This window comes from Rhizobium sp. Root1334, from assembly GCF_001426665.1.
Lineage (GTDB): Bacteria > Pseudomonadota > Alphaproteobacteria > Rhizobiales > Rhizobiaceae > Pararhizobium.
Genome location: NZ_LMEY01000002.1, coordinates 112,905 through 221,701, shown reverse-complemented (window position 1 = coordinate 221,701; position 108,797 = coordinate 112,905). Strand labels below are relative to the sequence as shown.

At 58.2% G+C, this 108,797-nt stretch carries 93 protein-coding genes and 13 pseudogenes (1 of these 106 only partly in view); 58 read left to right on the top strand and 48 right to left on the bottom strand.

Going from position 1 to position 108,797, the window contains the following annotated elements; genetic code table 11:
* Positions 1 to 75, top strand: a pseudogene (locus tag ASD36_RS31755) (hypothetical protein); the annotation flags it as partial.
* Positions 60 to 572 carry a transposase gene (locus ASD36_RS29840; protein ID WP_244489768.1) on the top strand — a complete coding sequence of 171 codons (513 nt, stop codon included), beginning with the start codon at positions 60 to 62 and terminating at the stop codon, positions 570 to 572. The pseudogene ASD36_RS31755 and the gene ASD36_RS29840, both read left to right, overlap by 16 nt.
* 217 nt (positions 573 to 789) lie before the next feature.
* Here the strand turns inward: ASD36_RS29840 and ASD36_RS08560 are convergent, their stop codons facing one another.
* From ASD36_RS08560 to istA, 4 genes and pseudogenes are all read right to left on the bottom strand, one after another.
* Positions 790 to 1,881 (bottom strand): IS5 family transposase, encoded by a 1,092-nt coding sequence (locus ASD36_RS08560; RefSeq protein ID WP_060509948.1) that lies wholly within the window; start codon positions 1,879 to 1,881, stop codon positions 790 to 792.
* Between the two features lie 35 nt (positions 1,882 to 1,916).
* On the bottom strand, positions 1,917 to 2,321 hold the full coding sequence (locus ASD36_RS08555) for a transposase (RefSeq protein WP_244489764.1): 405 nt from the start codon (positions 2,319 to 2,321) through the stop codon (positions 1,917 to 1,919).
* A 636-nt stretch (positions 2,322 to 2,957) separates the two neighbouring features.
* Complete coding sequence (locus ASD36_RS08550; RefSeq protein ID WP_060509907.1) at positions 2,958 to 3,755, bottom strand: ABC transporter permease; 798 nt, start codon at positions 3,753 to 3,755, stop codon at positions 2,958 to 2,960.
* Between the two features lie 293 nt (positions 3,756 to 4,048).
* A pseudogene (gene istA / locus ASD36_RS08545) lies at positions 4,049 to 4,782 on the bottom strand (IS21 family transposase); the annotation flags it as partial.
* Between the two features lie 109 nt (positions 4,783 to 4,891).
* Here istA and ASD36_RS08540 point away from each other — a divergent pair.
* The 11 genes and pseudogenes from ASD36_RS08540 to ASD36_RS08490 all read left to right on the top strand — a co-directional run bounded on the left by ASD36_RS08540 (position 4,892) and on the right by ASD36_RS08490 (position 19,511).
* Positions 4,892 to 5,844 (top strand): annotated as a pseudogene (locus tag ASD36_RS08540) (IS110 family transposase).
* Between the two features lie 855 nt (positions 5,845 to 6,699).
* Complete coding sequence (locus tag ASD36_RS08535) at positions 6,700 to 7,287, top strand: ANTAR domain-containing response regulator (RefSeq protein WP_060509905.1); 588 nt, start codon at positions 6,700 to 6,702, stop codon at positions 7,285 to 7,287.
* 41 nt (positions 7,288 to 7,328) lie between these two features.
* Positions 7,329 to 8,621: a CmpA/NrtA family ABC transporter substrate-binding protein gene (locus ASD36_RS08530; RefSeq protein ID WP_200954885.1), complete on the top strand. Its 1,293-nt coding sequence runs from the start codon at positions 7,329 to 7,331 to the stop codon at positions 8,619 to 8,621.
* A gap of 361 nt (positions 8,622 to 8,982) precedes the next feature.
* Positions 8,983 to 10,281 carry a CmpA/NrtA family ABC transporter substrate-binding protein gene (locus tag ASD36_RS08525; RefSeq protein WP_060509901.1) on the top strand — a complete coding sequence of 433 codons (1,299 nt, stop codon included), beginning with the start codon at positions 8,983 to 8,985 and terminating at the stop codon, positions 10,279 to 10,281.
* A gap of 63 nt (positions 10,282 to 10,344) precedes the next feature.
* Positions 10,345 to 11,238, top strand: a complete 894-nt coding sequence (gene ntrB / locus ASD36_RS08520; protein ID WP_060509899.1) for a nitrate ABC transporter permease — start codon at positions 10,345 to 10,347, stop codon at positions 11,236 to 11,238.
* An 11-nt stretch (positions 11,239 to 11,249) separates the two neighbouring features.
* Complete coding sequence (locus ASD36_RS08515) at positions 11,250 to 12,047, top strand: ABC transporter ATP-binding protein (protein WP_060509896.1); 798 nt, start codon at positions 11,250 to 11,252, stop codon at positions 12,045 to 12,047.
* 5 nt (positions 12,048 to 12,052) lie between these two features.
* A complete protein-coding gene (nirB, locus tag ASD36_RS08510) occupies positions 12,053 to 14,503 on the top strand; it encodes a nitrite reductase large subunit NirB (RefSeq protein WP_060509895.1) in 2,451 nt (816 codons plus the stop codon).
* On the top strand, positions 14,503 to 14,838 hold the full coding sequence (nirD, locus tag ASD36_RS08505) for a nitrite reductase small subunit NirD (RefSeq protein WP_060509893.1): 336 nt from the start codon (positions 14,503 to 14,505) through the stop codon (positions 14,836 to 14,838). Before nirB ends, nirD begins: the two co-directional genes overlap by 1 nt.
* 212 nt (positions 14,839 to 15,050) lie before the next feature.
* On the top strand, positions 15,051 to 17,708 hold the full coding sequence (locus ASD36_RS08500) for a nitrate reductase (protein ID WP_060509945.1): 2,658 nt from the start codon (positions 15,051 to 15,053) through the stop codon (positions 17,706 to 17,708).
* The gene (gene cysG, locus ASD36_RS08495; RefSeq protein WP_060509891.1) at positions 17,680 to 19,194 is read left to right on the top strand and encodes a siroheme synthase CysG; all 1,515 of its coding nucleotides are present in this window, start codon (positions 17,680 to 17,682) and stop codon (positions 19,192 to 19,194) included. The genes ASD36_RS08500 and cysG overlap by 29 nt, the downstream gene beginning before the upstream one ends.
* Entirely contained in the window at positions 19,191 to 19,511 is a 321-nt protein-coding gene (locus tag ASD36_RS08490) for a hypothetical protein (protein WP_060509889.1), read from the top strand. The genes cysG and ASD36_RS08490 overlap by 4 nt, the downstream gene beginning before the upstream one ends.
* Before the next feature lie 131 nt (positions 19,512 to 19,642).
* On the opposite strand, the gene ASD36_RS08485 is transcribed toward ASD36_RS08490, so the two are convergent.
* Positions 19,643 to 20,350 carry a transcriptional regulator NanR gene (locus tag ASD36_RS08485; RefSeq protein WP_060509887.1) on the bottom strand — a complete coding sequence of 236 codons (708 nt, stop codon included), beginning with the start codon at positions 20,348 to 20,350 and terminating at the stop codon, positions 19,643 to 19,645.
* A gap of 208 nt (positions 20,351 to 20,558) precedes the next feature.
* Between ASD36_RS08485 and oiaX the strand changes: the two genes are divergently transcribed.
* Entirely contained in the window at positions 20,559 to 21,815 is a 1,257-nt protein-coding gene (gene oiaX / locus ASD36_RS08480; RefSeq protein ID WP_060509885.1) for a 3-oxo-isoapionate-4-phosphate decarboxylase OiaX, read from the top strand.
* A 5-nt stretch (positions 21,816 to 21,820) separates the two neighbouring features.
* Positions 21,821 to 23,164 carry a four-carbon acid sugar kinase family protein gene (locus ASD36_RS08475; protein WP_060509883.1) on the top strand — a complete coding sequence of 448 codons (1,344 nt, stop codon included), beginning with the start codon at positions 21,821 to 21,823 and terminating at the stop codon, positions 23,162 to 23,164.
* A 13-nt stretch (positions 23,165 to 23,177) separates the two neighbouring features.
* On the opposite strand, the gene ASD36_RS08470 is transcribed toward ASD36_RS08475, so the two are convergent.
* Entirely contained in the window at positions 23,178 to 24,182 is a 1,005-nt protein-coding gene (locus ASD36_RS08470; RefSeq protein ID WP_060509881.1) for an HD-GYP domain-containing protein, read from the bottom strand.
* 344 nt (positions 24,183 to 24,526) lie between these two features.
* Between ASD36_RS08470 and ASD36_RS08465 the strand changes: the two genes are divergently transcribed.
* From ASD36_RS08465 to ASD36_RS08415, 11 genes are all read left to right on the top strand, one after another.
* Positions 24,527 to 25,909 (top strand): transposase, encoded by a 1,383-nt coding sequence (locus ASD36_RS08465; protein ID WP_060509879.1) that lies wholly within the window; start codon positions 24,527 to 24,529, stop codon positions 25,907 to 25,909.
* 206 nt (positions 25,910 to 26,115) lie between these two features.
* Entirely contained in the window at positions 26,116 to 27,885 is a 1,770-nt protein-coding gene (locus tag ASD36_RS08460) for an FAD-dependent oxidoreductase (RefSeq protein WP_082562710.1), read from the top strand.
* A 196-nt stretch (positions 27,886 to 28,081) separates the two neighbouring features.
* The gene (locus tag ASD36_RS08455; protein WP_060509942.1) at positions 28,082 to 28,522 is read left to right on the top strand and encodes a hypothetical protein; all 441 of its coding nucleotides are present in this window, start codon (positions 28,082 to 28,084) and stop codon (positions 28,520 to 28,522) included.
* A 206-nt stretch (positions 28,523 to 28,728) separates the two neighbouring features.
* Complete coding sequence (locus ASD36_RS08450) at positions 28,729 to 29,892, top strand: polysaccharide biosynthesis/export family protein (RefSeq protein ID WP_060509875.1); 1,164 nt, start codon at positions 28,729 to 28,731, stop codon at positions 29,890 to 29,892.
* A gap of 901 nt (positions 29,893 to 30,793) precedes the next feature.
* Positions 30,794 to 31,621 (top strand): phosphogluconate dehydrogenase C-terminal domain-containing protein, encoded by an 828-nt coding sequence (locus ASD36_RS08445; protein ID WP_060509873.1) that lies wholly within the window; start codon positions 30,794 to 30,796, stop codon positions 31,619 to 31,621.
* 81 nt (positions 31,622 to 31,702) lie between these two features.
* Positions 31,703 to 32,644: a D-ribose ABC transporter substrate-binding protein gene (locus ASD36_RS08440; RefSeq protein ID WP_060509872.1), complete on the top strand. Its 942-nt coding sequence runs from the start codon at positions 31,703 to 31,705 to the stop codon at positions 32,642 to 32,644.
* 74 nt (positions 32,645 to 32,718) lie between these two features.
* Entirely contained in the window at positions 32,719 to 33,363 is a 645-nt protein-coding gene (locus ASD36_RS08435) for a DUF2291 family protein (protein ID WP_060509869.1), read from the top strand.
* A 1-nt stretch (position 33,364) separates the two neighbouring features.
* Positions 33,365 to 34,921, top strand: a complete 1,557-nt coding sequence (locus ASD36_RS08430) for a sugar ABC transporter ATP-binding protein (protein WP_060509867.1) — start codon at positions 33,365 to 33,367, stop codon at positions 34,919 to 34,921.
* On the top strand, positions 34,921 to 35,985 hold the full coding sequence (locus ASD36_RS08425; protein ID WP_060504621.1) for an ABC transporter permease: 1,065 nt from the start codon (positions 34,921 to 34,923) through the stop codon (positions 35,983 to 35,985). The genes ASD36_RS08430 and ASD36_RS08425 overlap by 1 nt, the downstream gene beginning before the upstream one ends.
* Before the next feature lie 227 nt (positions 35,986 to 36,212).
* Positions 36,213 to 37,247 (top strand): Gfo/Idh/MocA family oxidoreductase, encoded by a 1,035-nt coding sequence (locus tag ASD36_RS08420; protein ID WP_060509865.1) that lies wholly within the window; start codon positions 36,213 to 36,215, stop codon positions 37,245 to 37,247.
* Positions 37,247 to 39,106, top strand: a complete 1,860-nt coding sequence (locus tag ASD36_RS08415; RefSeq protein ID WP_082562717.1) for a hypothetical protein — start codon at positions 37,247 to 37,249, stop codon at positions 39,104 to 39,106. Before ASD36_RS08420 ends, ASD36_RS08415 begins: the two co-directional genes overlap by 1 nt.
* A gap of 54 nt (positions 39,107 to 39,160) precedes the next feature.
* On the opposite strand, the gene ASD36_RS08410 is transcribed toward ASD36_RS08415, so the two are convergent.
* A complete protein-coding gene (locus ASD36_RS08410) occupies positions 39,161 to 40,066 on the bottom strand; it encodes a LysR family transcriptional regulator (protein ID WP_060509862.1) in 906 nt (301 codons plus the stop codon).
* A gap of 121 nt (positions 40,067 to 40,187) precedes the next feature.
* Between ASD36_RS08410 and ASD36_RS08405 the strand changes: the two genes are divergently transcribed.
* The 8 genes from ASD36_RS08405 (at position 40,188) to ASD36_RS08370 (ending at position 49,621) form a co-directional block, all read left to right on the top strand.
* Complete coding sequence (locus ASD36_RS08405) at positions 40,188 to 40,868, top strand: 5-formyltetrahydrofolate cyclo-ligase (RefSeq protein WP_060509861.1); 681 nt, start codon at positions 40,188 to 40,190, stop codon at positions 40,866 to 40,868.
* A 148-nt stretch (positions 40,869 to 41,016) separates the two neighbouring features.
* Entirely contained in the window at positions 41,017 to 41,205 is a 189-nt protein-coding gene (locus ASD36_RS08400) for a hypothetical protein (RefSeq protein ID WP_060509860.1), read from the top strand.
* An 81-nt stretch (positions 41,206 to 41,286) separates the two neighbouring features.
* A complete protein-coding gene (locus ASD36_RS08395) occupies positions 41,287 to 41,985 on the top strand; it encodes an RNA polymerase sigma factor (protein WP_060509859.1) in 699 nt (232 codons plus the stop codon).
* An 89-nt stretch (positions 41,986 to 42,074) separates the two neighbouring features.
* Positions 42,075 to 42,596, top strand: coding sequence for a DUF4142 domain-containing protein (locus ASD36_RS08390; RefSeq protein WP_060509858.1), 522 nt, complete (start codon positions 42,075 to 42,077; stop codon positions 42,594 to 42,596).
* Between the two features lie 649 nt (positions 42,597 to 43,245).
* The gene (locus ASD36_RS08385; RefSeq protein WP_060509857.1) at positions 43,246 to 46,680 is read left to right on the top strand and encodes a response regulator; all 3,435 of its coding nucleotides are present in this window, start codon (positions 43,246 to 43,248) and stop codon (positions 46,678 to 46,680) included.
* Entirely contained in the window at positions 46,677 to 47,510 is an 834-nt protein-coding gene (locus ASD36_RS08380; protein ID WP_244489762.1) for a CheR family methyltransferase, read from the top strand. Before ASD36_RS08385 ends, ASD36_RS08380 begins: the two co-directional genes overlap by 4 nt.
* The gene (locus ASD36_RS08375) at positions 47,507 to 48,076 is read left to right on the top strand and encodes a chemotaxis protein CheB (protein ID WP_060509853.1); all 570 of its coding nucleotides are present in this window, start codon (positions 47,507 to 47,509) and stop codon (positions 48,074 to 48,076) included. Before ASD36_RS08380 ends, ASD36_RS08375 begins: the two co-directional genes overlap by 4 nt.
* Positions 48,077 to 49,621, top strand: coding sequence for a response regulator (locus ASD36_RS08370; RefSeq protein ID WP_060509851.1), 1,545 nt, complete (start codon positions 48,077 to 48,079; stop codon positions 49,619 to 49,621).
* A gap of 283 nt (positions 49,622 to 49,904) precedes the next feature.
* On the opposite strand, the gene ASD36_RS29835 is transcribed toward ASD36_RS08370, so the two are convergent.
* On the bottom strand, positions 49,905 to 50,228 hold the full coding sequence (locus tag ASD36_RS29835; protein ID WP_082562709.1) for a hypothetical protein: 324 nt from the start codon (positions 50,226 to 50,228) through the stop codon (positions 49,905 to 49,907).
* 390 nt (positions 50,229 to 50,618) lie between these two features.
* Here ASD36_RS29835 and ASD36_RS08365 point away from each other — a divergent pair, with 390 nt between their 5' ends.
* Positions 50,619 to 51,872, top strand: a complete 1,254-nt coding sequence (locus tag ASD36_RS08365; RefSeq protein ID WP_060509849.1) for an ATP-binding protein — start codon at positions 50,619 to 50,621, stop codon at positions 51,870 to 51,872.
* 281 nt (positions 51,873 to 52,153) lie between these two features.
* Here the strand turns inward: ASD36_RS08365 and ASD36_RS08360 are convergent, their stop codons facing one another.
* From ASD36_RS08360 to ASD36_RS08350, 3 genes are read right to left on the bottom strand one after another with little or no spacing between them, the layout of a single operon-like run.
* Complete coding sequence (locus ASD36_RS08360; RefSeq protein WP_060509939.1) at positions 52,154 to 52,750, bottom strand: lipase; 597 nt, start codon at positions 52,748 to 52,750, stop codon at positions 52,154 to 52,156.
* A 36-nt stretch (positions 52,751 to 52,786) separates the two neighbouring features.
* A complete protein-coding gene (locus ASD36_RS08355) occupies positions 52,787 to 53,371 on the bottom strand; it encodes a protein-S-isoprenylcysteine O-methyltransferase (RefSeq protein WP_060509847.1) in 585 nt (194 codons plus the stop codon).
* A gap of 1 nt (position 53,372) precedes the next feature.
* Positions 53,373 to 54,551 carry a hypothetical protein gene (locus tag ASD36_RS08350; RefSeq protein WP_060509845.1) on the bottom strand — a complete coding sequence of 393 codons (1,179 nt, stop codon included), beginning with the start codon at positions 54,549 to 54,551 and terminating at the stop codon, positions 53,373 to 53,375.
* A 312-nt stretch (positions 54,552 to 54,863) separates the two neighbouring features.
* On the opposite strand from ASD36_RS08350, the pseudogene ASD36_RS08345 reads away from it, so the two are divergent.
* Together ASD36_RS08345 and ASD36_RS08340 are read left to right on the top strand one after the other, a co-directional pair.
* Positions 54,864 to 55,258: pseudogene (locus ASD36_RS08345) on the top strand (urease accessory protein UreE); the annotation flags it as partial.
* 177 nt (positions 55,259 to 55,435) lie between these two features.
* Positions 55,436 to 55,663, top strand: a complete 228-nt coding sequence (locus ASD36_RS08340) for a hypothetical protein (protein WP_060509841.1) — start codon at positions 55,436 to 55,438, stop codon at positions 55,661 to 55,663.
* Positions 55,664 to 55,723: 60 nt separating this feature from the next.
* On the opposite strand, the pseudogene ASD36_RS29830 reads toward ASD36_RS08340, so the two are convergent.
* The 4 genes and pseudogenes from ASD36_RS29830 to ASD36_RS08315 form a co-directional block, all read right to left on the bottom strand.
* Positions 55,724 to 56,658: pseudogene (locus tag ASD36_RS29830) on the bottom strand (IS5 family transposase).
* A 433-nt stretch (positions 56,659 to 57,091) separates the two neighbouring features.
* On the bottom strand, positions 57,092 to 57,439 hold the full coding sequence (locus ASD36_RS08325; RefSeq protein WP_060509838.1) for a hypothetical protein: 348 nt from the start codon (positions 57,437 to 57,439) through the stop codon (positions 57,092 to 57,094).
* A gap of 175 nt (positions 57,440 to 57,614) precedes the next feature.
* Complete coding sequence (locus tag ASD36_RS08320) at positions 57,615 to 58,223, bottom strand: general stress protein (RefSeq protein ID WP_037102812.1); 609 nt, start codon at positions 58,221 to 58,223, stop codon at positions 57,615 to 57,617.
* A 39-nt stretch (positions 58,224 to 58,262) separates the two neighbouring features.
* Complete coding sequence (locus ASD36_RS08315; protein WP_060509836.1) at positions 58,263 to 58,583, bottom strand: PepSY domain-containing protein; 321 nt, start codon at positions 58,581 to 58,583, stop codon at positions 58,263 to 58,265.
* 184 nt (positions 58,584 to 58,767) lie between these two features.
* On the opposite strand from ASD36_RS08315, the gene ASD36_RS08310 reads away from it, so the two are divergent.
* The 7 genes and pseudogenes from ASD36_RS08310 to ASD36_RS08280 all read left to right on the top strand — a co-directional run.
* Positions 58,768 to 59,349: a YidB family protein gene (locus tag ASD36_RS08310; protein WP_060509834.1), complete on the top strand. Its 582-nt coding sequence runs from the start codon at positions 58,768 to 58,770 to the stop codon at positions 59,347 to 59,349.
* Between the two features lie 470 nt (positions 59,350 to 59,819).
* Positions 59,820 to 60,911, top strand: coding sequence for a PHB depolymerase family esterase (locus ASD36_RS08305; RefSeq protein WP_060509832.1), 1,092 nt, complete (start codon positions 59,820 to 59,822; stop codon positions 60,909 to 60,911).
* A gap of 101 nt (positions 60,912 to 61,012) precedes the next feature.
* Positions 61,013 to 61,351 (top strand): hypothetical protein, encoded by a 339-nt coding sequence (locus ASD36_RS08300; protein WP_037102822.1) that lies wholly within the window; start codon positions 61,013 to 61,015, stop codon positions 61,349 to 61,351.
* Positions 61,352 to 61,412: 61 nt separating this feature from the next.
* Positions 61,413 to 61,808, top strand: a complete 396-nt coding sequence (locus ASD36_RS08295) for a hypothetical protein (RefSeq protein WP_060509830.1) — start codon at positions 61,413 to 61,415, stop codon at positions 61,806 to 61,808.
* A gap of 24 nt (positions 61,809 to 61,832) precedes the next feature.
* On the top strand, positions 61,833 to 62,108 hold the full coding sequence (locus ASD36_RS08290) for a hypothetical protein (protein ID WP_060509829.1): 276 nt from the start codon (positions 61,833 to 61,835) through the stop codon (positions 62,106 to 62,108).
* 234 nt (positions 62,109 to 62,342) lie between these two features.
* A pseudogene (locus tag ASD36_RS08285) lies at positions 62,343 to 63,107 on the top strand (catalase); the annotation flags it as partial.
* 130 nt (positions 63,108 to 63,237) lie between these two features.
* Positions 63,238 to 63,426: pseudogene (locus tag ASD36_RS08280) on the top strand (transposase); the annotation flags it as partial.
* Between the two features lie 287 nt (positions 63,427 to 63,713).
* Here the strand turns inward: ASD36_RS08280 and ASD36_RS08270 are convergent.
* The 3 genes from ASD36_RS08270 to ASD36_RS08260 form a co-directional block, all read right to left on the bottom strand.
* Positions 63,714 to 64,085, bottom strand: coding sequence for a response regulator (locus ASD36_RS08270; RefSeq protein WP_060509824.1), 372 nt, complete (start codon positions 64,083 to 64,085; stop codon positions 63,714 to 63,716).
* A gap of 163 nt (positions 64,086 to 64,248) precedes the next feature.
* Complete coding sequence (locus tag ASD36_RS08265; protein WP_060509822.1) at positions 64,249 to 65,289, bottom strand: sensor histidine kinase; 1,041 nt, start codon at positions 65,287 to 65,289, stop codon at positions 64,249 to 64,251.
* Positions 65,286 to 66,728: an ATPase domain-containing protein gene (locus ASD36_RS08260; protein ID WP_060509820.1), complete on the bottom strand. Its 1,443-nt coding sequence runs from the start codon at positions 66,726 to 66,728 to the stop codon at positions 65,286 to 65,288. Before ASD36_RS08260 ends, ASD36_RS08265 begins: the two co-directional genes overlap by 4 nt.
* A gap of 401 nt (positions 66,729 to 67,129) precedes the next feature.
* Here ASD36_RS08260 and ASD36_RS08255 point away from each other — a divergent pair, with 401 nt between their 5' ends.
* The 5 genes and pseudogenes from ASD36_RS08255 to ASD36_RS08240 all read left to right on the top strand — a co-directional run bounded on the left by ASD36_RS08255 (position 67,130) and on the right by ASD36_RS08240 (position 70,622).
* Positions 67,130 to 67,339: a cold-shock protein gene (locus tag ASD36_RS08255; RefSeq protein WP_027687039.1), complete on the top strand. Its 210-nt coding sequence runs from the start codon at positions 67,130 to 67,132 to the stop codon at positions 67,337 to 67,339.
* A 143-nt stretch (positions 67,340 to 67,482) separates the two neighbouring features.
* Positions 67,483 to 67,758: a hypothetical protein gene (locus tag ASD36_RS08250; protein ID WP_060509818.1), complete on the top strand. Its 276-nt coding sequence runs from the start codon at positions 67,483 to 67,485 to the stop codon at positions 67,756 to 67,758.
* Positions 67,759 to 68,094: 336 nt separating this feature from the next.
* Positions 68,095 to 69,552, top strand: a complete 1,458-nt coding sequence (locus ASD36_RS08245; protein ID WP_060509816.1) for a PAS domain S-box protein — start codon at positions 68,095 to 68,097, stop codon at positions 69,550 to 69,552.
* 48 nt (positions 69,553 to 69,600) lie between these two features.
* Positions 69,601 to 69,750 (top strand): annotated as a pseudogene (locus ASD36_RS30900) (LysR family transcriptional regulator); the annotation flags it as partial.
* A gap of 248 nt (positions 69,751 to 69,998) precedes the next feature.
* Positions 69,999 to 70,622 carry a plasmid pRiA4b ORF-3 family protein gene (locus ASD36_RS08240; protein ID WP_060509938.1) on the top strand — a complete coding sequence of 208 codons (624 nt, stop codon included), beginning with the start codon at positions 69,999 to 70,001 and terminating at the stop codon, positions 70,620 to 70,622.
* A gap of 79 nt (positions 70,623 to 70,701) precedes the next feature.
* Here the strand turns inward: ASD36_RS08240 and ASD36_RS29825 are convergent.
* Positions 70,702 to 70,994 (bottom strand): annotated as a pseudogene (locus ASD36_RS29825) (type II toxin-antitoxin system RelE/ParE family toxin).
* A complete protein-coding gene (locus ASD36_RS08235; RefSeq protein WP_060509815.1) occupies positions 70,991 to 71,299 on the bottom strand; it encodes a type II toxin-antitoxin system RelB/DinJ family antitoxin in 309 nt (102 codons plus the stop codon). Before ASD36_RS08235 ends, ASD36_RS29825 begins: the two are co-directional and overlap by 4 nt.
* Positions 71,300 to 71,508: 209 nt before the next feature.
* Between ASD36_RS08235 and ASD36_RS29820 the strand changes: the two are divergent.
* Positions 71,509 to 72,386 (top strand): annotated as a pseudogene (locus ASD36_RS29820) (hypothetical protein); the annotation flags it as partial.
* Between the two features lie 17 nt (positions 72,387 to 72,403).
* On the opposite strand, the pseudogene ASD36_RS30515 reads toward ASD36_RS29820, so the two are convergent.
* The 13 genes and pseudogenes from ASD36_RS30515 to ASD36_RS08170 form a co-directional block, all read right to left on the bottom strand.
* Positions 72,404 to 72,546 (bottom strand): annotated as a pseudogene (locus tag ASD36_RS30515) (IS481 family transposase); the annotation flags it as partial.
* Between the two features lie 151 nt (positions 72,547 to 72,697).
* Positions 72,698 to 74,035: an MATE family efflux transporter gene (locus tag ASD36_RS08225; RefSeq protein ID WP_060509811.1), complete on the bottom strand. Its 1,338-nt coding sequence runs from the start codon at positions 74,033 to 74,035 to the stop codon at positions 72,698 to 72,700.
* A gap of 109 nt (positions 74,036 to 74,144) precedes the next feature.
* Positions 74,145 to 75,179 carry an L-threonine 3-dehydrogenase gene (tdh, locus tag ASD36_RS08220; RefSeq protein WP_060641720.1) on the bottom strand — a complete coding sequence of 345 codons (1,035 nt, stop codon included), beginning with the start codon at positions 75,177 to 75,179 and terminating at the stop codon, positions 74,145 to 74,147.
* Between the two features lie 160 nt (positions 75,180 to 75,339).
* Positions 75,340 to 76,527: a glycine C-acetyltransferase gene (locus ASD36_RS08215; RefSeq protein ID WP_060641721.1), complete on the bottom strand. Its 1,188-nt coding sequence runs from the start codon at positions 76,525 to 76,527 to the stop codon at positions 75,340 to 75,342.
* Positions 76,528 to 76,690: 163 nt separating this feature from the next.
* Positions 76,691 to 77,776, bottom strand: a complete 1,086-nt coding sequence (locus ASD36_RS08210; RefSeq protein WP_060509809.1) for an NAD/NADP octopine/nopaline dehydrogenase family protein — start codon at positions 77,774 to 77,776, stop codon at positions 76,691 to 76,693.
* A gap of 49 nt (positions 77,777 to 77,825) precedes the next feature.
* Positions 77,826 to 78,440, bottom strand: a complete 615-nt coding sequence (locus tag ASD36_RS08205) for an XRE family transcriptional regulator (protein WP_082512331.1) — start codon at positions 78,438 to 78,440, stop codon at positions 77,826 to 77,828.
* Between the two features lie 41 nt (positions 78,441 to 78,481).
* The gene (locus ASD36_RS08200; protein ID WP_060509807.1) at positions 78,482 to 79,057 is read right to left on the bottom strand and encodes a peroxidase-related enzyme; all 576 of its coding nucleotides are present in this window, start codon (positions 79,055 to 79,057) and stop codon (positions 78,482 to 78,484) included.
* A complete protein-coding gene (locus tag ASD36_RS08195; RefSeq protein WP_060509805.1) occupies positions 79,054 to 79,554 on the bottom strand; it encodes a hypothetical protein in 501 nt (166 codons plus the stop codon). Before ASD36_RS08195 ends, ASD36_RS08200 begins: the two co-directional genes overlap by 4 nt.
* A 12-nt stretch (positions 79,555 to 79,566) precedes the next feature.
* Positions 79,567 to 81,066, bottom strand: coding sequence for an NAD(P)/FAD-dependent oxidoreductase (locus ASD36_RS08190; protein ID WP_060509803.1), 1,500 nt, complete (start codon positions 81,064 to 81,066; stop codon positions 79,567 to 79,569).
* Between the two features lie 96 nt (positions 81,067 to 81,162).
* On the bottom strand, positions 81,163 to 82,248 hold the full coding sequence (locus ASD36_RS08185) for an ABC transporter ATP-binding protein (protein WP_060506815.1): 1,086 nt from the start codon (positions 82,246 to 82,248) through the stop codon (positions 81,163 to 81,165).
* Positions 82,248 to 83,042: an ABC transporter permease gene (locus tag ASD36_RS08180; protein WP_060509801.1), complete on the bottom strand. Its 795-nt coding sequence runs from the start codon at positions 83,040 to 83,042 to the stop codon at positions 82,248 to 82,250. The genes ASD36_RS08185 and ASD36_RS08180 overlap by 1 nt, the downstream gene beginning before the upstream one ends.
* On the bottom strand, positions 83,042 to 84,028 hold the full coding sequence (locus tag ASD36_RS08175; RefSeq protein WP_060509799.1) for an ABC transporter permease: 987 nt from the start codon (positions 84,026 to 84,028) through the stop codon (positions 83,042 to 83,044). The genes ASD36_RS08180 and ASD36_RS08175 overlap by 1 nt, the downstream gene beginning before the upstream one ends.
* Positions 84,029 to 84,182: 154 nt before the next feature.
* Positions 84,183 to 85,292, bottom strand: a complete 1,110-nt coding sequence (locus ASD36_RS08170) for an extracellular solute-binding protein (RefSeq protein WP_060509797.1) — start codon at positions 85,290 to 85,292, stop codon at positions 84,183 to 84,185.
* A gap of 359 nt (positions 85,293 to 85,651) precedes the next feature.
* Between ASD36_RS08170 and ASD36_RS08165 the strand changes: the two are divergent.
* Together ASD36_RS08165 and ASD36_RS29815 are read left to right on the top strand one after the other, a co-directional pair.
* Positions 85,652 to 85,909, top strand: a pseudogene (locus ASD36_RS08165) (transposase); the annotation flags it as partial.
* Positions 85,900 to 86,461 (top strand): annotated as a pseudogene (locus ASD36_RS29815) (transposase); the annotation flags it as partial. The pseudogenes ASD36_RS08165 and ASD36_RS29815, both read left to right, overlap by 10 nt.
* A gap of 472 nt (positions 86,462 to 86,933) precedes the next feature.
* Here the strand turns inward: ASD36_RS29815 and ASD36_RS08155 are convergent.
* The 4 genes from ASD36_RS08155 to ASD36_RS08140 all read right to left on the bottom strand — a co-directional run bounded on the left by ASD36_RS08155 (position 86,934) and on the right by ASD36_RS08140 (position 91,306).
* Positions 86,934 to 88,079 (bottom strand): fumarylacetoacetate hydrolase family protein, encoded by a 1,146-nt coding sequence (locus ASD36_RS08155; RefSeq protein WP_060509936.1) that lies wholly within the window; start codon positions 88,077 to 88,079, stop codon positions 86,934 to 86,936.
* Positions 88,080 to 88,181: 102 nt separating this feature from the next.
* A complete protein-coding gene (locus ASD36_RS08150; protein WP_060509793.1) occupies positions 88,182 to 88,952 on the bottom strand; it encodes an enoyl-CoA hydratase/isomerase family protein in 771 nt (256 codons plus the stop codon).
* Positions 88,953 to 88,961: 9 nt separating this feature from the next.
* Positions 88,962 to 90,110 carry a hypothetical protein gene (locus tag ASD36_RS08145; protein ID WP_060509792.1) on the bottom strand — a complete coding sequence of 383 codons (1,149 nt, stop codon included), beginning with the start codon at positions 90,108 to 90,110 and terminating at the stop codon, positions 88,962 to 88,964.
* Positions 90,111 to 90,112: 2 nt separating this feature from the next.
* On the bottom strand, positions 90,113 to 91,306 hold the full coding sequence (locus tag ASD36_RS08140; RefSeq protein WP_060509790.1) for a CoA transferase: 1,194 nt from the start codon (positions 91,304 to 91,306) through the stop codon (positions 90,113 to 90,115).
* Between the two features lie 237 nt (positions 91,307 to 91,543).
* Here ASD36_RS08140 and ASD36_RS08135 point away from each other — a divergent pair, with 237 nt between their 5' ends.
* The 6 genes from ASD36_RS08135 (at position 91,544) to ASD36_RS08110 (ending at position 97,456) form a co-directional block, all read left to right on the top strand.
* Positions 91,544 to 92,740 carry a substrate-binding domain-containing protein gene (locus tag ASD36_RS08135; RefSeq protein WP_060509788.1) on the top strand — a complete coding sequence of 399 codons (1,197 nt, stop codon included), beginning with the start codon at positions 91,544 to 91,546 and terminating at the stop codon, positions 92,738 to 92,740.
* A gap of 84 nt (positions 92,741 to 92,824) precedes the next feature.
* Entirely contained in the window at positions 92,825 to 93,655 is an 831-nt protein-coding gene (locus tag ASD36_RS08130; protein WP_082562714.1) for an ATP-binding cassette domain-containing protein, read from the top strand.
* Positions 93,645 to 94,406 (top strand): ATP-binding cassette domain-containing protein, encoded by a 762-nt coding sequence (locus ASD36_RS08125; protein WP_060509786.1) that lies wholly within the window; start codon positions 93,645 to 93,647, stop codon positions 94,404 to 94,406. The genes ASD36_RS08130 and ASD36_RS08125 overlap by 11 nt, the downstream gene beginning before the upstream one ends.
* Positions 94,403 to 95,380, top strand: a complete 978-nt coding sequence (locus ASD36_RS08120) for an ABC transporter permease (RefSeq protein WP_082562708.1) — start codon at positions 94,403 to 94,405, stop codon at positions 95,378 to 95,380. The genes ASD36_RS08125 and ASD36_RS08120 overlap by 4 nt, the downstream gene beginning before the upstream one ends.
* Positions 95,377 to 96,333 carry an ABC transporter permease gene (locus ASD36_RS08115; RefSeq protein ID WP_060509784.1) on the top strand — a complete coding sequence of 319 codons (957 nt, stop codon included), beginning with the start codon at positions 95,377 to 95,379 and terminating at the stop codon, positions 96,331 to 96,333. Before ASD36_RS08120 ends, ASD36_RS08115 begins: the two co-directional genes overlap by 4 nt.
* Before the next feature lie 10 nt (positions 96,334 to 96,343).
* Positions 96,344 to 97,456 (top strand): Xaa-Pro peptidase family protein, encoded by a 1,113-nt coding sequence (locus tag ASD36_RS08110; protein WP_060509782.1) that lies wholly within the window; start codon positions 96,344 to 96,346, stop codon positions 97,454 to 97,456.
* A gap of 6 nt (positions 97,457 to 97,462) precedes the next feature.
* On the opposite strand, the gene ASD36_RS08105 is transcribed toward ASD36_RS08110, so the two are convergent.
* From ASD36_RS08105 to ASD36_RS08055, 11 genes are all read right to left on the bottom strand, one after another.
* Positions 97,463 to 98,452 carry a LacI family DNA-binding transcriptional regulator gene (locus ASD36_RS08105; protein ID WP_112834712.1) on the bottom strand — a complete coding sequence of 330 codons (990 nt, stop codon included), beginning with the start codon at positions 98,450 to 98,452 and terminating at the stop codon, positions 97,463 to 97,465.
* 53 nt (positions 98,453 to 98,505) lie between these two features.
* Positions 98,506 to 99,597, bottom strand: a complete 1,092-nt coding sequence (locus ASD36_RS08100) for a lactonase family protein (RefSeq protein ID WP_060509780.1) — start codon at positions 99,595 to 99,597, stop codon at positions 98,506 to 98,508.
* Positions 99,598 to 99,654: 57 nt separating this feature from the next.
* A complete protein-coding gene (locus ASD36_RS08095) occupies positions 99,655 to 100,452 on the bottom strand; it encodes an SDR family oxidoreductase (RefSeq protein ID WP_060509778.1) in 798 nt (265 codons plus the stop codon).
* Positions 100,452 to 101,630, bottom strand: a complete 1,179-nt coding sequence (locus ASD36_RS08090) for an aldose 1-epimerase family protein (protein WP_060509930.1) — start codon at positions 101,628 to 101,630, stop codon at positions 100,452 to 100,454. Before ASD36_RS08090 ends, ASD36_RS08095 begins: the two co-directional genes overlap by 1 nt.
* A gap of 78 nt (positions 101,631 to 101,708) precedes the next feature.
* A complete protein-coding gene (locus ASD36_RS08085) occupies positions 101,709 to 102,623 on the bottom strand; it encodes a sugar phosphate isomerase/epimerase (RefSeq protein ID WP_060509776.1) in 915 nt (304 codons plus the stop codon).
* 22 nt (positions 102,624 to 102,645) lie between these two features.
* Positions 102,646 to 103,740: a Gfo/Idh/MocA family oxidoreductase gene (locus ASD36_RS08080; protein ID WP_060509774.1), complete on the bottom strand. Its 1,095-nt coding sequence runs from the start codon at positions 103,738 to 103,740 to the stop codon at positions 102,646 to 102,648.
* A 26-nt stretch (positions 103,741 to 103,766) separates the two neighbouring features.
* The gene (locus tag ASD36_RS08075) at positions 103,767 to 104,825 is read right to left on the bottom strand and encodes an ABC transporter ATP-binding protein (RefSeq protein ID WP_060509772.1); all 1,059 of its coding nucleotides are present in this window, start codon (positions 104,823 to 104,825) and stop codon (positions 103,767 to 103,769) included.
* Between the two features lies 1 nt (position 104,826).
* Complete coding sequence (locus tag ASD36_RS08070; protein ID WP_060509770.1) at positions 104,827 to 105,921, bottom strand: ABC transporter ATP-binding protein; 1,095 nt, start codon at positions 105,919 to 105,921, stop codon at positions 104,827 to 104,829.
* 3 nt (positions 105,922 to 105,924) lie between these two features.
* Positions 105,925 to 106,785: a sugar ABC transporter permease gene (locus tag ASD36_RS08065; RefSeq protein WP_244489767.1), complete on the bottom strand. Its 861-nt coding sequence runs from the start codon at positions 106,783 to 106,785 to the stop codon at positions 105,925 to 105,927.
* A 92-nt stretch (positions 106,786 to 106,877) separates the two neighbouring features.
* Positions 106,878 to 107,738 (bottom strand): carbohydrate ABC transporter permease, encoded by an 861-nt coding sequence (locus tag ASD36_RS08060; protein WP_060509768.1) that lies wholly within the window; start codon positions 107,736 to 107,738, stop codon positions 106,878 to 106,880.
* A gap of 79 nt (positions 107,739 to 107,817) precedes the next feature.
* Positions 107,818 to 108,797: the 3' portion of an extracellular solute-binding protein gene (locus ASD36_RS08055; protein ID WP_060509766.1), read on the bottom strand. It continues 637 nt past the right edge of the window; only the last 980 of its 1,617 coding nucleotides appear in the window; the start codon falls outside the window, past its right edge — the gene reads right to left on this strand; its stop codon occupies positions 107,818 to 107,820.

The following is a 108,797-nucleotide window of genomic DNA, read 5'->3' as shown; positions in this document are numbered from 1 at the left end:
CTGGCTTTCTGTTGGGCACATGGGCGCAGAAAGCTGATCAAGGCCACGCCAAAGAGCGGATCACCCATCGTCGACGAGGCGCTCATTCGCATCGCCGCGCTATACAAGATCGAAGACAGTATCCGAGGCTCAGACCCCGACATCGCCGGGCCGTTCGACAGGACCTGTCCCTCCCGCTGGTGGACGAGTTCTTCACCTGGCTCGCGGCTCAGGCTGTGCGKGTCTCACGCAAATCCGATCTCGGCATTGCCCTGGCGTATATGCTGAAACGACAGGATGGCTTTCGGCTGTTCCTTGATGACGGCTGCGTCGATATCGATTCCAACCTGGTGGAAAACGCCATCCGTCGCCCGGCCATGAACCGCCGCAACGCGCTCTTTGCGGGCCATGATGAAGGGGSGCGGAACTGGGCCCGGTTTGCCAGCCTGATCGGCACTTGTAAAATGAATGGCGTTGAGCCCTACGCCTATCTGTGCGACCTCTTCACCCGCCTCGCAAACGGCCACCTCGCCAAAGACATCGATGCCCTGATGCCATGGGCCTATGCCGCGCGCATCAGAGCCTCACAATGAGCTCGTCAGATACTCTTCGGTGAGCTCATTTGACGGCCCGTAGATCAACCGAAAAATCTATGGGGCGTGGACGTCGCATACGTCAGAGCCTCACAATGAGCTCGTCAGATACTCTTCGGTGAGCTCATTTGACGGCCCGTAGATCAACCGAAAAATCTATGGGGCGTGGACGTCGCATACTGGCGGCGTGCATTCCGGCCTTTCGGCCACCCGTGCGTCATGCGGCCTGCGGTTTTCCGGTCAGCCAGACATAACGAAGCATATTGTAGGCGATATTGGCCATACCGATCTTCACCTTCGCCCTGCTGATGCCAATGGTGCGGATGAAGAGCTTCATCTTGTCCTTCTGCCTTGCGAAGACATGCTCGACGGCGGAGCGCACTTTCGAGCGGCGGCCATTGGCTCGCGACATCGCTTCCGGCATGGGTTTGCCCTTCGGCTTCCTCTGATGGATGTCAGACTTCAGGCCATTGTCCTGCAGCCATTCCTCATTGGTCTTCGAGCGATAGGCGCTGTCGGCCCAGACCGTCGATGCCGTATTGTCCTTGGCGACGACATTCCTGAGTTGGGCGCCGTCATGGCCGCTCGCACTCGTCACCGTCCATCCCCGGATGAAGCCGTGCGCTCGGTCGATGCCGGCATGGTTTTTGTAACCGAACATCGGAATAGCAATGTCATGCTGCTTCGTCGCGGCTGATGTCGGCGTTTCCGTGGGCTGCATGGCCTTGGAATACTTCACCGTCCAGCGCGCGTCGCGGTCCTTCTGCGCGAGCTTGGCGGGCTTGTCTTTCCACTCCGACGGGATTTCGCCAGCCTTGATCGCTGCCTTCTCGTCCTGGTTATTGTGCTGCTTGGGAGCCTGAATGATCGTCGCGTCAACGATCTGCCCACCCTTGGCCAGATAGCCAGATCGCGAGAGATGTTTGTCGAAACGGGCGAAGAGATTGTCGATGGCACCGGCCCGAACAAGGCTTTCGCGGAACAGCCAGATCGTCTTGGCATCCGGCACCTTCTCCGACAGGGACAGACCCAGAAACCGCATGAACGACAGCCGGTCCTGGATCACGAACTCAGCCTGGTCGTCGGAGAGGTTATAGAGCGCCTGCAAAACTAATATCTTGAACATCAGCACCGACGGGAAAGCAGGGCGCCCACCCTTCAATCCATCCGACCGCTTCAGCGCTTTCGCCAACGGCTTCTCGAACACCGGCCAGGGAATGATGCTGTTGAGCTTCTCCAGAGGATCACCGACGGCACTCAGACGCTCGTAACGTTCGTCCAAATCCCAAAACCCAGGCTGTCCACGCATCATCCGCTCCCTGCAAATCACACAGGCCAATTGAATCAGAAAATAAACAAAAGGGGGAGGTTTTTAGAGGCGTCCAGCTTCGTATCGAGAGAAGGCTGGAGCCGCTCGTCTTCAATCTTTACCACAGGGACGAAACACATCTCCTGCCCATCCGATACGCGCTCGCGGGCGCAGCGGCGCCAGTAGTGTAACAAGCCTTGGCTGACGCCGTATTGACGTGCGACCGCAGAGATATTGGCACCAGGCACAAAACTCGCCGCCGTAATCGTCGCCTTATCCTCGGGGCTCCATCGACGCCGGCGCTCTTCGCCGATGATAACCTCGACGCGACGCGGACCCGATCGAGCACGCTCCGCATTACCTTGCGCATAGTGTTGATGACTGTCATCAGCACTATGCGGTCCAACTTTCTCATCGCCCTCGATTGGCACCAGATCCATAATTCCCTCCTTCAAATCTCGAAAGATAAGAATTATGCGCGAACTCAAATCCCGTTAAAACGTGGGGTGTTCGCAATGCTTACGNGGCACCAGATCCATAATTCCCTCCTTCAAATCTCGAAAGATAAGAATTATGCGCGAACTCAAATCCCGTTAAAACGTGGGGTGTTCGCAATGCTTACGAAGGACAAGATGAAGCTCTTCATCCGCACCATTGGCATCAGCAGGGCGAAGGTGAAGATCGGCATGGCCAATATCGCTTACAATATGCTTCGTTATGTCTGGCTGACCGGAAAACCGCAGGCCGCATGACGCAGGGGTGGCCGAAAGGCCGGAATGCACGCCGCCAAGGCGAAAATCATTATCAACGATGACAGGCTTCCTCGCCAGGTTCACCCGGCAAACGGCCTTACGGACCCATCAACACAACGACAGCCGGTAAATAGAGGCGTCCAACTGGTGTGATCGAGTATTCATTTGGTTCTCGTGGGGAAGGGCAAATGACGGAACGCAACGCGATCAGGCAATTACCCTTAAGTAGCAATATCTTACAGATGGCAACAACGCACTCACCGCCGACGTCTGTTAATTTATCCCCACCGATTGTTGCTCTGCATTGCGAGTGAAAAGGCACCCCTATGCATGAAGGGCGCGCTGGTTCCGAAGCATCCGCTCGGCAGACAAGCCAATTATGAGTACACCGAAAGTCCACTGTAAAATATAATTCATCGAAAGCATATGAGTTGGGTAGGTCGAATAAAACCCTGTGCGAAACAGCGCCACAAAATGTAACAGCGGATTGTACGAAAGGATATTTTTGATGACGGGCGGCATGTACTCAGGGATGAAAAAAACCCCACTCATGAAAATTTGAGTACGCGATATTCCGCCCCAAATAAATTTCCATAACGGGAACATGTAAATTAAGTAGGAATTGACCAATCCCAAGCCAAAAGAAAAGAGGAGTATGAGGATGGTAAACTGAACTATAGCAACCACGTTAAAAGGGATCGCGTAGCGAGACAGTTCTAGGACAGAGATCATCGCAAAAAATGCGATAAATATCAACCCGTATGAAATAAACTCAACTAGCGCACGGGAGATCGCAAAATCCAAAGCCTCCACCAGCGGAATGACTGTTACCGATTTTGCAGATTCCATCGCAGAAGCTGCTCGAATACTTATTGTTCGAAAAAAAAGAATGGGGAAGATACCTGTAGTAATGAATAGGAGCAGGCTATCTCCGATCAAAAGATGCCGTCCCAGAAACTTGAAAATAATGAAATGCGCTACGATGAAAACAACGGCTTCCATGAGGTCAAATAGCTGACTGAAGGCATGCTTTTTGTTACGCAGCCGGACTTCTCGGATCATCAGCGCTGAAATAACACGCAACTGTATCGTAAAACTAGACTGATTAGGTGACGTTCGCATTAAGTCTATCCTCAACGGTGGCATACCAGCGAACCTAACATCCGCAGCCGTCGACCAGCAAGATCGAGCGCCCCATTCTAAAGAGGTCGCTCAGAAGGAACGAAAATTGAAGTACCAGGTTACAGCGGTGACCACGCTAAAAGCTTGGCAGCATTTGACAAAAGACAAATACCAAGTGCTGCGGTGTTATAAAACCGTTACCTTCATGAGCAACCATTGACGATGGCGGAAGGGAAAGTCAACAAAAATCCAGCAAATACTGGTCGGCATAGCGAGCTAGCTCAGCCGGCGTCTTCAAAGATGCGAATCTCGTTGGCCAGGGTGTGGACCTCGACGAAGCGTCTTTGGGTGGCGTCAGGAACGCTGTAGGTGTTCCCACCAACGATCACCATGCCCTCACGGGATATCATCGTGCGCTCAAGCCTTAAGACCGACCGGAACGGGACAAGCGGCAATGGGCGCAGATTCGGTCGTTGTTCGGCAAAGGCTTCAATGACAATGCCCTCTGTTGTGGCATGAACACGTGGATTAGCCACCGTATCAAGCCAATGCCGCAATTCGGCGTTCAGATCATCAAGGTTGCGAAACGCAACGGGCCAGGAAGAAGTCTTCGGATATATCGAAATGGCCGCTCGACCTTTCACTTCGTCTTTGCCCTATAGAATTTGCATGCCCGTAGGTGGAAACGGTAATGGCGGGCGAGATCGAGCAAAGCCCGATTATAGACGCTACCGTCTGTGTCGCCTTCGCTGATGACGGCAGTTTTCATACGATCATAGAGTATCTCGCGAGGAGCACCGTCGGCAAATCCTGATGCATGGCAAAGCGGGCCCAGATGAGACGACTATGGCCCAGAACCATGGAGAACAGTCAGACAATCCTCGGTGTTAATGGCTCATCGGTGAAGACCACCTGGAATTGGGCGAAATCAACCTGCGCCCTGTTCGCCGGGCACGGTCTCAAATCTTACTTCGAAACCGGGCTGTGGGGCAGGACGGATGTCTCGAAGAAAATTTGTGACGGCAGTGTAGCAGGCGCGCCCTCGGAAAGGCCCATGATGGCCTTCAGGTAACGGGATGGTCCGCCTCGTCCTCCCGTAGCATTATGAGGCTGTCAAACCGAAGAAGGAGGTTGCAATGCCACAACGCAATGCGCCGCGTTCAGCGGCTGTCTACGGAATTGATATTGGTAAGAACATCTTCCACGTCGTCCGTCTCGGAAGCGACGGCGAGCCAGTTCAGAAGGTTCGCTTGCGAAGCGACACGCTGCTGCAATTCTTTGAGCGAGAAGCGCCAGCGATTGTAGGGATGGAATCCTGCGCTGGCTCTCAATGGATTGCACGGAAGATACAGGCTCTGGGACATAGGGTGCGCTTGATCCCCGCGCAATTTGTGAAGCCCTATGTAAAATCGAACAAGACCGACATCATCGATGAGGAGGCGATCGCTGAAGCGGCTACGCGGCCAACGATGCGGTTTGCGACACCCAAGAGCGCGGAACAAGCCGATCTTCAGGCTTTGCACAGGGTGCGAGACCAGATGATCGGAATGCGAACCCGGCTGATCAATCAGATGCGAGCCTTCTGCCTGGAATACGGGATTGCCCTTCGCCAGGGCGCGGGTCTGTTCAAGCTCGACGTGCCACAGGTTCTCGAAAGACCAATCAAACGACCTTTCGTCGGCGATGTGGAAGCTGCTCGCAGATGATCCCCGGAATCGGAACATTGGGTGCAACTGAGCTCCTTGCAGCGGTTGGCAACGGTCGGCAATTCCAAAAAGCCCGCGACCTGGCGGCGTGGCTCGGCCTTGTGCCGCGAGAATACTCGACCGGCGGAGAGCAAAAGCTTCTCGGCATCAGCAAGCGAGGAAACCGCTACGTGCGCAAACTGCTCGTACATGGGGCACGATCATGCTTTCGGCATCTCGAGCGAACACGGGACCGACTGGGGAACTGGCTGGATGGCCTTCAAGCCCGGATGCACCCAAACAAAGCTGTCGTCGCACTTGCCGCTAAAATGGCCCGGATTGTCTGGGTCGTCCTGACCAAGCCTGGAGCACTCTACGAACGCAGAGACCCTGCATTCGCCTGACGCTCCTGGCTCGATTGCAAGGCTCGGGAATACTGATGACGAAACACTGGATCAAAATGTCGTAAGTCCTGTGCAAAAAAGCGGGCTTCGTGGGCGAACCATTTATTGGTAACGGCGTGTGCGGATCTCATCATGGCCTGGTTGCAACAGCAGCCCACTCGCGAGAGGCCGGATACATTTATGCAACTGGAACCGTCATTTGCGATGTCGCGAACCCTTGCACGGACGGGGCAGACCATACTTCTTTTGGAAGAAGCGCACGGAATGCGGCTGTATCCAGCTTCTGTTTGACATAATCCGCTGGCTGCTTAACTTCCACAGCTGAGACGACCCGTCTCAGCTTGACCCTGCTGAAGACGGAGCGCTTCGGCTTAGCCCATTGTGCCCGAGCAAGAATACCTCTATTTTTTCGTTCACCAAGACTAGATGCAGAAGCAATTCTTTTGCTACCTCGAGATCCGAAGGTTCAAAATTGGGGCGAACGATCGCGAATGAAGCTCACGATTTACGATATCGCAGCGCTGATAATGACCATAATTCTGGTTGGCACCGCCTATTTTGTTTCGATTCCACTAATTCATCTCTTGTGCATTGGTTCACCCTGAGCCGGAAAACTCCAATCTCCGGCGGTCCAAAGTTTGGTCCCAGAGCACTTCACCCAAGACTCTCCTGAAAACCGGAGAAAAATGGGTCTCAGGTCAATCGCATATCGTCGCGATGTACTATCATCGCTTGCAAAATACCGGGAGTAACGAACCCGACAATTTAGCCTAAATATTAATCGGCAAACTTTATGATGCAATTTTAGGCTGACCTTGCATTGCGCGATTTGCTGCACTGCGCCATAAATGAACGATGACCCATCTGGATCTCACCATTCTTGTGATCGACGAAAACGCTATTCGCGCCTCGATAATCGAGGAAGGATTGCACGAGGCCGGACATTCCAGGGTCACGGTCGTTCATGAGGTCAACGGTATCGCGCGCGTGATCGAGTCACTACAGCCGGATGTGATCTTCATCGATCTTGAAAACCCGAACCGCGACATGATGGAGCACCTGTTCCAGCTGACGCGCACCGTTGGCCGGCCGATTGCCATGTTCGTCGATCGATCGGATACTGCCTCCATCGAGGCGGCCGTCGATGCGGGCGTGTCGGCCTATATCGTCGACGGCCTGAAGAAGGAACGGGTCAAGCCCATTCTCGACATGGCGGTCAGCCGCTTCAACGCTTTCAGCCGGCTACAGCGGGAACTGGCGGACGCCAAGTCAGCACTCGAGGAGCGCAAGATCGTCGAGCGCGCAAAGGGTATCCTGATGAAGATGCGTAGCCTTTCCGAGGAACAGGCGTTTGCGCTGCTGCGCCAGACCGCGATGAATGAAAAGAAGAAGATCGCTGATATTGCCCAGAGCGTCGTCACGGCTGCCGGATTGCTGATGTGATGCCCGCGCAAGCCGGACATCGTCCGGCGGAAGGAATTGGAGTGAACATGATCACCAAGATCACGGATTTCAGCGGCGACAACGGCCTTGCCGCGCCAGCGCGCTTGGCCAGCGAAGGCTCGCGCACGCTGCGGGCGGGTTTCATTCCGCTCGTTGACGCGTCCGTGCTGATTGCAGCGTCAGAATTCGGCTTTGCACAGAAGGAAGGCATAGTACTTGATCTCGTCAAGGACGTTTCCTGGGCCAATGTCCGCGACCGCCTCGCCTTCCGGCAGTTCGACATCGCCCATATGCTGTCACCGATGCCGGTTGCGTCAATGCTGGGCCTGGGCTCCAATCCATCGCCGGCAAATACGGCTTTTTCGCTCGGGCGTGGCGGCAATGCCATCACCCTGTCGATACAGCTTTATGCCCGCATGGGACAAGAGGCATCCCTGAACGAAACGGCGAGCGCGCTGGAACATGCGCACGCTCTGGCAAAGGTCATTCGAGCGATGAAAGCGCGCAGCGAGCCGCTACCGACGCTGGGCGTCACCTATCCCTTCTCATCGCATAACTACGAATTCCGCTATTGGCTTGCAGCAGGCGGCATCGATCCGGATCATGACGTCAAACTCGTCGTCGTGCCGCCACCGATGACGTCCGATGCGCTGGCGGCTGGCGCAATCGACGGATTCTGCGTTGGCGCGCCCTGGAACATGGTCGCCTCCGAGCGCGGCGTCGGACGCATCGTCGCCGCCAAGCATGATATCTGGCCGTCCGCCCCGGAAAAAGTCATCGGCATGCGGCCGGAATGGGTTGAAAGCAATCCCGAGACCGTATCCCGGCTGATTGTGGCGCTCGATGCAGCAGCACACTGGTGCGACCAACCGGACAATCACGCGGCCCTGTCTGAAGCCCTGGGCAATAGCCGTTACATCGCCGCCCCGGTCGATACTATCCGCCGCGTGCTGGCAGGCGAGTTCAATCTCGATGATCAGGGCAATCGCCGCATCATCGACGGCTATTTCCAGTTCCATGCCAACTTTGCCAATTACCCGCGCCCGAGCCAGGCCCTCTGGATCTACACTCAGATGATACGCTGGGGCCAGGCTGGCCTTTCCTCCAAGGGCCTGACGGCTGCGGCTACGGCCTACCGGCCGGATCTCTACCGCCTGGCGCTTGGGGCGAATGCGGCACCACTGCTGGATGACGATCTCCGCGTCGAGGGAGCCTCTGATGGAGACCGTTTCGTGGATGGACACGTTTTCGACCCGACCCGGATCGCCGACTATCTCGCCAAATTTCCGGTCAAGAGCAGCGCGATTGGTAACAGTTCGGGCGAAGACATCTAACCTTTACCTTTCTGCACTGCACAAAATTTCCCACTCTAACTTCGCCGGCCCAAAGCAACCGCTGAATTTTTTTGCATCTTTTCCCTTCGGTTAAAAAATACTCACTAGACGAGCGAGAACAAAAACACCTTCAATTTCAATGCACTAATATTTCCTTAGGAAACTGGCACGGGCTTTGCATAACATAAATCGTTGCGGTCAATGGCGATCGCGACGAGCCGAGGCCAAACAGGCCTTCGCAAAGACATCGACGTCGTAAGGGTTTTGCAGTCCGGGATTCCTCCTTCCCGAAGACGCAAGTCTCCGAGCGGCGTTTTTTATTGCCCAAAATCCGACCGGCCACTCTTAAGGGAACCTGTTCATGAAGACGACTTTGAGCAACGGCATCACCCGTCGCAGCCTTCTCAAGACGACCGCCACCGCAGCACTGTTCACGGCGGTCAAAACGGCGTTCCCATCCGGTGCCTTTGCCGCCACGGCTGGCCCGGAAGTGACCGGCGTCAAACTCGGCTACATCGCGCTGACAGATTCGGCGGCGCTCATCATCGCCAAGGAAAAGGGCTTTTTCGAAAAGCACGGACTTCCCGATGTCGAGGTTGCCAAGCAGGCCTCCTGGGGCGCGACCCGCGACAATCTGGTGCTCGGCGGCGAAGCCAACGGTATCGACGGCGCGCATATCCTCTCGCCGATGCCATACCTGATGCACACCGGCAAGGTGACGCAAAACAACGTTCCTGTGCCCATGGCGATCCTTGCCCGCCTGAACTGCGACAGTCAGGCGATCTCCGTCGCCCGGGAATATGCCGATACCGGCGTCCAGCTCGATGCCTCCAAGCTGAAGGCGGCTTTTGAAAAGAAGAAGGCCGATGGCGGCGAAGTGAAGGTCGCGATGACATTCCCCGGCGGCACCCACGATCTCTGGATCCGCTATTGGCTCGCCGCCGGCGGCATCGATCCGGATAAGGACGTCTCCACCATCGTTGTGCCGCCGCCGCAGATGGTCGCGAACATGAAGGTCGGCAACATGGATGCCTTCTGTGTCGGCGAACCCTGGAACGAACAGCTGGTCAACCAGGGCATCGGCTTCACTGCCGCGTCCACCGGCGAACTCTGGAAAGGGCACCCGGAAAAGGCACTTGGCATGCGGGCCGACTGGGTGGAGAAAAACCCGAATGCCGCCAAGGCGCTGATGATGGCCGTGATGGAAGCCCAGCAATGGTGCGACAGCATGGACAACAAGGAAGAAATGGCTGCCATCGTCGGTAAGCGTCAATGGTTCAACGTACCGGTGAAAGACATCATCGGCCGGCTGAAGGGCGACATCAATTACGGCAATGGCCGCGTTGTAACCGGCACCAACCTCTACATGAAGTTCTGGGCCAATGGCGCCTCCTACCCGTTCAAGAGCCACGACAGCTGGTTCATCGCCGAGAACATCCGTTGGGGCAAACTGGCCCCCGGCACGGACATCAAGGCATTGGTCGATCAGGTGAACCGTGAGGATATCTGGCGTACTGCGGCGGCCGATCTCGGCATCGCCGCCGCAGACATTCCGGCAACAACCTCGCGCGGCAAGGAAACCTTCTTCGACGGCAAGGTCTTCGACCCGAAAAACCCCTCCGCTTATCTCGATAGCCTGTCGATCAAGGCTGCGTCCTGACCAAAACAATCCCGGCGCATGAAATTTGCACCGGATTTCCACTATATCTTCAGGAGACACTCCATGCCCGCACTCGCCCGCACGGAAAAAATCGCACCGGCTGTATTGCCCAAGACAAGCGCAAGGGTCGTGGCCTTGCCCGGCCGGCCCATGGCAAAATTCAACACCAGAAAGGTTGCGCTTGCCGTGGCTCGCAATGCCGTACCGCCGCTGATCGTGCTGGCCGCCATTCTGATCATCTGGCAGGTTCTCTGTTCTGAAGCCGGAGCAACGCTGCCACCGCCATCGCAGGTCTGGCAGGAAAGTTACGATCTGATCGCCTACCCGTTCTTCAACTACGGATCGCAGGATATCGGCCTTGGCTGGCGGGTGCTGATCTCGCTGCAGCGCGTCGCCTACGGCTTCGGACTTGCCGCCGTCACCGGGGTTCTCGTCGGCGCCTTGATCGGCCAGTCGATCTGGGCGATGCGCGGACTTGATCCGATCTTCCAGATCCTGCGCACCGTGCCGCCACTCGCTTGGCTACCCCTGTCGCTGGCTGCGTTCCAGGACTCGAACCCGTCTGCCATCTTTGTGATCTTCATCACCTCGATCTGGCCGGTGGTCATCAACACCGCCGTCGGCGTTCGCAATATCCCGCAGGACTATCGCAACGTCGCCAAGGTGCTGTGCCTCAACCAGTTCGAGTTCTTCTTCAAGATCATGCTGCCATCTGCTGCACCCTACATCTTCACGGGCCTTCGCATCGGCATCGGACTGTCCTGGCTCGCCATCGTTGCTGCGGAAATGCTCACCGGCGGCGTCGGTATCGGCTTCTTCATCTGGGATGCGTGGAACTCATCACGCCTGCCCGACATCATTGTCGCACTCGCCTATATCGGCGTCGTCGGCTTCATCCTCGACAAGCTGGTTTCAGCCGTCGGCTCCGTCATCACCCGCGGCGCATCCGCAAACTGAGGGCCAAGATCATGAGCGCTTACCTGAAACTCGACCATATCGACAAACACTTTGACCGGGCGGGAAGTCGCGCCGAAGTGCTGAAAGGCATCAACCTGACGATCGAAAAGGGTGACTTCGTTTCGATCATCGGCCATTCCGGCTGTGGCAAGTCGACTTTGCTCAACCTGATCGCTGGCCTGACGCCAGTCTCCTCCGGCGCGGTGCTTTTGGAAAACCGGGAGGTCAATGCACCCGGCCCGGAGCGGGCCGTCGTCTTCCAGAACCACAGCCTGCTGCCGTGGCTGACGGTCTATGAGAACGTCAATCTCGCCGTCTCCAAGGTTTTCGGCAGGACGAAAAACAAGGCGGAACGCCACGACTGGGTGATGGCCAATCTCGACCTCGTCCAGATGGCACATGCGAAAGACAAGCGTCCATCAGAGATTTCCGGCGGCATGAAGCAGCGTGTCGGCATTGCCAGGGCACTCGCCATGGAACCGAAGATACTGCTTCTCGACGAACCTTTCGGCGCGCTCGACGCCCTGACGCGGGCGCATCTTCAGGACGCGGTAATGGAAATCCATCTTCGCCTCGGCAACACCATGCTGATGATCACCCACGACGTTGACGAAGCCGTTCTCCTCTCCGACCGGATCGTCATGATGACCAATGGCCCCGCGGCCTCTATTGGCGAAGTGCTCGACGTTCCGATCGCCCGCCCGCGCAATCGCATCGAGCTCGCCTCGGACCGGACCTATCTCAAATGCCGCGAGGCTGTGCTCAAATTCCTTTACGAGCGTCACCGCTTCGTCGAAGCCGCGGAGTAACCGGCATGACCCAGAAACTCATCATCATCGGCAACGGCATGGCACCCGGGCGCATGCTGGAGCACTTGTTCGAACAGGCACCCGGCCTGTACAGCGTCACCATCTTCAACGCCGAACCCCGCGTCAACTACGACCGCATCATGCTCTCGCCGGTGCTGTCCGGCGAAAAAACGTACGAGCAGATCGTCATTCATGGCGACGGCTGGTATATCGAAAACGGCATCACCCTTTACAAAGGCCATAAGATCGTCGCTATCGATCGCGCCCGGAAAACCGTGACTTCCGATCATGGGGTGACGGAAAGCTACGATAAGCTGGTTATCGCCACCGGCTCCGTTCCGTTCATCATTCCGGTACCCGGCAAGGACCTGCCCGGTGTGATCACCTACCGCGATCTCGACGATGTGCAAGCCATGTTGCTCGCGGCCCAATCGCGCGAAAAGGCCATCGTTATCGGCGGCGGTCTGCTCGGGCTCGAGGCCGCGGCAGGTCTTGCTTCCCGCGGCATGGATGTGACCGTGCTCCATGTCATGCCGACGCTGATGGAACGCCAGCTCGATCCGGCCGCCGGTTATCTCTTGCAAAAGGCAGTCGAGGAACGCGGCATCAAGGTCATCACAAAGGCCAACACAAAGGCCATTATTGGCAATGGCAGGGTCGAGGGCATCGAACTCGACAACGGCACGATCATCCCGGCGACACTCGTTGTCATGGCAGTCGGCATTCGGCCAAGCGCAGGTCTCGCCAAGGAAGCCGGCCTCGCCGTCAATCGCGGTATCGTCGTCGATGCCGGCATGCAGACCTCGGATGGCGATATCCTGTCGCTCGGCGAATGCGCTGAAGTGGATGGCATGGTCTACGGTCTTGTCGCGCCGCTCTACGAAATGGCCCGTATCGCAGCTTCGCATCTCGCTGGCGATCGTTCGCCCGCCTTCGTCCATTCAGACACGCCGACAAAGCTCAAGGTGACAGGCATCAACCTCTTCTCACTCGGCGACTTCGCCGAAGGTGATGACCGCGAGGAGATCGTGCTGCGCGATGCGACAGCCGGTGTCTACAAGCGGCTGGTGCTGAAGGATAATCGCATCATCGGTACCGTGCTCTACGGTGAAACCGCTGATGGAGCCTGGTTCAATGACCTGAAGAAGAAAGCCACCGATATTTCCGAAATGCGCGAAACGCTCATTTTCGGCCAGGCCTACCAGGGAGGGTCCCCGCTGGACCCTATGGCGGCCGTTGCAGCCTTGCCGGATGATGCGGAAATCTGCGGCTGCAACGGCGTCTGCAAGGGCAAGATCACCGGGACTATAACGTCAAAGGGACTGACCTCGCTCGACGATGTGCGGGCTCATACCAAGGCATCCGCCTCCTGCGGCTCCTGTACCGGCCTTGTCGAACAGCTTATGACCATCACGCTCGGCGACGCCTACAATCCGGCCGCCGTTCAGCCCATGTGCAAATGCACGGAGCTGGGCCACGACGACGTGCGCCGTCTGATCAAAGCCAAGGGCTTGAAGACCATTCCCGCCGTCATGCAGGAACTGGAGTGGAAAACCTCCTGCGGCTGCGCCAAATGCCGCCCGGCCCTCAACTATTACCTCGTCTGCGACTGGCCGGACGAATATGCCGACGACTACCAGTCACGCTTCATCAACGAGCGCGTCCACGCCAATATCCAGAAGGACGGCACCTATTCGGTGGTGCCGCGCATGTGGGGCGGCGTCACCAATTCCGGCGAATTGCGGGCGATCGCCGATGTGGTCGACAAATTTGAAATCCCGATGGTCAAGGTTACCGGTGGCCAGCGCATCGACCTGCTTGGTATCGAGAAGGAAGACTTGCCCGCCGTCTGGGCCGATCTCGGCAAGGCTGGTTTTATCTCCGGCCAGGCCTATGCCAAGGGCCTGCGCACGGTCAAAACCTGTGTCGGTTCCGACTGGTGCCGCTTCGGCACGCAGGATTCGACCGGGCTTGGTATCCGCATCGAAAAATTCATGTGGGGGTCTTGGACCCCTGCCAAGCTGAAGCTTGCGGTCTCCGGCTGTCCGCGAAATTGCGCCGAGGCGACCTGCAAGGATATCGGCGTGATTTGCGTCGATTCAGGCTTTGAAATCCATTTTGCAGGGGCCGCTGGCCTCGACATCAAGGGCACAGAGGTTCTGGGCTTGGTGAAAACCGAGAACGAAGCGTTGCAGTACATCGTCGCGCTGACACAGATGTATCGCGAGCAGGGCCGCTATCTCGAGCGCATCTACAAATGGGCCAAGCGCATCGGGCTCGACGAAATCCGCCGCCAGATCATGGGCGATGCGGACAAGCGCCAGGCCTATTACGAGCGCTTCGTTTTCTCCCAGAATTTCGCTCAGATCGATCCCTGGTCGGAGCGCGTCTCCGGCAAGGACAAGCACGAGTTCCGACCCATGGCGACGGTCGGTTATCCGGAGGCAGCGGAGTGATGGATACGAACTGGGTTGATATCGGTAACATCAACGACATCCCGCTGCGCGGCGCGCGGTGCGTGAAAACCCCTCAAGGCAAGATCGCCGTGTTTCGCACGGCGGAGAACGAGGCCTATGCCATCGAGGACCACTGCCCTCACAAAGGTGGACCACTCAGCCAGGGTATCGTGCATGGAACGGCCGTCACCTGCCCGCTGCACAACTGGGTCATCTCGCTGGAAACCGGCAAAGCGCTGGGTGCCGACCAAGGTGAGGTGCGAACAATAAAGGTGCGCAACGACAACGGCGCACTTTCCATCGCGCTCGAAAGCCTGATGATGGCGGCGGAGTAGGCGGATGTCAGAGTTTGCGGTGTTGCCCCCCTCTGTCAGCTTCGCTGACATCTCCCCCACAAGGGGGGAGATCGTTCTTTTCCCTCTAGGTCTAGCCAATGACGGACGTAGGAAGCATACGGTCAATCTCCCCCCTTGCGGGGGAGATGTCCCGGAGGGACAGAGGGGGGTAACCCACCCCTTTCTCGGACAATATGGATGGGCTTTGCGCGATGCCCACTGAAACCAAAACCACCTGCCCCTATTGCGGCGTCGGCTGCGGTGTTATCGCCACGATCGACGATAATGGCGCCGTCAGCGTCAAGGGCGACCCCGATCATCCTGCAAACTTCGGCCGTCTGTGTTCCAAGGGCTCGGCTCTTTCGGAAACCATCGATCTCGACGGCCGAATTCTTCATCCGCACATTGGTGGAGAACGCGCAAGTTGGGATCAAGCGCTCGACCTCGTCGCCTCCCGTTTTTCCCAAGCTATCGCTGAACATGGTCCTGACTCCGTCGCCTTCTACGTCTCAGGCCAGTTGCTAACGGAGGACTACTACGTCGCCAACAAGCTGATGAAAGGCTTTATCGGCTCGGCCAATATCGATACCAATTCGCGGCTTTGCATGTCCTCTTCCGTTGCCGGGCACAAACGCGCCTTCGGCAGTGATACCGTGCCGGGTATTTATGCAGACATCGAGCTTGCCGATCTGGTCATCCTGACCGGCTCCAACCTCGCCTGGTGCCATCCCGTCATCTATCAGCGGCTCGCCGCTGCCAAGGCAGCCCGGCCCAGCATGAAAGTCGTCGTCATCGACCCGCGACGCACCATGACGGCCGACATTGCCGACTTGCACCTGGCGATCCGGCCGGATGGCGACGTGGCGCTGTTCATGGGCCTTCTTGCCCACCTCGCAGGCACTGCCGCGATAGACCAGAACTATATCGCCACACACACGGCCGGATTTGCCGAAGCCTTTGCCAGCGCATCGGCCCTTGGCATAACCGACCTGATGGAACTGACAGGCCTGCCTTCCATGCAGTTGCGACAGTTCTTTCGGCTTTATGAGGAAACCGGTAAAGTCGTCACCTGCTACAGCCAGGGGGTCAACCAGTCCGCCTCCGGTACGGATAAGGTCAACGCCATCATCAACTGCCATCTGGCAACCGGCCGGATCGGTCGGCCAGGTATGGGTCCCTTCTCGCTGACCGGCCAGCCAAACGCAATGGGCGGGCGCGAGGTCGGTGGTCTCGCCAACATGCTCGCTGCCCATATGGCGATCGAAAGCCCGCAAGACTGCGACCGGGTCCAGCGTTTTTGGCAATCGCCCGATATCGCCCGAAAACCAGGGCTTAAGGCCGTCGATATGTTTCGTGCGGTGGCAGACGGCCAGATCAAGGCCCTGTGGATCATGGCGACCAATCCAGTTGTCTCCATGCCCGATGCGGACGCCGTGGCCGCTGCGATCGCGGCCTGTCCCTTCGTTGTGGTGTCGGACGTCCTTCGGAAAACCGACACGACGCAATATGCCCACGTTCTCTTGCCCTCGCTTGGCTGGGGCGAGAAGGACGGGACGGTCACCAATTCCGAGCGCCGCATTTCCCGCCAGCGCGCCTTTCTCAGCCAACCCGGCGAAGCGAAGGCAGACTGGTGGCAGATGGCGGAAGTCGCACGCCGCATGGGGTTTACCGGCGCCTTTTCCTTTCCCGCCACAGCCGATGTCTTTGCCGAACATGCGGCCCTCTCGGCTTTCGACAACGGCGGCAGCCGCGATTTCGATATCGGCACATACGGCCAGATCAGCGCCGCCGATTACAATGGGTTGGAACCGTTTCAATGGCCCCAGCCTGAAGGCGCGCAGACACGGACCACCCGCTTCTTCGCCGATGGCGGCTTCTACCATGCCGATCGCAAGGCACGTTTCATTGCCGTCAGCGCTCCCGCATCGGACCGGACCAATGTGGACTTCCCGCTGACGCTCAATACGGGGCGCATCCGCGACCAATGGCACACGATGACGCGGACGGGTAAAAGCGCCCGCCTTTCAGCCCACATCGCCGAGCCCTTTGCCGAAATCCACCCGCGCGACGCGATGGACATCGGTGTCGCCAGCGCAGCTCTCGTCGAGATCGAGAGCGTTTACGGCAAGGCCGTGGTACGCGCGCTCGTCACAGACCGGCAGGCGCGCGGCAGTCTGTTCGTGCCGATGCACTGGAACGGCCAGTTCGCCGCCAAAGCCCGTATCGACGCGGTCGTCGCGCCGCTGACCGACGCAATCTCCGGGCAACCGGCCTCCAAAAACGTTGCTGTCAGAGCCCGGCCGCTCACGGTGGAAAGCTACGGCTTTGCGGTCTCCTTCACCAAACCTGAAAACCTCGACACCGTTTACTGGGCTCTGGCCAAGGCCGAGGGGGGCTGGCGCCTGGAACTTGCCTTTGATGCTGCACCCAAAAACTGGGCCAATTGGTGCCGTTTGCATTTCGGCATTCCCAACCATATCGAACCACTCGGTTATGCGGATCCGCAATCCGGCGACCTGCGCCTCGCCTTCTTTCATGGCGGCCAGTTGCTCGCAGCCTTCTTTCTCGCCCCCCAACCGGTCGCCGTTGCCCGCACCTGGGCGATCGAACAATTGACTATCCGGCATACTGAACTTGCAAAACGCTTCGCGGTTATCGCTGGACGCCCGGGCGCCGGGCGCATGGATCCGGGCGCCACCGTCTGCTCCTGCTTCGGCGTTGGGGTCAACCAGATCGTCGCGGCGGTGCGCGGTGGTTGCCGAAGCATCGAGACTGTCGGCAGGGAATTGAATGCCGGAACCAACTGCGGCTCATGCCGCGCAGAAATCAGGGGGATCATCGATGGATGTCTTGCAGCTGCTGCCGAATGAAACGGCCTCTCGTGCCGCTCCTGCCCGCATGGCACCTCTCGCCGCGCTGCCGGTCTTCTGGTCGCTTTCAGGAAAACGCGCTGTTGTTGCCGGTGGAACGGACGCCGCCGCCTGGAAAGCGGAATTGCTGGCCGCCTGCGGCGCCGAGGTGCATGTCTATGCCAAAGACCTGAGCGAAACCTTTTCCAATCTCCTGCATGAAGGACCACAATCCGGGGAAGGCTGCTTCGTCCATCATCCCCATGACTGGCATGCCGGGTCCTTCGAACATGCAGCCCTCTCCATCGCAGACTGCGCTGACGACGAGGCAGCAGCAGCTTTCTTCGCCGCCGCGAAGAAAGCCGGCGTTCCCGCCAACGTCATTGACAAACCTCGATATTGCCAAATCCAGTTCGGATCGATCGTCAACCGCTCGCCTGTTGTCGTGGCGATCTCCACCGGCGGGGCGGCCCCCATCCTCGCCCAGGCGATCCGCCGGCGGATCGAGACACTGTTGCCACAATCGCTGAAGTCATGGGGCGCATTGGCGCATTCCATTCGGGATCAGATCAATGCGACAATAGGAACTGCGGCCGCACGCCGCGCCTTCTGGGAGGCTTTCGTCGATCGTGCTTTTGGCGGGGATCCCAAAGCCGGCACCAAGGCAGATCTGCTCGCCGATGCCGGATGCATCCTTGCGGCGGGGCAATCCTCATCCGTTGGCCGCGTGACGCTCGTCGGCGCAGGTCCGGGCGATGCCGGGCTGTTGACGCTGAAAGCCGTGCGCGCCTTGCAGGCCGCCGATGTCATTCTCTTCGATGACCTGGTTTCCGATGAGGTTCTGGAGCTTGCCCGCCGCGAAGCTAAGCGCATGCTGGTCGGCAAGCGCGGCGGCCGCACTAGCTGCAAACAGGAAGACATCAACGCGACGATGGTCCAGCTTGCAAAGGCCGGGAAACATGTGGTGCGATTGAAATCGGGCGATCCGATGATTTTTGGCCGCGCTGGAGAGGAAATCGCCTGCCTGCAACAACAGGGCATACAGGTCGATACTGTGCCTGGCATCACCTCCGCCAGCGCCATGGCTGCGCGTCTTGGCGTATCGCTTACGCATCGCGATCACGCTCATGCCGTCCGCTTCATCACTGGTCACTCGCGGCAGGGGTCACTGCCTGCGGACATCGACTGGCACGATCTCGCACAGTCTCGGACCACGACGATCTTCTACATGGGTGGCCGCACCGCAGGCCAGATCCGCACGCGCCTGCTGGAAGCCGGAATGGATGCTGACATGCCTGTCGCAATCGTCAGTGCAGTGACCCGCAGCAACGAGGCGCGATGGATCGGATGCTTGGACGACCTGGCGTGCGCTGTTGCCAGGATCGGCGTGGACAACCCGATCCTGATCGGCGTTGGCCATGTTTTTTCGCAAACGGCATACGCAGCAAAGACGACGGCCGTGCCGCAACGATCGGTGAGTTTCCAACCCGTGAGGGCGAGCATATGATCCCGCTGGATATCGTTGCCCCCCTCTTGCTGAGCCTGGCCATTGCCCTGAGCTGGCAAGGGTTTCGCCCGATCTTTGCAGTCTCGACCGACGAAGCTGTTCTGCGCTCTCCGGCGACCATGCTGGCAAGTTCGATCTGGCTTGGATCTCTCGGCCTCGCCTTCAGTGCCGGATCGATCGGGGCCGGGGGATTGGTCGTGTCGCTTGGTCTTTTTCTGTCCGTTCTTCTTCAAAAATCGTCAGTCCGCGCACCGGCTAAGGTGTCGTTGGCTTTGGCTACCGTATTTCTCGTGTCCCATCTTTGCATCAGGGTGTGAACGAGACGGGCTGGATTATGGATTGCATCAGTTGCCGCGTTCCTGGCGCGGCGGTTGGCCGGACTGGTCACTCGCAACAGAGTTCGCCGGATTGTGCCAACGACCTTGAGCACGCTCAACGGCCTTGGCGATCACTTCGCAGCGTAAAGTGCGCGCGACCGCTCCAGATGCTTCAGTACCGCCTGCTCAGCAGCATCGGGGTCACCGGCTTCCAGACAGGTGATGATCTCTTCGTGTTCGGCCAGGGTGAATTTTTCCTTGCCGGTCCAGATCAGCATCTCGGTATGGTACTCCTTCAGCCAGGCAAGCATCGCCTCGCTGACGGCAATATAGATCGGGTTGCGTGAAATCCGCGCAATCCGCGTGTGGAACTCCATGTCAGCGGCGATGAAGGCTTCGGCGTCGCCAAGAGACGCATGCTGCCGCTCAAGGACTTCGCGCAAGGCAGCGATATCCTTGGCATCGCTTTTCAGGGCGGCCTCGCGCGCCATACCGCGCTCGAAGAAGATGCGGGCACTCTTTAGGTGTTCCAGCGTATCGGAGGATTTGGCCAGCATGATCTTCGCGGTCATGTCCATCTGGCGGAAGATCGATTGCGCCGTCAGCTCCAGCACCTTGGCGCGTTCGCCATGAGAGATGACCACCAGCCCCATGCCGGCCAGCGCCTGCATCGCCTCGCGGATCGCCGGCCGGCCGACGCCGAAACGTTCCATCAGTTCGCGCTCTGACGGCATCTCGTCGCCGGGCTGAAGCTCGCCGGAGGTGATCATCGCCTTCAGCCGCGCAAAGACTTCGTCGGACAGTTTGCGGCGAACGATCTGTTCGTTCTGGTGGCCCATAGTATCTCGCTGGTTTGCATTCGCCATCGTTATGCACCGCTCTTGTTGGGAAAGAAATCCACGCGCCTGTTTGTAAGCACTACAGTCCACATTGATTGACGCGTATGCAAGCTTCCTCTTGCTTAATTGATATACTCATTATACCAGTTGCCAAAAGCGCACCAGCTGAAACTGGACGGGATTTGTTATACAGGGAGGCTTTTGCACGATCATGATTGTCGTCACCTACAGAATCGAAACGCCGGGCAGCGTCGAGGCCATGGCGGATAAGATCGCCAGCGATCAATCGACGGGAACCTTCGTACCCGTGCCCGGCGAGACGCCGGAGTTGAAGGCCCGTGTCGCAGCCCGTGTCCTTGCCATCCGTCCCCTTGCCGACGCCGCCACCGCGAGCTGGCCAGAGGCTGAAGCAGGCCACGGCGCGATCCACCGCGCCGATGTCGATATTGCCTTTCCGCTCGATGCCATTGGCACCGATCTTTCCGCTCTAATGACCATTGCGGTCGGCGGCATCTTCTCGATCCGCGGCATGACCGGGCTGCGCGTCGTCGATCTGAAACTGCCCCAGGAATATAGATCCGCCTATCCAGGCCCGCAATTCGGCCTGACCGGCAGCCGCAAGCTTACCGGTGTCTATAACCGGCCGATTATAGGCACCATCGTCAAGCCGGCGCTAGGCTTGCGTCCTCATGAAACGGCTGAGCTTGTCGGTGAGCTGATCGGTTCCGGCGTCGATTTCATCAAGGACGATGAGAAGCTGATGAGCCCGGCCTATTCGCCGCTTAGCGAACGCGTCGCAGCAATCATGCCGAAAATTCTCGATCACGAGCAAAAGACCGGCAAGAAGGTGATGTACGCGTTCGGTATCTCGGCGACCGACCCCGACGAGATGATGCGCAACCACGACCTTGTTCTGGAAGCCGGCGGCAATTGTGCCGTCGTCAATATCAACTCCATTGGCATGGGGGGCATGGCGTTCCTGCGCAAGCGCTCCGGTCTCGTTCTGCACGCCCATCGCAACGGCTGGGACGTGCTGACCCGCCATCCCGGTATCGGCTTTGATTTTAAGGTCTGGCAACAGTTCTGGCGGCTCCTCGGTGTCGATCAATTCCAGATCAATGGGATCGGCGTCAAATATTGGGAACCGGACGACAGTTTCGTCGAAAGCTTCAAGGCTGTCACCACGCCGCTGTTCGATCAATCCGACTGCGCCCTTCCTGTTGCCGGCTCCGGACAATGGGGCGGACAGGCGCCGGAAACCTATCGACGGACGGGACGGACCACCGATCTGCTTTATCTATGTGGCGGTGGCATCGTCAGCCATCCGAATGGACCGGCGGCAGGTGTGCGCGCCGTGCAGCAAGCTTGGCAGGCGGCCGTGGCCGATATTCCGCTTGAGACCTACGCCAAGGATCATCCGGAACTTGCCGCTTCCATCCAGAAATTCGGCAGTGCAAGCGAGTAGGCATCATGACCGCACAACTCAATCCGCTCCTCTCCTATTACGGCGACGACCTGACAGGCTCAACCGATGTCATGGAGGCGCTGGCCTCCAATGGCGTCGATACCGTCCTATTCATGGATGTGCCGGATGAAACCCTTCGAAGACGCTTCGGTCACTGCCGCGCCATCGGCCTTGCCGGCACCAGCCGCAGCGAAACGCCGGACTGGATGGATGAAAACCTGACACCGGCCTTCCGGTGGTTGAAAAGCCTTGACGCCGGTATCTGCCACTACAAGGTCTGCTCGACCTTCGATTCCAGCCCAGAGATCGGCAACATCGGCAAGGCCGTCGAAATCGGCAGGACGATGTTCGGGCAGCCTTATGTCCCCATTCTTGTCGGCGCGCCGCAGCTGAAGCGCTACACGGCCTTTGGCCATCTCTTCGCCGCCTATCAGGGCGAGGTCTACCGCATTGACCGACACCCCGTCATGAGCCGCCATCCGGTAACACCGATGACCGAGGCTGACCTGCGACTGCATCTGAGCGCACAAACGACCCTGAACATCAGACTGGCAGATCTGTCCATGCTTGCCGCTGCTGATGCGGAGAACCGGATCGATGATCTTTGCCGCGATGCGAACGGCATGGTTCTCTTTGATGTCGACAGCCCTGAGAGCCAGTCCCAAGCCGGCCACCAGCTCTTACGCCTGCGCCGCGGCGGCGGGTGGTTTGTCGCCGGTTCTTCCGGCGTCGAATATGCGCTACTGACGGCCTGGCGTGCGGCCGGCCTGACGGAAGGCATGAAGAGCTTCCCTCTGCCCGGCAAAGCGGACCGTATCGCGGTCGTTTCCGGTAGCGTTTCGCCGACCACCGAACGGCAGATCCGCCATGCGACCGAAAACGGTTTTTCCGGTATTGATCTCGACCCGCTGGAACTGCTCGGCGAAAATGGCAATGCCGCGCTGGAACAGGCCGTTGCAGCTGGCCTTAGCAGCCTCAAGCGCGGCGAGAGCGTCATCCTCAACACAGCGCTCGGTCCATCCGCCGATCGCGGTGGCGATATCGATCGCATCCCGGGCAGCCGCCACCGTCTCGGCCGCCAGCTCGGGACGATCCTGCGCCGCCTGGTCGAGGAACAGCAACTGACCCGCGCCGTCATCGCTGGCGGGGATACGTCGAGCCATGCGCTTCGGGAGTTGTATGTGCAGGCGCTGACCACGCTGCTGCCATTGCCACAAACCCCGGGATCGCCATTGTGCACGGCCCACGGCGCTTATGCAGCGACCAATGGTCTGCAGATTGCGCTCAAGGGCGGTCAGGTCGGATCAGACGGTTACTTCGCGCAGATCCGCGACGGCCTCCAAGGGTAAAAATGCCGAGGCCCTACTGAACCGCTCGAGCCCCGTTGCGGCGGTCTTTCGGCGGCACGGGTGAAAACGACGCACGCAGACTGGCATTGAACTGCGTCAGCAGATGCCGGTCAAAATGGCCTTCCGATTTCAGCATCATCCTCAGTGTTTCGGCAGGTGTCCATGCGCGTTTGTAGGGTCGCGCCGAGGTCATCGCATCATAGACATCGCAAATAGCCGCTATCCGCGCGGACGGGCTGAGCTGCTTATCCGATAGACCGAAGGGATAGCCCTTACCGTCAATCCGCTCATGGTGGTGGAGGCAAACATCCAGCACGGTTTGCGGCATGTCGGCCTGGCGCGACAGCAATTCGTAGCCACGAACCGGGTGGGTGCGGATCTGCGCCATTTCCTCGTCGGTCAGTGCACCCTTCTTCGACAGCAGCGCATCAGGCATGACCATTTTGCCGATATCGTGCAGCAGACCGCTGACGCCAAGAACCCGTACGGCCTGCTCATCGAATTTGAGGAAGCGCGCGAAATGTACCATCAGCGCGCTGACGGCAAGCGAATGCAGGAACGTATATTCATCCTTGGTCTTGAGGCGGGTAATGCCAATCAGCGCTGCCGGATTGCTCTCCATCGATTTGGCGATCTGTTCCACAGCGCGATCGGCGGGCTCGAATGTGGCCGTGCCACTCAGTCTTACGTTGGCAAACAGCGTGTCGAGAAGCGGCCTTGTTTGCTCGATCGTCTGCAGCGCTTCCTTGATCTCGGTCTGGGTAAACGCCCGGGAAAGGCTGGACGACGATGTCTCGCTCTGTCGCGCCTCCGGCTGGGCCGGACCGGAACCCACATCCACTCCCCTGCGGATATCGATAACAAGACTGATGATGTTGCTGGCTCTGACCTTCGCCGCCGCCGCTTCATCCTTCAAGAGAAAGCTGCGCACAGGTGCCGCCTCGTCCCGCAAGGGATCCTCGATATCGGTGATAAACATCCCCACCCGGACTTGGTGCCGCTTGATACGCTTGAGCATTTCACCGCCCCTCCTCAATCATCACACGCACTCAACGGAGTGACACCAGTAAACCGTCGATTTCCGAGTATAAATGTTGATCTTTCACCCAAGATAAACGAAGGCGTCTCGTTTTCCCTCAGAAACACTATCTGCACCGCTACTCTCCCAAAGCGTGATCTTTGGGTAGAACCATTTAATCGGCGTTAAAGCCCAGCCCTCAGCTTTTCGAATTAATCAAAACCTAAGCTCGACTTTGTACAAAATCGGCCGTGATTTCGGGCTCTGCGGAGCGGCTCGGGTGAATCAATTCGCCGCAGTTTGCATCCCTTGCGTCAGCGGCTCTATCGGATTCCAACCGATGGATGAGCAAATCTCCTGATCGTAGAAATAACCTGGGCGACGCGGTTCCTCACATCCTTCGCCAATGGCTTTCGCCCTTTCGTGTCTGGTTTACCGCGCCGAGTTGGGACCATCTTCTGGTCCTCGTGATGGGTGCGATCCTTTCTCCCGGCAAGCGAACCGTGACGGCCTGTTTGCGGATCACCGGTCGAGCAGAGGCCAGCAATTTTGCGGCCTATCATCAACTCCTCAACCGCGCCCGCTGGAACCCCCGCCTGTTGTCGGCACGGCTGCTGTCCGTCATCGTTGAACGGCTCGTGCCCGACGGCCCCGTCGTGATCGGCATGGACGATACGATCGAACGACGCTGGGGCCAACGTATCGCCGCACGTGGAATCTATCGTGATCCGGTGCGCTCCAGTCATGGTCACTTCGTCAAGGCCAGCGGTTTGAGATGGTTGAGCTTCATGGTTCTGTCACCAGTCCCATGGGCCAGATGCATAAAAGCCCGGCCGGTGCTGACGATCCTGTGCCCCTCCGAGCGCCATGATCATAAGAAGGGCCGCAGACACAAGTTGCTGACTGATTGGGCAAGGCAAGGCATCTTACAGCTTTGCCGCTGGCTGCCGAAGCGCGAGATCATATTTGTCGGAGACAGCAGCTTTGCCGTTCATACATTGGCGGCAGCGCTTCCTGCCACGGCCACTCTCATCACGCGGCTGCGCCTGGATGCCAGTCTTTTTGCTCCACCGGATCAACGGAATGACCATACGCTCGGGCGGCCCGCGCAAAAAGGCAGGCCACTGCCGAAACTGAAAACGCTTCTCAAGGACCCAAAGACCGAGTGGCAAAGGATTGTTGCATCCTCCTGGTACGGCAGGCAGACCGGCAAATCCCATGATGTCACGTCAGGAACAGGCCTCTGGTATCGACGTGGAACACCGCCGCGTCCCATTCGCTGGGTTATCGTCAAAGATCCGTCAGGCCGTCGTGAACCCCAGGCGTTCATGAGTACCAACGTCAATCTTGAGCCCGCTCAGATCATTTCCTATTTCGTTCGACGCTGGCAAATCGAGGTCACCTTCGCCAAAACGCGCGCACATCTTGGCGTGGAAACCCAACGGCAGTGGAACGACAAAGCCATTATGCGCACGACACCATCGCTGCTGGGGCTCTACAGTCTCGTGACACTCTGGGCATGCGATCTGCTCGGCGAAGGCGCTCGTCCCTATACCGCCGCGTGGTACAAGAAAACGGACTTCACATTCTCCGATGCCATCGGCGCCGTGCGCGGCACTTTGTGGGATCAGAACATTTATCGACACTATCCGCCAGACCCGGACATTCCCAAAATCCAAACACAACGCCTCAGGCGCATGACGCAGGCGCTTTGCTTTGCCGCATAATGTACAAAGTCGAGCTGAGAGAAAATGAACTTGCTTGTTCTCGCGAGCTTCCATTCGCATTGCCGGGGCGGCACCACCAAAGCGCCAAGCATCGCTAGCGGGATCCAGCTCTGTTGAGCGGCAAATGCTTTAGAGACGTCGCCGACGTCTGCGGCTTCGTCACGTGAAAGTGGAGCAGAGCACACCTCCACGGCCAACAGAAGAATATGATCTGTGGGCTTGCATCAGTTCGTCGAGCTCGGCCGAGCGTCGGTCCAAAGACAATCGTTTGCGCCTTGCAAGCCCAGTTGAACCGTGTTGGATTTCGAACTCGCGTGCGATTCTTGGGCAGTTTGAAGGTGCTTTTGCTCGCGTTTAGATTTTGGGAGATTTGGTTTTTGCGCGATTTTCGACGGATATTTTTCGGCCGGTCCCGGGCCATTCTCTTGGGCGCGGCATTTGTTTGCTTTGGCTTCGGGCAGGCTCACGCACTGTGCAATGCTTCAAGCGTGCTCGTATATGGCGGGACACCGGGTGGCATAATGGCTGCAATACAAGCGGCAACGATGAAAAAGAAGGTCACCCTGCTCGAACCAACTGCCCATGTTGGTGGGATGATGTCGAACGGCCTTACGAAAACTGACGCCTCTCCCAGAACGAATGTCTATGGCGGACTGGTCGCCGCCTTTCTCAGGCAGGCGCGCAATCACTATCGAAGTGTTGATCCGGTACGAATATATTTTGAATCTCATTGGGCGGAACAGACATTCAAAACGGGGTTATCTCGGGCAGGCGTGGATGTTCGGTATGGCCAACGCATCATCACAGTGACGCGCTCCGGGCGACAAATCAAACGCGTGCGCATGACGACTGGCGAAGAATATTGCGCCGATATTTTTATAGATGCGAGCTATGAGGGTGACCTGATGGCGAGGTCGGGCGTCTCGACCATTATCGGCCGGGAAAGCAGTAGCAAGTATGGAGAGACTGCTGCAGGGGTGCAGCGGATCAACTATCCTACGGTCGGCCCGAACGACATCGAAATTAAGGTTGACCCTTATGTCAAACAAGGCGATCCGCGAAGCGGCCTCTTGCCGGGCGTTATTGACACCGGGCAACTGGCAATTGGGTCCGCCGACAAAAGCCTGATGGCGTTTAATTATCGTTTCTGTATCACCCGGACAGGTCAGAAGGTGCCGTTCACCAAACCGCAAAACTATGATCCATTGCGCTATGAAACGACTGCGCGGTTTCTTCGTGCCGCTCAAAACGCTGGCGTCAAAATCTCTGCAAGCCATTTTACCGGTGGGGGAGTCACTGTGAATGGCCAACAGGATGTCAACTCTACACCGTATTTCTCCACCAATGTATGGCACATCGGCTACAGCTATGTCGTGGGAAATGAAGCGAGACGCAACGCCATAAGGAACATGGTACGTGACCATATTCTCGGCCTTATGTGGTTCGCAACAACGGACCCGCGCGTCCCAACTCACGTGAGGGAATTTACTGCCCAGTATGGCCTTTGTGCAAACGAATTCACGGACAACGGCAATTTTCCGCGGCAAATATATGTTCGGCAGGCGCGCCGGCTGTTAGGGCAGCTGGTTCTGACACAAAACGATTTGCAGAATAAAACCCGGTTCCCGGATTCCATTGGTTTGGGTTATTATCCCATGGATGAGCATGGTATGATCCGGACCGTCAAAGCCGGCTACATCGCCGACGAAAGCCGCGAAAGCATCAGCGTCGGCCCCTATCAGATACCTTACCGCGCCATGCTCCCGAAGCAGACCCAGGTGACCAACCTCATTGTACCGATCGCATTATCAACCAGTCACGCCGCCTATACATCGGTCCGGGTTGAACCAACCTACATGGTTCTTGGCCAAGCTGCTGGGGCAGCGGCCGCACTTGCGACCAATGGCGATGCCTCCGGTGTGAATATAGTGAAATTAAGGAAAACCCTTGCCGCCGCCGGGCAGATCATGGAGTAGCCCACCCAGACGCGCCATCGATCGGTGGGCCCAATAATCGCGAAATTTTAAAGTGGCTCGCAAACGCGTTTTCTATTCACCTCGTCCCCGGGGAAGTGGAAGCGACAATTCAATCGTGATTGGACTTTATCCATAGTAGGAGCCAGGGTACGAGGATTGTAACTGCGGAGCATCAATCGTCTCAATGGAGGCCGAAATGAAGCACCACGAATTCAATCGACTGCAGACTCTCGCTAAGATCAACCAAGGTTACCCGCATCAAGAAATCATGCCTCGCGCCGAACGCCTTCGACGCTGGGTGGAACTTCTCGACCGGGATCCGCACCGCGTCCTCTCGACACTACAACAAACTGAATATCAACCAGCCGCGGTCCGCGCGCTCTTGCGCAGCGACAACTCGGCTATCTCCGTCGCCTACGACGATCCGGTTCTTCGGGCAGCCGGGATGGAAAACGACACCTATGGTGAGGCACGGCGATTTTTCGAGCTGCCCGACCGGCATTTGCACAGAATTGTCTGCAATTGCCATTTCGGCGCGACTGTAAGCTCTGGAGCGACTGCCTGCTACCTGCGGGCAAAACATGTGGACAGGAAAGAAGGCTTCTGGGCTCGTTTGCGCGCGGTGATCGCTGGGTAACTCGACGCCATAACCTTCGACGCCCGATCCGGAGTGCGTCGAGGAATGGGTTGAAGTGCCTGCGGATAATAAGAACTTGAAGCTCCGTCCAAACAAAAATCAAAAACGTTTGGAGCGGTTGGCATTGCTTAAACTATTTGTCATAAGTCTCATCCAAATCGAACGGCTAGCTCTGGATTGATGAGCAGTCGGTGAAAGTTGGGTGAATGCCAACTGTTGTGAGATTCCTGTTTCTAGCCGCCGCGGCGTCGTCAGTTCTGGTTTTATCGTCCTGTAGCGGGCTTCCTGGTTACGGCCTCAGTGAAGGGACAATCCAATCGGGTGAAAAAGCGGCTGTAACCCCCTATAAACTTGTTCCGGTCACACCTGCAGTTGCCGATCTGCTGTCGCGAGAACAAGAAAAGCCCTTGTCGGCTGCATTCGGCGCAGCCCACCGACAGAGCGCGTCGCGCATTGGCGTCGGGGATGCCGTCAGTGTGACCATCTGGGAAGCCTCGAAGGAAGGGCTCTTCTCGACCGGTACCCAAAGTTCAACTCAAATCCCGCCGCAAGTTGTTACCGAAAGTGGAACCATTTCGGTCCCCTTTGCTGGGCATGTGGCGGTGGTGGGCCAAAGCCCCGATGCTGTAAAACTGACCATTGAAAAAGCTTTGGCCAGAATGGCCGTGCAGCCCCAGGCGCTTGTCAGCGTTGTGAAAAACAACTCCAACGCAGTAACGGTGACCGGGGAAGTTGCGGCAAGCGGCCGCATTCCGCTCGCACCAGGTGGAAATCGTCTGCTTGGTGTTATTGCGGATGCCGGAGGTCCACGGGTTGAATCGCATCAATTGGCGGTGCAGATCACGCGAGGCAGCAGGTCTGAAACCATCCCAATGGAACAACTAATTTCTGATCCTCGCGAGAACGTTTACGTTCAGCCCAACGATGTGATCACGCTTATTCGACAACCTCGGAGCTTCACCGTATTCGGGGCGGCTATGGCCAATGCCTCCGTGCAATTCGATGAGACGCAGTTGTACCTGAACCAAGGCCTGGCTAAAGTAGGTGGCCTGAACGATGATAAAGCAAACGCCAGAGCGGTGTTTATTTATCGTCGAGAATCCGCCGCAATCGTTCGGGCGTTCGCCCCGAGCGCAGGTCCAGTGCAAGCTGACGGAACCGTCAACGTCATCTACCAAGTGGATTTGAAAGGTCCCAACGGTTTCTTCATATTGAAGAGCTTCAAGATTAGGAACCGCGATCTGATCTACGTTGCCAACTCGTCGCTCGCTGAAATTCGCAAATTTTCTTCGCTTGTGGCCACGACCGTCGCGCCTGTATCCCAAGGCGCGTCGTTTGCGAACACCGTGAATACCATGTCAGTGAGGTAACTCGGCCAGGGTAATCTTTAGCGCCCGGCATAAACTCTCCCATCCAACGGGATCCTCGACGTGATCCCGGTGGACAATCCCCAGGACAGGTTTCGAACTCCGACTGGACGGAGCAGTTTCCACGCTTCATGACGGCAATCCGAACGAGCTTTTGAAAAAACAGTCGAGGTTGACCATCCGCGTTCACGAGTGCTCAACAACCTGGTCATTCACGGCCGGATTGTAGAATAGCGCAAGGGGCCGGCTTCGCGTGAACCGTTCTGCTGTCGCCATAAAGCAAGTCTTCGTCTCATCATTCGGAGCAATATCGTTTCGCGTCGCGGCAAACAGTTCCAGCCACTTTGGCAGAGACCTGGCGTGATCTGCCCGAAGCCGTGGTCGCCTGGACAGGCTCGTGCGCCGTATGAGCCGTATGAGCCGTATGAGCCGTAGCGAAACACAACGGCGGACCAGAAATTTTTGCTCTTCTGCAGGTGCTCCGGCAAGTGCCCGCAAAGTCTCGCGTCAAAACCTGTCGCGAAAGCTGAAGTTCAAAGGGTGCAATCCGCACGCCGGTCGTTTGAGAAGTCGAACAATATCTCGCTTTAACTTCCGATACCAAGCGAGCAAGTCATCGTGCCCTGACCGTTTCGGAGCGATGTGCATCCGCCACTTGGTGAGAGTCAGATCAACGGCTTGACCGGTGCGAGCGCCAATACCACCGACGATCCTCCAGCGATACACCTCCTCTCACCATCGTCCGAAACGCCGCGGGAAACCTCTGCGGCATTTTTTGGGTCAGGCCGGTTCCTCAGGGCCAAGCCAGATTAGTGCACAAACTTCACCTCACCATGTGAGATACTGATTGACTCATTATACCAGTTGACGTAAACAATGGCGAAACTAACGCAGGTGAGGAAACATGACTTCGATCGCACTCTTCGGTGCTGGCGGCAAAATGGGCTACCGGCTTGCCAAGAACCTCAAGGGCTCACGTTTTGACGTACGCCATGTGGAAGTAAGCGACGCCGGCAAGGCACGCCTTCAAAATGACCTTGGTCTGTCTTGCGTCGATGTCGATGCGGCGCTCGCAGGCGCTGACGTGGTCATTCTCGCCGTGCCCGACACGGCCATCGGCAAGGTTGCAGCCGGCATCTCGGACAAGCTGAAACCCGGCACCATGGTTGTGGCGCTTGATGCGGCCGCTCCGTTTGCGGGTCATTTTCCCGAGCGTGCAGACCTCACCTACTTTGTCACCCATCCTTGCCATCCGCCGATCTTCAACGACGAGACGGATATGCAAGCCAAGAAGGACCATTTTGGCGGCCTGTTTGCCAAGCAGCACATCGTCTCTGCCCTAATGCAGGGTCCGGAAGAGGCCTATGGTCTCGGCGAAGAGATCGCCAAGACCATCTGGGCACCGGTCATGCGCTCGCACCGCGTCACTGTCGATCAGATGGCGATGCTGGAACCGGGACTGTCGGAAACCGTTGCCGCCTCGCTGCTCGTCGTCATGAAGCAGGCGATGGATGAGTGCGTGAAGCGCGGCGTGCCGGAAGAAGCTGCCCGCGACTTCCTGCTCGGCCATCTCAACGTGCTCGGCGCCGTCATTTTCGGCGAAGTCCAGGGCGTGTTTTCCGATGCCTGCAACAAGGCCATCGAGTTCGGCATCCCAGCACTGATGCGCGACGACTGGAAAAAAGTCTTCGAGCCCGAGGAGATCGCCGAAAGCATCCGGCGCATCACCTGATCAAGATAGGGCCTTTGCCTTATGACATTGCGGCTCCGCCGGGAACGGGGCCGCATCCTTAACTTAACCGGGAGGAACCACATGAAACTGACACGCAGACTGACGCTTGCCGCCTTCGCCGGCGCCCTTTCACTGGGCGTTGCCATGCCGGCATTCGCTGCCGATCTTATCGCCATTATCACCCCATCGCATGACAACCCCTTCTTCAAGGCGGAAGCCGTCGGCGCTGAGGCAAAAGCCAAGGAACTTGGCTACGAAACCCTCGTTCTCGTCCATGACGATGACGCCAACAAGCAGAGCCAGCTGATCGACACTGCCATTGGCCGCGGCGCCAAGGCAATCATTCTTGACAATGCGGGCTCGGAAGCCTCGATCGCAGCTGTCCAGAAGGCCAAGGATGCAGGCGTCCCCTCCTTCCTGATCGACCGCGAAATCAACGCCACCGGCGTTGCCGTCTCGCAGATCGTCTCCAACAACTACCAGGGTGCGCAGCTTGGCGCCGAAGAGTTCGTCAAGCTGATGGGCGAGAAGGGCAATTACGTCGAGCTTCTCGGCCGCGAAGCCGATCTCAATGCCGGGATTCGTTCCAAGGGCTATCACGACATCATCGACGAATATCCTGAGCTGAAGATGGTTGCCCAGCAGTCGGCAAACTGGAGCCAGACGGAAGGTTACTCCAAGATGGAGACCATCCTGCAGGCCAATCCCGACATCAAGGGCGTGATCTCCGGCAACGATACGATGGCCATGGGCGCGATCGCAGCCCTCCAGGCTGCCGGCCGCAAGGACGTCATCGTCGTCGGCTTCGACGGTTCCAACGACGTGCGCGACTCGATCACTGCGGGCGGCATCAAGGCAACCGTGTTGCAGCCAGCCTATGCTCAGGCCCAAATGGCTGTCGAACAGGCTGACACCTACATCAAGACCGGCAAGGGTCCGGCGGAAGAAAAGCAGCTGATGGATTGCGTGCTGATCAACGCGGACAACGCCGCCAAGCTCGAAACCTTCGCGCTCAAGGACTAATCCTCCTGAAGGATGCGCGCAGGGCAGATACACTCTGCCCTGCGCGTTTTTTGCCATTTGACGGAGTGACTTTTATGCCGAATTTCCGGGCTGCCGCCGCCATCCCGCTGGCCATCGTTCTGGCCCTCAGCGGCTGCAAGATCATCAAGACCCCGACAGCCGAAGAGGCTGCCGAAGCTGCAAGCGGTGGTTTCAATCCCGCTCGCCAGGTCGCCCAAATCTGGGACAGCAAGGTCATCCCGTTTCTTGAAACACGTGCAGGCTCATTCCAAGAAGTTAATGCCCTGTCCAAATCCGATCTTGACGCCGCCGCTGCAAAATACGGCCACAAGGAGAAGGAGGGCAGCGCGCCCTGGACCTTCGCGGCAAAAGTCTCCGGCACGATCATCAAAGCCGAGACCGCCTCGCGCGCCGCCTATCTTGACACCGATGTCGATGGCGACGGCAAGGCCGATGTGCGCATCCAGATTGGCCCGGTCATCAAAGGTACGGCGATCCGCGACAGTCTCGACTTCGTCAGTTTCAACGACTTCAAGAACCAGATCCAGTGGGCCGAATTCGGCAAGGCCTTCAATGTCCATGTCAACGGCCTGACGCTCGAAAAGCTGCCACGCGACGGCCTTGAAGGCAAAAAGGTCGAGGCGCTCGGCGCTTACCCGCTGCCATCCAGCGGCCAGCCGGCACTGTTGACGCCCGCCACCATTACGATCGGCGGCTGACATGGTCGCTGAAACCCACGACACTATCCTGAAGCTTGACGACGTCACCAAGGTCTATTCCGGTATCGTCGCCGTCAAGCATGCCAGCCTCGAGCTGCGGCGCGGCGCGGTCAATGTTCTCGTTGGCGAAAACGGTGCTGGCAAGTCGACGCTGATGCGCATGATCGCCGGCGTCGAAAAGCCGTCACTTGGCCGTATTCTTCTCGAAGGCAAGGAAGTCGAGTTCAACTCTCCAGCCGACGCCCAGAAGCACGGCATCGGCATGGTGTTCCAGGAACTCAACCTGTTCGGCAACCTCTCGGTCGCCGAAAACATTTTCGCCACCCGCGAGATTACCCGGGGTCTTCGTGGCATCGACCACAAGGCGCAAGTTCAAAAAGCCAACCAGTTCCTCGACAAGCTCGATGCCGGCATCAGCGCCGAAACAATGGTCGAGGACCTGCCGATTGGCCAGCAGCAGCTGGTCGAAATCGCCAAGGCGATCTCTCTCGATACCCGCATCCTCATTCTCGACGAGCCGACCTCGGCACTGTCGGCTGCCGAAGTCGATATTCTGTTCAAGGTGATCGGCGAACTGAAGGCGCAAGGTGTCGCCATCGTCTATATCTCGCATCGCCTCGAAGAACTGATGCGCATTGGCGACTACATCACCGTCCTGCGCGACGGTCAGATTACCGGCCAGGCGATGGTCAAGGATATCGACACCAAATGGATCGTCCGCTCGATGATCGGCTCGGATGCCAAGGATTTCGCAAAGCCGCTCGATCACAAACTGGGCAACGAGGCCTTTCGCGCCGAGGACATCTGCCTGCCACGCAAGACTGGCGGTTTTGCCGTCGATCACCTATCGATTTCGGTTCGCGCCGGTGAAGTACTGGGAATTTACGGCCTGATGGGCGCTGGCCGTAGCGAGTTCTTCGAATGCGTCATCGGCCAGCATGCACATTCGACCGGCAAGATCTTTGTCACTGGTGAAGAGATCGCCGCCAAGGACACCTCCACCCGCATTCGCAAGGGCCTCGCCCTCATTCCGGAAGACCGCCAGCGCGAAGGCCTCGTGCAGGTCCTGTCGATCGCCTCGAATCTGACCCTGGCCAGCCTTGAGAAATTTGTAAAATTCGGCTTCCACATTGCCGGCGACCGCGAGCAGTCGGCCGTCAAGGAGCAGGTCCGCAATCTCTCGATCAAGGCGCCGAACCCGGATTTCGACGTCACCTCGATGTCCGGCGGCAATCAGCAGAAGGTGGTGATCGGCAAGGCGCTGATGACCAATCCGAAGGTGCTTTTGATGGACGAGCCGAGCCGCGGCATTGATGTCGGCGCCAAGGCCGATGTCTTTCGCACCATGCGCAAGCTCGCCGGCGAAGGCCTCGCCATCCTGTTTTCCACCTCCGACCTCGAAGAGGTCATGGCGCTGTCAGACCGGATCGCCGTCATGAGCAATGGCAAGATTACTACGATCCTGGACCGGGCTGACGCCACTGAAGAACTCATCGTCAAGGCTGCGTCCGAAGGACACAAATCGGCCGGCCACACATCGACAAGGGAAATTGCGTGATGACGACTGCAACCTCGACCGAAAAAGCCCCGGCGGCCGATAGCGGCTCCATTCTCCTGACGCTGATGAAGCTCCGGACCTTCATCGCGCTGTTCGCCGTCATCGCCTTCTTCTCGATCTTTGCGCCGAACTTCCTGTCGACCGCCAATATCATCCTAATGTCCAAGCACGTGGCGCTGAACGCTTTCCTCGCCATGGGCATGACCTTTGTCATCATCACCGGCGGCATCGACCTGTCGGTCGGCTCGATCGTCGGCCTCTGCGGCATGGTGGCCGGCGGGCTGATCCTCAACGGCATCGATCTGCAGATCGGCTACACGATGTATTTCAACGTCGTCGAAGTTTGCCTGATCACGCTTGTCGTCGGCATCCTCATCGGCGCGGTCAACGGACTCTTGATCACCAAGCTCAACGTCGCCCCGTTCATAGCCACGCTCGGCACGCTTTATGTCGCTCGCGGTTTTGCGTTGCTGTCGTCTGATGGCCAGACCTTTCCCAACCTAGTCGGCAAACCGGAACTTGCCACCACCGGCTTCGGCTTCCTCGGCTCCGGCCGCATCATCGGCCTGCCGGTATCGATCTGGATCCTCATCGTCGTGGCGCTCGCAGCGGCCTATGTCGCCAAATACGTGCCGATCGGCCGCCAGATCTTCGCCGTCGGCGGCAACGAGCGCGCCGCCCGGATGTCCGGCATCCGCGTCGATCGCGTCAAAATGTTCGTCTACATGTTCTCCGGTTTCTGCGCCGCCATCGTCGGCATCGTGATTTCGTCGGAACTGATGGCCTCGCACCCGGCAACCGGCAACTCGTTCGAGTTGAATGCGATCGCCGCGGCCGTTCTCGGCGGCACCTCGATGTCCGGCGGCCGCGGCACGATCGGCGGAACCATTATCGGCGCCTTCGTCATCGGCATCTTGTCGGACGGCCTGGTGATGATGGGCGTGTCCTCCTTCTGGCAGATGGTCATCAAGGGTATCGTCATCATTGTCGCCGTGGTGGTAGATCAGGCACAACGACGGTTGCAGCAGCAGGTGACTTTGATGCAACTGGCGAAGAAGGGTTAATATATCTGGGCTCCTGGCGACCTCCTCTTCCCTCCAACGGGGACAAGGTGGCCCGCAGGGCCGGATGAGGGGGTGGCTTGCTCGGAATGGCAGCCCCTCATCGCCTCGCATCCGCTCGGCACTCCTCCCCGGTAGGGAGAAGAGGGAAACCACCGCCAGCGGCCATATACACATACAGTTGCCCACTCCGTGCACGGACGAGGCTGTTGAGTCTTGAAGGAAACGACATGTCAGACCTCAAGGGCGCCCTGATTGGCTGCGGCTTCTTCGCCGTCAACCAGATGCATGGCTGGAAAGGCGTTCAGGGCGCTACCATCGTTGCTATCTGTGACCGTGATCCCGAACGTCTGAAAATAGTTGGCGACCAGTTCGGCATCGACCGGCGATATACCGATGCAAGCCAGATGTTTGCCGAAGGCGGCTTTGATTTCGTCGATATCGCTACGACCGTGAACAGCCACCGCCCCCTCATCGAAATGGCCGCCTTGCACAAAGTTCCGGCGATCTGCCAAAAACCGTTTGCCCCGACGCTTGCCGATGCCAAGGCTATGGTCGCGGCCTGCAAAACTGCCGGCGTACCGCTGATGATCCACGAAAATTTCCGCTGGCAAACACCGATCCAGGCCGTCCGCAAGGCGCTGGAGAGTGGTGCGATCGGCTTGCCCTTCTGGGGCCGCTTCTCGTTCCGCTCCGGTTACGATGTTTTCTCCGGCCAGCCCTACCTCGCCGAAGGCAAGCGCTTCATCATAGAGGATCTCGGAATCCACACGCTGGATATCGCTCGCTATATTCTCGGCGACGTCACTTCGCTGACGGCCCGCACCAAGCGCGTTAACCCCAGAATAAACGGTGAGGACGTCGCCACCATTCTGCTCGATCACGACAACGGCGCAACCTCCATCGTCGACGTGAGCTATGCGACAAAACAGTCGATAGAGCCTTTTCCGGAAACACTAATCGAGATCGACGGAACCGAGGGCTCGATCCGCTTGTCCCAAGGCTACGAGTTGCAAGTCACCAATGCCGACGGTACGGTTAACACCGACGTCGCGCCGACACTTCTCCCCTGGGCTTCGCGTCCTTGGCACAATATCCAGGAAAGCGTTTTCGCCATCCAGCAGCACTGGGCTGACAGCCTTAAAGCGGGCACGGAAACCTCCACATCCGGCACCGACAATCTGAAGACCTTCGCTCTGGTCGAGGCCGCCTATGAAAGTGCCGCGACCAAAACCACCGTCGATATCGGAACGCTGCTGACATGATGGACGCAGACTTCGCCTTCACGCTCTACGGCACAAGGCAGGCCGAGCCCGCCCCGCGCATATTGAAAGCCGGAAAGCTGAGCGCACATCTTGTAGGCGGCAATCTGCGCAATCTCACCTATGACGGCGTCGAGGTGCTGCGCGCGATCTCCTACCTGGTTCGCGATCGTGACTGGGGGACATATGACCCCACATTATCCGATCTCACCGTCACTGAAACCGAAACCGGCTTCACCATTGCGTACACCGCCCGCTGTACCGGCCCGGAGGGCTCCCTTCTGGAGGTAGCCGCCGCAATCGAAGGAAACGCCGGTGGCCGGTTAACGTTCGAGGGCACCGCCCGGTCCGCCACCGGCTTCGAAACGAACCGCTGCGGCTTTTGCATCCTGCATCCAATCGTCGGTGTTGCCGGCACACCGGTGATCATCGAGCATGTCGATGGCGCTATTGAAGACACGATGCTGCCCGAACTGATCGAACCGTGGCAACCCTTCAAGGACATGCGCGCCATCACCCACACCGCGTTTCCTGGCGTCACCATCGAATGCCGCATGGAAGGTGACACGTTCGAGATGGAAGACCAGCGCAACTGGTCGGATGCCTCCTACAAGACCTATGTTCGCCCACTTGCCTTGCCATGGCCCTACCAGATCCTGGCAAACGAATCCGTCTCCCAGCGGATCATCCTGAACATAACAGACACCCGTGCCGCCTCGGGCAATCCTCTCGTCTCCGCCGACAACGACGGCATCATCCAGCTCACTCCCGGAACAGTTACCGGCGTCATGCCCGCCATCGGCCTGTTGATTACGCCTGAGGAAGCCAAGGCCAGCCTCGCAGCTCTCCAGCAGCCGGATGCCCCCCGGGTTCAGGAGTTGCTTTTCCATTTCGACCCGACAGCCGGCCATGACGGGTCAGCTTTTACGGATTTCGTCGAAATCGCCGCTGTTCACGCAGGCACTGCCACGATCGAAATCGCCGTCCCCTGTCAGCGTCCGCTGAACGAAGAACTACAGGAAATCGCGGCCTGGATGCATAGTGCGGGTTTTACGCCTGACGCCATCATGGTTTGCCCGTCGATCGACCGGCAATCCACCCCGCCCGGCAGCATATGGCCTGATTGCCCGCCGCTCGAGGACGTGTATGCGGTAGCGGCAAACGCCTTCCAAGGCGTCCGTCTCGGTGGTGGCATGCTGTCCTATTTCACCGAGCTCAACCGCAAGCGCGTGCCGGGCGAAAACATCGCCTTTATCAGCCATTGCACCAATCCGATCGTCCATGCAGCCGACGATATCAGCGTCATGCAGACACTCGAAGCGCTGCCATTCATCACCCGCACCGTCCGCGCCATTTACGGCAGCAAGCCCTACCGTATCGGACCCTCGACCATCTCCATGCGCCAAAATCCCTATGGCAGCCGCACAATGGACAATCCGGACGGCGCCCGTATCCCAATGGCCGACTGCGACCCCCGCCACAACGGCCAGTTTGCAGCGGCCTTCGCTGCCGGTTATGCCGCCTCGGTACTGGATGCCGGTCTCGAAACACTGACATTGTCGGCGCTGACCGGTCCGTTCGGGCTCTATGCCGGCAACAATGAACCGGTTGCAAAAGGCGGCAAGCGCCCACTCTATGCCATCGTCAAAGAGCTGGCGGACCTTGCCGGACAAAAATGGCGAAACATTACATCGTCCCTCCCGGACAAGGTAATGGCGTTTACGATCGACACAGCAGCGGGCGAAACGACCTGGATCATCAATCTGACAGGCGAGGAGCAGTCGATAGACACGACGCAACTCGGCACCCGTGCCCTGCGGACACATCTCGCTCCATTTGAAGCAACCTCCATCGCATTTTGAATGGATATGAAGGTAGGACGGCCTTTGAAGTGGTTGGATTGGCGCGCACGCTGGCTAATTCGTTGCCAACCTCGGATCCCTGACCTTTATGGTGCTAAGCACTTCTTGAAATGCGCTGAATGCGCTCGGACGGTCATTTTGACGATAGATCAGCAGCGTCTCGACAGGCCCGAGCTGGTGCGTCTGAACATTGGCCGGCCAGTGCATGAGGTCAAGAACTGACCTGGGCATCACACCTGCCGCGTCTCCTGTCGCAACACTCGCCAGGATCGCATGATAGGAGCCGAGTTCAGTTGTCGGCAAGCTGCTCGACTGACTGGCCCAATGCTCGGCAATCCGGCGATAGGTGCAGCCAGGCTCTAGTGCGGCCAGCGATCCGACACGAAGGTCGGCAGCAGACGTGATCTGCGGATGCCCGGACGGCAAGACGATCAAGAGGTCTTCAATGAAGACTGCCTCCGCTTCCAGCGACTTGAGTTCGGCATCGAAAGCCACATCTTGCTCCAGCATCGATGCGGGTGGACGCGCGATGAACGCGCAATCCAGCGCGCCATTGAGGACATCACGCGCGAGATCGCGCGACGCGCCCATCGTCAAGCGAAGAGAAACCTCCGGCCACATCTGGTTGAATTGTGTCAGCGCGGCCGGCAGCCGGCTTGCCGCCGTGCTTTCCATGGTGCCCACCCGCAACGTTCCAGATGGCACAACAGGCCGCACCGCCTGCCGCGCTTCCAAGGCGAGCACCACGAGACGGTTACTATAGGCAAGAAAGGTCTCGCCCTCCCGTGTCAGCGTCATCTTCTTGCCATCACGGCTGAACAACACGACGCCAAGGTCCTCCTCCAACTGCTGGACCCGTGTCGTCACATTAGACGGCACGCGCCCAACGGCTTTTGCCGCTTTCGTCACGCTGCGTGCGCTGGCAACAGCGAGGAATATTTCGACAGAGGACAGGTCCAACGAAAAATCTCGATTCCTGAATAGAGAGGCCCTATAATTCTTTATAGGAAAATCGTGAGCGTCGCTCAAGCGGATACCGGCCTTTGGCCGCGCAGTGTTGACTGGGGAAAGGCGGATAGTCATGTCGGACGAGCAAGAAGCGGATGACGGACCCCGCGAATTGGCTTCCCCTGCCTGCCTGATGCACGAGGTGGATCCTGCATATATGGGGTTGCCGCCGGCATCAACGGCCACCACTTTTGACAATGCGGCATGGCGGCGGACAGAACGCCAAAGGTTGATCGAGGAACGGAAATCCCTACCGGTGGCTCAGCGCGAGGAATTTGGCCGGTTAATCTCGATCCATCTCGATCAGGTGATCACCGACCTTGCCGGCAAACATATCAGCCTGTTCTGGCCTTTCCTTGGCGAACCCGATCTGCGGGAATGGATGGGCAACGCTACCGCCCGCGATGCAACATGCCTGCTGCCTGTTGTGGTTGCCAAAGGTGAGCCCCTGATCTTCCGATCGTGGAAAACGGGAGAACCGCTGGAACGCGGTGTGTGGAACATCCCCGTGCCGGCAGAAGGGAAGCAAGCTGTCCCCGATATCGTCATCGCGCCCGTTGTCGGCTTCGATAACGATTGCTTCCGGCTGGGTTATGGTGGCGGATTTTTCGACAGAACGCTCGCCAGTTTCGACCGCAAGCCCTTGACGATTGGCGTCGGGTTCGCAACTCAAAAGATCCGGACCATCCACCCCCTCCCCCACGACATTCCGATGGATGTGATCGTGACAGACGCAGGCGTGCGATATCGATGAAAGTCCGTTTTGCCGACCCATATCGGCAGAGCGACATCCGCTGCCCACTTCGGTTGGCGAATTGATCTGTCGATTGCGGTCATTGGAGTGTTCTGATCTTCGCAGCGGATGCTTCCGCTGACGTGCGGCTCTCGCGAGGAACACAGTCATGCAGATGCGGTTTCCGCAGCAACGATGGGAAGACTGGTATGCGTGGTTTCCCGTTTTCCCGTCGGATGACGGGCTATTTTGGCTGGAACGGGTGTGGCGCAGACAGGCCGAGAATGGTCTGTGGGAATACCGATCACTGCGATCGAAGCTCCAAAAAGAGATTGAAGCGGCCCGTCGGGAGATTTGAGCCGCCGACAAATCCTCAGAGTTTTCTTTTCCCGGGAACGTTTGCGGTAGTGGAGCATCCAATTACCAACGGGAGGAAAAGATGACACCAGCATTTGCAGCTCGCGAGCGTTCCACAGCCGATGATGGTACCAGTGAAGCCCTCCTGGCTGAACGTACGATTGCCGGAGACTCAATGGCCTTTCGGATGATTATGGCGCGCTACAATCAGCGTCTGTTTCGCATCGCCCGCGGATTTGTTCGTGACGACAGTGTCGCCGAGGACGTGGTGCAGGAAGCCTATGTCAACGCCTTTCAACATCTCGGCAGTTTCAGGGCAGATGCGTCGCTTTCGACCTGGCTGCATCGGATCGTCATGAATGAAGCCCTTGGCCGCCTTCGCAAGGCTTCGCGCAGCCCGGAGATTGCGTTTCCGATCATTCGTCAGAGCGCTGAAGTCGTCCAATTCCCAAGCAGGGCAGACAGTGACGATCCGGAAAAATCCATGGCACAACGGCAGATTTTGCGACTTGTGGAAGAGGCGACAGACGAGCTACCCGGCAATTTCCGCCTCGCCTTCATTGCCAGGGTAATTGAAGGTATGAGCGTCGAGGAAACGGCGGAGCTTTTGGGTATCAAGCCCGACACAGTGCGATCGAGACTTCATCGTGCCCGGGCCCTGCTGCGAAAACATATCGACAATCGCATCGGGCCCGTTCTTCTCGACGCCTTCCCCTTTGCCGGATGGCGCTGCGAGCGGCTGACAGCAAAAGTGGTGAAGCGGCTGGGAATGGAGGAATAATTTCCGGACGTTTGATGTCCGGCGGCATCCAATGAGCGTCACCAACAAACCGGCGCCTAATCACTCGCCGGAAAGAGGAGCTTCAAAAGATGTTCGTCCGATTGAACGCGGCCATTGCCGCAATCTGCCTTCTCAGCCCTGCCGCCTTCGCAGCCGGAGCTGCGCCAACCGATCCGCAAATCGCTCATATTGCCTACACGGCCGGTGTGATCGATATCGAGGCTGCCAAACAAGCCGTCAAGATTTCCAAGAACAACGATGTCATCGAATTTGCGAAAGGCATGCTGCAAGACCACGAAGCCGTCAACCAGCAGGCACTTGCCCTCGTGAAGAAGCTGAAGGTCACGCCTGAAGACAACGACACAAGCCGCCAGTTGACGAAGGCTGCGGCTGACGAGCGCGATAAGCTGGCAAAACTGACGGGATCGGCCTTCGATAAGGCCTATGTCGAAAACGAGGTTGCTTATCATAAGCAGGTTAATGGGGCGCTTGAGACCCTCCTGATCCCCTCAGCGCAGAATGCCGAGTTCAAGGATCTCCTGGAGACCGGCCCCAAGCTGTTCCAGGGGCACGAGCAACATGCCGAACATGTCGCTTCGATGCTGAAATAACGAAGCGGGACGATGCGGAGCAACTGTTGCAAGCGGGGAATAAGTGCGTTGGTTCTCTTGCTGGCCGTCCTGCCTGCGCAGGCAGCGACGATTGAGGTCACAATTGAAAAACTCGTCTTCGAACCAGCTTCGATAAGCGCGACTTCAAAAACAGTATAACCATCGAGCCGATAATCAGCAGTATGGAATGCCTAGCGCTGTCGCCCCACCGCCATGACCTCCGGCACCATCGAGAGGATGGGCAGCAAGACGACTGTCACGAACCTCTAGAACGCCGATATCTTTCCCGCTTTGCGCATTCAATTATTTTGTTTTGGGGACGGAACAACATTCGTGGCCAAGCGTTTACGGGCTCCATGTGGGGCAGATATGTAGAATGAACGGCGCGTCTTGATGCTGCAGGTGAACCTGAATACCGGGGCGGGGAACCGTCTTCCGGTTAAATCGTATGTAGTCGCAGGCGAACCGGGCCGATATGCAAAGGTGGAGTTCCGGCAGGATTGCCCGCTTTCTCAGGCCGCCTTTCCGCCCACTTGGCGTTACCTAAAGGTATGCCTGCCCTCAAATGCTCCCGCGATCATTTCATTCCTGAGAACAGCGGGTCAGCGCCTGCGATCACCAATTCGCCTCCTCTCATGCTGAGATAATCATGACCACGTCAGATATTACATCGCCTTCCCGCCGGAGCCTTGGGCTAGATCCGGCTGTTGCTATCAGTCTTGCGGGGGCGGTGCTGTTTTTCATCGCTAGTGGAGCTGTTTCCTTCTACAATGTTGAGACCTTGCGTTCAAACAACGAGCGCGTCGTGCACTCCCATGAAGTCATCGTCGGCCTTGGCGAGTTGCTTTCCAACATTCAGGATGCAGAAACCGGACAACGTGGATTTCTGCTGACAAACAGTGAGCGATATCTCGAACCGTATAACGCCGCAGTCAGCGCTATTCCGGCCCGCATTGAATCTATAGCAGGGTTAATCGGCGACGATGCTTCGCAAAAGCAGAGGCTCGCGATGCTGAAGTCGCATGTCGATGCAAAAATAAAGGAACTTCGCGAGACGATAGACTTGAGGCGCGCGCAGGGATCCGACGCTGCGCTTGCCATGGTCAATTCGGACCGTGGCAAGGCTGAAATGGACGCCGTTCGCTCGCAACTGACGACGATGCGGCAAGAAGAACGCCGTCTCCGGACAGAGCGTCTGACAGAGATGGCCAATGCCTATTCGACCGCGTTTGTCAGCAGCATTTTGGCGGGTCTTCTCGGTATCTTGCTGACGGCGGCAATCGGAATTCTGATGCGCCAGGCCACGCTCTCAAGACGAAGGGAAGACTGGTTGCAAAAGGGGCAGGTCGGAGTGAGCTCTGCCGTCGCTGGAGACCGCCCCACCGAGGAACTCGGCGACAAAATTCTCCAGTTTCTTGCAGACTATTCGGGGGCTGTCGCAGGGGCGATTTTCGTCAAGGACGAGGATACTTTTCAGCGCGCCGCCACCTACGGGGTTCCAGCAAATGCAAACGTCTTGCTGCGCTTTCAACCCAAGGAAGGCCTTCTGGGGCAGGCTATTGCCGGTGCAAAGCCAATACTCGTCACAGACGTGCCTGAAGGCTATTTGGCGTTTGGTTCGTCCCTTGGAAGCGACAAACCAAGGCATCTCGTGATTTCCCCTGGGGGCGTCGATGGAGCTGTCAATTCCGTCATCGAACTTGGCTTCCTGCGCCCGGTCGACGAAAACATCCTGGCACTTCTTGAGCAGGCATCTTTATCCATCGCGACGGCGGTGCGATCGGCAAAGTATCGCAGCGACCTCCAAAATTTCCTGCGTGAAACCCAGCGGCAGGCGGAAGAACTTCAGGTCCAAGGCGAAGAGCTGCGCGTTTCAAACGAGGAACTCGAAGAACAAGGACGCGCGCTGAAAGAATCCCAAGCCCGCCTTGAACAGCAGCAGGTCGAACTTGAGCAGACGAATTCGCAGCTGGAAGAACAGACGCAGCAGTTAGAGGGTCAACGGGATGATCTTGAACGGGTTAACGCATCGGTCCAACTCAAGGCGCGTGAGCTCGAACAGGCAAGCCGGTACAAGTCGGATTTCCTTGCCAACATGTCGCACGAGTTGCGTACGCCGCTCAATTCTTCGCTCATCCTCGCCAAGCTCTTGGCCGACAACCCGGAAGACAATCTTACAGCCGAGCAGGTCAAGTATGCCCAGACAATTCAATCGTCCGGGAACGATCTTCTCAATCTGATCAACGACATCCTCGATCTGTCCAAGATCGAGGCCGGTCATGTCGATATCAGGCCCGAGCCGGTTGCCGTTGAGAGACTGGCCAGCGGACTTCGGCAGCTCTTCGAGCCCGTGGCAAAATCCAAGGGACTTGTCTTTGATATCGATATCGCTCCCCAGGTCCCCGCAATTATTGAGACCGACCCTCAACGCCTGGAACAGGTTCTCAAGAACCTGTTGTCCAACGCCTTCAAGTTTACCGAGAAGGGCAAGGTCGCGCTGACCCTTCGCAGTGCCGGTGATGGTCAGCTTGCCTTGGCGGTCTCCGATACCGGAATCGGAATCCCGCAGGAGCAGCAGCGCAGCATTTTCGGCGCCTTTCACCAGGCCGATGGCACGATCAGCCGCCGGTTCGGTGGTACCGGGCTTGGCCTGTCCATATCGAGAGAACTCGTGCGCTTGCTCGGTGGCGTAATTCGTCTCACCAGCCGTGATGCGGAAGGAAGCATCTTCACGGTTGTCATTCCTGAGGCCTACGATCCTTCGAGAATTGCTTCCCGCGAGACTCCGTCAGATCGGATGGTTGCGCCATCGCAGCCGTCAATTGTGGACGAACGCCCGGCACGCGCGGAACGCCATCGGATCGTTGAGGACGACCGGGCAACGCCCAACGATGGCAAACGCACCTTGCTTGTGATCGAGGACGACGACACTTTTGCGGCGATCCTGCGCGACCTCGCCCGTGAGATGGGTTTCCGTGCTTTGGTGGCGGGTAACGCTCATGATGCCCTGGAGCTTGCAAAACAATTCATGCCAAATGCAGTCGTTCTCGATGTCGGGTTGCCGGATCAATCCGGTCTGTCAGTGCTCGACAGATTGAAGCGCGACGTGCGTACACGTCATATTCCCATCCATATCGTTTCAGCCAACGACTATTCCGAAACCGCACTTTCGTTGGGGGCGGTCGGATACGTCATGAAGCCTGTTAAACGCGAGCAGCTTGTCGAGGTCCTGCAAAAGCTCGAGGCGAAATTCTCGCAGGGCGTTCATCGCGTGCTGATCGTTGAGGACAACGAGATCCAGCGCGATGCCGTCGCCAAACTGCTGACATCCCACGATGTCGAAACGGTTAGCGCCGGCACGGCGGCCGAGTGCCTGACGCTTCTCAAGGAACAGACTTTCGACTGCATGGTGCTCGATCTTTCCCTCCCCGACGCATCCGGTTATTCTCTGCTTGAAACGATCAGCCAGGATAGCAGCCATTCGTTCCCGCCGGTCATCGTCTATACGGGCAGGGTTCTGTCCGCGGACGAAGAGCAACGGCTGCGCCGCTATTCTAAATCCATCATCATTAAGGGCGCCAAGTCGCCAGAACGCCTATTAGACGAAGTATCTCTATTCCTTCACCAAGTGGTTTCCGATTTGCCCGACGAGCAGCAGAAGATGATCCGCAAGGCGCGTAACAGGGATTCGTTGCTTGAAGGCCGACGGATTCTGATCGTCGAAGACGACGTCCGAAACGTTTATGCGTTAACGAACATTCTCGAACCGCGGGGCGCGGTTATCGAAATTGCCCGCAATGGTCAGGAAGCTCTCGACAAGCTTGAACACGCCCAGAGCCAACCATCGAGCGGGATCGATCTTGTCCTGATGGATGTGATGATGCCGGTCATGGACGGCTTGACTGCTACCCGGGCGATCCGCAAGAACCCGGACTGGAAAAAGCTGCCAATCATCACCTTGACGGCCAAAGCGATGCCGGACGACCAACAGCGCTGTGTCGATGCTGGTGCCAATGACTATATGGCAAAGCCTCTGGACGTGGAAAAGCTGCTGTCACTCGTGCGTGTCTGGATGCCGCGGTGATCGAACCATCCGAAAAGATCGAGGAGATTGAAATCCGGCTTCTGCTGGAAGCACTCTATGTCCGGTATCATTACGATTTTCGCAATTATGCGATGGCCTCGGTGAGGCGGCGCCTCAGGCAGGCGCGCGAGCAGATGGGTTTTTCCACCATCTCGGCCCTGCAGGAGCGTGTCCTTCATGACGAGGCGATGCTGCCGCGCCTTTTGGGATATTTGACGGTTCAGGTGAGCGAGATGTTTCGCGACCCCGGATACTTTCGCGCCATACGAGAAAAGGTGGTGCCGCACCTAAAAACCTATCCGTCCCTGAAGATCTGGATCGCTGGCTGCAGTGGGGGCGAGGAACTTTACTCGCTCGCTATTCTGTTTCGAGAGGAAGGGTTGGAAGATCGGACGATCTTTTATGCCACCGACATCAATCAGGACGCACTCCAGATCGCGGAGGCTGGGGTCTACGATCTCGACCGTATTCAGCTTTTCACGGAAAATCATCGTAGGTCCGGAGGCAAGTCCTCCTTGTCCGATTACTACACCGCCGATTATGGCAGAGTTTCGTTTGACAAGACGTTGCGGGAGCGAGTTGTGTTTTCCGACCACAGCCTTGTTACCGACGCGGTCTTTGGTGAGATGCATCTGATTTCGTGCCGCAACGTCATGATCTATTTCGACCGGCCACTGCAAGACAAGGCTGTTGGTTTGTTCAGAGACTCTTTGACCCGCAAGGGATTTCTCGGTATCGGCGCCAAAGAGAGCCTTCGTTTCTGCAGCCACGCAGACGCTTTTAAAGAGTTCGTGCGAGAGGAAAAGATCTACCAGAGTACGGCCAAATGAGTAGGTTGGCGCCCCAGGCAATCGTAATTGGTGCATCCGCGGGAGCATTGGAGGCACTTTCCGTCATTCTGCCTTCGCTCCCAAAGGATTTCGCCCTGCCGATCATCATCGTCGTTCATATCCCGCCTGACAAACGCAGCGTCCTGTCCGACTTATTTCGGGCAAAATGCCAGGTCCAGGTCCTGGAGGCAGAAGACAAGGAGCCGCTTGAGGCATCCACCGCATATTTTGCGCCTCCAGATTACCATTTGTTGGTTGAAGGCAACAATACGCTCGGACTATCCAGCGAGGACCCGGTGCTGTTTTCTCGGCCATCGATCGACGTCCTGTTCGAAAGTGCCGCCGATGTCTATGGCCCCCGGCTTACGGCGATCCTTCTCACCGGTGCCAATCAGGACGGGGCGAAGGGAATGTTGGCCGTTGCCAAAGCGGGCGGGGAACTGATCATACAAGACCCCGGCACTGCCTTTGCAGCTGCGATGCCTGAAGCAGCCCTGGCATTGTGCCCCGATGCGATGGTTATGTCGCTAGGTGGTATATCCGAATATTTGAGGAGGATTGCCTGAATGGGCAACGTTACATTTCTTTTGGTCGACGACCTTGACGAGAATCTTATTTCCCTTGAGGCGCTCCTGCGCCGGGAAGGCTTGACCCTACTTAAAGCGCGCTCGGGCGATCAAGCACTGGAGTTGCTTCTCGAGCATGACGTGGCTCTGGCGTTGATCGACGTGCAGATGCCTGGATTGAACGGTTTTGAGCTTGCTGAGCTGATGCGGGGCAACGAGCGAACGCGGCGCGTGCCGATAATCTTCGTGACAGCGGGTAGCACTGAAAGCAGATGGCGCTTCCAAGGATATGAAGCTGGCGCAGTGGATTTCATACAAAAGCCGATCGAACCGGATGTTTTGCGCAGCAAGGCGGATGTCTTTTTCGAGCTATATTGTCAACGGCAACAAATCGCTTCACAACGTGATGAACTTCAGCTCCACACCAAAGCGTTGAAGGAGGCCGATCGCCGGAAAGATGAGTTCCTTGCCACGCTCGCCCACGAACTACGCAATCCACTGGCGCCCTTGCGTAATGGTCTGGACATCCTAAAGCGCAATCCGAATAGGGAGAACGCGGCTGAAATCCGCAACATGATGGACCGCCAACTGGTCCATCTCGTCAGGCTAATTGACGACCTCCTCGACGTCTCGCGCGTTAGCCAGGGAAAAATTGAACTCAGGAATGACATCGTTGGGATCAACGACATCATCCGTTCGGCGACCGAGGCCAGCCTGCCGTTGATAGACGGTGCGCGGCATACACTGACGATTGAGGGCACTGAAGCCAAACTATGGGTTGCCGGTGACCAAATTCGACTGTCTCAGATTGTGTCCAACCTTCTCAACAATGCAGCGAAATACACGCCGGCAGGCGGACAAATCGGTCTGACCGTTCGAACGGAAGGGATGGATGTTGTCCTTGATGTCACCGATAACGGTGTAGGGATGCCGATTGACATGCAGGCGAATGTGTTTCAGCTCTTCACTCAGATCGATGACCACCTTCAGCGCGCGCAGGGTGGGCTTGGCATCGGACTTGCTCTCGTCAAGCGGCTTGTCGAAATGCATGCCGGCTCTGTCGATGCATACAGCGCCGGTCCGGGATTGGGGAGCCGCTTTTCAATCAGGCTTCCGTTAATTTCTCCATCGCCAACTGCGCAATTCGCAGAGGAATCGCTACCCGAAACGCCGGTTTTCCGGCCGTTGAAGGTCCTTGTCGTTGACGACAATCCACTCATCGCCGATGCACTTGGGATGATGCTTGAAGACATCGGGCACGAGTTCGAAGCTGTTCACGACGGCCGCAAGGCTTTGGACGCTGCAAAATATTACCAGCCCGACGTCATACTCCTTGATATCGGGCTCCCAGGTATGAATGGGTATGAGGTCTGCCGGGCATTTCGCATGGAGGCGATGTTTCAAGATACACCAATCATCGCACAGACAGGTTGGGGGCAAGACCGTGACCGGGAATTGGCGACGGAGGCCGGATTTAATTTCCATCTCACAAAGCCCATCCCATTAGATCTGTTGCAGAAGGTGTTCGCAACGCTATCGGCTTGAAGCAGGGTGACATTGGGGGGCCGGTGGCTGAAACTCCGGAAAGATGAGCGTCCTCAGTGAGTGAACTGACCTCACCGAACTGTTCTAAAGCCGAGTTCGTGCCGATGGTGATATTTGCAGTGGCTCCGGCCCCGATCACACAACTGCGTTATATCTAGCCTGAAGGGGGCAAAACGAAAGTTGCGCTTTGCAGCCGGTCTTCTCATAGGACAACGACGAGTGCCAAATGAGACGTTGCCTCCCCAGGTCAACGAAGACTTGGTTCTATAGCGTGTGAAAATTCCTACAATGAATGCTGCGGCACAATGAACAACCCATCGTAGTTGTCGATGTTTTGGCAATTCAAGACAGGGCAGCTGCGATCGTCGTTTGTGGGAATATTCTTCCATTCGGCGTACTGATTTGTGTCACAGTAACGGCTGTTGCGAACGAAACGATCATAGAGCGGCAGACCTCGGGGTGAAGTCCAGCGGAAGATGACAGCACCACGTTGATGGACCATCGCTCGAGCTTGTTCGCAACTCATCGAAAGCGGGTTCAAGCGCGTTATGGCAAACGATGGGGTCGCAGCGACGGAGAGTAGCAGGGTGATGACGATTTTTTTCATGTTTCAATCCCTTGGTAATTCTCGCGGCTAAATAACTTCCACTTCAATAGTTGGTTCCATACCCTCATGTTTGTTTACCGCGGATGAGCTTCATGGGTAGACACAAACGCATAGCAACCCAGAAGTATAGCACCCGCCAGAACCTAACGCGTACGAAAAAGCAAAGCCCACGGCCCGCGATTTAGCATGTTACCCAATTACATGTTCTACTAGCGGTGGCACCATTGTCACCGCACTGTGGCATCCGAATCGCGCTACCGTATTTGACGCTCACTTTTGCCTTCGCAGGGGTTAAGGTTTGACGGCGCCATTTGCGATCCGCGAACCTTTTAATTAAGAATCGCGGTCACAGCACTTTAATTTCGCGGACAAATGCATTAAGAATTGCGGATGAATACCGCCCCGTCATCTCGCCCCCTCTTTCGCCGTTACGCCGAAAGCAAGGTTGAAGCAGCCCTCGAAGATACGCGAGTGGTTATGATCGTTGGCCCCCGACAAGCGGGCAAAACTACGCTGGCGCGCCGTTTTGTGACGACGGAAAGGCCATATCTCACTCTCGACGACGAGGCGACCCTCGATCGCGCACGCCGAGATCCAGTTGAGTTCATCCGCAGCGCGAACTCTGGGGTTATCGACGAAATCCAACGGGCGCCAAACCTTATGTTGGCGATCAAACAAAGCGTCGATAACGATCCACGGCCGGGCCGCTTTCTGCTGACTGGCTCGGCCAACGTCATGGCGCTTCCTAATGTCGGTGATTCCCTTGCCGGTCGGATAGAGATCATCACCTTGCTTCCTTTGGCACAAGCCGAAATCTCTGGTTCGCCGGGTCGTCTGATTGATCGCCTATTTGAGGGAGAGGGACCTGTTGTCGAAGCCCCACCTGTCATCGGTGAAAGTCTCGTCGAAGCAATTCTAAAAGGCGGTTATCCGGAGGCGTTGCGGCGAACCGACCCTAACCGTCGAAGAGCATGGCATGAAGATTATCTGGCGCTTGTCCTCGACCGGGACGTGCGCGACATCGCAAATCTTGAACAGCTTGATAAGCTCCCGCGCTTAACACGGCTTCTTTCGGAACAGGTGGGACAACTTGTCAATCATCAAGCCGTTGCAACAGCGCTTGGTCTTTCGATCCCAACAGTTCAAAAGTATGTCGCGGTCCTGGATCGCCTCTTCCTCGTGCGATCACTTCCCCCCTGGTTCACCAATCGCCTGTCGAGGCTTATAAAGTCGCCAAAACTCCACATGCTGGATAGCGGTCTGCTAGCAACTTTGCGCGACGCCGACGCAGAAGCGATCCGTTCCGACCGGACACGTCTAGGGCCTCTGCTAGAGTGCTTTGTCGTCGGCGAGGTTCTCAAACTTCTTACCTGGAGTGAGAGATACGTTATTCCTTCACATTTCCGGACGCGCGAACAGGACGAAGTCGATCTCGTACTCGAGGATCGGAGAGGCCGGATCGTCGGCATCGAGGTTAAATCCGCAGCGACGCTGCGATCGAAAGATTTTTCCGGCCTGAAAAAACTTCAAGAAGCGGCGGGCGACAAATTCGTGCAAGGGGTTTTGCTTCACGATCATGACCGTGTGACGCCGTTCAGCGAAAAAATCCGGGCAGCGCCTGCGTCGATCCTATGGCAAATGTGAGTTGATAAGCATTATTTGGAACTCAAAACGCCAGCGGAGGGGGAACACCCTGACCAAACAAATCGAAAACCAGTAAGATCTCCCAGATACTCGGGCGTTTTGCTACGAGACAAGAGCTTGAGATCAATGCGCTGCCTGGTAGGCCAAAGCATCGAGCCTCGTAGCCTTTGTCGAGAGACATCGTCCTTACGCTTGCCGCTGTTGATGCAGCCGCCTGACTCAGAAACGGAAATCGGTGCCTGACGGGATTCCGCGCAGGCGCAGGCGGGGCTTTCAATTCGCTATCTTAAGGCGTGAAGAATGCCGCTGACCACTTCATCCTGAAGTGGGGCTTGCTTCTCGATATTGAAATGATTGACATGCGGATCGCGAGAGAGGTCGCGCTTCTCAAGCCTACCTCTGAAACCCGGGCCTTTCGTCAATGCTACTCCCCAACTATGGCTGGAGAAGTAGAAACTCACGGCTCGTTTGATGTTTGGTGGCAAGGGGCTAGGGCTCGTGGCAGCAAACGTTGCCATGTAATCCACCACGATGCCGTGCTTTTCCAATGCCTGCGCTAGCGAGACAATGGCGTTTGCGCCGAGCGAGTGCCCAACGAGGATAACGGGTGATGGCCCAAATTTCTGCCGGTCGGCGACGATCTTGTTCAGGGCTGACCGCCAAGCCGTGAATCCCTCGACATGCGCGTCGACACCCGCTGCGCGAAGCTTTTTGCCAATTTCATCAAGGCCTGTCGAAAAAATATTCGCCAATCCGCGCAACAGGTACACTTGCGGGTGCCCTCCACGCCGAACCTTGGCAGCTGCAAACGTCGGTTTCGCTTGGAAAGCGGTAATGGCGACGGCCAGAACCGAGCACAAAAAAGAACGGCGGCTTATGGAGCTTTCGATAGGAGTTTGCGGCTTCTTCATTAGTTACCAGGGTTTGGGGATGATGCGACCAGTATGTCTAGCATATTCGTCGTAGGATGCTCCAAACGCATGGCGCATCATCGCCTCTTCATGGTGGATGCGGGAGAAATAGAGGAATGCAACACCGGCAAGACCGGCCGTCCCCGCAATGCCATTGGGCAAAAGACAAAACTGAGCGATGGCCCAAAGCCAAAATGACAGATACATTGGGTGTCTCACATAACGATAAAGGCCGTCAGTCACGAGTGTATGTTCGTTGCGAATTTCCAGTGTCACCGACCAGTTTTTCCCAAGCTGTTGATGACTAGAATAAAAGAGGCAAAGAAACGCCAGTTCGACGAATAGCCCCAACCAGCCGAGCCAAGGTTGAAACGTGTAATCGGCAAAGGCGGGAAAGCCCGTCGCGACAAAAATTATCGGAACGAGGCATAATCCAGCGGCGGCGGCAGCCAAAGCCAAGCGATCCTTGAACGTTTTGGCGTTGCTCGCCACCTGTGTCTTGCGAGCGCGTTTCTGATGCGGCACGCGAATAATAACCCACGCGAGAAGACCAACGGCCCATACAAATTCAGCAAACGCAGGTGTCAAACTAACGTGCCCCTTCCGCTGGAAGCCCGCCAACAATACGGCCTTCTACCCTTGCTGACAGAAACGTCGGACCGCAACAAACCTGAAAGAAATCATACCAATAGGGTTTTGTATTTGCGCATACATATTGATAGTGCACGCGAAAGAAGTTCCTTTTTATGCGCGCGTATGTATCAGGGCGCAGCATATCCCTTACTTTAATGCTCCGAACGATCGGAAAAGCCCGATCCGGCTTCGGCTCAAGGCCCATTTCCTCAACTGGGTCCGTCTTGTAAAAATTAATGGCGTCAGTCAAACACTGAATTTCCACCCATGCCAATTTATCATCCTTAATGAGTTGTTCGACGGATTCTCGGAAAATCTTACCGGCTGGATGATAGCCGGCCTTAAGTGCCGTCGACCCCAAGGTGAGAAGAACCACTTTTGGTGCGGACCCTGTAAATTCCTTATCAATTGAAAGACAGCGTGCGGCGACATCAATCATCAACAGGCCACCCGTGCTGTGGCCGATCAAAATGACCTCATCGTAGTTTTCACCCTTTGTTTTCGCGACGACGGTCTCACCAAATCGCTGCAATATCGCGTCGGCGTCCGTCCGTCTTCCACGGAGGAAATCAAGCGAAAATGACCATAAATCCATCAGATGATTTGTGGACAACCGCTCCCCCACCACTAGGAGAGCCAGAACAAAAGTCAACATACCCACCAGTCCACTTGCGAGACCAAGCGAATGGAAGGTCAAGTGCGCGAAAATGTAGGCGACCACGGCAAACATTGTCAGCATGAGAAATGGATAAACGAAATAGAGCCCAAACCGCCAGGCCTTGCTGAAGAAACGGAATGCGGCGCCGGAACTCAAAAAATCGGCAAATGCGCGGAGATAATAAAACAGTCTCATAGGCATCGGGCGCGCGAAGTCGCGCAGCACGATCTTGTCCAAGCACAGGAAATTGAAATCAGTTGTTGTTGACCACTGTTCCTGGACCGCGCTTGTTGAGATGGTCACGACGCCGACCTCATTGTCCTGTATTACCTCGACGGATGAGACGTCCGAGTGATAGCCCCAAAGTTTGTCGAAGCGAGAAACTTGTTTGAAAAGCCGGTAGAAAAACGCCTTTGGCGTTTTTGGTTCGTAGCCCCCAATGAAGAATACGGCACGCTTCCGAACAGTCTGCGTCATTAACAGAATCCTAGTTTGGGTTTTTGACCTCGTCAAGACAGGTCGTTTCTCTACTGCACGAAATCACGCGCTCAGTCTCATTGAGGATGGACTTATGAAGAAGCAGAGATTTTCGGAAGAGCATATCATAGCCGTGTCGCGTTCGCATTGGATGCAGCTTTCGGGCAGAATCAACGCCGGTACCCGCTTGGCAGTAAAGAACGCCAAGAGGGAATTGGCTGAATCGACGACACCGGAGGAAAACCGCGCCCGCGCCCGGAACGGCGCCATCCTGACCCGTCGTCCGAATATCAAGCTGAAACGAGGCCATCTTTGCCCTATCGCTCAACGGAAATCCTGCCGAATGACAGCAGCGCAAGCCGCACGCCCATCGACATCGTCGTGCTCGTACACGACCAGCGCCATGTGCGCCGCAAGCTCCTGCACATGCAGCATGACGATGTGGTCATGATCGACCGCAAGGAGCCCGTGCAACTCGCCCACGGTGATCTTCTCCTGACGGAGACTGGCGAAACGATCGAGGTGATCGCCGCCGACGAGGCGCTCTACGAAGTGACGCCGAAGAACCGCCTGCACCTCATGGAACTCGCCTGGCATCTCGGCAATCGCCACCTGCCTGTGCAGATCGAGGAGGCACGCATCCTCATCCTGCGCGACCACGTATCCACGATATGCTGATCGGGCTCGGCGCTTCGGTGCGCAAAATCATCTCGTCCAGTCAATGAGAAAGATAAAAATACGGACCATTTTGAAAATTAAGATCTGTTTATATATCATTCACGACGTTTGCAAACGGCGGCGTGGGCGCGCCAACCATACATGCTTTGCTAAAAGCCACCGCTTATTTCCGCTCGCCCTCGGCACTGGTGCCGAAGAGAAATGGAATGAGCATGCCCAAACACGACTTTTCATCACGTCATTTTCAGCGAAAAATTTCGAAGTTCTGCGAGGTACGTATTTTGCCGATATCCTCAAGGCGCGTGCTAGAAAATGTCCGCCCCTATCTGATCAGCCTGATCATTTACCGCAAGCGGCCACCGATCCTGAACGGCCATCCCGACTGGCCCAGCGTTGGTGCGGGGATCAGCAAATGTGCGGAATTCAGTCTTTGATGGGCCGCTTATTTGGGTTGCTCCCATCGAGGCTTGGCAACGAACGGATTTCGGGCGTCCTTAGGCAAGCATTCGGTTAAGGATGGCGACGCCGATCGCAGCTTCCGTCTGTTGCGCACGGAATGAACGAGCACGTAGCCGCGGACCGATGAGGCCCTTGTATCGACCCATCGCGGTTTCAACCAAAGCCCGTTTGCCATAGCCGGTGGACGTCTGCCATTTCAGCCGACCATCGATCTGCATCGATGCGATGTGAGCGTCTCTCTGGCAGGACGCCTGGGCGTTGGGCCTTTCAACAGCGTTCGAGCGCGGTGGAATGACGACCCTCGCGCCTGCGCTGTGGCGCAGAACTGCGTCGTAGGATGGATCGCCATCATAGGCTCCATCGGCAGTGAATTGGTCGATTTCATCCTTGATCTGATCCAGCAAAGGTTCCAGCTGCGAGGCATCGCCGGTTTACGGATCTGTCAGACTATGAGCAATGATCTCGCCACTGTCGGCATCAACAGCCAGGTGCAGTTTTCGCCAGCTACGCCGGGACCTTACGCCATGTTTTTCTTCCAGCCATTGGCACGCGCCATAGACCTTGAGCCCCGTACTGTCGAACAGAACGTGAATGGCGCCGTCCGCCACATGCTGCCGGTCGTTGCCTCCGGCCGATGGTTTCCAGGTTCTGGCCCGTCGGCTCAGCGTGGTGTGATCGGGCACAGGCAACTCCAATCCCATCAACGCAGAAGCCTTTCGCTCTGGCGCAAACGCAATCCGAATACCATGCCCAGCATCAGCGTAGTTTCGATCGCCAGATCCGAATAGAGAGGCTGGCCACCACGCGTCTTTCGACGTGGCGCTGCCCAGCCCGCCAGCGCCTCCGGCGTTATCCAAAGGGTCAAGCTGCCACGGCGGCGAAGACCCGCCTCATACTCCGCCCAGTTCGTCACTTTGAACTTCATTTTACCGAAGTGATGGCGGCGGGCGGCGTTATGCTTGTGCGGCATGCTGGATCAATCGTGCTATTTTCGATCGCAGCCACATAGTTGCAAAACGTTGAAATTTGATCCCCGCACCAACGCCCTGCACAGGAAGAGAAGAAGGTGGAGGCACGAAAGGGTTCGGATTTGGCCAAGGGTGCTGAACGTTTCGAGGAGCGTTCCAAGAGTTCCGATGGAAAGAGCGCCGGTACAAAGCAGAAACCCAAGGGGTAAAAATCTCTCCCTGAGGCTCAGCTTTAACCGCTCCTGCACCATCCCAGCATGCGGTGGTACGGAAGCGCTTCCCCTTCGGCCGAGTCGCCGAGCCCGGGGTCGCCCCGACGCCTGCCGCAGGTGCAACGATATCCTTTGGAGAATATCTCATCCTTAGTGCTGCAATGCATCAACCTAGGAGAACCCTCATGTCAGTGCGGTTTGTATCGGCTTGCCAGGCGCCGGCTCATTTGCGTCCAGCCAACAGGCGCGCGGTCATACCGACTGCGACCCCCACAATCAATACGCCCACTAGCCCGGCGATCTTGGTGGCATAGTTCGGCTGCGGGCGCGCCGGCTCTGGTGAGAGTCTCGGTGATTCCGCGAATTCCGATATGCTTCGCTTGAGATGAGACACGTAAGCAGAAAGCCGACGGAGTTCTTCCTGAAATTGTCGATCGTCGAACGCTTGCGGCTGAGGGTCGGCCTCTTGTTCGATTGACCCGTCGGGTAGGTCCGCGAAATATTCCTCCAGTTCAGTTTCACGGCGGGAAAGACTCCTGCTGCCGATTGTCTTACTGCCGCCTTGCATCATGACCCTGACCTCATTTGTTTGTGCTTTGACAAAGCGGGTGACGCAAATGGATGCATCACCCGCTTTAAAGCGTTGTCGACGCACAGAATCTAAAAGAAGAGCTGCAACACCCTCCGGCAACGATCGATAGCGATCAGTGTTCAGGGCCGCGTGACGGCCCTGAACCTTTGAAAAATCAGACCGACGACGCACGGCCTGCGTAACGCGCGCGCTCTGCGTCGATTTCCGCTTGGCTATATGGTTCGGATGCATGATCGAAGCCCGTCCAGCCCTGTCCTTCGTACGCGCTCCGTCGCGTCGGCAGGTCGACCCAGTTCGACCGCTGCAGAATGGCCTCGGCCTCGGCGGCGCGCCCTTCGTCGACCTTGGCGGTAACAAGCGTACCGCCGCGTCGGACGCCTTCCGCATAAACATGGGCATCGCGCTCATCGACGCCTGAATCTGTCAGCGCGCCGATCAAGCCGCCAGCAGCTCCGCCGACAACAGCGCCCGCGACAGCACCAGCAGCCGTGGCGGCCAGCCAGCCAGCCGCAACGACCGGGCCGACACCCGGAATGGCCATGATGCCAAGCCCCGTCAGCAGACCGCCGACGCCGCCAACCGCCGCGCCGATGCCAGCGCCGGCACCTGCGTCTTCTCCGACATCGTTGTCCTTATAGCGGCCATCCGCATTGTTCGAGACGATGCTGATGTCGCTGTCGGAAATCCCTGCCGCCTTGAGCTGGTCGACTGCGGAAGTTGCATCGGAATAGTGGTCGAATAGTCCTGTGACTGTCTTGGTCATGGTGTGTCTCCTTGTTGTTGTTGTTGTTCTTGGCTGCGTTTACTTGGCGACGATGTTGCCCTGGTAGTCCAACGACACCATCACGGCCTTGCCGTCCTTCGTGGCCTTACCCTGCCAGACGCCCTTGTCGTCGAGCTTCAGCTCTGTGACGTCGGCATACCCAGCTTCGACGATCCGGTCCTTGGCCTGGCCTTCCGTGAAGCTGTTCGCACCTTCTACAGGTGCGGTGGCGTTCTGGTCGGAAGGGGTCGCGACTGCCGGAGTGTCGCCATCAGGGTTCGGTGTAGGGGTCGCCGTCTGAGCGAATGTCGACGTCGCGGAAAAAGCGATGACCGCCGTTGCGATGAGCAGATTCTTCATTTGTGTCTCCTTGCAGGATCGTTGAGTGATCCTCGGGCCAGACAACCTTCGAAGGTCATGAAGGTTCCAATCGCCGTGTAACCGACGGGAAAAAAACTTTTGAAATTTGCAACATTAATCTCATGACGGAACATGAGGCCGCCGATCGAGTTAGTGAGCAGTTCACGAAATACGGGAGATCATCATGTCACGCAGCGCAATGACCGCACTTCTCAGCGTACTGGCCGTCGCCGGATTTCAGAACCGGGACAAAATCGCTGAAATGCTGAAGGGCCTCACTGGGAATCTCCAGCGCAGCACGGATCCCAGCGGAACTTCCGGGAGCGATCCGGCCACTGCAGGTCAGTCCGGCGGCCCCGGCGATTTGGGAGGTGGACTGGGCGGTAGTGGGGGGCTTGGTGGCCTTGCCGACTTGCTGAGGGGCACCTCCGGCGCAGGTGGCATCCTGAGCGGTGGGCTCGGTGGCCTGCTTGATCAGCTTAGCCAGACCGGCCATGGCGAGACGGTCAAGTCTTGGGTCAAGGATGGCCCGAACTCTGAAATCAATGACCGCACCCTGTCGGACGCTCTCGGTCCCGACGTTCTCCAAGACATAGCTTCGCGGACCGGTCTGTCGCAGGAAGAAATCCTCACCAGGTTGACGCGCGATCTTCCCAAGGCGGTTGATGGTCTCACACCTAATGGGACGCTTCCGGTCGAAGTCGACGATGAGCAGGCAGAAGAGCGGGCGACATCAGTTCCCTCGGTTAAGCCAACGATCGTATGATGCCTGTCGGAGCACGTCGCAAGACACGGGTATGAGTACCAACGCTATGCATTCCTACCTGACTCGCCTGGAACGCGATGCGTCGCCATCGGCTCGCAGCCCCAGACCGTTGATGATGAAAGCTCTTATTGAGGAATGATATTCCGACCGAAGCAGGTCTGGAGGAGTTGCATCGGTGGGTAGCCCTTAAGTTCCGTCAACCATCGCCCGGCGGCCAGGTGGAAACGATACTGCAAGCCAAGAATCTGGAATAGGCCGAACTGGCATATTGTCGCCGCCCCCAGGTTCACCCTTCAACTACTGAGGAGGCCCGCGATCGGCTACGTTCTGGTGGCTGGCGTTCTGTACAGGCCGCCAGGTCACGAACAAGTACAATGCCACGCCATTAATATTTGTGCAGCGCAGCAACCTTTTGCCGCATACTGCGTTGGGATCGGGCGGTTCTCGCCGAAGGCCGCTAGGAGCACCAGATGCGATCTATTTCCGATACCATTGAAAGACTGGGTAAATTGCGCTCAGCCCACAGTTTCTCCCCGCTGTTCGATGACAGGCTGATCGATCTAGGCTCGTTCGGTTCTAACCCGGGCGCCCTCGAGGCGAAAATTCATGTCCCAAAAGGGATCATGCCTCGCGCGCCACTGGTCGTTGTCCTTCATGGATGTACTCAGACGGCCAGTGTGTATGACCACGGCTCCGGATGGTCTCGCCTCGCGGACGACTATGGCTTCGCAGTGTTGTTCCCCCAGCAGACGCGGAGCAACAACACCAACACCTGTTTCAACTGGTTTGTACCCGGCGACATCCGGCGTGACCAGGGAGAGGCGTTTTCCATCCGTCAGATGATCGGAACTGTGACCTCGCGATACGACATCGATCGGAGCCGCATCTTCATCACCGGACTGTCCGCAGGTGGAGCTATGGCGAACGTGATGCTCGCAACGCATCCGGAGCTTTTCGCAGGTGGCGCAATCATTGCAGGCCTCCCTTATGGTATTGCGACGACGGTTCCGGAAGCGTTTGACCGCATGCGCGGGCATGGCCTGCCCGGACCGGATAGTCTTCAGATGCTTCTTCGGTCTGCTTCCCAGCACGATGGGCCTTGGCCGACGATCTCGGTATGGCAAGGCACAAAGGACCAAACGGTCGTCCCCGCGAACGCTTCCGCGATCATCGAACAGTGGCACGGCGTGCATGAGCTGGAACAGCCGCCCGCAACCGAACGGCTCGACCGCCATCAAAGGATCGTCTGGAGAGGCGCGGACGGGCGCGAAGCCCTCGAGCTCTACCAGCTCGGAGGGATGGGACATGGAACGCCGATCGATGTTACATCGGGCTATGGCAGAGCTGCCCCGTATATGCTGGATGTCGGCATCTCCTCGACCCAGCACATCGCCCGCTCCTGGGGTTTGATCGCATCCTTCGAAAAACGGGTGAACCTTGATCCCGGAAAGTCGCACGAGCCGCCAGCGAACACCTTTCAACCCCCATTTTCTTTAGAAAAAGGAACGGAAATCCAGCAGACGATCGAGAAAGCCCTTCGGGCGGCAGGCCTTATGGAATGAGCGCTGGCCGCAGTGGCCAGTCTTTCGTCAGGCTGCCCTCGAGCGCGAAGCGATATCGACCTGAGAGCATGCGCAGCCTCTCGACCTAATTTAGGAAGCCAGTGCTCGATATCGAAATCGGACTGTATTGGGAGTTGAAGGAAGACATGACCGCGACCGACCGACAAGCCTTCATGCAATATCTGATCGAGAGGGCCAGAGCGTCCGACAGCCCGATCGACGGTGACGCCGATTTCATGATGCTGGCGCAGCTTTGGATCGACGGCGAGATCGATATCGCAGAGGTGCGCGAGCGTTATGGCCAAGTTCGCGAGCGTCGGCTGGAAGAGCGTAGAACTGCCCGCTTTGCTGCGGTCTTGCCACCATCTGGAGAGGCGCTTTCATCTGCCGACGATCTTCTCGACGAGATCGGGCGAATGTCGCATTCCGCAGGCTATTGAAGGCGGCGGAACATTCACGCGCGCCAGTGGTTACGGGAGGTGAAAAAGAGGAAAATATCCGATGAGCACCTACAAAGACGAACGCGGCGATACGGTTTCAAGAGTGGAGACCCAGAAGGTCGTCGAGGCAACGCCCGTGCAGGCACGGCAGGGCTTGCTTGGTCGACCAGTACTGATGGTGCTGATAGGCGGCCTCGTCCTCGCCGCCATCGCCTGGGCTATCGCGGGCATGTATGGAGAGGCTGTAGACAACGACGCCGCCACGGAAACGAAGCAAACCACGACGACCGATACGAAGGCGGTGGTCACACCGACCGATCAGAAGGTCATCGACAACACTGCACCTGCTGGAGAAACCATGCAGACCGCACCAACAGACCGGGATCCCACGGCTGAATCCGGCACGGGCGGCGATTCGCAATCCGTCGCACCGGCGGGGACCGAGAAGACGGAGTAAAAAACCTCGGATAGGAGTTCAGACATGACAGATGACCAAGTCGCACCGGACACTCCGATCGAAGAGCCAGCACCGCTCGTTGACGAGGCGCTGGCGGCGACGGACCGGAAAACCGAAAATCAGGACGAGCTCAGGGCGTTGCGGTTGGAAGTCGCCCGGTTAAAGGATTTGCTCCACGCCGCAGCCTCGGGAGCGGGCCGCCTGGCGATGGAAGAGTTCCGCAGCAAGGTGCGGGTTCAGCCGATCGCGGCTGCGGCAGCGGGCGGCTTCCTGGCCTTTTTGTATGGCGTCACACGATGAGCGCCACAGACAATCGGTATGGCGTGACTTGAAAGCTTGCCGATCCCAAACGCATGGAGCTCGATCAGTGCCTGCCGGGAATCCACACCGCCTAATCCCCTTTTAAAAGTGTAACGATAAGGAGCCTTCCGATGTCGAATGCTACGAACGACCAGAGTCACCTTGTCCCTTCCAGTGGAACCAGTCAGACCGAATTCGGTCAGTCTGTCGAGAGACGCGCCGATTGACAGGCAGTCGATCCAGTCCGGCAATTTCCCTGAATGGGAACTGCAGGTTCAGCTCTTTGACCAGGAATTCGCTGACAGCTTCGATTTCGACATCCTCGATCCGACCAAGATCATTCCCGAAGAAATCTTGCCGCCGCAGCCAGTCGGCCGGCTCGTGCTCGATCGGATGCCGGACAACTTCTTCGCCGAGACCGAACAGGTCGCGTTCATGACCCAGAACGTGCCGCCGGGCATCGACTTCAGCAACGATCCACTGCTCCAGGGCCGGAACTTCTCCTACCTCGATACCCAGTTGAAATGTCTCGGCGGCCCGAATTTCACGCATCTGCCTATCAGCGCGCCGAAGTGTCCCTTCGCGAACTTCCAGCAGGACGGCCACATGGCCATGCGTAACCCAGTCGGTCGCGCAAACTACCAACCGAATTCGTTCGGTGAAGGCCCCAGAGAGTCACCCGTGCAGGGATACCGCCATTTTCCCGCCGAAGAACAGGGACCAAAAGTCCGGCTGCGGCCTGAAAGCTTCGCTGACCATTATAGCCAAGCACGCCAGTTTTTCATTAGCCAGACACCGCCCGAGCAGCGCCATATCGTCGCCGCGCTGATCTTCGAATTGTCGAAGGTACAGACGCCAGCGATCCGCGAGCAGATGGTCTCCCATCTGATGAATGTTGACGAGTCGGTGGCCAGCAAGGTCGCACATGGCCTGGGGTTCAATTCGATGCCGAAGCCTGCCGATGCCGCCATGCCGACAAGGCAGGATCTCGAACCCTCTGTCCGGCCGTCAAAAGCCCTGCCCGCAGCGCGTCTGGCGGCGCCATACGGATTAAAGCTCGCGTTCTTTCAGGTGCATAACCCTCATTAGGCAATCTACATTATTGATCCGCTTGCATCTTCATCTTCCAGCCAATTATGGACACGTCGCCATCTCCAACAATCGCCTCGTCGATATCGAGGATGGCGCGGTGCGCTTCCGCTGGAAGGATTATCGGCACGGTGATCGGCAAAAGGTCATGACCGTATCGGCCGATGAGTTCATCCGCCGCTTTCTGTTACACGTCCTGCCCGAGGACTTCCATCGGATCCGCTACTACGTCTTCCTCGGCAATCGCTATCGCGCGCAAAGGCTCGCTTGCTGTCGTGAGCTGCTCGGCATGCCGATTTCCGCGCCGTGGGACAAACCGACGTAAACACGGCGCCCAAAACCCTGCGCCCCTGCTCGGATGGATACCCTGCTGGTCACATCCGAAGCGATGATCGCCGAAAAGCCGAAGCAAGAAGCGGCGCGGGCATTTCCACCCGGCGCTGGCATGGATTTCTGGCGCGGTTGGAAAACCAGGGAGCTCGCCTCGAAAGGCGGGCTTCCGATCGCAGCTTATGCCTACGCCGCCGCCAGCATTTCTCTCATCGTCGCGATGACGCGGGCATGATTGTATGGCTTGCTGAAAAACTTGCCCTTAACCGGTAAAAGCTCATCGCTCAATTGACGGTGGCCCGAAGCCACGATGATTTTGACCGGGGGCCACCTGTCGCGAACAGCAGAAGCCAGCTTCAATCCGTCCATGCTGCCCGGCATGTCGATGTCGGTGAACATCACCTGGATCTCCGGATGGGCGTTCAGAATGTCAATAGCTTCATCGGCATTTGAAGCTTCGAGCACGATGAACCCCTCGTTCTCAAGCGAGATTGTTATATCCATCCGTATGAGCGCCTCGTCTTCGACGACAACGACTGTGATCCCTGTTTGCGTCATCCCTCATACTCTCCGCCGTTGACGCTTGCACATGTGTCTTTTTTTAATAAGCGAACCGGATGAACGCGCGGAAAGACGGATTGATCCAGGGAGGAACCGGATTATCCTCCAGGGTGTTACGGAAAAGGACCATTCAGTGTGTAATTGACGAAAATCTCACAATCTATTGTCGTGCTAAGCGGGCCAACGACCCTCTCACTGAGAAACGAAAACCATCCGGAGCGAAGACGATCTCCGGAACCGTGCCGAATAACGATCCGAGCGCGGAGCGCACATATCGTGTGCCATAACCCTGCCGCGTTGGCTCTCGCACAGCCGGCCCGCCGACTTCCGTCCAGTCGAGAGAGAGTTCGGAACTGCCGTTTACGGCAACAGACCACAAGAGTTCAACATGCCCATCGTGATGTGAGAGGGCGCCATATTTGATGGCGTTCGTTATCAGCTCGTGCAGGCATAACGCTATGGTTGTTCCGGCTTCCCGGCTAACAACGAGATCCGGCCCTGTGACATGGATGCGGCTCACGCCATCGCTGTTGTATGGAGACACCGTCAGGTCAACGACGGCTGAAAGCGAAACCTCCTCGCCGCCGGCCTCGAAGACAGCGCTATGGACGTTGGATAGCGCCTGCAGACGACCGGCAAAATCGCTTGCCAGTTCATCGACAGACGTGGCCCCGCGCCGTGTCATATGGAAAATCGATGTGACGCTCGCCAGGATATTCTTTACCCGGTGATTGAGCTCCAGACGCAATTCTCGTTCCCGCTGGATTGAATCGCGGACCTGACGTTGGCGCAGCCGCACCAACAGATTCGACTGGATCCCGTTCACGAACTCTAGGGGCGCGATCGGACGCGTGAAAAATAAGAGACGCGAGCCGGGCCAGGGCTTCAGCAATTGGTCGCGAATCCGCGCAATGGACGCCGCGCGCTCCAAAAGAACGATGATGGGCACTTCGGACCAGTCGGGCTGCTCGGCGAGATGGGCGGCAATCCGCGCAACAACCTCCGGGTTGAGTGCCTCGTGGGTGATGACGATGATACCCGGAGACAAAGCGAGATGCTCGACAAGATCGCCGTCGGCCTTGGCAGCCTTGACCTCGATCTTCTGTTCCCGAAGAAAGGCAGCGACGTAATCGGCGTCCTTGCGAAAGGGAGCAAGGACGAGCACCCAGTCGAGCTCACTTTCGGTGGGGACTGCCTTCATTTCGGATCAGGCAGGGGATTATAGGCAACCACACTGACGCTTCCGCTTTCGATGATCAACTCACGGATATTGAGATCGTGTGGACCGTGACGCTTTTTGACCACGGTAATGTTTCGGCGAAGGCGCCCCTCATGCTCCATGATCCGCAAAAGCAGAACAGTGTCGCCGAGAAAGCTGACATCGACATCGATGCCGACATTCTGGCCGATCAGACCGTGCTGAGCAACGATCAGCATCGTCAGGACACCTGAGCGAGCAAGGTACTTCAGCAGCGACTGGATGTCGCGAACCGCTTTCTCGCGATGGGGCAGAGAGTTCAGGTAACCGGTCAAGCTGTCGATGACCACGACCCGTGATTTGTTCTGCGTGACGGCGTCTTGGACGATCTGACCAAACTCGCCTGGCGAGATTTCATTGGGATTGAAATCTCGCAGAATGAGCTTGCCATCTTTGTGAAACTGCCTGAGCTCCATGCCCAAACCTTCGGACCGACGAAAGAAAGTCTCCAGCCGCTCCTCGAACAGAAAAAGAGCGACATTTTCGCCGCGTTCGAGCGCTGCCGTCGCATAAAGGGAAGACATCGTCGATTTGCCAGTGCCTGACTGCCCGATGACCAATGTAGTGGTTCCAGGTTCCTGGCCACCGCCGAACATTTCGTCAAGCTCGGCCACCCCGGATTTGATGAGCTGCGGCTTGGAGCTTTCGGATGCCGCGCTGGGCATGATGCGGGGAAACACGACAACGCCCTCGCCTTCACGGATAGCCATATCGTGATAGCCGTCGGCAATTGGCACGCCGCGCATCTTGGAGACCTCGATACGGCGACGCACGCCCCCATATTCCTCCAGCGACTTGTCGAACCGAATAACGCCGTGGGCAAGCCCCTCGACCTCCTCGCCGCTACGTTCGTAGCCCGGCGTCTGTGTATCCAACAGCAGTGCGACAACGTTCTTTTTTGCGAGGAACGATTTGAAGGCGATCAATTCGCGGCGAAAGCGAGGACTATCGCCGGTGATCAGGTGAACCTCGAGGAGGGAGTCGTAAACGAGGCGACGAGGCTTATGCTCCTCGATTGCGGCTTCAATGGTCTTTCTCGTCTCGTCCAGGCGGAGATCGGCGGTCAGAAATATGCTCTGGTCATCGGCCTCGTTAACGGCGCCCGACGTGGACAACTCTTCCACCCGGATCCCGTCGAGCGTCCAGCCGTGCGACACGGCGATTGCCTCGAGCTCTGCGGCCGTTTGAGACAGCGTGACGTAAATACAGCTCTCGCCGGCCTCGACACCGGCGCGCAAAAACTGCAGCGCGGCTGTGGTCTTGCCCGATCCCGGCGCACCCTGTAGCATGTAGAGGTTCGACGCAGGCAGCCCACCGCGCAGGATTTCATTCAGGCCGGCGATACCAGTGCTGACAACAGCGGGCTTTTTCTGTTTAGGCATATTTATCTTCCGCTACAATGCTCGGCGCATATTGAAAATCGATGGCGCCCATCATCCGGAGAAGAGCCGCGTTGATGTTATATTTGCCTTTCTCAAAACTTCAATGATGCCTGTGATGCGTGCAGCATGCGATGTGAATTTTTTGATGAATATCGATTGCCTGTCGCAAGATATTGCGAAAGATTGACGCCAGGATTCTACAGAAAATCACTGTCGAAACCAAACATTGACGCCTCAGTGCAAATCGGCTACAAGCTGAGCTATCGATTTTTTCTTGCCGAGCTTTGGTTACCACGCGACTGGCACCGCGTTTTGAACGAACCCTCTCTTTAAAATGATCGCTATCGTCATCCGTAACGCATTGCGTTGCGGTCATCTATATTGCTATGAAAGGGTTTACTATGACCACTGGCACCGTAAAATGGTTCAATTCCACAAAGGGCTTCGGCTTCATTCAGCCTGACAACGGCGGCGCAGACGCCTTTGTTCACATCTCTGCAGTCGAGCGCGCCGGGATGCGCGAAATCGTAGAAGGTCAGAAGATCGGTTTCGATCTCGAGCGCGACAACAAGTCGGGCAAGATGTCTGCCTGCAACCTTCAGGCCGTATAATCGGTAACTGCTTTCCGTTGACCACGGATGTACTGGCACTGTCGAAAGCAACTACCTCTCGAGGTCAGGCAGATTGCCTGGCCTTTTTTTGTGCCTGACGCTACGGCATGCGGCAAGCCCTGCCAGAAATCATTAGAGATCCGATGAGCGAGAAAACCAGTGAACTTCAAGCTATCAACACCGCATGGCAAATTGCGATCCAGGAAATTCTGAGAATGGTCGTTCGCGACCTCTATAGATCCGGCGACGAGGCTTCATTCCTCGCGCATATCAAGCGCATCGAAGAGGCTGCCGTCGACAGTATTTACACCGGGCTGATGCTGCGGGGAACCGACGAGTGGACCGAAGTTCTCGTCAAAGAGAAGGCCAGCAATTTCGTCACAAGCCTTCTTACATCGTTCACGTACGATCGGGTGTGAAGCGCCTCAATCTATGCGTCTTTGCAATCAACAATCAGGGCTGAACAACCAAGCGTCCTGATTTTCTACGACCCAACTATCGCATGTACCGGCGCTTTTCCCGTCTAACAAAGCTCGCAAGTGCCGCCGCAATGGATACGCTCCGCCAACCCCGCCAAGGCGCAACCGACAGCCTTGAGCGCAATCAAATCGCCAACCCCCACCCGAGTTAGCGTGTTGCGCTAACACTATGTACAAAATAGGCTTTGCGCTTGAAACGGGTAGAGTTTCAGCCTTAATATGCGTTGACTTGCTAACCGGAAGCCTTCAAATAAATGGCAGGCGCGAGGGGTTTCAATGTACAATCATCCGGCCACCTCCGATCAGAGTTCGATGGTTGAGATCATTCGCAACCATGACTGGGCAAGCACGAGTCTTGGACCGATGTCGTTTTGGCCATCCCAATTGAAGTGTGCCGTCGATATCGCAATTCCATCCGGTGCACAGATCGTGATGTTTTGCGGTGATGACTTCACTGCCATCTATAATGATGCATACGCCCCATCGATCGGGACGAAGCACCCCAGGGCGTTAGGAAGGCCGGCGAAAGAAAACTGGGCCGAACTTTGGTACGACCTGGAACCACTTCTGCTCAAGGTTCGCGACTCCGGCGAGACTGTCGTTGCCAAGGACAGGTCCTTTTATATCGAGCGGCACGGTGTACCGGAAACGGTGTACTTCGACATTTCCTATTCGCCTGTTTCCGACGAAAACGGGCATGTGCTCGCCGTTCTATGTATCGTTAACGAAACGACGGAACGGGTCGGCTACGAGGCAAAACTCAAACGCCTGGCGTCGATCATCTCCTCATCGGAAGATGCGATCCTCGGCATCGACCTCGCCATGACGGTTACAGACTGGAACAGCGGCGCCGAGGAGCTCTATGGCTTCTCGGCCGAGGAAATTGTGGGCCGGTCGGTCACACTTCTTATTCCAGATGACCGCGTCGACGAGGAGACGCACATCGTCGCCCGCATTAAGGCAGGAGAGCGGGTAGAGACCCATGAGACCGTCAGACGGCACAGCAGCGGACGGCTTCTGGACGTTTCGCTAACTGTCTCACCAATCTATGACGCAGATGGGAGGATCGTCGGCGCTTCAAAAATTGCCCGCGACATTACGCCACGAAAGGAAGCGGAGCGCGTGCAGGAGCTGCTAATCGGTGAACTGAACCACCGCGTCAAGAACGTCCTTGCGACGGTAGCGGCTATCGCCCGTCAGACTTTTTCCGACGCCAATGACATCGACATCGCGAGGGCCACCTTCGACGCCCGCTTGCAAAGCCTTGCCAGAGCGCACGACCTTCTGACGCGTGGCAGGTGGGAGGCCGCGAGCCTTCGCACCGCAGTTTCCGAAGCATTGTCTCCCTATCCACCTGAACAGTTCGACATCAGCGGCCCCGATATCGACGTCTCGCCGAAAGCCGTCGTGGCCCTCACGCTCATTCTGCACGAGCTGGCCACGAATGCCGCAAAATATGGCGCGTTGGGAGCCAGTTCCGGAAAAGTGGCGGTGTCATGGGACGTCTCGGATACCAACGCGCAACTCACGTTATCGTGGAAAGAAACGGGGGGGCCACAAGTCACGCCGCCGACCCGCAGGGGCTTCGGATCCCGGTTGATTGAAGCCCTCTCGTCTGGCCAGCTTCGGGGTCATCTAGACCTCAACTATGACGTTTACGGCGTCCATTGTATAATTGGGGCACCGCTCGACTCCGGATGGAGCGACCACGACCATATTCAATCGCGCCTGTGATGGCGGATTTCAGGTTTCCGCCCGGCGCTGTGACCACTTGAGAAGCAGCGCCGGGTTAATATGTGGAAAGGGTGGGCGCCGCCCGATCTCTGTGTGACGCTCTGCTACCCACCCTATCAGGCCCTGCCTCCCCGCATCGCCTCCTTCTCAATGTTCTTCAAGGGGCACGTGGCGGCTCAGATGGTCATGCTTGATTGACATCGCGCATACCCTCACTGGCGTCAGCATGCTGCGGGTGGTCTCGACGGTGGAGATTTTCCTGTCGCTGCGACGGTGAAATCTGTTCCCCCAACACGCTCGGCTCCCCCAGGCGCATCTTCCGGTCGACGCTATCCACCTCATCTATGGCTCTGGTGAGAATTGAATCAACGACACCTAACAATATCCTGACAGGCGGCGCGAGCGACGGACTTGACGACCTTCCGCAAACCTTGTTCATTCGGGCAATGTTCAAAGCCGCAAACGCTGTACAGGTTAGAGTTTCCATCGATGAGATCAAGCCGGACGTCTGGCGTCGCCTGCTCCTGCCGGCCCATTGGAACCTGGAGCATGTGCATCTGGGAATTCAGGCCGGCTTCAACTGGTGGAACTATCACCTCTATGAGTTCCGCATCGGTGGTCTTCGGTACGGAGACGTCGAGATCCTGACAGAGGATGCCACTGACGACGATCCTCGGGTATTCGATCAGAGAGAGGTTCGCTTGCTGGACTTCGAGCAAGGGGCTGTCTTCAGTTACCACTATGATTTCGGTGACGGCTGGCGACACACCGTCGCGGTCGAGGACTTCTTAACACTCACTACCACGCCCAAACACGGGGCCTGCATCGCTGGCGATAGGGCTCGACCGCCCGAAGACGTTGGTGGGGTGTCGGGATATGAGCGGTTCCTGGAGATCATCGACGACCGGGAACATCCCGAATATGGCGAAACCATCCAGTGGTGCGGCGGCTACTTTGATCCCGAATGGTTCGACCTTTCGATCGTCGACAAAGATCTCCGCAATGCCCTAAGGTCGAACGTGAGACGGCGTCTGTATCAACCCAAGCCTAAAGCCGCCCCGAAGAGATAAATTGGGCGAAGCTTACAAGTGAACGCCTTGATTTGGTTCGAACCAACGACCTGTTGTGTCTCAGCATCGAAAACAAAGTCTAGCTCGTTGACAAAGTGTCTGGCCATTCCTGCGCGCCATGTAGGACGCCAAGAATACGGACCGCTGTTTCGGTGATTGTATACGCCGCGACGTCCGGCGTACCGCTAATAACCAGTTCGAGGGTGCCGGCAATTCTGCCAACACGACCGCTTGCGGGGAAATCTATCAACCGGCGGACGGCGGCAACGATCCGCTCATCGACCAAAATGGCCGCTGATGATTCTCTAATTCTATGTACGTAAAGATGGCATCGCGATCGGATAACGCGAACGCAGACCAAGTAAGCTTCACGATTTGCGCTCAGCTGCTTTGAGACGGGCTGCCGCCCGGCGTTCAGCGAAATGCACCTCGACTTCATCATCCGAGACGTCCGGTCGAGTATCGTTCAGCGCTTCAAGTACCTTGGTGCGAAACCACGCGTCATGGGCCTCGCTGCCCGAAAGCAGCTCGAGCGGCAGCGCACCCTCGTTGGCCGTTCGTGTGAGTAAGATACGAACCGCGTCTGATACGGTCAGCCCCATATTTCCAAGCACCGTGGAGGCACGATCCCGAACCTCGGCATCAATACGAGTTTGTACCAGTGCATTTGCAGCCATATCGATCTCCACTTTGACCGGTATCACAATGCAAATGAATGACAAATGCCATTGTTTTTAGGGCTGCATTCGTCAGTTCTAGCCTCCCTGAATTGCTCTTTAACCACCGGGCGCAAATGCTCGCACTTGCCGCAATACCGTTTTGTTAAATGTCCAGTCCTATTCCCGCTCGCCCTCGGCACTGGTGCCGAGAGAAATGGAGTAAGAGTATGGCAAGGCACGATCTCTTATCTCATCACTTTCAACGAAAAATCTCGGACTTCTGCGAAGCGCGCGTTGCTCCAATCACCTCAAAGCCTGTGCTGGAAAACGTTCAGCCCTATCTCATAGGTCTCGACAGCCATCGACGGCCGCCACCGATCTTGAATGGCCGCATGGACGGCCATTGGCAAGGTATGCGGGATTGAAGGAATTGACGGCAGAGTTGAAGAAACAGTTGCGTCCGGGACATGACGCGATTATCCGCCGGCTCGGGGCGCCACATTCCGCCGAGGACATACGATCCATACAACCACGTGCGAAATCGGACAACGCCGTTCCGCGCAAGTCGGAAACTGCTCCACGCTCCAGGCCGGGGACAGATCCTCTCCAACAAGACCCCACTCCATCTTCGTCTGCGCCCAGACGGCCACAACCGAAACCGATTAGTCCTCTCCCTGAGCCATTGTTAGAGGTGACCGGTGATCCGGCCAGATTTTAAGATGTGCTGATTTATCAGAAGCGCCGGTTCGGCGAGGACTACTGGCAGCTTTACCGCGCCGTCGTTCGACGGTGCGAGACCCTCGACGAAAAAACTCTGCTGTCATGGATTCGGGGCGAACGCTTGCCCCGATCTCTGACGAGCTTCGAGGTCCTGCCCCGCATCGAACGGCGTTATCGACTGGTGCAAGGCTATTTCAAGGCGAGCTTGCCGCACCAGTCTCGTTCTCTTTACCGCCATGATATGGATGACATCAGTGCTGCGGAACGTCGACGACTAGCATGGCGTCTTCCGGACGATTTCAGCAGCTTGCCATTCTCCAAGCGGGAGGAAATCATCGAATGGGTGCGCAGGGTCATCATCTCGGGCTCAACCGACTATCGCCGCTGCCAAGATAACAGACGAGAAGCGCGCTTACGCCCTTTGGCCACGGTCTTCTGATTTATCCCGTAGCGCTTGGAGAGTGCCCCAAGCTCTCTTGACTATTTTATACTGCTCGACGGACTGCCTCTGTCGTCGTGGCGTTGCCGTGCGGAACCTGTCCCATAGCGAATCCCTCCAAACCAGCGAAAAGACTGCACCATCAAAGTCTGGGATGAGCATTTAGGTTGTCGACGCTGATATCTCCGCGCCCTTTACCCCAGAAGTCGAAAAGATCACATAAAATCAACGCGAGATGCGTCCCGTACACAGGTCTCCTAGAAATTTTGCGCGTCAACAAAATCCCTATGCTTCAGGCCGAGCCCTAGCGTCACGGCGCGGGCAAGCATCAGGACCATCATCGCGGCCCACAATCCATGATTGCCCCAGATTTGCTGCAGCACATAGGCTGTCACAAGGAAGATGACGGTCGAGATGAACATGCTGTTGCGCAATTCCCTTGTGCGCATTGCACCGATGAAGACGCCGTCGAGCATGTAGCTTGTCACCGAGACCACCGGCAATACGACCAGATAGGGAAGGAACGTGACGGCGGACGTGCGCACATCTTCCTGGTTGGTCAGAAGTGCTATGATCGACGGACCCGCGAACGCATAACAAAGCGAAAATAACAGCGCGACCAGACCCGACCACAGGAAGGCGGCCTTGATTACGCGGGCAAGGGCGTCTCTGCGCCGTGCGCCAATGACGGAACCGACGAGGGTTTCGGTGGCATGGGCAAATCCGTCCAGCCCGTACGAAGTGATGCCATGGAGATTGAGAAGGACGGCGTTGGCGGCCAGAATGGCATCGCCTTCTGCGGCACCGCTGCGAGCAAACCAGCCGAAGCAGATCAGCAAGAACAGGCTGCGCAGGAATATGTCGCGGTTGACTGCGATTAATCGTTGAAATGCAAGCCTATCCAGCAAATCCCGCAACGCCAGCGCCGGGCGCGCGCCAAAAGGCTTGACGATTACAAGCCCCGCGATGAAAGCAGCCCATTCCGCCAGCGCCGTACCTGCGCCGATGCCGGCGACCCCCCACTCGAAAACGAAGACCAGCGTCAGTGTCGCGGCGAGATTGATCAAATTCAGCGCGATCTGCAAGCCGAGTGAAACCATCACCCGCTGGCGCCCCAGGAGATAGCCAAGCAGAACAAAATTCCCAAGGGCGGCGGGGGCTGACCAGATTCGGGCGAAAGCGTAAGCCGAAGCGCTTTCATAGACGGCCGCGCTGCCGCCTAGGAACCCCAAACCAATCTCGATGATCGGCTTTTGCAGGATAATGATCCCTGCACCGCCGGCGGCGGCAATGAGAAGCGCTCTGAGCAGATGCAGGCGCATGAGAGCGCTATCGTTGGCACCCCAGGCCTGCGAAACCAGGCCGGTTGTCGCCATCCGCAGGAAGCTGAAACTCCAGAACAGGAAATTGAACAGCACACCGGCGAGCGCGACGCCGCCGAGATAGGACGAACCCGGCAGATGCCCTGCCACCATCGTATCGACCAATGACAGGATCGGTTGAGCCAGGTTGGCAAGAATGATGGGAAGCGCCAAGGTTAACATCCGGCGGTTCCAGTTTTCCTGCGGGTCTGCAGATTGCGCGATGTTCATCATTCAAAGCTCCTCGGCGGGGAAGACTTCTCGCAAGAATGAGTTGGCATTCCGATCTCCCCGCCGCCCGGCTTGTTCCCAATTAACCTTGTCCGTATGCCCTCACCCGCCCCTACCAGTCCATGACAACCTTTCCGGAATTGCCGGAGCGCATCGCTTCGAAGCCCTCACGGAAATCATCGATGCCGATGCGGTGGGTAATGATCGGCGACAGGTCGAGGCCGCCTTGCACGAAGGCAATCATCTTGTACCAGGTCTCGAACATTTCGCGGCCGTAGATGCCCTTGAGATTGAGCATCTTGAAGATCACCTTGTTCCAGTCGATCTCGAAGCCGGCCGGCGCGATGCCGAGAATGGCGATCTTGCCGCCATTGTTCATCGTGTCGATCATCGAACGGAAGGCCGGCGGGGCTCCGGACATTTCCAGCCCGACGTCGAAACCTTCGGTCATGCCAATGCGCTTCATCACATCGGCGAGGTTTTCCTTCGACGCATCGACGACATAGTCGATGCCGACTTTCCGTGCGAGATCGAGGCGAATGGGATTGATATCCGTGATGACGACCTTTCGTGCGCCGGAGCGTTTCGCGACCATCGCGCCCATGATGCCGATCGGACCGGCGCCAGTGACAAGCACATCCTCGCCCACCAGATCGAAGGAGAGCGCGGTGTGCACGGCATTGCCGAACGGGTCGAAGATCGCCGCCACCTCATCGGGCACATCGTCGGGAATGGCGACGACGTTGTATTCCGGAATGCAAACATATTCGCCGAAGGATCCCGGCCGGTTGACGCCCACACCTTTGGTGTAGTGGCACAGATGCCCCCGGCCGGCGCGGCAGTTGCGGCATTTGCCGCAGACGATATGCCCCTCGCCCGATACCCGCTCGCCGACATGGTATTTGGTGACGGCCGATCCGATCTGCGCAATCACGCCGACGAATTCGTGACCGACGACCATCGGCACGGGAATGGTCTTCTGTGCCCACTGGTCCCAGTTCCAGATATGCACGTCCGTGCCGCAGATCGCCGATTTCTTCACCTTGATCAGCACGTCATTGGGACCGGGTTCCGGCACCGGCACATGCTCCATCCACAGGCCGGTTTCAGCTTTGGATTTGACGAGCGCCTTCATCATGTTTGTCATGTTTCATGTCCTCAAATAATTAAAGCGCTACGCGCCGCCCCTCACCCTAGCCCTCTCCCCGCAAGCAGGGAGAGGGGACGACGGAGGCTGCCGCCTCTCCCTGCTCCCCGTTTGCGGGGAGAAGGTGCCCCAGGGCGGATGAGGGGCAGCCCTGCAATGATCAGATCACGCCCAGCTCTTTGCCGACCTCTTCGAACACCGCGATCGCGCGGCGCACATCCGCCTCGCTATGCGCCGCCGACATCTGGGTGCGGATGCGGGCCTGGCCTTTCGGCACGACGGGGAAGGAAAAACCGACGACATAGACGCCCTTTTCCAGCATCTTGGCAGCAAAAGCCTGTGCCAGCGACGCATCGCCGAGCATCACCGGGATGATTGGATGACCCTCACCGGCGAGCGTGAAGCCCAGCTTGCCCATTTCGCTGCGGAACAGCGTCGCATTGGCTTCAAGCCGCGACCGCAGCCCGTCGCCATTGTCGATCAGGTCGAACACTTTTAGCGAGGCAGCCGCAATGACCGGCGCCAGCGTGTTGGAGAATAGATAGGGCCGCGAGCGCTGGCGCAGCCATTCCACCACTTCACGTCTTGCCGACGTATAGCCACCGGAGGCGCCGCCAAGCGCCTTGCCGAGCGTGCCGGTGATGATATCCACCCTTCCCTCGACGCCGCAATATTCGGCCGAGCCGCGGCCATGTTTGCCAACGAAACCGACGGCGTGGCTGTCATCGACCATGACCATGGCGCCATATTTGTCGGCGAGATCGCAGACCCCTTGCAGGTTGGCGATGATGCCATCCATCGAGAAGACGCCGTCGGTAGCGATCAGCTTGAAACGCGCACCCTCGGCTTTCTTCAACTCTTCTTCAAGCGCCGACATATCGTTGTTGGCATAGCGGAAGCGTTTGGCCTTCGACAGCCGCACGCCATCAATAATCGAAGCGTGGTTGAGCGCATCGGAAATGATCGCGTCTTCCTCGGAAAGCAGCGTCTCGAACAGACCGCCATTGGCATCGAAGCAGGAGGAATAAAGGATCGTGTCCTCCAGTCCGAGGAACGAGGAAATCCGCGCCTCAAGCTGCTTGTGCTCTTCCTGGGTGCCGCAGATGAAACGCACCGAGGCCATGCCGTAGCCGTAACGATCGAGCGCCTGCTTGCCAGCCGCAATCAGCTCGGCATTGTCGGCAAGCCCGAGATAATTGTTGGCGCAAAAGTTCAAAACTTTCGCACCGGACGCAACCTCGATCTCGCCAGCCTGCTTGGACACGATCACACGCTCCGACTTGTAAAGCCCCAATGACTTCAAACCGGAAAGCTCCGTGGAGAGATGGGACAAAAATGCGCTTGTCATTGCAAATGCAACCTCGCTTGAGCCGGTGACGCTTTTCGCGCAACAGCGTTTTGGAAAACCTTGTTGGAGAACCATGAGGAGGGCTTGATACCGCCCTCCCCTCCTTCGGATTGGTCAGCGTTCGGCAGTCCACCTGACGCAAGAGCAAAGGATCCGATAACGATCAGGCCGCAGCAGCGGGAAACCCGTTATGGCAGAGGTCCTTCAGTTCCTCCAACGACATCGCATCCAGCTCCAGAGCGGAGAGAAGGTCGTTCTCGGCGGTGAAGTCGCGGCCATACATGGCCGAGAAAATCCGTACACCGGCTTCATGTAGCTCCGCAGGATAACCAGCGAGGCGGCCGATCTTCGCCGTCATAACTAGTCCGAACGGGACATCTTCGGTCACATATCGGCTGTCGGCCGTGGCCGGACCGCTACCGCCATTGCCGGCTTCGTGCATTTCCTGGTTCATCCGGGAGATCGAGCTGATCGGCACATGGAACGAAAGATGGAAATGCTGGAAGATATTGCGCACATCAAGACCGAGCTTGGTGGCAATGGCGATCCGTTCCTGGTCAAGATCCTCAAGAAGACGTCCAACGTTCGGCGTGACGTTCTGGCCCTGGCTCCAGCTTTCGCCCCGCTCCATGCGGGTCATGTTGCCGAGCGCGATCCCCATGTGGTTTTGTGGGTTGAGGTTGGAAAGCGCGATCGCCATCAGGCTACCGCGATCGAGGAAACGATCGCCGAACAGCTCCTTGCAAACAGCGAGACCGGCGGCACTGCGCGCGGCAGGCACTGTTGCAAGGTCAACCTGTTTGCGGACTGTATTCACATTGACCGATGTCGGGCCCTGCTGTCTTCCGGTCACAGCGGTGGTGCCCCAGGCAACAATCGTGGCGACGACGCCTCGCGCGGCGAGCAGGCGTGAAAGATACAGCGCACCAAACGAAGCATGAGAACTGAAGACAACGGTCTGCTGTGACGCAACATACGGTGCGATCGCGTCGAGAACGGTCTTGTGGCCATAGGCCGGAAGCGCAACGACGAGCACGTCTGCGCCAGCGACGAGTTTTGCAGCGCTCGCTGCAACGGCCGGATGGAACGTGCCCTTGATTGCCCCATCGGCAACGAGTGCTTCGCCAGCAGCCAACGCCTTGGTGCGTTCGCCGGATGGCGACCACAAGGTCACCTTGTGCCCTTGCTGCTCAACAAGAGCAGCGGTTCCATAAGCGATCGAACCCGCACCAACAATACCTACCCGCATTTACAATTTCCTTTTCTCGTCAATCTATTGAACCGGCACAACCCGGCCATCATTTTGGACGTATCGACGTCCGTTGTGCGCCCGGCACGACATCGCCGGATGCAACCACCAGGAAGGCTCCGGCCCCGACCGGGCCAACGCTCTTCAGCGAATGGGGCACGTCGGCGGCATAGCGTGCCGTCTCGCCCGCCCGCACCGTCATTGTGCTGCCGGCACTTCTGACCAGGATCTCGCCTTTGGTGCAGTGCAAATGCTCGATAGTACCTGCTCCGTGCGGGTCACTTGCTAGCTCCCCTTCTGGTTCAAAGCTCAGGAGATACCATTCGATCAGCGAAACCATATTGGCTGGTGACAGGATCTGCAGCGTGCAGCTGCCGTCGGCGCTGCGAATGGTCGGCGTCAGGTTCCCCGGTTGCAGGTCGATAATCGAGCCGCCGCCCCGCTCCTCGCTGGCGCCGCCGATCAAACTGTTGAGATCGATCTTGAGCGCGCGCGTCAGGTGCCAGAGCGTTCCATAGGTCGGATTGGCATTGCCCCGTTCGATTTCCGACAGCATCGAACGCGACACACCGGACATTGCGGCAAGTTCCGCGAGCGTCAGATTGAGTTCTTTTCGATAGGCCTGCAAGCGTGGCCCGATTTCGGGCGGATTGATCGAAAGCATGTTTTGTCCCCCTTCTCCGAGCCCGTAAGCGTTGCGGCCAATCACTCTGTGATCGGCTCGCCAAGTGTATGCATGAGCCGGTTGGCCCAGCCGAATAGCGATGTGGACAGAATGAGATCGAGGATCTCGTCCTTGCCCAGACCGGCCTCCACGAGTGCTGCCATATCGGCAGTGTTTGCATCGGAAGGGCATTTGGAAAGCTTGACCGCGAATGTCAGGATCGCCTTCAGGCGTGGATCGATCTCAGCATCGGCGCCATCGGAAAAGATCGCCGCGATGACGTCCTCATCCTTGGTCAGCTGATTGTAGCGGCTGGCATGAACGGCGGCACAGTAGATGCAGCGGTTGACGATGGACGCACCCACCGCTCCGATTTCACGCTCGGCGCGCGACAGGCCACCGCGGTTGTACATCACCGCGTTGAACAGCGGCGATCGGTGTTTCAGGGTTTCGACGTCATGCGCAAGCACAAGAACATAGTCCGAAACCTTGGTATTTGACGGCGTGATCTTCAGCGCCTCAAGTTGCTCGGCACTCGCCTCGGCAAGGTCAAGCGGGGCCACATAGGGCTTCCAGACCGGGATGTCGGTGGTAAAGTCGTGGACAATGTTGCTCATGCAAGCTCCCGCATCAATTGCAGACCGGCGGCGACCCTGATCTGATAACTGACGAACGCAACAAGTTCCGATAGTCGCACGATGTCTGCGTCGGCAATCCCGGCTTCCTGCAGCAACTCGATGTCACGGCGCGTCGCCTCCTTGGGCGCGTGTGCGACCAGATCGACATGCCGGATAAGCGCCTTCGTTCGAAGGTCGCTGCCACCGTCGAACCAGATGTCGGCGAGGCGGGCGGCATTGTCCGGCACGCCGGCCTTCTCCAGCATCGCTTCGAAATGGTCTTCGAAACCCTTGTGATCGTTGATCTTTGCTATGCGCCAGGCGAGTGCCGCGCGCTCTGCATGCGATAGGCCGCCAGGATTTTCCGGTGTCAAAGCGCCGTCGTGGGTTTGCTGGGTCAGCGCCATGATGTCGGCCCTCCCCGCCACGACTTCGGCGAACGCGCTGCCGGGTTCAATGCCGGCGATCGCGGCAATCACATCCTCGTTTTCAGCCATGCTATCGTCCTCTTATGCCTGCTTGCGGGCGGCCGTCTGCGTGTTGTCGGGCAAGGGCGATGCTGTCCACTCGTCACCGCGGAGTTCGGGTGTGTCGTAGTCGAGCAGCCGCTGCCAATACTGGTCAAAATTCTCGGTATAGAGTTTCGCGGCAATCTCCTGTGCCAGCCATGCCGCGCCTTCGCTGATGCCGGGAATGTCGCCACTGACCTTGCCAAGGCTTGCCGTGGCGCCCGAGTTGAAGCTGTGAATATTGGCAAGCCACGGCGCCTGCCCCGGCTCGCGTTCAAGGAAGGTGAAGTCATTGGCGAGATAGGGGAATCTGCCCAGATCGGCATTCTCTTGGCCGGCCGGCGGCGTGAAGCAGTCCTGCCACAACCGGATCTTGTCGGCGTAACCGTCGAGTTCCTTGCGCGCCAGCGGATCGACGCCGAAACCGGTGCCAAGGATGAGGAAGTCGGCGTGCACAGGCTTGCCCTGCGATGTCTGAATGACGATCTCATCACCGTCGATTCTCGTCTTTTCGACCGCCGCGTCAAAATGGAAATAGGCATTGGGGTGCCGGCTGACGCGCAGCGTCGAGCCACGGGGTGCGGGCGTCTGCGTGCGCAGCGAATAGTTCATGATCTGCCAGCGCCTGGCGTCGCCAAGCTGGGGAAAGGCAGCGGTAAATCCGAACGAGCCGATGCCCATCAGCTTGTTGATGCAGGGCATTTCCTTGCGGCGGACCAGATGGCGAACTTCTGCCGCCCCTGCCTCCAGGGCCTCGGCGGCATTGTCGACTGCCGACGCGCCGACGCCGACAACCGCGACTCGCTTGCCGCGCAGGGCGGCAAAATCGATCTCATGCGACGAGTGCGCCCAATATTTCTGCGGCAGTCCTTCGACGAAACCGGGAATGTTCGGGTGGCCCATTCCGTCGCGGCCGGTTGCCATGACCACCTTGCGGGCGAGCACCGATTTTTCACGAACGCCCTCGCCCACCAGCGTCAACCGCATCAACGGCCCTTCGGGCAGGATCGTCTTGACTTCGACGCCGTTCTCGACCGGCAGGTCGAGCACCTTGCGGTACCAGCATAGATATTCCATCCACATCGTGCGCGGGATTTTGTCGAGGGTTGCCCACGTCTCGTTGTCGAACTGGGCAATGAACCAGGCGCGGAAGGTCAGCGACGCCATGCCATAGGCCGGCCCGGTCAGTTGCTTGGGCGAACGTAAGGTTTCCATGCGGGCATAGGTCAGCCACGGCCCCTCACGGCCTTGTGGATTGCGGTCGAAGATACGGATGTTCTGAATACCAGCACCGATCAGTGCAAAGCTGGCGACCAGACCGCACATGCCGCCGCCGATAACGACGACATCGTGCACCTTCTCCCTGCCGTCCGCCACCGTCGGTACCACCCAGTTTGCCGGCGGATAGCACAGGCAGGCAAGATCGTCGCGCACGCGCTGTTCCAGCTCCGGCAGGCTCGCCGCCGTGGATTGGAGCGGTGTGTGTACGTTATAGGCCATGGTTCATCTCCGCCGGTCGATGGAACGTGTGGTTCGCATTGACTGCCCTGCTGGTCTCTGCCCAACATTCCAATGGATGCGGGGCGCGGCTTTTTATCAATTGTGGGCATGCCGGTCTGGAATGACCGTCGTGGTTTCGGGCTTCCAGCCGAGCCAGATGTCTTCGCCGCCCAACTGGGCAACGTCGCTCGGGTGTACGAGCGTGTTGAGCATCGCTCCGCCTCCGACTTCGACCATCAGCGAAGTATGGTTGCCCTTGAAGACGCGCTGGCGAATCTTGCCCTTGACGCGGTTCCCGCTGACCGGCTCCGCAGCCGAGCAATGGATCGCCTCGGGACGCAGAACGACGTAGAGGTGCTCGCCATGCCGGGGCGCGAGCCCGCCGGGATTAGCGGTAATGGTGATCCCATTCCAGTTCAGAGCGGCAACGTCACCCTCCGAGCTGATCACCGTGCTGCGCAACAGGTTGGTTTCGCCGATGAAATTGGCAACGAAGACGGAGCCGGGCCGCCCGTAAAGCGTGTTGGGGTCGCCCATCTGCTCGATACGGCCCTTGTTCATCACCACGATCGTATCGGACATGGTCAGTGCTTCTTCCTGGTCGTGGGTCACGAACATGAAGGTCTTGCCGGTTTTCTCCTGGATCGCCTTGAGTTCGATCTGCATCTGCTGGCGCAGCTTGGCATCGAGCGCCGAAAGCGGCTCGTCAAGCAGAAGCACGTCCGGATCTGGCGCAAGCGCGCGCATCAACGCTACGCGCTGGCGCTGGCCACCGGACAGTTCGGCCGGCAGACGTGCGGCATAATCCTGAAGCTGCACGAGTTCCAGCAGCTCCGACACCCGGCGATGAATGCGCTGGTTGTCGAAGCCTTTCAGCTCAAGTCCGAAGGCAATGTTCTTGGCAATGCTCATATGGGGAAACAGCGCGTAGTCCTGGAAAACGATGTTGACGTTGCGCTTGTTGGGCGGAACCCGCGTCACGTCCTTGCCGCTCAGCATGATGCGGCCGGACGTTGGCGTCTCGAAGCCGCCAAGCATGCGAAGGGAGGTGGATTTTCCGCAACCGGACGGCCCGAGCAGTGTGACGAACTTGCCGGCCTCGATGCTCAGGTTCAGGTTATCGACGGCGACATGCTTGCCGTAGCTCTTGTTGACATTGTCGAATTGGACGACGGGTTCCATCAGCGGGTCCTCGCACGGCGGGTGATAAATTCGGCGTACAATCCGACAGCGGCCGTAACCACCAGGACAATCGTCGCCATTGCGTTGATTTCAGGAGACATGCCGCCTTGCACCTTGGCAAAGATCAGCATGGGCAGCGTCGGGCGGTATCCGCCCAGGAAGAAGGTGCGGACAAAATCGTCGATCGACAGCAGGACACAGAAGATCATGCCGCCAAACAGCGCGGGTCCCAGATAGGGAAGCGTGACACGGAAGAAGGCAACGACACCGTCAGCACCAAGATCGCGCGCCGCATCGACGAGGTTGCGCGGCATGGAGCGAAGGCGTGTCAGTGCCATCACCACCACGAACGGTACCGCGTGGACAGTGTGGCCCAGGATGATGGCTGCCGTTCCCGTCGGCATGTCGATGGTCGAGATGAAGATGCGCAGCGAAATCGCTGAAATCATCCCCGGCACGACGGCAGGAAGGCAGGCAAGCGCGAAGATGATCGTCCGGCCGCGTATGCCATCCGCGACGATCAGCATGGCGATCCAGGTGCCGAGCGTCGTCGCTGCGAGCGTAGAGGCAGCAGCGATCATGATCGAATAGAGGCACGCCTCCAGGAACTGCTTATCCTGCATGACCTTGGCGTACCAGTCGAGCGTCCAGTCGCCGATCGGGAAGGCGACGAAATTGGCGTCCTTGAAGCTCATCGCCATCATCAGCGTGAGCGGCAGCAGCAGATAGAGGATAAAGGCCCAGTAGAACGCGGTCAGCGTTGTGCGCGGAGCGTCGGAAACCATGTTGCGCATCAGATCGCACTCCCTTTCTTGCCGCCGACGAGGCGCATGAAGATACCGGCCGCGATCAGAGCGGTCACCAGCATGATCAAAGCGAAGGCTGCACCCACCGGCCATTTGTCGCTCGCGCCATGAAAAAAGCCGCTGATCGTTTCGGGGAACATCACGGTGTTGGGGCCACCGAGCAGCATTGGGGTTGCAAAGACGCCGATGCAGGTCAGGAACACCAGCGAGCATCCGGATACGATACCGTCCTTGGACAGCGGCAGGATGATCCTGCGGAAGCGCGTGAACGGTCCGGCGCCGAGGTCAGCAGCAGCATCGAGATACTGGCCCGGGATCTTCTCGATGGCCGAATAAAGCGGCAGAAGCATATACAGGCAGATGAGGTAAACCAGCCCGAAACCGAGTGAAAAGGAAGTGTAGAGCATCGGAATTGGCCGGTCGATCAGCCCGATTTCGCGCAACAGCACGTTGACGGCACCGCGATTGGCCAAAAGCATGATCACCGAAAATGTGCGGATCAACTCTCCAGCCCAGAAGGGCACCAAGAGCAGCAGCAGCGCTTTGGAACGGCCTTCCGGCTTGACGATCTTGGCGACATAGTAGGCGACCGGATAGACCACGACCAAAGTGGCGGCGGTTGCGGCCGTTGCAAAGATGAAGCTCTTGATCAGGGGCGTAAAGTAGAGCGACTCCCTGAAAAAGATCGCATAGTTGTCGAAGGTGAAATGCGATTCCACGCCCGGCTGGGCCGGATAGTGGGACAGAAGACTGATCTTCAGCATCTGATAAATCGGGCCGATATGCAGCATGACCAGCCAGATCAGCGGCACGCCGGCCAAAAGGATGACGCGGCCGATCGGCGACTCGACTGCGGCTCCCAGCGTGTGCCGGTAGATTGCGGAATTGACGATCCGCGCTATGCCGGTCGAGTATTTGGGTATGGACGCACTGCGCCCTGCCGCATCCCCGGCTATCGTGTTGCTATTCACCATCAAAAAATCTCGGTTGGCGCAGCCCAACTGGTGCCGCCTTATAACCGGCGGTCAGTCATTGCGCGTTGTTAGGCTTGCAGGCCCTTGGCCGCCACCTGCCCGGCGATCATCGAATGCTCCGGAGCAGGTGAAGGCTTATGCAGGCTTGGCCTCGTTAGGCCGCCTTGACCTCTGCAGTCGCGCGGTCGATCATCTCGTTCTTCATGTCGCGGTTGATCGATGAGAAGAAGATGATGCGGTCGACTTCTTCCTGAGGCAACGTCGAAGCGAGTTTTTCACGGTCGTTGAGCAAGTCAGCAACGCCGTTCATCGTCGAGCTGTAGCCCGACTGGCGGGTCATGGCTGCACCGACTTCCGGGCTGGCCAGGATTGCGTCGAGCAGTTTGTAGGCGTTCTCGGCATTTGGCGCGTTGTTGACGACGTTGAGCGTGTAGCAGAAGCCGAACGTACCTTCCTTCGGCACCGACAACTGAATCGGATGGCCGTCCATGATGAGCTTGGCAGCCGGGCCCGACCAGGAGTGCGCGAGATAGATGTCCTCGTTGATAAACATCTGCTGCACTTCGGAACCGGCATCATAGTACTTACGGACCATATCCTTGTGCTTGATCAGCAGGTCGCGTGCTTCGTTGGTAGCCTTCTGGGCGATTTCCGGCTTGTCGGCATAGGTGACGAAGTCGCCGTCATGGCCGAGATACTGCATGGCAATCGTCATGAAATCGCTGACGATATAGGAGGTCTGGCCCTTGTACTGCGGATCAAACATGATCTCCCAGCTCGGCGCTTCCTTGACATAGTCGACATTACGGGCAAGCCCCTCATAACCAGCCAAGATGGGCAAGCCCCAGAGATTACCGTCGATGCGCGCCCAGGGAGCATCCTGATAAGCGGTGTTGAGATTTTTCCAGTTCGCAATCTTGCCGGTGTCGAGCGGCTGGAGCAGCTTCGAACTGATGAACTGAGAATAGCGATGACCGGCGACCGTCACCATGTCGGTTGAAGGGTTGGCACCTTCGGCCGTTAGCAGATTATACTGCTTTCCCTGGTCGTCGGTCAGACGGATTCTGACTTCGATCCCGGTGTCCTTCTGGAACTTTTCAAGGAATTCCTGGGGCAAGAACTTGTCGTAAGTTGTGACGTTGAGGACACCGTTTTCAGCCCACGCTGGGCGCGGGCGAATAATCGAAGGCATTGCAAGAACGGCCGCACCTGTGCCGAACAGTTTCAGCGCGGTTCTGCGGGTCGTCGTCAACTTGTCACTCATTTAAGTTCCCCTTTTTGATTTGAACTTGTATCGAGCCGATGGTCCTGATTACCTATGTGAGTTCACAACACACGGCTCCGCCTGAGCCACTGGTGCCCAAAGCAAAAATAAAACTGTTAAGGTAGGCCTCCCAGCCAATAGTCCGGTATGTCGTACATCGCATCCGGTAAACAGGAATTGATCGCTATATTGGACGATTGTCAAGCGGTTTTCGAGAAAACCTTTCCGGACTTTGGGTCCACGGCAATCTGGCTTGCTGTGGCTATCCACTGTCCGACATCAGCGCCCATGAGACAGAATTGGTTTAATTGAGAAGAGAGGATTTTCGGCTCATCGTAGCTCACGCAAAAGAAGCGAAGATGAGACAAAAATCCGGGCCGCAGAAACCGGCGGCCGAACAGGTTATCAAAGACATCCGCCGCGCCACCCGCAAGCACCATTCGGCTGAGGACAAAATCCGCATCGTGCTGGACGGTCTGCGTGGCGAGGACAGCATTGCTGCGATCTGCCGCCGTGAAGGGATTGGCGAGAGCCTGTATTATAGCTGGTCGAAGGAATTCCTCGAAGCAGGCAAGAAACGGCTTGCTGGCGATACCGCCCGCTCTGCGACCAGCGACGGACTGGCGTTGGTCGGCCACTCTCAAAGCATTTGAAAGGGGAAATCTGCAGAGAACTCGATCGCCTCGAATTGTTGCTCACACAAATCAAGGCTGTTGAAGCCGAGCGAGATGCCTTGATCGTTCAGGAGACGCCGGAAACGCCGAAAGAGGCGACCGCGCTTTTAGGCATCAAAGGAATAGGGCCAGAGTTCGCTACGATACTTTACACGGAAGGCTTGTTCCGACACTTCGACAATCGGCGGCAAAATCGCATCCTATGCGGGCCTTGCGCCGTCCCCTTGGCAAAGCGGCAAGGTCAATCGCGAACAAGGGGTCTCGAAAGCGGGAAATCCGCGATTGCGGGCAACGATGGTCGAACTCGCCTGGCTATGGCTGCGCCACCAACCGAGATCGACTTTAACGCTATGGTTTAAGGAACGCATCGCGCGGAACGCCGGCCGCTTAAAGACGCCGATGATCGTTGCGCTCGCGCGTAAACTGCTCGTGGCCCTCTGGAAGTATGTGAGCTCCGGCGGCGTCATCGAAGGTGCAATCATGAAAACCGCCTGAAAGACAAACTGCTGCGAAACACAGTTTCTAATCCCCAGGGCCTGATCAGCCCTGACGGATCCAGGTGAACGGACCGGGAATCCTTTTGGCTTTCAACGCCGACCTTGAGTTTGGTCCCGTTCTCCTGAGCCCGTGCCGGTCGAAAGCGGGATAATGGTGCAGCCGCGTGAGAGCGGCGACCGGATGTGAGGTTGTATAGGCCCGAGAACCGGGCCGGTAATTGCTATGGGCTCAGACCGTGGATCTGCCTACGAAGGAGAAATTCGATGCCACTCGAATGAACAATTGACAAAAATCCTGGTGTGAAGGGATACGAACTCTCGACCCCTGCTTCCGAAAACGGGTAAAGCGTTAACATCGTTAAACGGTCGACATAACAGAATTATGGAACTCTACTGGGTATTCGCGCCCGAATACTTCACTGCGGCAGAGCTACCCCCGCTCATTTCCAACCATCGCTGCATCGGAAAATTTAAATCAACCGACGAACCGCCAAGTTTCGCATCAGATGTGATGCTCCAAAAATCCACGGCGGGCATTCGGTGGAAAGTTTGACCCGATTGACGAGAGCACCTAACTGGCTGTTCGAGATCGTCACCACGTCGCCCACGTTATGCGTAAACCCCTGCCCAAGAGCATTGCGGTCTTCAACCGGGGCGAAAAGCGTGCCCAGGAAAAGCACGAAGCCATCCGGATATTGATGATGCCGGCCACGCGTCTGCGCCACCAGATCGAGAGGATCGCGGCTGATTTCCTTCATCGAGCTCTTGCCACGCAGCACGAACCCATCCTCGCCCTCGACGACGAGGTCGAGTTCTGCATTACGAACGTCATTGATCGAATACGTGTCGTCGAACAGACGTATGAAGGGGCCGATCGAGCAGGACGCATTGTTGTCCTTGGCTTTGCCCAGTAGAAGCGCAGAGCGTCCTTCCACGTCGCGAAGATTAACATCGTTGCCGAGCGTCGCGCCCTTTACCTGGCCTTGGCTGTCAACCGCAAGTACGATCTCCGGCTCGGGATTGTTCCATTTAGAAATAGGGTGAAGCCCGACTGCAGCCCCGACGCCGACCGACGACATCACCTGCGACTTGGTGAAGACCTCAGCGTCCGGGCCGATACCGACTTCAAGGTACTGCGACCACAATCCTTCCTCGATCAGGGCTGCCTTGACCTTCTGGGCAGCTTCGGAACCCGCTTTCAGATCGCGAAGGCTCGCACCAATGATCTGCGAGACCTTTCCCCGGATTTCCGCAGCCCGCTCCGGACTTCCAGCGGCGCGCTCTTCGATCACGCGCTCGATCATCGACCGGGCGAAAGTAACGCCACAAGCCTTGATCGCCTGAAGATCGATGGGAGCAAGAAGATGCGATTGGAAAAGGTCTGCTTCGCGGATGGCCAGCATCTCTTCGAGCGAACCAATATCCGCACCTTTCATGCCGCGTACAAAGAATGCGGGATTTTCGCGCTCGAGCAGATCACGCATCGTCGCGTTTTCCTGGGAGGTAATGTCATAGACACGGCCATCGCGGATCGTAACTACGACCGGGCCCTTTGCCTCCGCAGACCATACGCGTCCGACGAAAGTCCCCGTCTCAAAACTCGAAATTCCGCTCATCTTCATCAATTCTCCCTGAAAGCCAGTATCAATATCTTGTCTTGGGTCATGTCTTCGCGGTTGAGCGTACCAACAGGTCGATCCTCGCGGTCATGCTCACGCTTAACGTCGAAGGAAGACTGGTGGACGCTTTTCCTTGAAGGCCTGACGACCCTCCCTCGCATCCGCGGTCGCAAAGCATATCGTCTGGAGATCCCGTTCGTATTCGACGGCTTTGTCATGCGGCATCGAGACGGCGGCTTTAAGATTGAGCTTGGCTGTTTCCGCTGCGATAGGCGCCCGAGCGGCAATCGTCTCGGCGATGGCACGGGCGCGCGGCAGAAGCTCCTCAATCCCCACGACTTCGCTGACGAGGCCCCACTGCAGCGCCTTCTGGGCTGAGATCGGATCCCCGGTCATGATCATCATCGCGGCATTTGACATGCCGATAGAGTGGGCAAGCCCCGCCGCCATGCCGCCGCCGCCGATCCAGCCGAGCTTGATCTCCGGGGCCGCGAACTGCGCGTTTTCAGAGGCGATGCGGATATCGCAGGCCATGGCCGCTTCAAGGCCTCCGCCAAATGCGTAGCCGTTCACGGCGGCGATCGTCGGCTTCAGCAACGCATGAAAAGCGTCGCAATAGTCCGGCCGATTGCGAAATTGCCACGGCGTCTCATAGGTATCGAGTTCGCGGATATCGGAGCCGGCGCAAAACGCGCGCTCCCCTGCTCCCGTCAGAATGACGCAGCGGATCGTGTCGCTGTCGTTACATTCCTTGACTGCCGCGACGATGGCATCCGCCATCTCCGGCGTCACAGCATTAAGCTTGGCCGGGCGGTTCAAGGTGATCGTCGCGATCGCGCCATCCACCTCGAATGTGATCTCTTCCGTCATGATCTTCTCCTATCGCCCTTCGCCGACCCGACGGTGGGCTTGATAGAGGTCCTGCAGGCCGTTCAGCACACCGGACGCATCGACCCGGGTTTCGAACGCCTCACGTAAAAGCGCCGACGCCTTGCTTTGAAAGGCGATGTAGCCATCATGGCGCGGCCGCACATACGCCTGCTCCAGGGTGACGGCGGTGTTTTCGTAAAAGCTGCCCCAGCGGGCATTCACGCCGACATCGTGCCACGCTTCGCGGCGTGACGGCTGCCCCTCATGGGCGGGAATGAACCCGATCTGCGCTTCTCGGCCCATCAGCCAGAGCAGATGCGCCTTCAGTTCCGGCGTCGGCTCGCAACGCCTGGAGATGCCGATGCCGGTTCCGCCGAGCGTCGAGCCCGGACGGCCGCCTGCGATGCGGCGCGGCGCATTTGCAAACGTGATGGCCTGTCCTTCCACCGGCGCCGCATAATTCACGTACCCGTAGACGAGCGGGCAAAGAACGACATCGCTCTCCTGCGCCATATGCCCGAGAATACCGATCGGATTTTTGGCAAGGACCGAGCGAGGGCTATGGGACGCAAGCTCGGCCATGAGCGCATAGACAGCCCGGCCCGTGTCTGCGGAAACCAGCACGTCCGGATCGGCCTCGGCCGGTGGCTCGCCGAAAGCGGCGGCGATCGACAGGAAGCTCAGCGCCGCATGCGGCCCGGCCAGCGACAGCGCCACCTTGCCGGTCTGGCGCGAAAGATGGAGTACGGCATCCCAGGTTTCCGGTGCGCCACCCTCAACATGATCGGCGCGCAGCGCCATAACCTGGGTCGCGGCATCGAGCGGAAGCGCCCAATGTTGTCCGGCGTACCGATAGCTCGACAGCGACGGCCCGATGCTGTCGGCACTGAGCGCCTGCAAGACATCCTCGCCGAAAACGCTTTCGAGCGAGCGCAGGCAATCGCCGCCGACGGCTTCGCCGACATGCGGATGGTCGAGCACGACGAGGTCGTAGCGGGCACAAAGATCGGCGATCGGATGGGATTCGAAACCTTCGAGCGGCTGCTTGTCCCACTGGATATCCAGACCGGCGGCGATTACATCCTCGCGCCTTGCAGCGGCGGCAAGCGCGGTGTAGCCGCGCGGGTGGTCCCAGGTCAGTGCCTTGATCGTCGTCATGATCAGAGGCTTCCCTTGGCGATGGCGCCGGCTGCGATCAGCGATGAAATCGTCGCTTCGTCGTAACCGGCCTCCCGCAACACCTCTTCCGTGTGCTGGCCAGTGACAGGCGCACCGCGCTCGACGGTGGAAGGCGTCTTTGAGAACTTGATCGGGAAACCTGGCGTCTTCACCTTGCCTTCCGTCGGATGCTCGTATTCGACGAAGGTGCCGTTGTGTCTCACCTGCTCGTCTTCAACGAGGTCGGCGTAACCATAGACCGGGCCGCACCAGATATCGGCTGCCCGCAGCAATTCAAGCCATTCGGCCGATGTCTTGACCTTCAGCCTGTCGCGGGTCTTGGCGAAGATTTCATCGCGCCGCTTCCAGGTATCGATCTCGTCGTCCATCGTCAGGAAGCTGTCTTCGCCGATGACCTCGCCGAGCGTCTTCAGCTTCGGGAACGCGACGATGATGAAGCCGTTGCTGGTCGCGAATGCCCCGTAAGGCGCGCGGATGTAGACATGGGCATGCGGCTCGGCAGAGCGCTGCTGCAGCTTCTTGCCGACCGTGAAGACCGAGAGTTCCTGCATCTGGATCGTGGTGATCGCATCCAGCATGTTGACCTGCACGAGCTGTCCTTCGCCGGTACGCTCACGGTGGAACAGGGCGGCAAGCGCGCCTTCGAAGGCGGTGTATGCCGTGATCGCATCAACCAGGTACTGGCCCGCAGCCGTTGGCGCCTCACCCTCGCGTCCCGCCGACAGCATCGCGCCGGACAGGCCCTGCAGCACGAGATCCTGTCCCGGACGGTTTACATACGGACCATCCTCGCCGTAACCGGACATGGACACGTAGATCAGACGCGGGTTGATCTTTGAGAGGCTTTCGTAATCGACGCCAAGACGCTTTGCGACGCCGGGACGGTAATTCTGCAGGAAGACGTCGGCCGATGTCACCAGATCGAGCAGGACTTGCTTGCCGGCCTCGGATTTCAGATCGACGGCAAGTGAGCGCTTGTTCCGGTTCAGCGAGAGGAAGGAGACGTTCACGCGATTGCCTGTTGCACCGCCGGCCGCGACATGGCGCTGCCATTCTCCGGTTGTCGGCTCGACCTTAATCACGTCTGCGCCGAGATCCCCGAGCCTTTGGGCTGCAAAGGGGCCGGCCATGGCAATTGAGCAGTCCAACACCCTGATACCCGACAAGATACCCATAGAAATCGTCCTTCGAATGTCCGTTCACGTTGGCCGCGAACATATCGACAAAATTCGATTTGTCCAGAGTGAGCGCTAACTATTCTGTTGCTGCATTGCGGCACTATGAAGCCTTGTGGCGTGATTCACGTGATTTGTGGGTTAGCGCTAACTTTTACGTTGACCATCGCGATCCTGATGAATAGGAAATTCACTGGTAAACCAGAGCGGCACGGGAGGCCGCGGAGGAGAAAATCCATGAACAGACTTGAATCCGGCCCCGGCCTGACCCTGCTTGCGGCTGCCCTGCTTTCATCTACGGCGTTTCCGGCCTATGCAGACGCCCGTTCCGACGCGCTGCAGGCGCTGCCGGAGAATGCACGCGCCCTTTATACGGATGCCGTCGATGTCGGCCCCGCGCGGTTTGCCGACTTCAAGGCGCCGGCCAAGCCATGGCGCTGGTGCCATTCGGAATCCTACATGGGCAATCCGTGGCGCGTGACCTTCAACGACGAACTCGCCCGTCTCGTCAACGGCGCCAAGGAAGCCGGCGACGTCTCGGAATTCATCGTTTCAGACTCCAACGGCGATACCACGCAACAGATCTCGCAGATCCGCTCGTTTATCGAAACGGGTTGCTCGGTCATCACGACCATCGCGGGCTCGTCGACAGCGCTCAATACCGTCATCGAGGATGCCTACAAGGCCGGCATTCCGGTCATCACGTCGGCCGGCGCGGTCACGACCCCGACCGCCATCAACGTGATGCACAACCAGAACCTTTGGGGATACCAGATGGGCAAGGGCATCGCGCAGGCACTGCCCAACGGCGGCACCATCCTGCAGGTCGAAGGCATCTCCGGCCATCCGCTGGTCCAGCAGGAAAATGACGGACTGGAGAAGGCCGTTGCCGAAAGCGGCCACCTGACGGTCGCCCGCAAGGTCAGCGGCGAATGGACAGGCACCACGACGAAATCGGCTGTTCTGCAGGCGCTCGCCACGACGCCGCAGCAGATCGATGCCGTATGGTCAACCGGCTCGGAAGCCCGCTTCATTGCCGAAGCGTTCCAGCAGGCTGGCAGGCCTCTACCGCTGATCGCAGCCTCCATCTCCGGCGATGCGCTGGGCTACTGGCACGAGAACCAGGATGCGTTCAAGTTCTACGGCGGCGAAGTTTCGCCTCACGTCGCCGCACAGAATGCCTTCCGTGTCGCTCTTCGCGTCGTCAGCGGCCAGAAGCCGATCGTCAACACGATCATCGCTCCGATGCCGACCATTACGCAGGCCGATCTGCCGACATGGTACAAGGACTGCATGAAGCCGGACTCCGCCGCGATCTTCCCAATCCCGCCGCAGGATCCGTTCCAGGAAGACCTGTTGAACGCCTACTTCACCAACGGCGAAGCAACTCCGCTTTATGACTTCTCCAAGGTTCCGGCGTCCTGCACCAAGTAACCCGAACGGAAACGACCGCTGCCGATCTTCGGCAGCGGCTCATCGATCGATGCGCCCGCCAGAAGGCTGACATGAATGCATGAGATGACAAAGACGCAGGGTGAAAAGACGGCTGGCCCGTCGCGCATCCACCGCGTCGTGATAGACAACAGTGGCGCATTTCCTCCGCTGCGGACAGAACCGGTCGGACTGAAGACCGTTGGCCTGACCAAGCGATACGGCGAAACACTGGCTCTCAGCGATGCCTCCGTCGATTTCCGTCCGGGAATTCACACCATTCTCGGCGAAAACGGCTCCGGCAAGAGCACTATGCTGAAAATCCTATCCGGCGTGGTCACGCAGACCGAGGGTAGCGTGTTGCTGAACGATCGCCCGGTCACGCCCCACAGCCCGCGCGACATGCACGATCTCGGTCTTTCCACAGTGTTCCAGGAGGTGCTGATCGCACCGCACCGCACCGTGCTGGAAAACATCTTTCTCGGCTATGATGGCCCTCTGATCTGGCGCATTCCGAAGGCGAAGCGCGCGGCCCTTGCCGAAGCCCTGCTGGCGCAGATTTCACGTTTCCCCATCCCGCTTTACGCAGCCGCTGGTGACTTGCCGCTCGCGAGCCAGCAGCTCGTCGTGCTGGCGCGTGCGTTTTTGCGCCTGCCGTCGATCCTGCTGCTCGATGAGGCAACGGCGGCGCTCGACTACGCCGACCGAGATCTCGTCTTCGATGCCATCGAGGATTATGCCGGCGCCGGCAACATCGTCATCTTCATTTCCCATCGCCTCGAAGAGGTCCGCCGCCTGTCGAACCGCGTCACGGTCCTTCGCAGCGGAAAGGTTATCGAGACGCTCGAACGTGACGACATCACTGCTCCGCGCCTCCTCAAACTCATGGCTCCGGAGGCCGCACTCCATGTCGGATGAGAACATCGTTCTGCGCTACGACAATCTTGTGCTCTCGGCCGGCAGAAAGCCGCTATCCGGCGTTATCCGCGCAGGCGAGATCGCCGGCGTTGCAGGCCTCGAAGGCCATGGTCAGGAACAGTTCCTGCTGGCTTTGGCAGGTCTCGGCCGCTCACGCGATGGCTCTGTCACCGTCGAAGGCGGCACAGCAGGTTCAGCCAGGTACAAAGACCATTACGAGGCTGCGCGCAACGGCGTTGTCTACCTGCCGCGCGACCGGCGGGCCACCGGCATCTTTCCGGTGCTATCCGTCCTCGACAATTTCGCGATCCCGTCCATGCCGCGGTTCTCGTTTGCGGGCATTCTCGATCGCAAACGCCTGAAACAGGAGCTTTCGTCTTACACCGACTTCCTGTCGATCCGTTACCCCTCGGCAGATGCTTCGATCTCGGCGCTGAGCGGCGGCAACCAGCAGAAGGTCCTGCTTGCCCGGCTGCTTGCCCTGAAACCCCGCGTGATGCTGCTCAACGACCCCACCCGAGGGGTTGATCTCAACACGCGCCTCAAGTTTTACGAAGCATTTCGCAAGCTGGCTGCGGAAAACGGTATCGCGCTCGTCATCCTGTCGAGCGAGATCGAGGAAATCCTCCAGCTCTGCCACACCGTTTCGATCTTTCGGGATTTCGAGTGCAGCAGCGTTCTCGATCGCACATCAATGACGATGGACCGCGTGATGGCAGCCATGTTCGGGCAGGAAGGAGGCCATCCATGAGTACCGCCCCCAAGACCTCAAGCAAACCTGCTTTCTGGGCGAGAAACGAAACGCGGCTTGCGGCGATCCTGTTCGTCGTCCTCATCGTGATCAACGCCGTTCTCAATCCCGTGCGCTTTTCGCCAGGCAACTGGCTGACGGTCCTCGGGCTTGCGGCGCCTTTGCTCTTGGCGACGCTGGCGACCACCTTGCCATTTCTGGCCGGGCGCGGTTCGATCGATGTTTCTGTCGGCCCCTTGATGGGGCTCATCAACGTGATCATCATCAAGGTTTTGATGGGCGATGCCGGCATTTCTTCGCCGTGGGTCATCATCCCTGCCGCCTTGCTGCTGGGGATTGCGTCGGGCGTGATCAACGGATTTCTCGCGGCCGTCCTGCGCATCCAGCCGATCGTCGCGACGCTGGCGACCTATCTGATCTACAGTGGTCTTGCCCTGTCGATCCTGCCCTCGCCTTCCGGCAGCGTGCCCTCGTGGCTCGCGGATTTTGCAGGGCCGCTGTCCTTTATTCCCGTCAGCCTGATCATCGTCGCCTGGCTCCTGTTCAAGCGGCTGCCGCTCTATGACCTTTTGATGGCCGTGGGCAGTGACGACCGCACCGCCTATACGGCCGGCGTCAATGTGCCGGCCGTGCGTTTCCTCTCATATGTCTTCGGCGGCCTGATCGCCGGCATGGCGGCCTTGGCGCTCACGGCACTGATCGGTTCGGGAGATCCCAATATCGGGCCGGGCTATACGCTTATCGCCGTCGCGGCTGCGGCTCTGGGTGGCGTCAGCCTTGCCGGCGGCATCGGTGGACTAGCGGCGGCGTTTATCGGCGCAGCGGATATCTTCCTGCTGCAGAACATGCTGACATCGTTCAACGTCTCCACGTTCGTGCTGCAGGCAGCCTACGGCATCGTGCTCGTGCTGGCCGTCTGCCTTAACTCCGAAAAACTTAAGGCACGGTTCCAAATCTGGATGGAAAGCCGATGAAAACCTCCCTGACATCCAATCGCGCCCTGATCGCGTTCCTTGGCGTGGTGCTGGTTTTTCTCCTCGGCACGCTGATCATTCCCGGTTTCGGCAGCGTGTTTTCCGTCCGTGCCATGCTTATTCTGGCGTCGTTGCTCGCTATTGCCGCTCTCGGCCAAACACTGGTCATGATCCTTGGCGGTATCGACCTGTCGATCCCCTTCGTCATCGGCTTTGCCAATGTCGTTTTCGCCAGCCTTTACGGCAGCGGCACGCCGGCTCTCGTAGCGTTGCTGATGGTGATCGTGGTTGCCGCCTGCATCGGCGCCATCTCCGGCGGTCTGTCGGCCGCCTTGTCAATCCATCCGTTGATCGTCACGCTCGGTGTCGGCACCTTGGTTCAGGCCGGCGTGCAGATGTGGACGCGCGGCTTGCCGACCGGGTCGGCTCCGCCCTTCGTCAACGAGTTCGTGTCACTAGGCGGCACGATCGGGCCATTGCCTTTCCCCTGGCTCATCCCGTTCACGCTGATGCTGACGCTCGGCTGCTTTTTCGTGCTGCAGCGAACGGTGTATGGCCGTCGCCTCTATGCTCTGGGCTCCAATCTGAAGGCGGCCGAACTCGCTCTTGTACGGCCCGTCTCCATGTGGATGACGACTTTCGCTCTCAGTGCGGTGTTTGCGGCATTCGCCGGGATTCTACTTCTCGGTTTCACCGGCTCCTCCAGCGCCACCGTCGGCACGCCTTATCTCTTCCAAACGGTCTCGGCTGTCGTAATTGGCGGCACGGCGCTGATTGGCGGACGCGGCGGTTTCCCCGGCACAGTTGCGGGCGCCATCGTGCTGGTGGAATTGCGCACGCTGCTGATCGGCCTCGGCCTTTCCGAAGCCCTCGTCCAGTCGGCGCTTGGTCTTCTGATCCTGGCTCTTGTCGCTGCCTATGGCCGCGATCAGCATATTCGCAACCTAATCTGAGGAGGTATCAATGGAGGAACGGCTCGCTAAGACCATCGCTGCCATCACGGAATCGGGAGCCGACTGGGGCCTCTTCACCAGCCCGGATGGTATCGCCTATGCACTGGGCCATGTCTGCGGCATCGAGGCGGGGCCTTCCCCATTTGCAGGTGGCCCCAGCCTCGGCATTGTCGGCACGAGCGGCGAAACCGCCCTGCTCATCACCAATCTTGAGATGGAGACGGCAAGCTGGGCAGATACCATCGTCACCTACACAGGCTTCTCCTACCAGGAGCCGACCGACATCTTCGAGAACTACCTGACGGAAGCGAAAGCGCTCCTCGCCCGTTTCGGCGTCGGTGGACGCATTGCCGTCGAACGACACGCTTTACCCGCGTCGATCGCCAGCCTGCTTGACGGAAGCGTCGCGCTTCCAATCGAACCGGCATTTCGCCGGCAACGGGCCATCAAGACAGCAACCGAAATCGGCCTGTTGCGCGAAGCGGCCCTGACAGCATCCACCGGACAGAAAGCATTTCTTGCCAGCACCCGTGCCGGCATGCGCGAGCTTGAGGTTTTTGCGGCGATCCGGCTGGCGATGGAAACCCGTGCAGGCGTGCGCCTACCGGTGACCGGCGATCTGATCTCCGGGCGGGAGCGCACCTCCCGGTTCATGGGCTGGCCCGACAACCGCATCATCGAGGCTGGCGACCCACTGATCTGCGATCTTGCGCCGCGTGTGGCGGGCTATTGGGGCGATAGTTGCGCCTCCGCCATGATCGGGCAAGCTTCGGACGGTTTCCAAAAGCTTTTTTCGAGCGCACGCTCGGCGCTTGACCTTGCAATCGAGACGATCCGGCCCGGCCTGGTCATCGGCGACCTCGACGCGGCGCTTCAAGCCGTCATTAACAGCAATGGTTACAGCTATGCGCATCATTCCGGCCATTCGATCGGCACCGGCGTCCACGAATGGCCGCGCATCGTCGTTTACGAGCGGGAAACGCTGAAGGAGGACATGGTGATCATGGTTGAACCTACCGCTCTCGACCCGGATGTCGGCGGCGTAAGGCTGGAATATATGCTTCAGGTAACCGCGACCGGCTGCGAAATCCTGACGGATTTCGAGCATCGGCCGGACTTTTAAGCCTGATCAGCCACTATCGCGGATCATCAGCTTGAAGCCCATGTCGATCAGCGTCTCATCGGATTCGATGCCACGCATGCCTTCAAGCAGCAGGCGCCCGGCTTCACGGCCGATTTCGGCCGAGGGTACCGCCACCGTTGTCAGGGACGGGATCAGGTGGCGCGCAAGTTCGAAATCGCCGAAGCCGGTGATTGCCAGCCGTTCCGGGACTTTCAGCCCGATGCGGATGCTTTCCTGCAATGCGCCCGAAGCGATGATGTCGGACGAAAACATTACCGCATCCGCCTCCGGATACCGGGCAAGGGCCTTGCGCAGAACATCGGCACCCGACGCCATGGTCAGCGGAAGTTCCCGCGAAATGACGATGCGTGGCGTCTTGCCGGGGAAAAGCTCCTGCATGGCCTCGGAGAAACCATCCCGACGTTCTGCGGCACGACTATCCCCTTTTCGCAGGACGCCGGCGAAAACAATGTTGGTTCTGCCGGAGCGTGCAAGATGGCGGGCCATCTCGGCTATTGCCGCCGCATTGGAGAAGCCGACGAGCCGGTCTATCGGCTTGTCCGTCATATCCCAGCCTTCGACCACAGGAATGCCGGCACGCTTCAAAAGCGCGATGCTCGTGCGCGTGTGATGCGCCCCGATCAGAAACACGCCATCCGGCCGCCGGCCGAGCAGGCTGCGGATAACCTCCTCTTCCCGATCCGACTGGTAGTCGGTATTTCCAAGGAAGATCTGGTAACCTTCCCGATGAAGCACATCGGAGAAATGCTGGATGGTCTCGGCGAAAACCGAAGCCGAAAGCGTCGGGATAACGGCGGCGACCGTATTGCTCTTGTGCGACGCCAGATGGCTTGCCGCGAGATTGTGAACGTAGTGCGTCTTGCGGATCGCATCATCGATTGTCTTGCGGTTTTCAGGCGTCACCGTATCGGGAAAACGCAGCGCCCGCGATACGGTCTGCATGGAGACACCGGCCGCAGCGGCGACATCCGCCATCGTCACCCCGCCACCCTTGCGACGGCCTTTTCGCGGAGGGTGTTTCTCTGATGTCACAGGATGAAGGGCCTCACGCAGACAGGGGTGCCGATTTCGATGCGCTTGCCGCTGTCGGTGAGAGTGCCCGTTTCTTCATTGCGCCTGAAGATGACGATCGCATCGCCATTCTGGTTTGCGACCATTAGGTGTCGGCCACTCGGAGACAGCGCGAAATTTCGCGGCGTCGCGCCGCCGGATGGGACGATCTCCTGAAGGGTCAGCATGCCAGTCTCCTGATCCACGATAAAGCAGGCGATGCTATCGTCACCTCTGTTGGAACAGTAGAGAAAACGGCCATCGGGGGATAGATGGATATCGGCGGCGTGGGATTCGACGCCGGGCAGGACGGTCGGCAGGGTCTGCTCAACCGTCAACACGCCCGGTTTCCTCGATATGAAGGAGACGCTCGAACCAAGCTCGTTCGAGACATAAACAAAGCGCCCGTCTGCATGCTGCGCTACGTGCCGAGGGCCGGCGCCGGCGGGAAGTGCGACGTCCGAGACGAACGACAGGACGCCATCTTCTTCCAGCCTGTATTCTGCGACACGGTCCAGACCAAGGTCAGCGATGAGAAAGCTGCCGCCTTCCGCAGTCTCCGTGACCATATGCGCATGTGGACGCTCCTGCCGGTCCACAACCGGGCCAAGTTCGCCATCTAGCCGCAGTGATGAGACGGCAGGGGCCAGACCACCATCGGCGAGGATCGGAAACACGGCGACCGATTTGTCCGGGCCGCCCGAGCCCATGGCGTAATTGGCGACAAGCACGAAACGCCGGTCGCGCGTCACCATATTGTGGGCGGCAATGCTGCCGAGCGTCGGCTGCTTGTCGAGATAGGCGAGCGTGTTCGTCTCGCGAGAGAAGCGGAAGGCACTCACCGTGCCTTCGTGCCAGCCGAAAACTTCGGAATTGGCGTAGACCACACCGGACGCTGAATCAACCGCGAGGAATGTCGGGTTATCGACGCTGTTCGTGGTGACGAGCCTTTCGTATTCCAGGGTTGTTTCGTCAAACGCGAGTATGGTCAGCCCTTCGCCGCGCGCTCCCTGAAAATACGGTGCTTCCCTGTTGAGCGAACCGACGGCGAGATAGACCTGCTGAGCCACCCGGAGCTCCCCTGTTGGCGAATGAGACGGACGAATGGCACATTCTCGGCGATGGCGCTAGTTCATCACCCAGCCGCCGTCGACATTGAGTGTCTGGCCGGTGATGAACCCGGCCGCATCGGACGCCAAAAACATCAGCACATTAGCGATGTCGGCGGCGCTGCCGCGGCGCTTGATCGCCTGATGATCTAGCACGAAGCGGGTGTATCCTTCGGGATCGGGGTGGATCTTTTCCGCATCCGTCGGGAATGCGCCGGGAGCGACGGCGTTGACGGTGATACCATAAACGCCGAACTCGCGTGCCCAGGCGCGGGCGAGACCGATGAGCGCCCCTTTAGACTGGACATAGGGCGAAAGGTTTGCCCAGCCGCCAAAGGCGGTGACGCTGGCGATGTTGATGATGCGCCCCCAGCCTTTTTGACGCATATACGGCAAGGCGACCTGCACGCAGACGATCCCTGCATCGACATTGATGCGCTGGACACGCTGCATTTCCTCGATCGAATAGTCTTCGAACGGTTTTGACGGGTAGATCGCAGCATTGTTAATAACGACGTCGAAGCCGCCCACTTGCAGCGCGAGCTCTTCCAGCGAACTGCGCAGCGTGGCAAGATCCGACAGATCAAGCGCCTCCAGAACAAGCCCGTTCAAGCCCTCCGTAATGGCCGCTGCTTCGAGCGTGGCATTCTTTGCCGGGTCGTTATCGATGGCCACGACCCGGGCGCCAGCCCTCAGAAACGCGAGCGTCGTCTCGACACCGAGACCGCCTGCGGCACCGGTATAGAGAATGACTTTGCCGGCAACGGACATCGCGGATTTTCCTTCTTCTGCAACGGCAGTTATCTGGACGTTCATCAGCAGCCCCCAAGGGCAACGTGATTGCCGGACGGGGCCGGATACTCTTCGCCCGGCTGCCGCGCGATCGCCGTGATTCGTGCTTCGCTGGCCGCGATGGCGGCGGCATCGCCGAGAATACGCAATGTGGTGTCGTAGCGGCGCTCCTCCCCGTGCTCCAGCCAGATCAGTTCGCCGCGATCGCGCGCCGCGCCGTGACCAAGCACATGGTTGGTCGAGGGCTCGATGCCGAGCGCATATTGCCCGGCCTGCAGGTTCTGCCACTCGTACATGCAGGGAAACTGGTCCTTGCGCGTCACGACTTCAAAACCGAGGCCCAGGCGGTCGTTGACGAGCGCGACCGGAACTTCGCCATTCGCGTCTGCCGCCATCTCGTGTTGCCAGACCTGCTCGTGAAAGCCGAGTTGTGGCGCGGGCATGGTGCGGTAGCCGACATTCTGCTTCCGGTAATCGTTGCCTGCATGGGCGGCCCAGACGACGTCCCGGAGCGGTGCAAGATACCGCGACCCTTCGCTCAAAACCGGATGCCCGACATTGATGTGATAGCAATACATATGCGGCGTGCGGTAAAAACCGCGATTGACGACCCTGTCCGAGAGACGGATGTCATTGGTGCCGACCTTGATCTCGATGCGGCGTTTCAATTCCAGGTGTTCGCCGAAAACCGTGCCCTGCGTGACGGTGCCTTCGCACCACAGATAACACTCGTCACCGTCCCACCGCTCCCCGTAACCATCGAGCTTGCCCGGAATGGTGCCGATACGGCCGTGGATCGAGTGACTGACAGTCTGCTTCGGCTTGTAGTTATAGTGATCGGCGGGTTCGTCATACATGAAAAGGATATGGTCGAGGCCGCAGGTGATCATCAGGCCGGAGAAGGATCGCAACCAGCCGAGACCGCCCTCGCTTTCATATTCATGCAGACCCGGATGGCGGAAACCGGAGGGGGAATGCCAGCCGATCGCCATGCCGCGATAGTCGCAATCCGCGATATCGAGCGCGCGATCCACCAGCACCGTAAAACGCAGGCCCGTGCCACTCCTGAACTCGAGCAGGCGAATGCCTCGCTCCAGCCCGTCGCCAAGCGTCATCAGCCGGACGCCGGCAAATTGCGAAAACGATCCTGCACTGGCGGCGAGGTCGCGCCGCGACTTCGCTTCCCCGTAAAGTTCAACCATCGTCATGTTCCTTCTCACCTGCCGGAAGCAGGCCATGCTGTCTAAGGAGCGGCCGAGGCGAGCCCGGCCGCGATGTCGTCAAAGGCCTTGCGCCCGCAGCTTTCCGTCAAGGAACTTCTTGGCGCGCGGCACATCGCTTTCATCCAGATGTTCGATGATCATCGGAATGTTCGGATGCTTCTGCGCCAGACGCTTGAGGTAGAGATCGTAATTCAGCGATCCGAGACCGGGAGCCGGCAGTTCGATTTCGCCGACGCCACGGAACGTGTGGCTTTCGAGCGCATCCGCATCGCCGATGTCGGCATGCTTTTCCGACTTGTCGTCGCCGGAGCGCTTCACATCCTTGGCATGGCCGATCTTGATCTTGTCGGACAGCGTGTCAAACACCTGGTTCAGGATCTGATCCATACGGTCGATGTTGTGCGTCTCGAAGTAATTGGTCGGGTCCATCAGCAGGCCGAGGCCCGGATGATCGACCTGCGCGAACATCTTCACCGTTTCCTCGACGGAACCGACGACGTTGTTGACGTAGGTTTCGAGCAGGAAGACCGCGCCGTGATCATAGGCATATTGCGAGAGATCGGCGATGACCTTGCGGCACTCCTCAAAACCTTCCTCGGTCTTGTTCTTGGGGTGATGCACCCAGTCCGATTCCGTGTTGTAGGTGCCGGTTTCCGAGATCACATAGGGCGTGCCGAGATACTGGGCGTGCTTGATGATTTCCTTGAGATAACCGACGCGGCGATCGCGCTCCGCCTTATCCGGGTGGATGATGTTGGTGTAGCCGGAAATGCAGGAAATCGGCAGATTGTGATCGCGAAAGGTCTCGCGGATCTTTACGCACTTGTCCTTGGTGATCTGGCCCGCCGAGAGATCGATGTCCTTGAAGTGCATATCGAGCTGCACCGTGTTGAAACCAAGCGCGCGGATCTTCTGCGCCGTTTCCTCAAGGGCGTACGGGAAATAGCCCGTGAAAATACCGGTTTGCATCATGATGAGAATCCTCCCTCGTTGTTCATGAATGAATAGAAATTTCGGAAAGCCGGACCGTCCGGCCCTCAGCAATCGACTTGTAGCCGGCCTCGATCAACGCCACGGTCTTGACGTTGTCGGCAACGGAGAGCGCCGGTGCGTCGCCGGTCTTCACGGCATATTGCAACTGCTCCATCACGCCGATGAAGGCATGGGGGAACCACATCGTCTCCCATGTCGGCGAGACCCACTTGCCGGTCGTGGTTTTTTTCGAGGCGTAGGACAGCGTCGAGGGCGAGCCGTCCGGCCAGCCGATCGTGCCCTGGGCCACGCCATCGGTGCCTTCGACGCGCCACTTGATATAGATGTCGCTGTCGAACCCTTCTTCGCGCGGGCCGGACCACACGTCTTCCATCGAAACGGCCATCACACCGCTCGGGAAATTGAGCGTGGAAACGGTGATGCCGTCCTTGTGCTCGAACGTCGTGCGCGGATCCTTTCGCGTCAGCGTGGTGATCGTGTCGGGATCGCCGAACAGGAAGCGCAGCACGTCGAGATGATGTACGCTCATGTTGGAAAGCGTCAGCCGGTCGTAGTCTTCAAGAAACGCCTGCCAATGCGGGATCGCCCGCATCTCGATAGTCGCCAGAACGGGCGTGCCCAATTCCTCTTTTTCAAGGATTTGCTTCAGCACGCGCATCGACTGGTCGTAGCGCATGTTCTGGTTGATGGAGAGAACCTTGCCAGCGTTGGCGGCGGCATCCCGCAATTCGATCGCTTCTTCCAGCGTCAGCGCAAGCGGCTTCTGCGCCAGAATGCCCTTGATATGCGGCTGGGCCAACGCCTTGCGGATGAGAGCAGGCTGCTGGTCCGGCGGAAAGGCGATGTCGAGGATCTGGATGTTCGGGTCGTTGATCAGCGCATCCGGTGTGTCATGTACTGTCGGAATAGCCCAGCGCTCGGCAACGGCCGCCGCCTTTTCCCGCGTGCGTGACGCGATGGCGACGACCGGAAAGCCCGCTTCCTTGTAGGCTGCCAGATGGCACTCCGCCATGATCATGCCGGCACCGATGCAGCCGATTTTCACATCCCGCACCCTCACCTGCGGATCCGGTGCAAAACCGTTGGCTTCGCTCATAATGACCTCCCGTTTTATCTGTTCGTTCACAGGCCGAGCGCCTCCCCCGCCTGGTTGAAGAAATGGGCTCTCGCCGGATTGCAGCTGAGCGCCACGGCGCTGTCGATGCGGATATCCGGCTGCCCGCGCATCAGCGCTTTGAGCTTCTCCGCGCCGGTATCGACAGTCACGACCGTATAGCCGCCGAGCGGTTCGACTTCATAGACCTTGGCCGGACGTCCCGCATGCGCCGCGCTCCATGGCTCGACCTTCAGGTCTTCCGGCCGCACGCCGATTTCCGAGACATCAGCCGGCACGGCGTCGATCGGCAGCGTGATCGTACCATCGGCTGCCTTCACCCCGTCGCCGCGAACGGCCGACATGATGTTCATCATTGGCGCACCCAGCAGCCGCGCGACGTATCGGCTGACGGGCGTATCGTAGATCTCGCCCGGAGCTCCGACCTGGCGGATTTCGCCATGCTCCATGATGGCAATGCGATCGGCGACGGACATCGCCTCTTCCTGATCGTGGGTGACGTAGATCAGCGTCTGCCCGCGGTCGCGCTGGATGCGCTTGAGCTCGACGCGCGTCTCTTCGCGCAACCGGGCATCGAGGGCCGAAATCGGATCGTCCATCAGATAGGCGACCGGGTCACGCACGAGGGCGCGGGCAATCGCGACGCGCTGACGCTCGCCGCCTGAAAGCTGGGCTGGCGGCTTGTGCAGTAGATGGGCGATATGCAGCTTGGCGGACACCGCCTCGACCCGAGCCCGGATCTTGTCTTCGGCAATCTTCCGCTCGGTGAGTGGGAAACGCACATTCTCCCCCGCCGTCATATGCGGAAAGAGCGCCAGGTTCTGAAACACCATCGCCACGTTGCGATCGGCCGGCGACACATGATTGACGGGCCAGCCGCCGATCAGAACTTCGCCTTCATCCGGCGTTTCCAGGCCGAGGATCAGCTTCAGGACCGTCGATTTTCCCGACAGCGGCGGGCCGAAGAAACAGAAGAATTCGCCCGGCTGAATGTCGAAGCTCGCGTTTTTCAACGCGACGGTTTTGCCGAAGCGCTTGGTGACGTTGCGGAAGGAAATGCCGGCCATGTCAGGCTCCCCGGATCGCATTGCCGGTCGCTGCATCGAACAGACGCGCAGCTCCCGGTTCGATGGCAATATGGGCGGTTTCGCCGGTGCTGATAGCAACGTCATTGTCGAAAACGGCTTTCACCCGCTTCTCGCCATCGCCGAAGTGCACCACGGTCCGCGCCCCGATGCGTTCGATAAAGGTTACCGGCATGGCCAGCCCCGCCCCCGATGCCGCCAGCGCAACACGCTCGGGCCGGAAGCCATAGACGACATCGCGTGCCGCCTGCTTGCGGGCGGCGGCAGCAATGGCGGGTTCCAGCGGTGCGGAGATGCCAAGGACACCGAGATCGACGACCATGCCACGGTCGCTGTCGGCAAGCATGCCCTTCGCGAGGTTCATGCCCGGCGAGCCGATAAAATCGGCCACGAAGAGATTGACGGGATCATTGTAGACTTCCAGTGGCGTTCCAACCTGCTGCAACACGCCATGATCCATGACGGCGATGCGGTCGGCCATGGTCATGGCCTCGAGCTGATCGTGGGTGACATAGACCATGGTCTGCTTGAACTGGCGCTGGAGATGTTTCAGCTCCGTGCGCATCACTGCCCTGAAGGCGGCATCGACATTGGAGAGCGGCTCGTCTAGCAGGAAAATCGCCGGTTCGACGATCGCCGAACGGCCGATCGCCAGCCGCTGCAGGATGTTGACCGAAAGTTTGGCGGACGGCTTCTCGAGCATCGGTGTCAGCTGCAGGAAATCGGCCATGGCCTTGACCCGCCGATCCAGCTCGCCTGCCGGCGTGCCGCGTACCTTTAGCCCGTAGGCGAGATTGTCATAGACACTCATGTGGGTGAAGATCGCATAGTTCTGGAACACGAAGCCGACGCCGCGTTTTCCCATGGCAACTCCGTTCATATCGGCGCCATCAAAGGTTATGCGGCCTTCGCTCGGGCTTTCCATGCCGGCGATCATGTTCATGGTCGTCGATTTGCCGCAGCCGGATGGCCCCAGCAGCGCCATGAATTCGCCGTCGCGGATTTCGAGGTCCATGGTCTTCAGCGCCGTGAAGGCGCCAAAACGCTTCACCAGATTTTCAAGGTGGATCGCAGTTATGGCTCAGGCCTCCTTCGCTGCATTCATGCGGCTGATGGCCAGCGACACGACGATGGACAGCACCACGAGAATGACCAGCGCGATGGCTGCGACATAACCCCAGATCAGGTCCTGCTGCGTTACCTTGTAAATGTAGACGGAGATGGTTTCCGTCGCGACGCCCGGCCCGCCCCCGGTCATGATGAAGAGCGTATCGAAGATCTTGAAGTTCTCGATGATGCGGATCGACAAGGCGATGATCATGATCGTCTTCATCTTCGGCAGTGCGATCGTGTAAAACCGCTGCCACCAGCTGGCGCCGAGCAAGGTCGCCGCGCGCATCTGGTCTTCCGGCACGCCGACGAGACCGGCGAGCAGGATGAGGAACATCAGCGGCGTCCACTGCCAGATATCGGCGATCATCACCGCTACAAGAGCGGTTCCGGGGCTCGACAGCCACGCGAGTACGAAGGGTCGGCCGATCAGCGTAGAAATAATGTCGTTAACCGGCCCACCCGACTGGAACAGCATAAAGAACATGTAGCCGGCCACCGCAGGCACTACCATCATCGGGATCAGCATGATCGAATAGAACACGCGCTTGCCGACGAAATTGTCCATGAACAGGATGGCAAGCCCCAGACCCAGCAGGAACTCGACCGGCACGCAGATCAGCATCACGAGCGCTGTACGTCCGAGCGCATCCCAGAAGCGGCTGTCGACGGCAAGATCGGTGTAGTTGGCAAAGCCGTTCCACAGTTCATAGGCCTGCCACCAGCCGGTGCCCTCGAGCGGCGACCAGTCGGTGAGGCTGATATAGAGCTGCATCAACAGCGGGAAGACCGCGATGAACAGCACGAGAAGCTGCGCCGGCAGCGTCAACATAAAGCCGAGACGACGGCCGCCATCCTCGGTGCGTGTTTCAGGCGTGGTAAGATCGCCGGGCACGGAGTGCTTCTCCTCGATTGCAAAGCTGCTCATTGCTTGAGCGCTCCAAAGGTAAGGCCGCGAACCAGATGTTTCTGGATGGCGATACCCATGATGACGGGGGGCACGGCGGCGATGAGGCCAAGGGCGGCCTTCGCGCCATAAAGCTGGCCGGTCATCGAGGACGACAGCGACGCCATGTAAACCGGGATCGTTACCCATTCGCGGGTCGTCAAAAGCAGGGCGATGAGATAATCCGACCAGTTGAGGATGAAGACAAAGAGAGCCGAGCTTGCGAGCGCCGGGCGCATCATCGGCAGCGTGATCTTGAGGAACACGCGCATGCGCGAGCAGCCCTCGACCAGAGCTGCATCCTCGATTTCGCGCGGCATGTCGTCAAAGAACGTCTTCATCAGCCAGAATGCGAACGGCAGCGTCACGATGCCGTAGATCAGCGCCAGCCCCCACCAGGTATCGACGAGACCGAAGAAGGCCCACATGATCATGACCGGGATCATCACCGCCATCGGCGGAAACAGCCGGAGTTGGATCAGCGCCAGCGGCAGGTTCTGCCCCGAGCCGAAGCGCGACAAGCCGTAGGCGCCGGCCGTGCCTGCCGTCATGGCAATCAGCGTGCCAAAAACGGCCGAGAGCAACGACGCCAGGATCGGCTTGCCGGCGGTCCGGTCGAGCGCGACGATGAGGTCGGAGGTAGATGTCCCCAGAATGAAGCGGAAATTGTCGAGCGTGGGGGCTTTTGGCCACCACGTCAGATCCGCACCGGTGGCCGACCATTCAGCAATCGGTTTGAAGGCCATCGAGACCATCCAGAGCGTCGGGACGAGCGTTACGGCGAGCGCCAGGAAGATGGCGGCGTAACGGAAAACCTCAAAGGGTAATGAGCGCTTCATGACAGGGAAAACTTCATTCTCGAAAACAGGATGATCGCCTGGCGGGGTCTCCGCCCGGCAATCATGTCAGCGGGGCGCGTCAGCCGGCCAGCGGATCGAGCACCGTCGGCCAGGCTTCCTTGTTGGTCTTGATGGCCTCGAGCAGTTTTTCCTCGCCGGTTCGCCGGGCGATGCGCTGCCACTGGCGTTCCGTATCCGCCATGGCCTGCTCCGGCGTTTTCGACTTGGTTAGCGCCGCCATCAGGTTTTCGTCGAGCGCGTTGTGGAAAGCGGTCGCGCCCGGGTAATTGATGGTCGGTACCGTACGGGCAACCGTCTCGCGCACGATGTCCATGTGGTAGTCGTGGTAAGTCTGCCGCACTAAGGGGTCCGAGAAATTCTGCAGCTGGAACGGATCGAAATACCCGCCGGGGTTCGCCGTCATCCAGGAATAGATGCGGCTCGAACCCAGCCATTGCAGCAGGAGGTAGCAGGCTTCCGGGTGTTTGCTCTGGGCCGAGACGCAGGCCGAAAGGTTCAGCCAGAGAACCGAACGGCTCACAAGCTTGCCATCGACCTCGCGGCCGGGCGGTAGCATGGAACCGATCTTGCCGGTGACCTTGGAGCCTTCATTCGCCTTGTTATCGAGAAACTTCGGCAGGTTAGAGAAGGCGCAGGTCATCGCTGCACCACCAGCGGCGAAGTTACCGTACTGTTCCGGCCAACCCCAGGAAATCGCATCAGGCGAATGATGGCTGAGACTATCGACATATTCCTGCGTCGCCAGATAACCGGCGTCGGAATTGATCAGCGGCTTACCATCGTCGCCGAACAGGAACTGGTTGGGCGAACCCGTGGACACGAAGCGCTGATACCAGTTGGTGTAACCCCAGCCTTGGTTGCGCAGGTCGGTGGAGCCGAACAGGCCCTTGTCCGGACGATGGAAGAAGGCAGCGATATCGGAATGCTCTTTCCATGTGCGCGGCGGCGCAAGCGCATAGCCGTTCTTGTCGGCAAACGCCTTTTTCTCGGCCTCGTCATTGAAAAGATCGGTGCGATAATTCCAGGTCTGGAAATCGC

Bases quoted from the DNA above. Each gene is read 5' to 3' on its own strand.
- ASD36_RS08415 (WP_082562717.1), top strand. From the start codon at position 37,247: ATGGACGCAGACTTCGCCTTCACGCTCTACGGCACAAGGCAGGCCGAG.
- ASD36_RS08525 (WP_060509901.1), top strand. From the start codon at position 8,983: ATGAAGACGACTTTGAGCAACGGCATCACCCGTCGCAGCCTTCTCAAG.
- ASD36_RS08390 (WP_060509858.1), top strand. From the start codon at position 42,075: ATGTTCGTCCGATTGAACGCGGCCATTGCCGCAATCTGCCTTCTCAGC.
- ASD36_RS08550 (WP_060509907.1), bottom strand. From the start codon at position 3,755: ATGCGAACGTCACCTAATCAGTCTAGTTTTACGATACAGTTGCGTGTT.
- ASD36_RS08325 (WP_060509838.1), bottom strand. From the start codon at position 57,439: ATGATGCAAGGCGGCAGTAAGACAATCGGCAGCAGGAGTCTTTCCCGC.
- ASD36_RS08475 (WP_060509883.1), top strand. From the start codon at position 21,821: ATGACCGCACAACTCAATCCGCTCCTCTCCTATTACGGCGACGACCTG.
- ASD36_RS08350 (WP_060509845.1), bottom strand. From the start codon at position 54,551: ATGACGCAGACTGTTCGGAAGCGTGCCGTATTCTTCATTGGGGGCTAC.
- ASD36_RS08130 (WP_082562714.1), top strand. From the start codon at position 92,825: ATGACAAAGACGCAGGGTGAAAAGACGGCTGGCCCGTCGCGCATCCAC.
- ASD36_RS08195 (WP_060509805.1), bottom strand. From the start codon at position 79,554: ATGGCTGAAAACGAGGATGTGATTGCCGCGATCGCCGGCATTGAACCC.
- ASD36_RS08485 (WP_060509887.1), bottom strand. From the start codon at position 20,350: ATGGGCCACCAGAACGAACAGATCGTTCGCCGCAAACTGTCCGACGAA.
- ASD36_RS08365 (WP_060509849.1), top strand. From the start codon at position 50,619: ATGAATACCGCCCCGTCATCTCGCCCCCTCTTTCGCCGTTACGCCGAA.
- ASD36_RS08400 (WP_060509860.1), top strand. From the start codon at position 41,017: ATGCAGATGCGGTTTCCGCAGCAACGATGGGAAGACTGGTATGCGTGG.
- ASD36_RS08190 (WP_060509803.1), bottom strand. From the start codon at position 81,066: ATGGCCTATAACGTACACACACCGCTCCAATCCACGGCGGCGAGCCTG.
- ASD36_RS08465 (WP_060509879.1), top strand. From the start codon at position 24,527: ATGAGCAAATCTCCTGATCGTAGAAATAACCTGGGCGACGCGGTTCCT.
- ASD36_RS08060 (WP_060509768.1), bottom strand. From the start codon at position 107,738: ATGAAGCGCTCATTACCCTTTGAGGTTTTCCGTTACGCCGCCATCTTC.
- ASD36_RS08145 (WP_060509792.1), bottom strand. From the start codon at position 90,110: ATGACGACGATCAAGGCACTGACCTGGGACCACCCGCGCGGCTACACC.
- ASD36_RS08250 (WP_060509818.1), top strand. From the start codon at position 67,483: ATGAGCGAGAAAACCAGTGAACTTCAAGCTATCAACACCGCATGGCAA.
- ASD36_RS08270 (WP_060509824.1), bottom strand. From the start codon at position 64,085: ATGACGCAAACAGGGATCACAGTCGTTGTCGTCGAAGACGAGGCGCTC.
- ASD36_RS08450 (WP_060509875.1), top strand. From the start codon at position 28,729: ATGCCAACTGTTGTGAGATTCCTGTTTCTAGCCGCCGCGGCGTCGTCA.
- ASD36_RS08175 (WP_060509799.1), bottom strand. From the start codon at position 84,028: ATGGTGAATAGCAACACGATAGCCGGGGATGCGGCAGGGCGCAGTGCG.
- ASD36_RS08435 (WP_060509869.1), top strand. From the start codon at position 32,719: ATGCCGAATTTCCGGGCTGCCGCCGCCATCCCGCTGGCCATCGTTCTG.
- ASD36_RS08225 (WP_060509811.1), bottom strand. From the start codon at position 74,035: ATGATGAACATCGCGCAATCTGCAGACCCGCAGGAAAACTGGAACCGC.
- ASD36_RS08115 (WP_060509784.1), top strand. From the start codon at position 95,377: ATGAAAACCTCCCTGACATCCAATCGCGCCCTGATCGCGTTCCTTGGC.
- ASD36_RS08370 (WP_060509851.1), top strand. From the start codon at position 48,077: ATGGGCAACGTTACATTTCTTTTGGTCGACGACCTTGACGAGAATCTT.
- ASD36_RS08090 (WP_060509930.1), bottom strand. From the start codon at position 101,630: ATGGTTGAACTTTACGGGGAAGCGAAGTCGCGGCGCGACCTCGCCGCC.
- ASD36_RS08110 (WP_060509782.1), top strand. From the start codon at position 96,344: ATGGAGGAACGGCTCGCTAAGACCATCGCTGCCATCACGGAATCGGGA.
- ASD36_RS08245 (WP_060509816.1), top strand. From the start codon at position 68,095: ATGTACAATCATCCGGCCACCTCCGATCAGAGTTCGATGGTTGAGATC.
- ASD36_RS08315 (WP_060509836.1), bottom strand. From the start codon at position 58,583: ATGAAGAATCTGCTCATCGCAACGGCGGTCATCGCTTTTTCCGCGACG.
- ASD36_RS08290 (WP_060509829.1), top strand. From the start codon at position 61,833: ATGACAGATGACCAAGTCGCACCGGACACTCCGATCGAAGAGCCAGCA.
- ASD36_RS08135 (WP_060509788.1), top strand. From the start codon at position 91,544: ATGAACAGACTTGAATCCGGCCCCGGCCTGACCCTGCTTGCGGCTGCC.
- ASD36_RS08075 (WP_060509772.1), bottom strand. From the start codon at position 104,825: ATGGCCGGCATTTCCTTCCGCAACGTCACCAAGCGCTTCGGCAAAACC.
- ASD36_RS08395 (WP_060509859.1), top strand. From the start codon at position 41,287: ATGACACCAGCATTTGCAGCTCGCGAGCGTTCCACAGCCGATGATGGT.
- ntrB (WP_060509899.1), top strand. From the start codon at position 10,345: ATGCCCGCACTCGCCCGCACGGAAAAAATCGCACCGGCTGTATTGCCC.
- ASD36_RS08150 (WP_060509793.1), bottom strand. From the start codon at position 88,952: ATGACGGAAGAGATCACATTCGAGGTGGATGGCGCGATCGCGACGATC.
- ASD36_RS08490 (WP_060509889.1), top strand. From the start codon at position 19,191: ATGATCCCGCTGGATATCGTTGCCCCCCTCTTGCTGAGCCTGGCCATT.
- nirD (WP_060509893.1), top strand. From the start codon at position 14,503: ATGGATACGAACTGGGTTGATATCGGTAACATCAACGACATCCCGCTG.
- ASD36_RS08425 (WP_060504621.1), top strand. From the start codon at position 34,921: ATGACGACTGCAACCTCGACCGAAAAAGCCCCGGCGGCCGATAGCGGC.
- ASD36_RS08185 (WP_060506815.1), bottom strand. From the start codon at position 82,248: ATGGAACCCGTCGTCCAATTCGACAATGTCAACAAGAGCTACGGCAAG.
- ASD36_RS08265 (WP_060509822.1), bottom strand. From the start codon at position 65,289: ATGAAGGCAGTCCCCACCGAAAGTGAGCTCGACTGGGTGCTCGTCCTT.
- ASD36_RS08140 (WP_060509790.1), bottom strand. From the start codon at position 91,306: ATGGGTATCTTGTCGGGTATCAGGGTGTTGGACTGCTCAATTGCCATG.
- ASD36_RS08555 (WP_244489764.1), bottom strand. From the start codon at position 2,321: ATGGATCTGGTGCCAATCGAGGGCGATGAGAAAGTTGGACCGCATAGT.
- ASD36_RS08235 (WP_060509815.1), bottom strand. From the start codon at position 71,299: ATGGCTGCAAATGCACTGGTACAAACTCGTATTGATGCCGAGGTTCGG.
- ASD36_RS08240 (WP_060509938.1), top strand. From the start codon at position 69,999: ATGTTCAAAGCCGCAAACGCTGTACAGGTTAGAGTTTCCATCGATGAG.
- ASD36_RS08295 (WP_060509830.1), top strand. From the start codon at position 61,413: ATGAGCACCTACAAAGACGAACGCGGCGATACGGTTTCAAGAGTGGAG.
- ASD36_RS08470 (WP_060509881.1), bottom strand. From the start codon at position 24,182: ATGCTCAAGCGTATCAAGCGGCACCAAGTCCGGGTGGGGATGTTTATC.
- ASD36_RS08200 (WP_060509807.1), bottom strand. From the start codon at position 79,057: ATGAGCAACATTGTCCACGACTTTACCACCGACATCCCGGTCTGGAAG.
- ASD36_RS08535 (WP_060509905.1), top strand. From the start codon at position 6,700: ATGACCCATCTGGATCTCACCATTCTTGTGATCGACGAAAACGCTATT.
- nirB (WP_060509895.1), top strand. From the start codon at position 12,053: ATGACCCAGAAACTCATCATCATCGGCAACGGCATGGCACCCGGGCGC.
- ASD36_RS08405 (WP_060509861.1), top strand. From the start codon at position 40,188: ATGTCGGACGAGCAAGAAGCGGATGACGGACCCCGCGAATTGGCTTCC.
- ASD36_RS08215 (WP_060641721.1), bottom strand. From the start codon at position 76,527: ATGACAAGCGCATTTTTGTCCCATCTCTCCACGGAGCTTTCCGGTTTG.
- ASD36_RS08085 (WP_060509776.1), bottom strand. From the start codon at position 102,623: ATGATGCAAACCGGTATTTTCACGGGCTATTTCCCGTACGCCCTTGAG.
- ASD36_RS08455 (WP_060509942.1), top strand. From the start codon at position 28,082: ATGAAGCACCACGAATTCAATCGACTGCAGACTCTCGCTAAGATCAAC.
- ASD36_RS08305 (WP_060509832.1), top strand. From the start codon at position 59,820: ATGCGATCTATTTCCGATACCATTGAAAGACTGGGTAAATTGCGCTCA.
- ASD36_RS08375 (WP_060509853.1), top strand. From the start codon at position 47,507: ATGAGTAGGTTGGCGCCCCAGGCAATCGTAATTGGTGCATCCGCGGGA.
- ASD36_RS08515 (WP_060509896.1), top strand. From the start codon at position 11,250: ATGAGCGCTTACCTGAAACTCGACCATATCGACAAACACTTTGACCGG.
- ASD36_RS08320 (WP_037102812.1), bottom strand. From the start codon at position 58,223: ATGACCAAGACAGTCACAGGACTATTCGACCACTATTCCGATGCAACT.
- ASD36_RS08210 (WP_060509809.1), bottom strand. From the start codon at position 77,776: ATGCGGGTAGGTATTGTTGGTGCGGGTTCGATCGCTTATGGAACCGCT.
- ASD36_RS08080 (WP_060509774.1), bottom strand. From the start codon at position 103,740: ATGAGCGAAGCCAACGGTTTTGCACCGGATCCGCAGGTGAGGGTGCGG.
- ASD36_RS08260 (WP_060509820.1), bottom strand. From the start codon at position 66,728: ATGCCTAAACAGAAAAAGCCCGCTGTTGTCAGCACTGGTATCGCCGGC.
- ASD36_RS08310 (WP_060509834.1), top strand. From the start codon at position 58,768: ATGTCACGCAGCGCAATGACCGCACTTCTCAGCGTACTGGCCGTCGCC.
- ASD36_RS08560 (WP_060509948.1), bottom strand. From the start codon at position 1,881: ATGCGTGGACAGCCTGGGTTTTGGGATTTGGACGAACGTTACGAGCGT.
- ASD36_RS08340 (WP_060509841.1), top strand. From the start codon at position 55,436: ATGAGCATGCCCAAACACGACTTTTCATCACGTCATTTTCAGCGAAAA.
- ASD36_RS08430 (WP_060509867.1), top strand. From the start codon at position 33,365: ATGGTCGCTGAAACCCACGACACTATCCTGAAGCTTGACGACGTCACC.
- ASD36_RS08095 (WP_060509778.1), bottom strand. From the start codon at position 100,452: ATGAACGTCCAGATAACTGCCGTTGCAGAAGAAGGAAAATCCGCGATG.
- tdh (WP_060641720.1), bottom strand. From the start codon at position 75,179: ATGACAAACATGATGAAGGCGCTCGTCAAATCCAAAGCTGAAACCGGC.
- ASD36_RS08460 (WP_082562710.1), top strand. From the start codon at position 26,116: ATGATCTGTGGGCTTGCATCAGTTCGTCGAGCTCGGCCGAGCGTCGGT.
- ASD36_RS08385 (WP_060509857.1), top strand. From the start codon at position 43,246: ATGACCACGTCAGATATTACATCGCCTTCCCGCCGGAGCCTTGGGCTA.
- ASD36_RS08120 (WP_082562708.1), top strand. From the start codon at position 94,403: ATGAGTACCGCCCCCAAGACCTCAAGCAAACCTGCTTTCTGGGCGAGA.
- ASD36_RS08180 (WP_060509801.1), bottom strand. From the start codon at position 83,042: ATGCGCAACATGGTTTCCGACGCTCCGCGCACAACGCTGACCGCGTTC.
- ASD36_RS08105 (WP_112834712.1), bottom strand. From the start codon at position 98,452: ATGGCGGATGTCGCCGCTGCGGCCGGTGTCTCCATGCAGACCGTATCG.
- ASD36_RS08170 (WP_060509797.1), bottom strand. From the start codon at position 85,292: ATGAGTGACAAGTTGACGACGACCCGCAGAACCGCGCTGAAACTGTTC.
- ASD36_RS29835 (WP_082562709.1), bottom strand. From the start codon at position 50,228: ATGAAAAAAATCGTCATCACCCTGCTACTCTCCGTCGCTGCGACCCCA.
- ASD36_RS08440 (WP_060509872.1), top strand. From the start codon at position 31,703: ATGAAACTGACACGCAGACTGACGCTTGCCGCCTTCGCCGGCGCCCTT.
- ASD36_RS08205 (WP_082512331.1), bottom strand. From the start codon at position 78,440: ATGCTTTCGATCAATCCGCCCGAAATCGGGCCACGCTTGCAGGCCTAT.
- cysG (WP_060509891.1), top strand. From the start codon at position 17,680: ATGGATGTCTTGCAGCTGCTGCCGAATGAAACGGCCTCTCGTGCCGCT.
- ASD36_RS08420 (WP_060509865.1), top strand. From the start codon at position 36,213: ATGTCAGACCTCAAGGGCGCCCTGATTGGCTGCGGCTTCTTCGCCGTC.
- ASD36_RS08125 (WP_060509786.1), top strand. From the start codon at position 93,645: ATGTCGGATGAGAACATCGTTCTGCGCTACGACAATCTTGTGCTCTCG.
- ASD36_RS08155 (WP_060509936.1), bottom strand. From the start codon at position 88,079: ATGAGCGGAATTTCGAGTTTTGAGACGGGGACTTTCGTCGGACGCGTA.
- ASD36_RS08445 (WP_060509873.1), top strand. From the start codon at position 30,794: ATGACTTCGATCGCACTCTTCGGTGCTGGCGGCAAAATGGGCTACCGG.
- ASD36_RS08065 (WP_244489767.1), bottom strand. From the start codon at position 106,785: ATGTTGACGCTGCCGGCGCAGCTTCTCGTGCTGTTCATCGCGGTCTTC.
- ASD36_RS08500 (WP_060509945.1), top strand. From the start codon at position 15,051: ATGCCCACTGAAACCAAAACCACCTGCCCCTATTGCGGCGTCGGCTGC.
- ASD36_RS08255 (WP_027687039.1), top strand. From the start codon at position 67,130: ATGACCACTGGCACCGTAAAATGGTTCAATTCCACAAAGGGCTTCGGC.